At 65.7% G+C, this 112,283-nt stretch carries 110 protein-coding genes and 1 tRNA gene (1 of these 111 running past the window's edge); 52 read left to right on the top strand and 59 right to left on the bottom strand.

From position 1 onward, the window contains the following. The 5 genes from HALO32_RS05065 to HALO32_RS05045 form a co-directional block, all read right to left on the bottom strand. Positions 1 to 769, bottom strand: partial view of a mechanosensitive ion channel family protein gene (locus tag HALO32_RS05065; protein WP_151442696.1) — the 5' portion only. It extends 86 nt beyond the left edge of the window; 769 of the gene's 855 nt are visible here — the first part of the coding sequence; the start codon lies at positions 767 to 769; the stop codon falls past the left edge of the window. A gap of 19 nt (positions 770 to 788) precedes the next feature. Next, positions 789 to 1,010, bottom strand: coding sequence for a hypothetical protein (locus HALO32_RS05060; RefSeq protein WP_151442695.1), 222 nt, complete (start codon positions 1,008 to 1,010; stop codon positions 789 to 791). A gap of 46 nt (positions 1,011 to 1,056) precedes the next feature. Beyond that, complete coding sequence (locus HALO32_RS05055) at positions 1,057 to 2,196, bottom strand: GGDEF domain-containing protein (protein ID WP_225809754.1); 1,140 nt, start codon at positions 2,194 to 2,196, stop codon at positions 1,057 to 1,059. Next, the gene (locus HALO32_RS18075) at positions 2,193 to 2,699 is read right to left on the bottom strand and encodes a hypothetical protein (protein WP_225809751.1); all 507 of its coding nucleotides are present in this window, start codon (positions 2,697 to 2,699) and stop codon (positions 2,193 to 2,195) included. Before HALO32_RS18075 ends, HALO32_RS05055 begins: the two co-directional genes overlap by 4 nt. 101 nt (positions 2,700 to 2,800) lie before the next feature. Further along, a complete protein-coding gene (locus tag HALO32_RS05045) occupies positions 2,801 to 4,228 on the bottom strand; it encodes a diguanylate cyclase domain-containing protein (RefSeq protein ID WP_151442694.1) in 1,428 nt (475 codons plus the stop codon). A 574-nt stretch (positions 4,229 to 4,802) separates the two neighbouring features. On the opposite strand from HALO32_RS05045, the gene HALO32_RS05040 reads away from it, so the two are divergent. Then, a complete protein-coding gene (locus HALO32_RS05040) occupies positions 4,803 to 5,750 on the top strand; it encodes a sensor domain-containing diguanylate cyclase (protein WP_151442693.1) in 948 nt (315 codons plus the stop codon). Positions 5,751 to 6,363: 613 nt separating this feature from the next. Here HALO32_RS05040 and HALO32_RS17930 read toward each other — a convergent pair. Both HALO32_RS17930 and HALO32_RS05035 read right to left on the bottom strand, forming a co-directional pair. Then, on the bottom strand, positions 6,364 to 6,501 hold the full coding sequence (locus HALO32_RS17930) for a DUF6538 domain-containing protein (protein ID WP_192576438.1): 138 nt from the start codon (positions 6,499 to 6,501) through the stop codon (positions 6,364 to 6,366). A gap of 100 nt (positions 6,502 to 6,601) precedes the next feature. After that, positions 6,602 to 6,688, bottom strand: a tRNA-Leu gene (locus HALO32_RS05035). A gap of 139 nt (positions 6,689 to 6,827) precedes the next feature. On the opposite strand from HALO32_RS05035, the gene queA reads away from it, so the two are divergent. The 5 genes from queA to secF all read left to right on the top strand — a co-directional run bounded on the left by queA (position 6,828) and on the right by secF (position 12,362). Beyond that, positions 6,828 to 7,865 (top strand): tRNA preQ1(34) S-adenosylmethionine ribosyltransferase-isomerase QueA, encoded by a 1,038-nt coding sequence (gene queA / locus HALO32_RS05030; protein ID WP_151442692.1) that lies wholly within the window; start codon positions 6,828 to 6,830, stop codon positions 7,863 to 7,865. 36 nt (positions 7,866 to 7,901) lie between these two features. Then, positions 7,902 to 9,020 (top strand): tRNA guanosine(34) transglycosylase Tgt, encoded by a 1,119-nt coding sequence (gene tgt / locus HALO32_RS05025; protein WP_192576437.1) that lies wholly within the window; start codon positions 7,902 to 7,904, stop codon positions 9,018 to 9,020. 66 nt (positions 9,021 to 9,086) lie between these two features. Continuing rightward, a complete protein-coding gene (yajC, locus tag HALO32_RS05020; RefSeq protein ID WP_151442690.1) occupies positions 9,087 to 9,422 on the top strand; it encodes a preprotein translocase subunit YajC in 336 nt (111 codons plus the stop codon). 150 nt (positions 9,423 to 9,572) lie between these two features. Further along, positions 9,573 to 11,423, top strand: coding sequence for a protein translocase subunit SecD (gene secD, locus HALO32_RS05015; protein ID WP_151442689.1), 1,851 nt, complete (start codon positions 9,573 to 9,575; stop codon positions 11,421 to 11,423). Positions 11,424 to 11,438: 15 nt separating this feature from the next. Then, entirely contained in the window at positions 11,439 to 12,362 is a 924-nt protein-coding gene (gene secF / locus HALO32_RS05010) for a protein translocase subunit SecF (protein ID WP_151442688.1), read from the top strand. Positions 12,363 to 12,471: 109 nt separating this feature from the next. Here secF and HALO32_RS05005 read toward each other — a convergent pair whose 3' ends face one another. Continuing rightward, complete coding sequence (locus tag HALO32_RS05005; protein ID WP_151442687.1) at positions 12,472 to 13,266, bottom strand: inositol monophosphatase family protein; 795 nt, start codon at positions 13,264 to 13,266, stop codon at positions 12,472 to 12,474. A gap of 145 nt (positions 13,267 to 13,411) precedes the next feature. On the opposite strand from HALO32_RS05005, the gene trmJ reads away from it, so the two are divergent. The 14 genes from trmJ to der all read left to right on the top strand — a co-directional run bounded on the left by trmJ (position 13,412) and on the right by der (position 26,652). Continuing rightward, on the top strand, positions 13,412 to 14,158 hold the full coding sequence (gene trmJ / locus HALO32_RS05000; protein WP_151442686.1) for a tRNA (cytosine(32)/uridine(32)-2'-O)-methyltransferase TrmJ: 747 nt from the start codon (positions 13,412 to 13,414) through the stop codon (positions 14,156 to 14,158). Between the two features lie 82 nt (positions 14,159 to 14,240). Next, positions 14,241 to 15,125: a serine O-acetyltransferase gene (gene cysE, locus HALO32_RS04995; protein WP_151442685.1), complete on the top strand. Its 885-nt coding sequence runs from the start codon at positions 14,241 to 14,243 to the stop codon at positions 15,123 to 15,125. 82 nt (positions 15,126 to 15,207) lie between these two features. After that, positions 15,208 to 15,675: a Fe-S cluster assembly transcriptional regulator IscR gene (gene iscR, locus HALO32_RS04990; protein WP_151442684.1), complete on the top strand. Its 468-nt coding sequence runs from the start codon at positions 15,208 to 15,210 to the stop codon at positions 15,673 to 15,675. A gap of 58 nt (positions 15,676 to 15,733) precedes the next feature. Beyond that, positions 15,734 to 16,891, top strand: coding sequence for an IscS subfamily cysteine desulfurase (locus tag HALO32_RS04985; RefSeq protein ID WP_151442683.1), 1,158 nt, complete (start codon positions 15,734 to 15,736; stop codon positions 16,889 to 16,891). A 25-nt stretch (positions 16,892 to 16,916) separates the two neighbouring features. Continuing rightward, on the top strand, positions 16,917 to 17,243 hold the full coding sequence (locus HALO32_RS04980) for a HesB/IscA family protein (protein WP_151442682.1): 327 nt from the start codon (positions 16,917 to 16,919) through the stop codon (positions 17,241 to 17,243). Positions 17,244 to 17,414: 171 nt separating this feature from the next. Continuing rightward, a complete protein-coding gene (gene ndk / locus HALO32_RS04975) occupies positions 17,415 to 17,843 on the top strand; it encodes a nucleoside-diphosphate kinase (protein WP_151442681.1) in 429 nt (142 codons plus the stop codon). Between the two features lie 60 nt (positions 17,844 to 17,903). Next, positions 17,904 to 19,031, top strand: a complete 1,128-nt coding sequence (gene rlmN / locus HALO32_RS04970) for a 23S rRNA (adenine(2503)-C(2))-methyltransferase RlmN (RefSeq protein ID WP_151442680.1) — start codon at positions 17,904 to 17,906, stop codon at positions 19,029 to 19,031. Between the two features lie 121 nt (positions 19,032 to 19,152). Continuing rightward, positions 19,153 to 19,881, top strand: a complete 729-nt coding sequence (gene pilW / locus HALO32_RS04965; RefSeq protein ID WP_151442679.1) for a type IV pilus biogenesis/stability protein PilW — start codon at positions 19,153 to 19,155, stop codon at positions 19,879 to 19,881. A 48-nt stretch (positions 19,882 to 19,929) separates the two neighbouring features. Continuing rightward, positions 19,930 to 20,913, top strand: coding sequence for a RodZ domain-containing protein (locus HALO32_RS04960; RefSeq protein WP_151442678.1), 984 nt, complete (start codon positions 19,930 to 19,932; stop codon positions 20,911 to 20,913). A 10-nt stretch (positions 20,914 to 20,923) separates the two neighbouring features. Beyond that, positions 20,924 to 22,039, top strand: a complete 1,116-nt coding sequence (gene ispG, locus HALO32_RS04955) for a flavodoxin-dependent (E)-4-hydroxy-3-methylbut-2-enyl-diphosphate synthase (RefSeq protein WP_151442677.1) — start codon at positions 20,924 to 20,926, stop codon at positions 22,037 to 22,039. Between the two features lie 39 nt (positions 22,040 to 22,078). Further along, positions 22,079 to 23,407 (top strand): histidine--tRNA ligase, encoded by a 1,329-nt coding sequence (gene hisS, locus HALO32_RS04950; RefSeq protein ID WP_267902490.1) that lies wholly within the window; start codon positions 22,079 to 22,081, stop codon positions 23,405 to 23,407. Positions 23,408 to 23,435: 28 nt separating this feature from the next. Next, on the top strand, positions 23,436 to 24,092 hold the full coding sequence (locus HALO32_RS04945) for a YfgM family protein (protein WP_151442676.1): 657 nt from the start codon (positions 23,436 to 23,438) through the stop codon (positions 24,090 to 24,092). Beyond that, positions 24,089 to 25,249: an outer membrane protein assembly factor BamB gene (gene bamB / locus HALO32_RS04940; RefSeq protein WP_151442675.1), complete on the top strand. Its 1,161-nt coding sequence runs from the start codon at positions 24,089 to 24,091 to the stop codon at positions 25,247 to 25,249. The genes HALO32_RS04945 and bamB overlap by 4 nt, the downstream gene beginning before the upstream one ends. Further along, complete coding sequence (der, locus tag HALO32_RS04935; protein ID WP_151442674.1) at positions 25,246 to 26,652, top strand: ribosome biogenesis GTPase Der; 1,407 nt, start codon at positions 25,246 to 25,248, stop codon at positions 26,650 to 26,652. Before bamB ends, der begins: the two co-directional genes overlap by 4 nt. 45 nt (positions 26,653 to 26,697) lie before the next feature. Here der and HALO32_RS04930 read toward each other — a convergent pair whose 3' ends face one another. Next, on the bottom strand, positions 26,698 to 27,564 hold the full coding sequence (locus HALO32_RS04930; protein WP_151442673.1) for an ATP-binding protein: 867 nt from the start codon (positions 27,562 to 27,564) through the stop codon (positions 26,698 to 26,700). Positions 27,565 to 27,683: 119 nt separating this feature from the next. On the opposite strand from HALO32_RS04930, the gene HALO32_RS04925 reads away from it, so the two are divergent. Both HALO32_RS04925 and HALO32_RS04920 read left to right on the top strand, forming a co-directional pair. After that, positions 27,684 to 28,478, top strand: coding sequence for a M48 family metallopeptidase (locus HALO32_RS04925; protein WP_151442672.1), 795 nt, complete (start codon positions 27,684 to 27,686; stop codon positions 28,476 to 28,478). 17 nt (positions 28,479 to 28,495) lie between these two features. Further along, a complete protein-coding gene (locus HALO32_RS04920; RefSeq protein ID WP_151442671.1) occupies positions 28,496 to 28,756 on the top strand; it encodes a hypothetical protein in 261 nt (86 codons plus the stop codon). A 74-nt stretch (positions 28,757 to 28,830) separates the two neighbouring features. Here HALO32_RS04920 and aroE read toward each other — a convergent pair whose 3' ends face one another. From aroE to HALO32_RS04895, 5 genes are read right to left on the bottom strand one after another with little or no spacing between them, the layout of a single operon-like run. Beyond that, the gene (gene aroE / locus HALO32_RS04915) at positions 28,831 to 29,643 is read right to left on the bottom strand and encodes a shikimate dehydrogenase (protein ID WP_151442670.1); all 813 of its coding nucleotides are present in this window, start codon (positions 29,641 to 29,643) and stop codon (positions 28,831 to 28,833) included. Continuing rightward, positions 29,640 to 30,566 carry an oxygen-dependent coproporphyrinogen oxidase gene (gene hemF, locus HALO32_RS04910; RefSeq protein WP_151442669.1) on the bottom strand — a complete coding sequence of 309 codons (927 nt, stop codon included), beginning with the start codon at positions 30,564 to 30,566 and terminating at the stop codon, positions 29,640 to 29,642. Before hemF ends, aroE begins: the two co-directional genes overlap by 4 nt. A 31-nt stretch (positions 30,567 to 30,597) precedes the next feature. Continuing rightward, positions 30,598 to 31,155, bottom strand: a complete 558-nt coding sequence (locus HALO32_RS04905; RefSeq protein ID WP_151442668.1) for an L-threonylcarbamoyladenylate synthase — start codon at positions 31,153 to 31,155, stop codon at positions 30,598 to 30,600. A gap of 57 nt (positions 31,156 to 31,212) precedes the next feature. Then, entirely contained in the window at positions 31,213 to 32,313 is a 1,101-nt protein-coding gene (gene dprA, locus HALO32_RS04900; RefSeq protein WP_192576436.1) for a DNA-processing protein DprA, read from the bottom strand. A 14-nt stretch (positions 32,314 to 32,327) separates the two neighbouring features. Further along, entirely contained in the window at positions 32,328 to 33,437 is a 1,110-nt protein-coding gene (locus HALO32_RS04895; protein ID WP_151442667.1) for a LysM peptidoglycan-binding domain-containing protein, read from the bottom strand. Positions 33,438 to 33,607: 170 nt separating this feature from the next. On the opposite strand from HALO32_RS04895, the gene def reads away from it, so the two are divergent. The 7 genes from def to HALO32_RS04860 all read left to right on the top strand — a co-directional run bounded on the left by def (position 33,608) and on the right by HALO32_RS04860 (position 41,112). Beyond that, positions 33,608 to 34,120: a peptide deformylase gene (gene def, locus HALO32_RS04890; protein WP_151442666.1), complete on the top strand. Its 513-nt coding sequence runs from the start codon at positions 33,608 to 33,610 to the stop codon at positions 34,118 to 34,120. A gap of 107 nt (positions 34,121 to 34,227) precedes the next feature. Then, positions 34,228 to 35,217: a methionyl-tRNA formyltransferase gene (gene fmt / locus HALO32_RS04885; RefSeq protein WP_151442665.1), complete on the top strand. Its 990-nt coding sequence runs from the start codon at positions 34,228 to 34,230 to the stop codon at positions 35,215 to 35,217. Beyond that, positions 35,214 to 36,566 carry a 16S rRNA (cytosine(967)-C(5))-methyltransferase RsmB gene (gene rsmB, locus HALO32_RS04880; RefSeq protein WP_151442664.1) on the top strand — a complete coding sequence of 451 codons (1,353 nt, stop codon included), beginning with the start codon at positions 35,214 to 35,216 and terminating at the stop codon, positions 36,564 to 36,566. Before fmt ends, rsmB begins: the two co-directional genes overlap by 4 nt. A gap of 35 nt (positions 36,567 to 36,601) precedes the next feature. Beyond that, complete coding sequence (locus HALO32_RS04875) at positions 36,602 to 36,808, top strand: dodecin (protein WP_151442663.1); 207 nt, start codon at positions 36,602 to 36,604, stop codon at positions 36,806 to 36,808. 115 nt (positions 36,809 to 36,923) lie between these two features. Next, positions 36,924 to 38,297, top strand: a complete 1,374-nt coding sequence (gene trkA, locus HALO32_RS04870) for a Trk system potassium transporter TrkA (protein ID WP_151442662.1) — start codon at positions 36,924 to 36,926, stop codon at positions 38,295 to 38,297. 43 nt (positions 38,298 to 38,340) lie between these two features. Continuing rightward, entirely contained in the window at positions 38,341 to 39,789 is a 1,449-nt protein-coding gene (locus HALO32_RS04865; RefSeq protein WP_151442661.1) for a TrkH family potassium uptake protein, read from the top strand. Between the two features lie 87 nt (positions 39,790 to 39,876). Then, the gene (locus HALO32_RS04860; RefSeq protein ID WP_151442660.1) at positions 39,877 to 41,112 is read left to right on the top strand and encodes a TraB/GumN family protein; all 1,236 of its coding nucleotides are present in this window, start codon (positions 39,877 to 39,879) and stop codon (positions 41,110 to 41,112) included. Here HALO32_RS04860 and HALO32_RS04855 read toward each other — a convergent pair whose 3' ends face one another. The 5 genes from HALO32_RS04855 to HALO32_RS04835 all read right to left on the bottom strand — a co-directional run bounded on the left by HALO32_RS04855 (position 41,113) and on the right by HALO32_RS04835 (position 46,315). After that, positions 41,113 to 41,901, bottom strand: a complete 789-nt coding sequence (locus HALO32_RS04855) for a tRNA-uridine aminocarboxypropyltransferase (protein WP_151442659.1) — start codon at positions 41,899 to 41,901, stop codon at positions 41,113 to 41,115. A 75-nt stretch (positions 41,902 to 41,976) separates the two neighbouring features. Then, entirely contained in the window at positions 41,977 to 42,711 is a 735-nt protein-coding gene (locus tag HALO32_RS04850) for an SIR2 family NAD-dependent protein deacylase (RefSeq protein ID WP_151442658.1), read from the bottom strand. Between the two features lie 54 nt (positions 42,712 to 42,765). After that, on the bottom strand, positions 42,766 to 43,185 hold the full coding sequence (locus tag HALO32_RS04845; RefSeq protein WP_151442657.1) for a SpoIIAA family protein: 420 nt from the start codon (positions 43,183 to 43,185) through the stop codon (positions 42,766 to 42,768). A 152-nt stretch (positions 43,186 to 43,337) separates the two neighbouring features. Further along, positions 43,338 to 45,083 carry a bifunctional isocitrate dehydrogenase kinase/phosphatase gene (gene aceK, locus HALO32_RS04840; RefSeq protein WP_151442656.1) on the bottom strand — a complete coding sequence of 582 codons (1,746 nt, stop codon included), beginning with the start codon at positions 45,081 to 45,083 and terminating at the stop codon, positions 43,338 to 43,340. An 86-nt stretch (positions 45,084 to 45,169) separates the two neighbouring features. Next, on the bottom strand, positions 45,170 to 46,315 hold the full coding sequence (locus HALO32_RS04835; RefSeq protein ID WP_151442655.1) for an alpha/beta hydrolase family protein: 1,146 nt from the start codon (positions 46,313 to 46,315) through the stop codon (positions 45,170 to 45,172). A gap of 125 nt (positions 46,316 to 46,440) precedes the next feature. Between HALO32_RS04835 and HALO32_RS04830 the strand changes: the two genes are divergently transcribed. Genes HALO32_RS04830 through HALO32_RS04820 form a run of 3 tightly spaced genes read left to right on the top strand, consistent with a single transcriptional unit; the run spans position 46,441 to position 48,301 of the window. After that, positions 46,441 to 47,202 carry a pseudouridine synthase gene (locus tag HALO32_RS04830; protein ID WP_151442654.1) on the top strand — a complete coding sequence of 254 codons (762 nt, stop codon included), beginning with the start codon at positions 46,441 to 46,443 and terminating at the stop codon, positions 47,200 to 47,202. After that, positions 47,199 to 48,029: a tRNA cyclic N6-threonylcarbamoyladenosine(37) synthase TcdA gene (gene tcdA / locus HALO32_RS04825; RefSeq protein WP_151442653.1), complete on the top strand. Its 831-nt coding sequence runs from the start codon at positions 47,199 to 47,201 to the stop codon at positions 48,027 to 48,029. Before HALO32_RS04830 ends, tcdA begins: the two co-directional genes overlap by 4 nt. A 47-nt stretch (positions 48,030 to 48,076) precedes the next feature. After that, a complete protein-coding gene (locus tag HALO32_RS04820; RefSeq protein ID WP_151442652.1) occupies positions 48,077 to 48,301 on the top strand; it encodes a DUF1653 domain-containing protein in 225 nt (74 codons plus the stop codon). 4 nt (positions 48,302 to 48,305) lie between these two features. Here the strand turns inward: HALO32_RS04820 and HALO32_RS04815 are convergent, their stop codons facing one another. From HALO32_RS04815 to lptF, 8 genes are all read right to left on the bottom strand, one after another. After that, entirely contained in the window at positions 48,306 to 49,073 is a 768-nt protein-coding gene (locus HALO32_RS04815; protein ID WP_192576435.1) for an ABC transporter permease, read from the bottom strand. 13 nt (positions 49,074 to 49,086) lie between these two features. After that, positions 49,087 to 49,863: an ABC transporter ATP-binding protein gene (locus tag HALO32_RS04810; RefSeq protein WP_151442651.1), complete on the bottom strand. Its 777-nt coding sequence runs from the start codon at positions 49,861 to 49,863 to the stop codon at positions 49,087 to 49,089. Positions 49,864 to 49,865: 2 nt separating this feature from the next. Beyond that, positions 49,866 to 50,906 (bottom strand): ABC transporter substrate-binding protein, encoded by a 1,041-nt coding sequence (locus tag HALO32_RS04805; protein ID WP_151442650.1) that lies wholly within the window; start codon positions 50,904 to 50,906, stop codon positions 49,866 to 49,868. A 299-nt stretch (positions 50,907 to 51,205) separates the two neighbouring features. Continuing rightward, positions 51,206 to 51,688: a bacterioferritin gene (bfr, locus tag HALO32_RS04800; RefSeq protein ID WP_151442649.1), complete on the bottom strand. Its 483-nt coding sequence runs from the start codon at positions 51,686 to 51,688 to the stop codon at positions 51,206 to 51,208. Positions 51,689 to 51,845: 157 nt separating this feature from the next. Continuing rightward, positions 51,846 to 52,052, bottom strand: a complete 207-nt coding sequence (locus HALO32_RS04795) for a (2Fe-2S)-binding protein (RefSeq protein WP_151442648.1) — start codon at positions 52,050 to 52,052, stop codon at positions 51,846 to 51,848. Positions 52,053 to 52,165: 113 nt separating this feature from the next. After that, entirely contained in the window at positions 52,166 to 52,639 is a 474-nt protein-coding gene (locus HALO32_RS04790; protein WP_151442647.1) for an RDD family protein, read from the bottom strand. A gap of 12 nt (positions 52,640 to 52,651) precedes the next feature. Further along, a complete protein-coding gene (lptG, locus tag HALO32_RS04785; RefSeq protein ID WP_151442646.1) occupies positions 52,652 to 53,716 on the bottom strand; it encodes an LPS export ABC transporter permease LptG in 1,065 nt (354 codons plus the stop codon). Then, positions 53,713 to 54,795 (bottom strand): LPS export ABC transporter permease LptF, encoded by a 1,083-nt coding sequence (gene lptF / locus HALO32_RS04780; RefSeq protein WP_192576434.1) that lies wholly within the window; start codon positions 54,793 to 54,795, stop codon positions 53,713 to 53,715. The genes lptG and lptF overlap by 4 nt, the downstream gene beginning before the upstream one ends. A 137-nt stretch (positions 54,796 to 54,932) precedes the next feature. Here lptF and HALO32_RS04775 point away from each other — a divergent pair, with 137 nt between their 5' ends. From HALO32_RS04775 to HALO32_RS04765, 3 genes are all read left to right on the top strand, one after another. After that, positions 54,933 to 56,459 carry a leucyl aminopeptidase gene (locus HALO32_RS04775; RefSeq protein ID WP_151442644.1) on the top strand — a complete coding sequence of 509 codons (1,527 nt, stop codon included), beginning with the start codon at positions 54,933 to 54,935 and terminating at the stop codon, positions 56,457 to 56,459. Position 56,460: 1 nt separating this feature from the next. Then, positions 56,461 to 56,907: a DNA polymerase III subunit chi gene (locus tag HALO32_RS04770; RefSeq protein WP_151442643.1), complete on the top strand. Its 447-nt coding sequence runs from the start codon at positions 56,461 to 56,463 to the stop codon at positions 56,905 to 56,907. A 117-nt stretch (positions 56,908 to 57,024) separates the two neighbouring features. Next, the gene (locus tag HALO32_RS04765; RefSeq protein WP_151442642.1) at positions 57,025 to 59,871 is read left to right on the top strand and encodes a valine--tRNA ligase; all 2,847 of its coding nucleotides are present in this window, start codon (positions 57,025 to 57,027) and stop codon (positions 59,869 to 59,871) included. Positions 59,872 to 59,996: 125 nt separating this feature from the next. Here HALO32_RS04765 and HALO32_RS04760 read toward each other — a convergent pair whose 3' ends face one another. Next, the gene (locus HALO32_RS04760; RefSeq protein ID WP_151443110.1) at positions 59,997 to 60,446 is read right to left on the bottom strand and encodes an META domain-containing protein; all 450 of its coding nucleotides are present in this window, start codon (positions 60,444 to 60,446) and stop codon (positions 59,997 to 59,999) included. A gap of 38 nt (positions 60,447 to 60,484) precedes the next feature. Between HALO32_RS04760 and HALO32_RS04755 the strand changes: the two genes are divergently transcribed. Beyond that, positions 60,485 to 60,889 carry a DoxX family protein gene (locus HALO32_RS04755; protein ID WP_151442641.1) on the top strand — a complete coding sequence of 135 codons (405 nt, stop codon included), beginning with the start codon at positions 60,485 to 60,487 and terminating at the stop codon, positions 60,887 to 60,889. A 30-nt stretch (positions 60,890 to 60,919) separates the two neighbouring features. Here HALO32_RS04755 and HALO32_RS04750 read toward each other — a convergent pair whose 3' ends face one another. Next, a complete protein-coding gene (locus HALO32_RS04750) occupies positions 60,920 to 61,360 on the bottom strand; it encodes a VOC family protein (RefSeq protein ID WP_151442640.1) in 441 nt (146 codons plus the stop codon). 17 nt (positions 61,361 to 61,377) lie between these two features. Then, the gene (locus HALO32_RS04745; RefSeq protein ID WP_151442639.1) at positions 61,378 to 61,830 is read right to left on the bottom strand and encodes a DUF411 domain-containing protein; all 453 of its coding nucleotides are present in this window, start codon (positions 61,828 to 61,830) and stop codon (positions 61,378 to 61,380) included. Positions 61,831 to 61,910: 80 nt separating this feature from the next. Between HALO32_RS04745 and HALO32_RS04740 the strand changes: the two genes are divergently transcribed. Further along, positions 61,911 to 62,447 carry a DNA-3-methyladenine glycosylase I gene (locus HALO32_RS04740; RefSeq protein WP_151442638.1) on the top strand — a complete coding sequence of 179 codons (537 nt, stop codon included), beginning with the start codon at positions 61,911 to 61,913 and terminating at the stop codon, positions 62,445 to 62,447. 333 nt (positions 62,448 to 62,780) lie between these two features. Further along, positions 62,781 to 63,848: a metal-dependent hydrolase gene (locus tag HALO32_RS04735; protein ID WP_151442637.1), complete on the top strand. Its 1,068-nt coding sequence runs from the start codon at positions 62,781 to 62,783 to the stop codon at positions 63,846 to 63,848. A gap of 15 nt (positions 63,849 to 63,863) precedes the next feature. On the opposite strand, the gene HALO32_RS04730 is transcribed toward HALO32_RS04735, so the two are convergent. Together HALO32_RS04730 and metE are read right to left on the bottom strand one after the other, a co-directional pair. After that, positions 63,864 to 64,628, bottom strand: coding sequence for a COG3650 family protein (locus tag HALO32_RS04730; RefSeq protein ID WP_151442636.1), 765 nt, complete (start codon positions 64,626 to 64,628; stop codon positions 63,864 to 63,866). 92 nt (positions 64,629 to 64,720) lie between these two features. Continuing rightward, the gene (gene metE / locus HALO32_RS04725; RefSeq protein WP_151442635.1) at positions 64,721 to 67,027 is read right to left on the bottom strand and encodes a 5-methyltetrahydropteroyltriglutamate--homocysteine S-methyltransferase; all 2,307 of its coding nucleotides are present in this window, start codon (positions 67,025 to 67,027) and stop codon (positions 64,721 to 64,723) included. Between the two features lie 103 nt (positions 67,028 to 67,130). Here metE and HALO32_RS04720 point away from each other — a divergent pair, with 103 nt between their 5' ends. Next, the gene (locus tag HALO32_RS04720) at positions 67,131 to 68,045 is read left to right on the top strand and encodes a LysR family transcriptional regulator (RefSeq protein WP_151442634.1); all 915 of its coding nucleotides are present in this window, start codon (positions 67,131 to 67,133) and stop codon (positions 68,043 to 68,045) included. Here the strand turns inward: HALO32_RS04720 and HALO32_RS04715 are convergent. Continuing rightward, the gene (locus HALO32_RS04715; RefSeq protein ID WP_151442633.1) at positions 68,032 to 69,648 is read right to left on the bottom strand and encodes an ATP-binding protein; all 1,617 of its coding nucleotides are present in this window, start codon (positions 69,646 to 69,648) and stop codon (positions 68,032 to 68,034) included. The genes HALO32_RS04720 and HALO32_RS04715 overlap by 14 nt on opposite strands. Positions 69,649 to 69,651: 3 nt before the next feature. Further along, positions 69,652 to 70,365 (bottom strand): winged helix-turn-helix domain-containing protein, encoded by a 714-nt coding sequence (locus HALO32_RS04710; RefSeq protein ID WP_151442632.1) that lies wholly within the window; start codon positions 70,363 to 70,365, stop codon positions 69,652 to 69,654. A 361-nt stretch (positions 70,366 to 70,726) separates the two neighbouring features. On the opposite strand from HALO32_RS04710, the gene HALO32_RS04705 reads away from it, so the two are divergent. The 6 genes from HALO32_RS04705 to HALO32_RS04685 all read left to right on the top strand — a co-directional run bounded on the left by HALO32_RS04705 (position 70,727) and on the right by HALO32_RS04685 (position 77,329). Then, the gene (locus tag HALO32_RS04705) at positions 70,727 to 73,627 is read left to right on the top strand and encodes a ribonucleoside-diphosphate reductase subunit alpha (protein ID WP_151442631.1); all 2,901 of its coding nucleotides are present in this window, start codon (positions 70,727 to 70,729) and stop codon (positions 73,625 to 73,627) included. A 163-nt stretch (positions 73,628 to 73,790) separates the two neighbouring features. Next, on the top strand, positions 73,791 to 75,032 hold the full coding sequence (locus HALO32_RS04700) for a ribonucleotide-diphosphate reductase subunit beta (protein WP_151442630.1): 1,242 nt from the start codon (positions 73,791 to 73,793) through the stop codon (positions 75,030 to 75,032). An 89-nt stretch (positions 75,033 to 75,121) separates the two neighbouring features. After that, a complete protein-coding gene (locus HALO32_RS04695; protein WP_151442629.1) occupies positions 75,122 to 75,451 on the top strand; it encodes a hypothetical protein in 330 nt (109 codons plus the stop codon). A gap of 140 nt (positions 75,452 to 75,591) precedes the next feature. Continuing rightward, positions 75,592 to 75,714, top strand: a complete 123-nt coding sequence (locus HALO32_RS18215; RefSeq protein ID WP_267902489.1) for a hypothetical protein — start codon at positions 75,592 to 75,594, stop codon at positions 75,712 to 75,714. A gap of 6 nt (positions 75,715 to 75,720) precedes the next feature. Continuing rightward, complete coding sequence (locus HALO32_RS04690) at positions 75,721 to 75,927, top strand: DUF3565 domain-containing protein (RefSeq protein ID WP_151442628.1); 207 nt, start codon at positions 75,721 to 75,723, stop codon at positions 75,925 to 75,927. Between the two features lie 67 nt (positions 75,928 to 75,994). Further along, entirely contained in the window at positions 75,995 to 77,329 is a 1,335-nt protein-coding gene (locus tag HALO32_RS04685) for a TIGR04086 family membrane protein (RefSeq protein WP_151442627.1), read from the top strand. A gap of 30 nt (positions 77,330 to 77,359) precedes the next feature. On the opposite strand, the gene HALO32_RS04680 is transcribed toward HALO32_RS04685, so the two are convergent. Continuing rightward, positions 77,360 to 78,025 carry a cupin domain-containing protein gene (locus HALO32_RS04680; RefSeq protein WP_151442626.1) on the bottom strand — a complete coding sequence of 222 codons (666 nt, stop codon included), beginning with the start codon at positions 78,023 to 78,025 and terminating at the stop codon, positions 77,360 to 77,362. A 140-nt stretch (positions 78,026 to 78,165) separates the two neighbouring features. Here HALO32_RS04680 and HALO32_RS04675 point away from each other — a divergent pair, with 140 nt between their 5' ends. Beyond that, positions 78,166 to 79,983 (top strand): monovalent cation:proton antiporter-2 (CPA2) family protein, encoded by a 1,818-nt coding sequence (locus tag HALO32_RS04675; protein ID WP_151442625.1) that lies wholly within the window; start codon positions 78,166 to 78,168, stop codon positions 79,981 to 79,983. A gap of 7 nt (positions 79,984 to 79,990) precedes the next feature. Here the strand turns inward: HALO32_RS04675 and HALO32_RS04670 are convergent, their stop codons facing one another. The 11 genes from HALO32_RS04670 to HALO32_RS17925 all read right to left on the bottom strand — a co-directional run bounded on the left by HALO32_RS04670 (position 79,991) and on the right by HALO32_RS17925 (position 93,174). Next, a complete protein-coding gene (locus tag HALO32_RS04670; protein WP_151442624.1) occupies positions 79,991 to 82,297 on the bottom strand; it encodes an ATP-dependent DNA helicase in 2,307 nt (768 codons plus the stop codon). Next, positions 82,294 to 84,006, bottom strand: coding sequence for a VRR-NUC domain-containing protein (locus tag HALO32_RS04665; RefSeq protein ID WP_151442623.1), 1,713 nt, complete (start codon positions 84,004 to 84,006; stop codon positions 82,294 to 82,296). Before HALO32_RS04665 ends, HALO32_RS04670 begins: the two co-directional genes overlap by 4 nt. Before the next feature lie 32 nt (positions 84,007 to 84,038). After that, a complete protein-coding gene (locus HALO32_RS04660; RefSeq protein ID WP_225809749.1) occupies positions 84,039 to 84,278 on the bottom strand; it encodes a nitronate monooxygenase family protein in 240 nt (79 codons plus the stop codon). Next, positions 84,275 to 85,294, bottom strand: coding sequence for a YihY/virulence factor BrkB family protein (locus HALO32_RS04655; RefSeq protein WP_151442622.1), 1,020 nt, complete (start codon positions 85,292 to 85,294; stop codon positions 84,275 to 84,277). Before HALO32_RS04655 ends, HALO32_RS04660 begins: the two co-directional genes overlap by 4 nt. A 7-nt stretch (positions 85,295 to 85,301) precedes the next feature. After that, a complete protein-coding gene (locus tag HALO32_RS04650; protein ID WP_151442621.1) occupies positions 85,302 to 85,826 on the bottom strand; it encodes a retropepsin-like aspartic protease family protein in 525 nt (174 codons plus the stop codon). A 73-nt stretch (positions 85,827 to 85,899) separates the two neighbouring features. After that, entirely contained in the window at positions 85,900 to 87,255 is a 1,356-nt protein-coding gene (locus HALO32_RS04645; RefSeq protein WP_151442620.1) for an MFS transporter, read from the bottom strand. Between the two features lie 60 nt (positions 87,256 to 87,315). Beyond that, a complete protein-coding gene (locus HALO32_RS04640; protein ID WP_151442619.1) occupies positions 87,316 to 89,343 on the bottom strand; it encodes a CocE/NonD family hydrolase in 2,028 nt (675 codons plus the stop codon). A gap of 50 nt (positions 89,344 to 89,393) precedes the next feature. Further along, on the bottom strand, positions 89,394 to 90,698 hold the full coding sequence (locus HALO32_RS04635; protein ID WP_151442618.1) for an ATP-grasp domain-containing protein: 1,305 nt from the start codon (positions 90,696 to 90,698) through the stop codon (positions 89,394 to 89,396). Positions 90,699 to 90,789: 91 nt separating this feature from the next. Continuing rightward, on the bottom strand, positions 90,790 to 91,974 hold the full coding sequence (locus HALO32_RS04630) for a toxic anion resistance protein (protein ID WP_151442617.1): 1,185 nt from the start codon (positions 91,972 to 91,974) through the stop codon (positions 90,790 to 90,792). Between the two features lie 45 nt (positions 91,975 to 92,019). Then, complete coding sequence (locus HALO32_RS04625; RefSeq protein WP_151442616.1) at positions 92,020 to 92,964, bottom strand: cobyrinic acid a,c-diamide synthase; 945 nt, start codon at positions 92,962 to 92,964, stop codon at positions 92,020 to 92,022. Positions 92,965 to 93,000: 36 nt separating this feature from the next. Further along, positions 93,001 to 93,174: a hypothetical protein gene (locus tag HALO32_RS17925; RefSeq protein ID WP_192576433.1), complete on the bottom strand. Its 174-nt coding sequence runs from the start codon at positions 93,172 to 93,174 to the stop codon at positions 93,001 to 93,003. Between the two features lie 162 nt (positions 93,175 to 93,336). On the opposite strand from HALO32_RS17925, the gene HALO32_RS04620 reads away from it, so the two are divergent. The 4 genes from HALO32_RS04620 to HALO32_RS04605 all read left to right on the top strand — a co-directional run bounded on the left by HALO32_RS04620 (position 93,337) and on the right by HALO32_RS04605 (position 95,861). After that, positions 93,337 to 94,332, top strand: a complete 996-nt coding sequence (locus HALO32_RS04620) for an LLM class flavin-dependent oxidoreductase (protein ID WP_151442615.1) — start codon at positions 93,337 to 93,339, stop codon at positions 94,330 to 94,332. Next, the gene (locus HALO32_RS04615) at positions 94,329 to 95,045 is read left to right on the top strand and encodes an AzlC family ABC transporter permease (RefSeq protein ID WP_151442614.1); all 717 of its coding nucleotides are present in this window, start codon (positions 94,329 to 94,331) and stop codon (positions 95,043 to 95,045) included. The genes HALO32_RS04620 and HALO32_RS04615 overlap by 4 nt, the downstream gene beginning before the upstream one ends. Further along, positions 95,042 to 95,356, top strand: coding sequence for an AzlD family protein (locus HALO32_RS04610; protein ID WP_151442613.1), 315 nt, complete (start codon positions 95,042 to 95,044; stop codon positions 95,354 to 95,356). The genes HALO32_RS04615 and HALO32_RS04610 overlap by 4 nt, the downstream gene beginning before the upstream one ends. A 100-nt stretch (positions 95,357 to 95,456) precedes the next feature. Then, positions 95,457 to 95,861, top strand: a complete 405-nt coding sequence (locus HALO32_RS04605; protein WP_151442612.1) for a hypothetical protein — start codon at positions 95,457 to 95,459, stop codon at positions 95,859 to 95,861. Positions 95,862 to 96,042: 181 nt separating this feature from the next. Here HALO32_RS04605 and HALO32_RS04600 read toward each other — a convergent pair whose 3' ends face one another. Next, a complete protein-coding gene (locus HALO32_RS04600; RefSeq protein WP_225809747.1) occupies positions 96,043 to 96,894 on the bottom strand; it encodes a BKACE family enzyme in 852 nt (283 codons plus the stop codon). 201 nt (positions 96,895 to 97,095) lie between these two features. Here HALO32_RS04600 and HALO32_RS04595 point away from each other — a divergent pair, with 201 nt between their 5' ends. Then, entirely contained in the window at positions 97,096 to 97,887 is a 792-nt protein-coding gene (locus HALO32_RS04595; RefSeq protein ID WP_151442611.1) for an IclR family transcriptional regulator domain-containing protein, read from the top strand. A 30-nt stretch (positions 97,888 to 97,917) separates the two neighbouring features. On the opposite strand, the gene aroQ is transcribed toward HALO32_RS04595, so the two are convergent. Continuing rightward, complete coding sequence (gene aroQ, locus HALO32_RS04590) at positions 97,918 to 98,373, bottom strand: type II 3-dehydroquinate dehydratase (protein WP_151442610.1); 456 nt, start codon at positions 98,371 to 98,373, stop codon at positions 97,918 to 97,920. 371 nt (positions 98,374 to 98,744) lie between these two features. On the opposite strand from aroQ, the gene HALO32_RS04585 reads away from it, so the two are divergent. After that, entirely contained in the window at positions 98,745 to 99,548 is an 804-nt protein-coding gene (locus tag HALO32_RS04585) for an SDR family NAD(P)-dependent oxidoreductase (protein WP_151442609.1), read from the top strand. Positions 99,549 to 99,573: 25 nt separating this feature from the next. On the opposite strand, the gene HALO32_RS04580 is transcribed toward HALO32_RS04585, so the two are convergent. The 11 genes from HALO32_RS04580 to HALO32_RS04530 all read right to left on the bottom strand — a co-directional run bounded on the left by HALO32_RS04580 (position 99,574) and on the right by HALO32_RS04530 (position 111,930). After that, entirely contained in the window at positions 99,574 to 101,349 is a 1,776-nt protein-coding gene (locus HALO32_RS04580; RefSeq protein WP_151442608.1) for an ABC transporter substrate-binding protein, read from the bottom strand. Between the two features lie 80 nt (positions 101,350 to 101,429). After that, the gene (locus HALO32_RS04575; protein ID WP_151442607.1) at positions 101,430 to 102,167 is read right to left on the bottom strand and encodes a sulfite exporter TauE/SafE family protein; all 738 of its coding nucleotides are present in this window, start codon (positions 102,165 to 102,167) and stop codon (positions 101,430 to 101,432) included. Between the two features lie 122 nt (positions 102,168 to 102,289). Beyond that, positions 102,290 to 102,880, bottom strand: a complete 591-nt coding sequence (locus tag HALO32_RS04570; RefSeq protein ID WP_151442606.1) for a malonic semialdehyde reductase — start codon at positions 102,878 to 102,880, stop codon at positions 102,290 to 102,292. Between the two features lie 55 nt (positions 102,881 to 102,935). Further along, on the bottom strand, positions 102,936 to 103,799 hold the full coding sequence (locus HALO32_RS04565; protein WP_151442605.1) for an intradiol ring-cleavage dioxygenase: 864 nt from the start codon (positions 103,797 to 103,799) through the stop codon (positions 102,936 to 102,938). 3 nt (positions 103,800 to 103,802) lie between these two features. After that, the gene (locus tag HALO32_RS04560; protein ID WP_151442604.1) at positions 103,803 to 104,705 is read right to left on the bottom strand and encodes an NAD(P)-dependent oxidoreductase; all 903 of its coding nucleotides are present in this window, start codon (positions 104,703 to 104,705) and stop codon (positions 103,803 to 103,805) included. Beyond that, positions 104,702 to 106,066, bottom strand: coding sequence for an amidohydrolase family protein (locus HALO32_RS04555; protein WP_151442603.1), 1,365 nt, complete (start codon positions 106,064 to 106,066; stop codon positions 104,702 to 104,704). The genes HALO32_RS04560 and HALO32_RS04555 overlap by 4 nt, the downstream gene beginning before the upstream one ends. Continuing rightward, complete coding sequence (locus tag HALO32_RS04550) at positions 106,063 to 107,142, bottom strand: maleylacetate reductase (RefSeq protein WP_151442602.1); 1,080 nt, start codon at positions 107,140 to 107,142, stop codon at positions 106,063 to 106,065. The genes HALO32_RS04555 and HALO32_RS04550 overlap by 4 nt, the downstream gene beginning before the upstream one ends. 53 nt (positions 107,143 to 107,195) lie before the next feature. Further along, complete coding sequence (locus HALO32_RS04545; protein WP_225809745.1) at positions 107,196 to 108,770, bottom strand: sugar ABC transporter ATP-binding protein; 1,575 nt, start codon at positions 108,768 to 108,770, stop codon at positions 107,196 to 107,198. Further along, positions 108,767 to 109,726 carry an ABC transporter permease gene (locus HALO32_RS04540; protein ID WP_151442601.1) on the bottom strand — a complete coding sequence of 320 codons (960 nt, stop codon included), beginning with the start codon at positions 109,724 to 109,726 and terminating at the stop codon, positions 108,767 to 108,769. The genes HALO32_RS04545 and HALO32_RS04540 overlap by 4 nt, the downstream gene beginning before the upstream one ends. Before the next feature lie 14 nt (positions 109,727 to 109,740). Continuing rightward, a complete protein-coding gene (locus HALO32_RS04535; protein ID WP_225809743.1) occupies positions 109,741 to 110,751 on the bottom strand; it encodes an ABC transporter permease in 1,011 nt (336 codons plus the stop codon). Between the two features lie 240 nt (positions 110,752 to 110,991). Next, the gene (locus HALO32_RS04530; RefSeq protein WP_151442600.1) at positions 110,992 to 111,930 is read right to left on the bottom strand and encodes a sugar ABC transporter substrate-binding protein; all 939 of its coding nucleotides are present in this window, start codon (positions 111,928 to 111,930) and stop codon (positions 110,992 to 110,994) included. Positions 111,931 to 112,283 lie beyond the last annotated feature (353 nt).

Below are 112,283 nucleotides of genomic sequence, written 5' to 3'. Positions count from 1 at the left end.
AGGCGCTGGGTGTGGGGCAGAACAGCGTGACGCCGACACGCTGTTTGCCAATGTCGGTAGTGGCAAGGGTAACGCGAGGGCGGGGGTCGGCGATGTCGATGCCGCTCCGCTTCCTGATCAGCGCGCTATAACGTTGGGCCAATTCGGCATGTGGGGCGTGCAACGCCCCCACCTCATCCTCCAGTCCCGGCAGTTCGGATCGCATGTCCACGTCGGGCTCCAGGACGACGCAGACTTCGAGATACACCCACTTCTTGAAGAAATTCTGGTTCCTGACCGAGGTGGTCAGGAAAACGCTGTTGGGAACCACGATGGTCTTGCCTGAGTACTCGAAGCGACCCACGGGCCCGCCGATTTCCTGCAGGGTCGTGGCCAGCATGGTCTCGTCGACTACCTCGCCACGTAAATTGCCAATCTCGACCCAGTCTCCGATCTCGAACGGCTGGTTGACGACGCGCAGGACGGTGCCCGACAGACAGAGAATCAGCTCCTTGGTCGCGATCACCAGCGCTACAGCGAAGGCGGTAAGGGACAAGGCGAAGGTGTGAAGGGAGGGCAGCCAGATCAGCACCAGGCCGGCCAGGGCGAGGACCACGGTGACGCTCCGGATGCGGGCCAGCCACGCGCGGCGGGAATCGGACAGAATCTCTTCCCGGCCACGTATGACGCGCACCACGAGGAAGCGCAGCGTGACGAGAACCGCCACCAGCGCTACCGAACTCACCCCACGGTTGCTCAGCAGCTCCAACCAGAAAGTATCCTCAGGCATGACGGTTTGGCGCTCCTCCTTACCGTTCAATGGTGAGACACGACCATGGCACAGCGAGGCTGCGGCGTCGATTTTGGCTGACCGCCAGCTCCGGCGCGCTGGTGCCGAAGGTCACAACCGTCAGGCCGACAATCAGCGAAGAGATGCCCAGGCGGGCAGCCAGCCGTGATGCTCCCCGGACCAGACCTTCGGCTCCCACGATCAACAGCACCAGCCCAACCACGAAGGCGGCGATGGTCATGCCCTTCTCTCCTTTTCCCTAAGGCGGAAGGTAGCGCCTATGTTGATCACTTGCCGGTGAAGCCGTATCTCGACTCCTCTACCGCAGTTGCACCAAGCTGCCAACCATCCCGCCCCTGGGCCTTGACCCGATAGAGTGCCCGGTCTGCCGCAACATAGGCAGCGGCAAAGGCCTCAGGCTCGGCAGTGAACTGAACCCCGCCAACGCTGAGGGTGACGTGAGTGCCAGCGGGATGGTCAGGATGGGGCAGAGCCGCACGACGCACCTCCTCCACCACCGACGCGGCGGCCGATGCCAGGGTGCGGGGGTCATCGCAGGGCAGCAGCGCGGCAAACTCGTCGCCCCCCATGCGGTAGAGCCGTGCTTTGCCACTCAGGGCCCGGTCGATCAGGGCCACGAGTTCGCGTAGCAGCTGGTCGCCGTCCGGGTGGCCCAGGGCATCGTTGTACTGCTTGAAGTAGTCGATATCGATCAACAGCAGCGCCATGGTGCCGCCCTTTTCGGCCAGCACGTCGTCATGCAGCGCGCTGCGGTTGCCGATGCCAGTCAGCGGGTCTTGCAGCGCTTGAGCCATCCAGCGCAGGCTTTCGCGAGTGGCGCGATCGGCCAGCCGATGCTTGAACACGTGCATTCCCCAGAACACCAAGCCCAACAGGTAGATCACGAGGCTACCCACCAGCACCAGGGTCTGGTGGTGGCGCGTCTCCTCCACGAAGCGATTGGTGACCGCGCTGCGGTAGTCGAGCTGGTCCATCTCGATCTCGGTCAGGCAACGAATGGGCTGCAGCAAACCCTGGCTGAGCGAGTCAGGTGGTGGCACGACACCCTGGCCGAGTGAGTCGTTCAGAGCATCCAGGCGCTGCAGGTTTGGCTCCGTGCAGGCATATTCATTTCGGTAGAGGCCGATATCGAAGAGGCCGTAGCCCAGCTCGATCTGGAAGCTCGCTCGCTGCACGGCATCCGGGTCACTCTCTTCCAGCAGTATGCCCAGGCTCTCTTCCAGGTACTCTCGGGAGCGTGTGGCCAGCTGCTGGCCGGTCAGATTGCCGGATTGACTGAAGTACGCGTGGATGTCGGGATGCACCCAGCGCGTTTCATAGGCGATCAACAGCATGAGCGCCGTAAAGCTCATCAGGCTGAGCCACAGCCACCCCGGGGTGCGCCGCGCGCGAGGGGGCGGGCTCACTGCTGCGCCTCGATCCTACGAATCATCCAGACCCAGTCGTTGAAATTGCGCAGGTTGGCGGTATCGCGGCTACCGTAGTCGCGTTCTACCAGGCGCACCGGGCCCCGTTCGCGCAGGCCGATGGGCCTCCCGTCCTGATGCGTGACGAGAATCCAGTTGGGATCGTCCCAGCCGCCCAGGGTCACTTCGTAGTCGTCCCAGGCGGTGAAGGCCAGCCGTTCGGGCACCTCGCCGAACTGCTCCTCGAGCAGCTCGCGAAACACCAGCCCGGTCACCTCCACCTCCTCCGCCAGATAGGGGTCGAAGAAGGTGAAGCGCACATCGGCACGGTTGCGAAGCTCCGCTACCGGCAGACGCGTCTCCTGCTCGCCCTGCTGAAATACCACCACCTCGGGGCTGGCCAGGGCGAGTCCCGCCGGCCACATGACGGCCAACAGACACGCCAGAACGGCGCGACGGAGCGGCACACAGACAAGGCATTTCAGCACGCTATCTGACGGCATAGCGGGTGTCCTCTACGTTGATACCATTGGCGTTTTTATTAACGCCGATTCTAGCATGAGCCCCAACGGCGATTGGAATTGCCTAGGCAGGCTTAATGCCTTTACAGGAGATGAAGTTGACATCGTTTGTCATCGGCTAAGGCTCGTCGCACGACGGCATCGCGGCAGGCGCGATTCAGTACCCAGCGCCCCAGGGGGATGATCTGGCCGGTCTGTTCCGCCAAGGGAATGAAAAGCCCGGGTGAGATCATGCCCCGCTCGGGATGGTACCAGCGCACCAGTGCCTCGAAGCCGCGAATGAGGCCACTGCCAGCCTCCACGATTGGCTGATAGTGCAGCTCGAACTGGTCATCCTGAAGGGCGGTGTAGAGGTCGTGGCGTAGCAGTACATCCTGCCGGGTGGCCTCCCGACTCTCACCCTGGTACCACTGCCAGGTATTTCGCCCCTGGCGTTTGGCAACGCTCATGGCCAGGTCGGCGCGCTGACGCAATTCCTGTGCATGGAGGACTTCGGGATCATTGCTGGCGATACCCATGCTGCTGCTGACGTGCAGTAACTTGCCGTCAATGTCATAGGGGCGGCTGAGGGCGTCGATGACCCGGTCGGCCAGCGCCGAGCCGGCCTCACGGCTCTCCAGCGAAGGGATCAAGAGGCAGAACTCGTCACCGGCCAGCCGAGCGACGGTGTCATCGGAGCGAGCCAGCGCGCGCAGTCGATCGGCGACCGCGACCAGAAGCCGATTGCCCACGTGGTAGCCAAGACCATCGTTGACGGTCTTGAAGCCGTCCAGGTCGAGGTGCATCACCGCCATCAGCCGCTGTTTCCGGCGAGCCTGGTGGAAGGCTTCCTCCAGGCATTCGTTGAGTACCGCGTGATTGGACCGGCCCGTCAGGAGATCATGGCAGGCCTGATAGGCGATCTGGGCCTCATGTTCACGCTGCTGGGTGATGTCCTTGGCGATGCCGAAGACCCCTTGGGTGACCCCCTCGACGATGATCGGCAAGGTGGTCAGGTCGATCGATTTCAGCTCACCGTCGCGATGCTGTAATTGAAACTCGACGCGACTGGGCTCACCGGCCAGTGTCGAAGCGAAGAGCACCTGCATTCGTTCGATATCCTGGGATTCCAGCAGCCGTGAAAAATGCGAGCCCAGGATGTCTTCATTGCGGCGCCCGGTAATCTCGCGGCAGGCGGCATTGGCGGTAACGAGATTGCCACGGCAGTCCAGCGAGAAGACGCCATCCGGGTGGTAGAGGTAGAGCGGGCGGAAACGCTGTTCGATGTCATACTGGGCCGCCAGTCGCTTCTGCGCCGCCAGCAGCTCTCTGGAGCGTCCCATCACCAGCCGAACCAGCCCCAGGCTCAAAGCCAGGAAATAGCTTAGCGTCAGGCCGGCGATGGCAAAGCCGCCTGGCATCAACCCGGCACGCAGCATGTCCGGCAAGGAATCCATGTCGGATTGCTGGCGCTTCTTGGTGCCAGCGATCAACAACATCACCAGGCGTCTGCCTACCTTGGCGTAATACACGCGGTAACCAGGGCCGTAGTCGATTCGCAGCTCCTCGATGCTAGGATTTGCCAGCCAGCCGCGCCGACTCTGCGCTAGGTTTCGTTAGGTCATCATGGGGTATGGCTCAGCAGCAGGGTATCCCCTGGCGCCGCAGGCACTCCAAGACCTCGGGGTCGGTCGATTGTAGCGCGTCAATCTGTATGAGAAGCCAGCGACAATCTGGATGAGAAATCGGTGTCCAGGCCCTCGTCCTGGCCCCACAGCGCAGGTCGCGGCACGCCTCGGGGGAGGGCCGGCGTTTACCTCTATCGTAGGTCCTGACCCATGCCTGGTCAGGTTTCCCGAGGATCTCGGCGGTCGGCCATCACATTGTCTTTCTCCATCACCCGGAGGGACCAGACTTGAAGGCACCATGGACGCCGGCAGCTAGCACTGCGAGGCCTTTTCCAAGAGCTTCTTTCCGGCGAGCTGTTGCCAGCGCTTGCAGGTACATCACGGTTTCCCACCGGAACTCGTGGGTTGACAGTGCAGGGGGGTCGCCGTCTGATAGGCGAGTCACTTCAGCATATTTTGCTCCCCAGAGACCATTGCCATGCGCCATTCCAACAACGACGTAACCGGCGAAACCCGCAATGGTTCAGAGTGCCATGCCTTGACGTCACGCCAACGTGACGAGATGGCGCTGTTCCAGATCTTCTTCGAGGAGAGCCGAGATGGGCTCGTCGTGCTACGCGAAGATGGCGGCGTCTACTGCACCAACGCTCGCTTTGCCGTCATGCACGGCTACACCCTGGCGGAAGTCGAGCAGCTATACCTCTGGAACTGGAACAGCCAGTATGAGAAATCGCGGCTTCTGGAGATACTGAGGTCCGTCCCGATGGAGGGTGAACACTTTGAGACGCGCCACCGGTGCAAGGATGGTCGAACGATTGACGTGGAAGTGGCAACCAATGCCACCTATCTGCATGGCCAGAAACTGATCTTCTGCCACTGCCGCGATATCACGCAGCGCAATCTCGATCGTGAACGCATCCACTATCTGGCGACCACCGACCCGCTGACCGGCCTGGCCAACCGTCGGGAGTTCATGAGTCGCTGCGAGGCCGAGGTGGCGCGTGCCCGGCGGTTCCATCGGCCGCTGGCTCTGATCATCTACGATCTCGATCATTTCAAGCGCATCAACGACACCTTCGGCCACAACGTCGGCGATCGAGTACTCCAGGCGGCAACCAAGCAGATCCACAGACACATTCGGCAAGAGGATCTCCATGCGCGCTGGGGCGGCGAGGAGTTCATCCTGCTGATGCCCGAGTGCGGGCTGGATGCGGCCATGGCAAGTGCCGAGAGGCTCCGGCGAGCCATTGCTCAGTACGCTTACCCTCACCAGGAGACGGTCTCGGCGAGCTTCGGGATTACCGTTCTTGCTGAGGGAGACGAGATCGATGGCCTGATCAAGCGTGCCGATGATGCGCTCTACCGCGCCAAGGCGGCGGGCCGTAATCGGGCAGAAATCGAACGCCCGGACGTCAGTAGCGCCTGAGGATGCTAGCCCGAGGAGGTTCTGTCCGCGCCTCGTCCAGGCTGCCCCTGGCGGGACGTCTACTTTCCGTATGCACGTGAGGCAGTACGGCAGTGACGGCACGCCCACCACCTGACTCCCCCGCCAAGAGAGTTATATCCGCGTCCTTGGATGTTTCAAGCTCCACAGCATATTGTATTCATTAGCTTTACAGTTCACTCATCGCACTTTGGAGTCACGGCATGGCAGGTCCCGAGTAAGCGATCATTCCGGAGCGTGTCGGGTTCCGCTTGCCTTATACGTCGCGTAGTGGCTGGATCAGCGCCACCGCCACCGCCACCTTCCACTGCCGGTTATCTTCCGACTGCACGACGACCGTCTTGCGGTTGATCTTGATTGTCGCTCTAGAACTCTCCATTCCTGCCCAGAGCTACTAACGGGGTGACATGGAGAATCTGAGATGCTGTGCTTGTCCCCTGGGCGATGGCAGTTGCCTGGCTTGATCCCGGGAAGGTAGCTAGCGAAGCCAATGCCTTCCAATCAGGGGCAATACAACCATCAGCCTGGCCGTTGCGTAGGGAGTCGAACACCTGCTGATACGCCAGCCGCAGCTGCATGGCACGGCGACGAGCGGTCACCTTGCAGGGGTGTCGAGGGTCTTGCGGAGCTCACGTCGCTGGTCGTAGGCATCGCGGAGGTCATGGGGAATGACAATCCGGGCATACCAGTTGGTGCGGTGACGGCTGCTCGTCAGGTAGGTTCCGTAGGGCATGTCAGATCTCGAGAGTGGATCACCGAAGTGTCACACCTCAGGGTCTGATATAGACCTCTAACCCTTTGAACCCGCATGGCTTCTGGGTTCGTAGATTTCTTGGTACCGGCGGTCGGACTCGAACCGACAAGGGCTTGCACCCGGCGGATTTTGAATCCGCTGCGTCTACCAATTCCGCCACGCCGGCAACGCGTGGAGCATTATACGTGGGCACCGGTGCAGGTCAATCGGCCGGCTGACTTCCCTGCCTCGAGAGGGTATCCTGTCGGGCTTTTGCGCGGCTTGTCGAGTCGCCAGACACGCCCTGAGCCGGACCAAAACGCCCCATGCTACGCGCCGACTTCCACTATGAGCTCCCCGAGGAGCTGATTGCCCGCTACCCCTCCGAGCAGCGCAGCGATTGTCGCCTGCTGTGTGTCGATGGCGCGAACGGCGAACTGGCCCATCGCCGTTTCACCGACCTCGTCGAGTTGCTCGAGCCCGGTGACCTGCTGGTGTTCAACGACACTCGAGTGATTCCCGCCCGCCTGCACGGCCACAAGGCCAGCGGCGGCAAGGTGGAGATGCTGCTCGAACGCCCTCTGGATACCCATCGCGGCCTCGCTCACTTGCGCAGTAGCAAGTCGCCAAAACCGGGCACCGAGATCGAGTTCGAGGGCGGTATTCGCGCCGTGGTGGAGGGCCGTCGCGATGCACTGTTCGAGCTGCGCTTCCTCGGCGACACGCCGCTGATTGCGCTGCTGGAACGGCACGGGCACATGCCGCTGCCGCCCTATATCACCCGCGAGGACGAGCTGGCTGACCGCGAGCGCTACCAAACCGTGTATGCCCGCCGGGACGGGGCCGTGGCGGCGCCGACCGCCGGGCTGCATTTCGACGAACCGCTGCTCGAGGCGCTGACCGCCAGGGGCGTCGATAGCGCCTACGTCACCCTGCACGTGGGTGCTGGCACCTTCCAGCCGGTGCGTGCCGACAACATTCGCGAGCACCAGATGCACAGCGAATGGATCGAGGTCACCGAGACCGCCTGCGAGCAGGTGCGCGCCGCCCGCGCCCGGGGTAACCGCATCGTCGCGGTGGGCACCACCAGTGTGCGCTGCCTGGAGTCGGCCTGCCTGAAGAGCGCCGATGGCGACATTGCCCCCTTCAGCGGCGAGACCGACATCTTCATTTACCCCGGCTACGAATGGCGCTGCGTCGATGCCCTGGTGACCAATTTCCACCTGCCGGAGTCGACCCTGCTGATGCTGGTGGCCTCCTTCGCCGGCTTCGAGACGACGATGGCCGCCTACCGCGAGGCGGTGGCCCGGCGCTACGCCTTCTTCAGTTATGGCGATGCCATGTTCCTGACCCGCCAGCCCTGAGGCGCCACGAGAGTTTCAATGCGTAAAGAGAGCTTCATGACATTCGAGCGCCTGGCCAGCGATGGCCGAGCGCGCCGCGGCCGCCTGACCTTCCCGCGTGGCACGGTGGAAACGCCGGCCTTCATGCCGGTGGGCACCTACGGCACCGTCAAGGGCATGACCCCGGCATCGGTACAGGAGATCGGCGCCGAGATCATCCTTGGCAACACCTTCCACCTCTGGCTGCGCCCCGGCACCGAGGTCATCGAGGCCCACGGCGACCTGCACGACTTCGCCCAATGGCAAAAGCCGATCCTCACCGACTCCGGCGGCTTCCAGGTCTTCTCGCTGGGCGCCATGCGCAAGATCACCGAACAGGGCGTGCATTTCCGCTCTCCGGTCGACGGCGCCAAGGTGTTCATGGGCCCCGAGGAGTCGATGGCGGTCCAGCACTCACTGGGCTCCGATGTGGTGATGATCTTCGACGAATGCACCCCCTACCCCGCCACCCAGGCAGAAGCGGCCTTCTCCATGGAGCGCTCGCTGCGCTGGGCGCAGCGCTCCCGGGAAGCCCATGGCAGCTCGCCCTCCGCGCTGTTTGGTATCATCCAAGGGGGAATGCATCCTCGGTTGCGTGAGCGTTCGCTGAAGGGGCTGCTCGAGATCGGCTTCGACGGGCTGGCCATCGGCGGCCTTTCCGTTGGCGAGCCCAAGGAGGAGATGATCCGGGTGCTCGACTACCTGCCCACCTGGATGCCCGACGACACGCCGCGCTACCTGATGGGCGTGGGCAAGCCCGAGGACCTGGTGGAGGGCGTGCGCCGCGGGATCGACATGTTCGACTGCGTGATGCCGACCCGCAACGGTCGCAACGGCCACCTCTTCACCGCCGCGGGCACGGTGAAGATCCGCAATGCCAAGCACCGCTTCGATACCCTCCCGCTGGAGGAGGCCTGCGACTGCTATACCTGCCAGCACTTCTCCCGGGCCTATCTGCACCATCTCGATCGCTGCGGAGAGATGCTCGGCTCGATGCTCAACACGATCCACAACCTGCGCCATTACCAGCGCCTGATGCGTGGTTTGCGCGGTGCCATCGAAGCGGGTACATTGGCGAACTTCGTGGAAGGCTTCTATGCGCAGCGCGATCTGCCGGTTCCTCCCGCACCGAATTGACCCACGGCCGGCCCACAAGGCCGGTCGTTGAACATCCCGCTTTCATTACTCAGGAGATCGTCGTAAATGCTGGACTTCCTTATTTCCCCGGCCATGGCCCAGGACGCCGGTGCTGCCGGTGGCGGCATCGCCCAGATCGTCATGCTGGTCGGCTTCGTGGCCATCTTCTACTTCCTGCTGTGGCGCCCTCAGGCCAAGCGCGCCAAGCAGCACAAGCAGCTGATCAGCAACCTCTCCAAGGGTGACGAGATCGTTATCGGCGGCGGCATGCTGGGGCGCATCACCAAGGTAAGCGACGACAGCGAGTTCCTGAGCATGGAGATCGCCGAAGGCACCGAGGTCAACGTGCAGAAGAATGCCGTGGCCGCTGTCCTGCCCAAGGGCACGCTCAAGTCCATCTGACGCGGGCGTCACACTGCCCCCGCTGTGACCTTTATCGGGTCGTGACGGGGCCGCCCTGCGGCCGGTGAGGCAGGAGCCGTGCGACCGGCTCCTGCATTCACCGGCCGCTTCGTCAGCTTCCAACGTCCGCAACCTGAGGGCAGGGCTCCCATGCTCAACCGTTACCCCTTGTGGAAGTATCTGCTGATACTCGTCGTTCTTCTCGCCGGCCTGGTGTATTCCCTTCCCAACCTCTTCCCTGAGGACCCGGCAGTCCAGATCAGCAGTGAGCGGGGCGACGCCACCATCGATGGGCGCCAGCTGGAGCGCATTCGCGCCTCTCTCACTGAAACCGGCATCGACATTCAGGCCGTGGAGGAAGAGCCCAGCAGCGTATTGATTCGCCTCGCTGATGCCGACGACCAGATGCGGGCCCGCGAACGCATCAGCGACATGCTGGGCGACGAGTATGTGGTGGCGCTGAACCTGGCCGAATCCACGCCGGCCTGGCTGCAATCGCTCTCCGCCTCGCCCATGACCCTTGGCCTCGACCTGCGCGGCGGCGTGCACTTCCTGCTGGAAGTCGACATGGACGCCGCCCTGGAGCAGCGTCTCGAGGTCAATGCCAGCGCCATGCGCGAGCAGTTACGCGGTGAACGGATTCGCTACCGCGATACCCAGATCGAGGAGCGTACCGTCTCCATGGCCTTCGCCAACGCCGAGGACCGTGACGAGGCTCGCCGCCTGATCGCCCGCGAGTTCCCCGACTTCGACTACGCCAGCGAGGGCGACGACCGCGGCGCCCGGCTGGTCATGACCATGACCGACCAGGCGGTGAACGAGCTCCAGGATTACGCCATCAACCAGAACCTCACCACCCTGCGCAACCGGGTCAACGAGCTGGGTGTGGCCGAACCCCTGGTGCAGCGGCAAGGACCGGATCGCATCGTGGTCGAACTGCCCGGCGTGCAGGATACGACCGAAGCCAAGCGCATCGTGGGTGCGACCGCCAACCTCGAGTTTCGTCTCGAGGCACGCCCCGACACCCCCGAAAACGAAATCGAGACGCTCCCGTTCCGTAATTCACCCGACCGCACCGCCGAGCTGATGCGCGACGTGATCATCTCCGGCGACAGTGTCTCCAACGCCAATCACAGCTTTGACGAGAACGGCCGCCCCCAGGTCAACATCGACCTGGATGGTACCGGCGGCACCCTGATGAACCGGGCAACCCGCACCAATATCGGCCGCAACATGGCCGTGGTCTATATCGAACACAAGACCCGCGATCGCACGGAAATGCAGGACGGCGAGGAGGTCGTCGTTCGCGACCCTTATACCGAGCGAGGCATCATCAGCCTGGCCACCATCCAGAGCGCGCTGGGCAACAGCTTTCGCATCACCGGGCTCGACTCGCCCACCGAAGCCGCGGAGCTCGCTTTGCTGCTGCGTTCCGGCTCGCTGGCCGCACCGATCTACTTTGTGCAGGAGCGCACCATCGGGCCGAGCCTGGGCGCCGAGAACATCGAGCGCGGCGTGATGTCGGTGCAGATCGGCCTACTGCTGGTGGTGCTCTTCATGCTGGTGCGCTACAAGGTGTTCGGGGTGTTCGCCAACGTCGCCCTGGCCCTCAATTTGACACTGCTGATCGCGGCCATGTCGCTGCTCGGGGCCACGCTGACCCTGCCCGGCATCGCCGGCATCGTGCTGACGCTGGGCATGGCAGTGGACGCCAACGTGCTGATCTTCGAACGCATACGCGAGGAGCTGCGCACGGGGCTCTCGGTGCAGCAGGCCATTTCGGCCGGCTACGAGCGCGCCTTCACGTCGATCATCGATGCCAACATCACCACCTTGCTGGTGGCGGTGATCCTGTTCTCCATCGGCACCGGGCCGGTCAAGGGCTTCGCAGTGACCCTCTCGCTGGGGATCATCACCTCGCTGTTCACCGCCCTGCTGGTGACGCGGGCGATGGTCAACCTGACCTACGGCGGCAAGCCGGTCAAGAAGCTCTGGATATAAGAGGTGGCAAATCTGATGAAATCCCTCATCAATCGACAGCTCGACTTCATGGGCAAGCGCGGGATCGCCTTCGCGATCTCGGGACTGATGCTGCTGGTGTCGATCGCCGCGCTGATGTTCCAGGGGCTCAACCTGGGGCTGGACTTCACCGGCGGCACCCTGGTGGAGGTCCGCTATGCCGTGGCACCGTCCCTGGAAGCCGTTCGCCAGCTCCTCGAGAATGCCGAGTTCCGTGACGTTTCGGTCCAGACCTTCGGGGCCTCAACGGAAGTGCTGATCCGGCTCCAGCAGGCCTTCGACCCCGATGTCGGCGAGCAAGTCGTCAGCCTGCTGCGCGACGCCGGCAACGAGGTGGAGCTGATCCGCGCCGAGTTCGTCGGCGCCCAGGTGGGTGATCAGCTGCGCGACCAGAGTGGCATGGGCCTGCTGGTGGCATTGGGCATCGTGATGCTCTATGTGGCCGCCCGCTTCCAGTACAAGTTCGCCATCGGCGCGCTGCTGGCCCTGCTGCACGACGTGATCATCGTTGTGGGCATCTTCTCGCTGTTCCAGTTCGAGTTCGACCTCACCGTCCTCGCCGCGCTGCTGGCGGTCATCGGCTACTCGCTCAACGACACCATCGTGGTCTACGACCGCATCCGCGAGACCATCCGCAAGTCACGCATCGATGACATGCCGACGATCTTCAACGAAGCGATCAACCTAACCCTGTCGCGTACCCTCGCGACCTCCGGCACCACCCTGCTGGTGCTCTTCGCGCTCTTCTTCCTGGGTGGCGACATGATCCACTTCTTCTCCATCGCCCTGATCGCCGGCGTGGTGGTGGGGACCTTCTCGTCCATCTACGTGGCCGCGGCCCTGCTGCTGGCGGTGAAGCTGGATCGCGAGGACCTCATCCCGGCGAAGAAGGAAGACCCCGAGGAAGAAGAGCTACCCTAGCAAGCGGCAAGCGGCAGACTCTTCATTGAGTGGAAACAGAAAACCCCCACCGGAGCCTATCCGATGGGGGTTTTCCTTACCTTGGCGCTTTTAGCTCGGCGCTTGGCGCTTAAAAGTGCGGCTTGAGCTGCTGCACCAGGGCCTTGTAGAGGCGAGGCCCGGCAGCCATCAGGCGCCCCTCGATGTCGACATTCGGCTGGCCGTCGGGCGTGCCCATCAGGGCACCGCTCTCCTTGAGCAGCAGCGACCCAACGTGCAGGTCCTGTTCTTCCAGGCCCAGCACGAAAGCGGCGTCTGCACGCCCTGCCGCCAGCTCGGCAATGTCGAGCAGTCCGCTGCCGGAGGCACGCTGCAGCTCGATCTGAGAGCCGAGCTGCTGCACCAGCGTCAGGTAGGAGGGAAGAAGGCGCGAGCGCAGCCCGATCTCGGGCAGGCTCATGGCGATGCGGGTACCGGCCACGGCAGTATTCTTCGACACGCGCAGGCGCTTGCCATTGAGCTGGGCGCCGCGCCCGCGGCTGGCCAGGTATTCGTCATCGCTGAAGGGACAGATCACCACCGCATGTTCCGGACGGCCCTTGACGAGACAGACCACTGACAGCGCGAAGCTTGGAGAGGCCACGCTAAGGTTGGAGTAGCCATGGATGGGTTCGATCCTCCACAGCGTGTCAGCGCTCTCGTCCTCACCGGCACGGTGAGGCGTGAAGCGCCCCTGGACGCCATGCTGGGGGTAGCCGCGAGAGAGCTGCCGGACGATCAGCGTCTCGGCATTGTGGGCGGCATCCTCGAGCAGGCGATCGAGGTTGTGCTCCTGATGAGAGTTCTCGATTCGCTCGCGGATGCGCAGGAACTGTTCGCCGGCGCTACGTGCAGCACGCAGCGCGAATTGGACCATCGGATGCATGATCGGGCCTTGGGGAGTCGGTGGTGTTAAAGAACGGGTCGGCGCGCATCCTAGCAGAAGCACGCGGAGCACGCCATGCGACGCCCTCGGGCGGCATGATAGAATCGAATGCTTCCGCCTCTACCCAGGATCTACAGGCCCCACCATGCTCGAGCGCATTCGCATCGTCCTGATTGGCACCAGCCACCCCGGCAACATCGGCGGCACCGCCCGCGCCATGCACAACATGGGCCTGTCCGACCTGGCCCTGGTCGCGCCGCGCTGCGAGCCGCTCACCGCCGACACCGTGTCCCGCGCTTCGGGGGCCGATCACATCGTGCATGACGCCCGCACGGTGGAGACCCTGGAGCAGGCGGTGACCGACTGCACCCTGGTGGTCGGGGCCAGCGCTCGCTCACGGACCCTGCCCTGGCCGATGATCACCCCTCGCGCCCTGGCCGAGCGGCTGCCAGCGGAGCTGGCCAGCTCCGAGGCGCGCGTCGCCCTGGTCTTCGGCCGCGAGGACAGTGGCCTTTCCAATGCGGAGCTGCAGCGCTGTCATGCCCATGTGAATATCCCCACCAACCCCGACTTCAGCTCCCTGAATCTGGCTGCCGCGGTGCAGGTGCTGGCCTACGAATGCCGACTGGCCTGGCTGGAAGCGCCACACGCGGACGTCCCGAGCGAGACGCCCGCCGACCAGGCGCTGGCCAGCCACCAGGAGCTCGAGCGCTACTTCGAGCACCTGGAGCGCACCCTGGTCACCATCGGCTTCCACGACCCGGCTACCCCGAAGCAGTTGATGGCCCGGCTGCGTCGCTTCACCCTGCGAGCCCGCCCCGAGCGCACCGAGCTCAACATCCTGCGCGGCATTCTCACCGCCACCGAGCAGCAGGTCGAACGCCATGACTAGCGCATGCGCGGCTTGAAGCCGGCTCACCGCACCCTCAATATACAAGCCACTCCCCATCGCCCTGCCACTCAAGGACCGCTGCATGCTTGAACGTCTGCGCGAAGACATCAACAGCGTATTCGCCCGCGACCCGGCGGCACGTAATTTCCTGGAAGTGCTGACCAACTACCCGGGCCTGCATGCCCTGCTCCTCCATCGCTGCGGCCACTGGCTGTGGCGGAAGAACCTCAAGTGGCTGGCGCGCACCCTTTCCAGTTTTTCGCGCTGGCTAACCGGCATCGAGATCCACCCCGGGGCGACCATCGGCCGGCGGTTCTTCATCGACCACGGCATGGGCGTGGTGATCGGCGAGACGGCCGAAGTCGGCGACGACGTCACCCTCTATCAGGGCGTGACGCTGGGCGGAACCAGCTGGAACCAGGGCAAGCGCCACCCGACCCTGGAGGACGGCGTGATCATCGGTGCCGGCGCCAAGATCCTCGGCCCCTTCAGCGTGGGCGCCGGCGCCAAGATCGGCTCCAACGCCGTGGTCACCAAGGAGGTTCCCGCTGGCGCCACCGTGGTCGGCATCCCCGGCAAGGTCGTGCAGCGCGTCGACCCGGACCATGCCGAGGAGCTGGAAGTGGATCCCGCGCGCCGCGAGGCGATGCGTCGCAAGTTCGGCTTCGATGCCTACGGCGTCAGCCAGGACATGCCCGACCCCGTGGCGCGCTCCATTCAGGCGATGCTCGATCACATGCACGCCGTGGACGAGCGGATCGAGCGCATGTGCACGACCCTGCGCAAGGTCGACGCCAGCTACCGTGACGGTCGCCTGCCGGAGCTGCGCGATGAGGACTTCGCCGACATTCTCGACGACGTGGACAGCGGCTGCCCACCCCGGGAAGAGCAGGATGAGCGAAGCGCGGACGCCGCACCAGCGAGCGACCAGGAACCTGCCACTGCTCCTCGGCGGCGCAATGGTTGACCGCGACACTCGGTCTTTACCATAATGGCCGGTCACGTTCATTGACTGCCGACCCGAGTGTCGGTGCCGAGGTGAGTTCCTCATGCGCCTGACCACCAAGGGACGCTACGCCGTCACCGCCATGCTCGACCTGGCCATGAATGCCGATACCGGCCCCATCAGCCTCGCCGACATCTCGAAGCGTCAGGAGATCTCGCTCTCCTACCTTGAGCAGCTGTTTGCCCGGCTACGGCGTGCCCGGCTGGTGGACAGCGTGCGTGGCCCAGGTGGCGGCTACCTGCTGGCCCAGCCAGCGGAGGGCATCACCGTGGCCCAGGTCATCGACGCGGTGAACGAGTCCGTGGACACCACCCGCTGTGGCGGCCTCTCGGATTGCCAGCAGGGTGACACCTGCCTGACCCATCATCTGTGGTGCGAGCTCTCCGAGCACATTCACGACTTCCTCCGGGAGGTCACCCTGGCCCAGCTGGCCGGGCGCGGCGAGATCCAGGCCATTGCCAGCCGCCAGCGTGGTCGGTGGGATGATGGCATTCTGGCCTCCAGCACCTGAATGGCCGGTACTGGCACGACTTTCCATAGCCTCGATTCCACAGCAGAACAGCGAGCCCATGAGCGCACCCATCTACCTCGATTATGCCGCCACCACTCCGGTCGACCCCAGGGTCGCGGAGGTCATGAGCCAGTACCTGACCCTCGACGGCATCTTCGCCAACCCCGCCTCGCGTAGCCACATGCTTGGCTGGCAGGCGGAGCAGGCAGTGGAGAGTGCCCGCCGCCAGGTCGCCGACCTGATCGCCGCCGACCCGCGCGAGATCGTCTGGACCAGCGGCGCCACCGAGGCCGACAACCTGGCACTGACCGGCTTCATGCGGGCCAATCGCGCCAGGGGACGGCACCTAGTGACCTCCCTCATCGAGCACAAGGCGGTGGTCGACACCGCCAAGGCATTGGAGGACGAGGGCTTCGACGTGACCTGGCTGACGCCGGGCCGTGACGGACGAGTCACCCCAGAACAGCTGCGCGACGCCATGCGGGACGACACCGTGCTGGTCTCGCTGATGGCGGTGCACAACGAGCTGGGCGTCATCCACGACCTGGCGGCACTGGCCGAGGTGACCCATGCCTTCGGTGCCACTTTCCATGTGGATGCCGCCCAGGCCGTAGGCCGCATTCCGCTGGACGTCGGCCGCCTGGGCATCGATCTGATGTCGCTCTCGGGGCACAAGGCCTACGGCCCAAAGGGTATCGGCGCCCTCTACGTGCGGCGCAGCCCCGAACTGCGGCTGGAAGCACTGATCCACGGTGGTGGCCATGAGCGCGGCATGCGCTCGGGCACCCTGCCCACCCACCAGATCGCCGGCATGGGCCAGGCCTTCGCCATCGCCGCAACCGAGGGTGAAGCCGATCAGGCACGCATCAGCGCGCTGCGCGACCGCTTTCTCGATGGCCTCGACGATCTTGACGGCATCCACCGCAACACCGCGGTCGAGGTGGCGATCCCCAACATCCTCAACCTGGCCTTTACGGGGGTAGAGGGCGAATCGCTGCTGATGGCCCTCCGCGACATTGCGCTGTCTACAGGCTCGGCCTGCAACTCGGCGAGCGTCGAGCCCTCTTATGTACTGAAGGGCATCGGTCTGCCGCGCCCACTGGCGCTGGCCTCGCTACGCTTCAGCTTCGGCCGTTTCACCACCGAGGCCGACATCAACCGCACACTGGATGTCCTGCGACATGCCCTGGACGGGCTGCGTCGCCGGGCGGTCTGACCCTACCACGATCAGGAGAGAGACCATGGCACACCTTTCGATCACCACTGCCGCTGCCGAGCAGATCCATCGGGTGCTCGACGAGCGAGGCCACGGCCTTGGCCTGCGGGTCTCGGTCAAGCCCAGCGGCTGCTCCGGTTATAGCTACGTGCTCGACTTCGCCGACGAGGCGGCCAACGATGATGTGACCTTCGAGGAACACGGCGTGACGGTGTTCGTCGCGCCCGACGCCCTGGAAATGCTCGATGGCAGCGAAGTCGACTATGTCTCGGAGGGGCTTAACCGCTTCTTCCGCTTCAACAACCCCAACGTCAAGGATGAGTGCGGCTGCGGCGAGAGCTTCAGCGTCTGAACGATTGTTCAACGCCAGCCAGGAGCGTTATACTCCCCGCCCAGTCGTTGCACGCAGTCGCCGCGCCGGCCGCACCATTTCGACTCGCCGCGCCGTCCTCTCCCACGCGGAGTCAGGGCGGCGCTGCGCTATCCATAGCCACTTCATCCCGCCAACCGGAGACATGCCCCCATGGCCAATCAGCGCACCCTGTCCATCATCAAGCCCGACGCCGTTGCCAAGAACGCCATCGGTGAGATCACCGCGCGCTTCGAGAAGGCCGGCCTTCAGGTCGTCGCCGCCAAGATGCTCAAGCTCGACGACGACAAGGCCGGCGGCTTCTATGCCGAGCACAAGGAGCGCCCCTTCTTCAAGGACCTGGTCGGGTTCATGACCTCAGGCCCTGTGGTCGTGCAGGTGCTCGAGGGCGACGATGCCGTGGCCAAGAACCGTGACCTGATGGGCGCCACCAACCCCAAGGAAGCGGCGCCGGGCACCATCCGTGCCGATTTCGCCGAGACCATCGACGCCAACGCCGTGCATGGCTCCGACTCCCCGGAGTCCGCCGAGCGCGAGATTGCCTACTTCTTTACGGCCGACGAGATCTGCCCACGCGGCTGATCACGCCTCTCCTGCGGGGGTGACGCCATCCCCGCCTTGCCCCCCGACTCGCTGACCGCCATGACCGCAACCACCGCACCCCGTCTCACCAATCTGCTCGGCATGTCCCGTGCGGAAATGGAAGCCTTGTTCCTCTCCATCGGCGAGAAGAAGTTCCGTGCCGCCCAGGTGATGAAGTGGATCCATATCGAGGGCTGCGATGACTTCGCGGCCATGACCAATCTCTCCAAGGCGCTACGCGCGCGCCTGGCCGAGGTCGCCGAGATCCGCGGCCCGGGTGTGGTCTACGAGGGCAGCTCCAGCGACGGCACCCGCAAGTGGGTACTCGAGGTCGAGGACGGCAGCTACGTGGAGACGGTGCTGATCCCCGCCGACAACGGCAAACGCCGCACGCTCTGTGTTTCCTCCCAGGTAGGCTGCTCGCTGGACTGCAGCTTCTGCTCCACCGGCAAGCAGGGGTTTCAGCGCAATCTCACCGCCGCCGAGATCATCGGCCAGGTATGGGTGGCCCAGCGCAGCGTGGGCCCACGCCGCGACACCGCCAATCGACCAGTCACCAACGTGGTGATGATGGGCATGGGCGAGCCACTGATGAACTACGACAACGTCGTGCCAGCCATGAAACTGATGCTCGACGATGACGGCTACGGCCTGTCCAAGCGCCGCGTCACGCTCTCCACCTCCGGCGTGGTGCCGATGCTGGACAAGCTCGGCGACGAGCTCGACGTGAGCCTGGCCATCTCGTTGCATGCCGCCAACGACGAGCTGCGCAACAAATTGGTGCCGCTGAACCGCAAATACAACATTCGCAGCCTGCTCGATGCCTGCCACCGCTACCTGGCCAAGTGCCACGACACGCGGATGGTGACCATCGAGTACACGGTGATCAAGGACGTCAACGACCAGCAGGAGCACGCCGAGGAGCTCGCCACCCTGCTCGAGGAGCTGCCGTGCAAGATCAACCTGATCCCCTTCAACCCCTTCCCGCACTCGGGCTACGAGAAGCCGTCGCGCAACCAGCTGATGCGCTTCCAGCAATGGCTCTATGAGCTGGGCTACACGGCGCCCATCCGCACCACGCGCGGCGACGACATCGATGCCGCCTGCGGCCAGCTGGTGGGTCGCGTCAAGGATCGCACCAGGCGCCACGAGCGCTATATCCAGTCCATCCAGATCGATGCCGACTGACCGGGAGTCGCCTTGACTTCGACCGGGCTCGGCGCTTTGATGGACGAGCCTTTTTTTACTGCCGGCCGCATGTCGAATGCCATTCGCGGCGACCGGTTCCGTGCCACCCGGAGAGGATGCCATGATTCGTCGCCCACGCATGACCGGCCTGAGGCAGATATCCGCCGCCACCATGCTGCTGGGCTCGTTGTGGCTCACCGGCTGCGCCACCCAGACCAATCTGCCGGGAGGCAACGGCAACGATGCGGCCGAGGCTTATACACGCCTCGGCGTCGCCTATCTCGAGCGCAACAATCTGTCGCGCGCCATGAATGCCCTTGATCGTGCCCTGGAGATCGACTCTCAGGATGCCGAGGCCCTGCAGGCCATGGCCATGGTCCATCAGCGGCAGGGCGAGGCCGAGCTGGCCGACGAGACCTTCCGGCGTGCCGTCGACGCCGACCCCTCGTTCACCCGGGCACGCAACAACTACGCTGCGTTCCTGTATGATCGTGGCCGCCTCACAGAAGCTTGCGAGCAGCTTGAGCAGGCCGCCCGCGACACCCAGTACGACAACCGGGGACAGCTGTTCGCCAACCTCGGCCAGTGCCGGTTCGAGATGGGCGACATCGAGGCCGCCCGCGAGAACCTGGCCCGCGCTCAGGCCATCGCCCCGCGCCGCTCGCGCAGTTATCTGCTGTTGGCCGAGCTCGAGTATGCCGAGGGCAACCTGGAGCGCGCCGAGCAGCAGCTCGAGACCTATATGCGCCTCGCAGGCCCCCGCACCGAGGCCCTGCGCCTGGCCCGCGATATTGCCCGGGAGCGCGGCGATTCGGCCACTGCCAGCTTCTACGCCGACCAGCTGGAGTGATCCCGTGCCGCGCCCTGACCACCGTTTTCTGACGAAGGATGCTCAGCCATGAGCGACACTCACACCGATGATGCCGCCGAAACCGCGTCATACCAGGCCTCGCCGGGCGAGATGCTGCGTCACGAGCGCGAGACCCAGGGCCTTGACCGCGAGGAGGTCGCCGCCGCCCTAAATCTTCGGCCGGCGGTGATCCGTAGCCTGGAAGAGGACAGCTACGAGGAAGTGCCGATCGCCACCTACCGGCGAGGCTACCTTCGCGCCTACGCCCACCTGCTGGGTATCGATGACACCCCGGTACTGGAGGCCTATCGCAGCCGCTTCGGTAGCGAGGATGCCGCCCAACGCAAGGTCACCCCGATCCAGATCACCCGGCCGCCGTCACATCTGGGTACCTGGTTGTTCCGCCTGATGACCGTGCTGGTATTGGCCGGCCTGATCGGCCTGACGCTGATGTGGTGGCAGAGCCGCGGCGGCAATGAGCCGCCGGACATCGGCCAGAGCGACCCGGTATCCGTCGATAGTCTCGACGGCTCCAGCATCATTACCGATACCACCAGCCCACCCCCCGAGGCCGATTCGGATAGGCTGCCACCGCTACCCGAAGAGGACATCGAAGCCGTGCCCGATACGGATATCGAGGCCGTCCCGGGCACAGAGACCACGGTCGACGAGGGGTCGCAGGAAGACAGCAGCCCCGCCACCACGGCCGATGAAGTCGATGCCGACCTCGCCGAAACGGCCGTCGAGCAGGACGCCGCCGAGGAAGAGCCGACCGCCCCGGAGCCCGACTCACGCCTGATCGAGCTGACCTTCAACGAGCAATCCTGGACCGAGATCTTTGACGCCAACAACGAGCGCATCTTCGTCGGCCTGCAGGAACCTGGCACCACAGCCAGCGTCGAAGGCGAACCGCCGTTCCGCATGACCGTGGGCAACGCTACCGGCGTCGAGCTGGTCTGGCAGGGCGAGCCTGTGGACCTCGAGGCCCGAGCCGGGGCCAACAACGTTGCCCGTTTTACCCTGGGAGAATGATTCCGTCGCCATGCACTCACAATCCCCCATCGTCCGTCGAAAGTCGCGCCAGATCCACGTCGGCAAGGTGCCGGTCGGGGGTGACGCCCCCATTTCCGTGCAGAGCATGACCAATACCGACACCCTGGACGTGAACGCCACCGTGGCCCAGATCCGCCAGCTCGAGGTCGCCGGCGCCGATATCGTCCGCGTCTCGGTTCCCGACATGGACGCCGCCGAGGCCTTCGGGCGCATTAAGCGCGAGGTCGAGGTCCCGCTGGTCGCCGACATTCACTTCGACTACAAGATCGCCCTGCGCGTCGCCGAGCTCGGCGTCGACTGTCTGCGCATCAATCCCGGCAACATCGGCAAGGAAGATCGCGTCCGCGCCGTGGTCTCGGCCGCTCGCGACAACGGCATCCCGATCCGCATCGGCGTCAACGCCGGCTCGCTGGAGAAGGACCTGCAGAAGAAGTACGGCGAGCCCACGCCCGCGGCTCTGGTCGAGTCGGCCATGCGCCATATCGACCACCTCGACCGCCTGGATTTCCCCGACTTCAAGGTCAGCGTCAAGGCCTCCGACGTCTTCATGGCCGTGGCCGCCTACCGCGAGCTGGCCACACGCATCGAGCAGCCGCTGCATCTGGGCATCACCGAGGCCGGCGGCCTGCGCTCCGGCACCGTCAAGTCGTCGATCGGGCTCGGCATGCTGCTGATGGACGGCATCGGCGACACCATCCGCGTGTCGCTGGCCGCCGATCCGGTCGAGGAGATCAAGGTCGGCTACGATATGCTCAAGAGCCTGCGCCTGCGCAGCAAGGGCATCAACTTCATCGCCTGTCCGAGCTGCTCGCGCCAGAACTTCGACGTCATCGGCACCATGAACGCCCTCGAGGAGCGCCTGGAAGACGTCATGACACCGCTGGACGTCTCGGTGATCGGCTGCGTGGTGAACGGCCCGGGCGAGGCCAAGGAGAGCGATATCGGCCTCACCGGCGGCAGCCCCGCCAACCTCGTCTACATCGATGGCAAGCCGGCGAGCAAGCTGCGTAACGACCACCTGGTGGACGATCTGGAGCGGCTGATCCGCGACAAGGTTCGCGAAAAGCAGCAGGCCGAACAGGATGTCATCGCCCGGGACGCCTGATCCCTGAACGGCGTCCGGCGAGCAGACAAGGAGCAAGCATTGAGCAAGTCCCGATCCAGTCAGAATGAACCCAGCAAGAAGAAGATCCAGGCCATCCGTGGCATGAACGACCTGCTGCCGGACCAGTCCCCGCAGTGGCAGTACGTCGAAGGCAAGGTCCGTGATCTCATGGGTCGTTATGGCTATGCCGAGATTCGTACGCCCATCGTCGAGCAGACCGCGCTGTTCAAGCGCTCCATCGGCGAAGTCACCGACATCGTCGAGAAGGAGATGTACACCTTCGAGGACCGCAACGGCGACAGCCTGACCCTGCGCCCCGAGGGCACGGCAAGCTGCGTACGCGCCGCCATGGAGCACGGTCTGCTGCACAACCAGACCCAGCGTCTCTGGTACCAGGGCCCCATGTTCCGCCACGAGCGCCCCCAGAAGGGTCGCTACCGCCAGTTTCATCAGGTCGGCGTGGAGGCCTTCGGTCTCGAGGGACCGGACATCGACGTCGAGACGATCCTGCTCTCGGCCCGCCTGTGGAAGGCCCTGGGCCTGTACGAGCATGTCACCCTGGAGCTCAACTCCCTGGGCTCCGCCGAGGCACGTGCCGCCTACCGCGACACCCTGGTGGCCTATTTCGAGCAGCACCATGCCCTGCTCGACGAGGATTCACGCCGGCGCCTGGGCAGCAACCCGATGCGCATCCTCGACTCCAAGAATCCCGACATGGCCGAGATGCTCGACGCCGCGCCGCGGCTGATGGACCACCTCGACGACGCCTCCCGCGAGCACTTCGAGCGGCTCTGCGCCATGCTCGATACCGCCGGTATCGACTATGTGATCAACCCGCGACTGGTGCGCGGCCTCGACTACTACGGCCGCACCGTCTTCGAGTGGACGACCACGGCACTGGGTAGCCAGGGCACGGTGTGTGCCGGCGGCCGCTATGACGGTCTCGTGGAGCAGCTCGGCGGCAAGCCGACCCCGGCGGTGGGCTTTGCCCTGGGCATCGAGCGGCTGGTGCTCCTGCTCGAGACCCTGGAACTCATGCCGGATAACGCCCGCGGTGAGCTGGACGCCTACCTGCTCCCCATGGACGAGTCGGCGACCGCCGCTGCCCTGCTCCTCGGCGAGCGCCTTCGGGAGACCCTTCCCGAGCTGCGCGCCCAGGTGCACTGCGGAGGAGGAAGCTTCAAGAGCCGCATGAAGAAGGCCGACCGCAGCGGCGCTCGCCTGGCCCTGCTGCTTGGCGAGGACGAGCTGGCAGAGGGCAGCGTGACCCTGAAGTTCCTCCGTGACGAACGCGAGCAACAGCGTCTCTCCCAGGCAGAGCTCGCCGACACCCTGACATCCCTGCTGGAAGGCGAATCCTTCGCCTGACGGACATCTGTATCAGAGGAGACCGCCCGTGGCGGAGCTGAAAACCGAGGAAGAACAGCTTGAGGCCATCAAGCGATGGTGGAAGGAGAACGGTACCTCGCTGATCGCCGGCGTGGTCATCGCCGGGGCCGGCGTGTTCGGCTGGAACGCCTGGCAGGACTATCAGGCGGGCAAGGCCGAGGCCGCCTCCATGCGCTATCAGCAGCTGCTAGACCTCACCGGCCGGGACGAACTGGGTGAGCAGGCCCGACAGCGCGTCACCGAGCTGGTCAGCGAGATCACCGACGAGCATGGCAAGACCCTCTATGCCGACCTGGCGCGGCTGCTCGATGCCCGCCTGGCCGTCGATGGGGGCAATCGGGGGCAGGCTCAGGCCGCCCTGGAGGCAGTGATCGATGGCAGCGAACGCGACTACATCACCGGCCTGGCTCGGCTACGCCTGGCCCGCCTGCAGCTTGCCGAGGGCAGCCCCGAGACGGCGCTGGCCACCCTGGAGGGCGTACCCGAGGCCCTGGCGGCCCAGCGCGCCGAGGTGAGGGGCGACGCCCAACATGCCCTGGGCCGGCCTGACCGAGCTCGTGAGGCCTGGCGCAATGCCCTGACGCTAGCCGATGAACGTGACCAGCCGCTGTACGGCGTCCAGCTCAAGCTGGATGACCTCGGTGTAGAGGAAGCCACCCTATGAGATCGACTCTGAGACCGACACTGCTGATTGCCGCCACCACCGCCCTGGCTCTGCTGGCCGGCTGTGCCGGCAAGGCCGAGCCCGAGTACCCCCCGCGTGAGCTGCAGTCCCTGGACGCCACCACCGAGGTAACGACGCTGTGGCGAGAGCGCGTCGGCAAGGGGCTGGGAGAGACCGGCTACCCGGTGGCGCCGGCCCAGGAGGGTGACACTGTCTTCGCCGCCGACGGCCGTGGCCTGGTGGAGGCGCTGGATGCCGACAGCGGTGAGACTCGCTGGACGGTGGAGCTCGATACGCCGGTTTCCAGTGCTCTTACGGCCGTGGCCGGCAGCCTCTTCATGGCGACTCGCAACGGCGAGGTGCTCTCCCTGGACCAGGCCGACGGCGAGGTCCAGTGGCGCGCGCGGGTGACCAGCGAGGTGCTGGCCGCGCCCCAGGCCAACCAGCAGCTGCTGGTGGTGCAGGCCGTCGATGGCCGCGTCACCGCCCTGGACCGCCAGAGCGGCGACGAGCGCTGGGTCTACACTGGCCCGCGCCCCTCGCTGACCCTGCGCGGCACCGGCACGCCCACGGTGATCGACCCGGTCACCTTCGCCGGCTTCGCCAACGGCCGCCTGGTAACGCTGGACAACCGCAGCGGCCAGCCGCTCTGGGAGCGTCGTATTGCCATCCCCCAGGGGCGCAGCGAGATCGACCGGCTGGTCGACCTGGCCGGCCAGCCGGTCCTCACCCAGGACGGCCGGCTCTTCGTCACCAGCTACAACGGCCGCCTGGCCGCCCTCGATGCTCGCTCAGGCGAGATGCAGTGGTCACGGGAGCTTTCCAGCTACCATACTCCGATCCTGGTGGGGGACCTTCTTTTCGTGGTCGACGAGGCCAGCCACGTCGTCGCCGTGGATGCCGGGTCCGGCAACGAGATCTGGCGCAACGAGGCCCTCGAGGGGCGCTCGCTCACTGCGCCGGCCTTCGCCACCGACCACCTGGTGGTGGGCGACGCCGAAGGCTACCTGCACCTGATCGATCCCCGCGAGGGCGAGATCGTCGGGCGCGACCGCGTCGACGGTTCGGGGATCGGCGTGCGCCCGCTCACCGATGGCCGCCGCATCTATGCGCTGGCCAATGACGGCACCCTGGAAGCCCTGGAGCTTCGTCCATGACCTCACCGGTGATCGCCCTGGTCGGCCGCCCCAACGTCGGCAAGTCGACGCTGTTCAACCGCCTGACCCGCTCACGGGACGCCCTGGTGGCGGACTTCCCGGGGCTGACACGCGACCGCAAGTACGGCAACGGCATGCTCGGTGACAAGGCCTACACCGTGATCGATACCGGCGGCATCAGCGGTGACGAGGAGGGCATCGATGCCGCCATGGCCGAGCAGTCGCTGGTGGCCATCGACGAGGCGGACATCGTGCTGTTCATGGTCGACGCCCGCGCCGGTCTCAACGTCGCCGACGAGGCCATCGCCAACCACCTGCGGGTCAACCAGAAGAAGACCTGGCTGGTGGTCAACAAGGTCGACGGCCTGGAAGAGCACAGCGCCATGGCCGACTTCTGGCAGCTGGGGCTTGGCGACCCGCAGCCCGTCGCCGCGGCCCATGGTCGCAACGTCACCGCGCTGATCGAGGAAGTGCTCGAGCCCTTCCCCGCCCGCGACGAGAGCATCCCCGCGGACACCGGCACCAAGGGCATCCGTATCGGCGTGATCGGCCGCCCCAACGTCGGCAAGTCGACCCTGGTCAACCGCCTGCTCGGCGAGGAGCGGGTGGTGGTCTTCGACGAGGCCGGCACGACCCGTGACGCCATCGAGATCCCCTTCGAAAGGCGCGGCAAGCCCTATGTGCTGGTGGATACCGCCGGCGTCAGGCGCCGCAAGAACGTCCGCGAGGTGACCGAGAAGTTCTCGATCATCAAGACCCTGGAAGCGATCAAGGCGTGTCACGTCGCCATCGTCGTGCTGGATGCCCGCAGCGGGCTGGTGGAGCAGGACCTTCATCTGCTGGACTACGTGCTGACCAGCGGGCGCGCGCTGGTGCTGGCGGTCAACAAGTGGGATGGCCTGGAGCAAGAGGCCAAGGAGTCGATGCGCGCCGAGATCAAGCGCCGCCTGGGTTTCGCCGACTATGCCGACCTGCACTTTGTCTCGGCGCTGCACGGCACCGGGGTGGGCGACCTCTATCCGTCGCTGGAGCGCGCCTTCGCTTCGGCCAACGCCCACTGGTCCACCAACCGCCTGACCACCATCCTCCAGGATGCCGTGGAGGCTCACCAGCCGCCCCTGGTACACGGGCGACGCATCAAGCTGCGCATGGCTCACCAGGGCGGCAGCAATCCACCGATCGTCGTGGTCCACGGCAACCAGACCGGCTCGCTGCCGGAAGCCTACAAGCGCTACCTGACCAACACCTTCCGCAAGGTGCTCAAGGTCCGCGGCACGCCCATGCGCTTCGAGTTCCGCTCGGGAGAGAACCCCTACGATCAGCTGGCCGGCGCCAGCGACCGGGAGAAGGCCAAGAAGCGTGAGCTGGGCCGCACCAAGGAAGCGCGCAAGAGCCGCCGCTAGGAGACTTGAACCACTCTCGGGGCTACCCCGACGATAGACGTCCTCCTAGGTTCCATGCAGGCGACGCTTGCCCACCCATTGGGTGGCGAACTGCCAGGCCCCGCGCCCGCTGCGACCACCGCGCAGGGTGGCGAAGCGGATCGCCTCGGCCCGTGCCTCGGCATTCCAGTCCTCGCGATGCCCCAGCTGGGTGACCCAGTGACAGCAGGCCTCCAGGTAGACATCCTGGTTGAAGGGGTGGAACCCCAGCCACAGGCCGAAGCGGTCGGAGAGCGAGATCTTCTCCTCCACGGCATCGCCGTGATGGAGTTCGTCGCCCACCAGTCGCGAGTCCTCGTTGTCGCTCATCGACTCCGGCAGCAGATGACGGCGGTTCGAGGTGGCATAAAGCAGCACATTGGGCGGCGGGCCGGTCAGGGCCCCGTCCAGCACGCTCTTCAGCGCCTTGTAGGCATCGTCGTGGCCCTCGAAGGAAAGATCATCGCAGTAGACGACGAAGCGCTGGCGCTGGTGGCGCAGCTGCTCCACCAGCATCGGCAGCGCCGAGAGGTCATGGCGATCGACCTGCACCAGGCGTAGCCCTTCGTCGCACAGACTGTTGAGCAGGGCGCGGATCAATGACGACTTGCCACTACCTCGCGAGCCCCACAGCAGGGCGTGGTTGGCCGGATGGCCCTGGAGGAAGGCACGGGTGTTGTCGACCAGCGCCAGCTTCTGGCGCTCGATACCCAGCAGGTCATCGAGCGACAGGGCGTCCCGTGGCGGGACCGGCAGCAAGCGCCCGCCGAGGGCGTGGCGCTGCCAGAGGGCGGCGACATCCCGCTCCCAATCCACCTCCACCGGCGGTGGCGGCAGCCAGTGTTCGACGTGATCCAGCAGCTTGAGCAAACGACGCGTCAGCTCGGCATCCATGGCGTCCTCCTCCCGGGTTGCATTTTCCGCGGTTGACCTTACCGGCGTTCGAGGTATCTTGTGGCGAACCTCGCCCTCCGTCCAGTGTCTCAATATTCTGGAACCAAAAGGAGTTATCCATGCGCTGGACCCATCTGCTCGCCGTTGGCGCCTTGAGCGCCAGCCTCGCCGCCTGCACCACGTCGCCCACCGGGCGCTCGCAGCTCACCCTGATGTCGGACGAGCAGCTCGACCAGATGGGGGCCCAGGCCTTCGCCCAGTACCAGCAGGAGCTGCCGACGGTCGGCGGTGCACCGCTGCGCTATGTGCAGTGCGTCACCGGAGCCGTGGTCCGCGCCCTACCCGAGCGAGAACGCAACCAGAACTGGCAGGTCAAGGTCTTCCAGTCCGAGCAGGCCAACGCCTTCGCCCTGCCCGGCGGCTATGTGGGCATCAACACCGGCCTGCTCAATGTCGCCCAGAACCAGGACCAGCTCGCTGCAGTGATCGGCCACGAGATCGCCCACGTGCTGGCCCGCCATGCCAACGAGCGCGCCTCCACCCAGAGCGCCACCCAGTTGGGCCTGTCGGTAATCTCCTCCGCCTCGGGCATGCAGGGCGCCGGGGGTGAGACCATGATGGCGGCGCTGGGCATGGGCGCCCAGTACGGCATCATGCTGCCCTTCTCGCGACGCCACGAGAGCGAAGCCGACACCCTGGGCCTTTACCTGATGGCCGAGGCCGGCTTCGACCCGCGAGCCAGCATCGCGCTGTGGAACAACATGGAGGGCGGTGCCCGACCGCCGGCCTGGGCCTCTACCCACCCGAGCCACGGTCAGCGCATCGGCGGCCTGGAAGCGTCCATGGGCGAGGCCATGTCCCGCTATGAGCGGGCCCGCAACGCCGGCCGTACACCCAACTGCCCGCGCCCCTGAAGGAACGCTCGACTCGCATGCTGAAGATCGGATTGCTGCTGCTGATTCTGCCCATCCTGTTGCTGATGGGCGCCTATTTCATGGAACTGAGTGACGTGCGGGAGTGCCTGCTCATCCAGGAGGGGCACTGGGACTACCGCTCGGGCGTCTGCCGCGAGACCGCCCAGCCCTTCGTGCCCTGGATCGACCGCCACCCCTGGCTGGTCAACGGCGGCATGCTGACCTCGGTGGCCGGCGTGGCGCTCTGCATGGTGGGGCTCTACGTCAAGAGACGCTGAGCGGGCAAGCCCGGTGCGCTGTCGCTTACCGGGCCCACGCCTGCCCCGGCGCCCCGGAAGTCAATCGCTTTCACTTAAAGCACCTGCCTTAGCTTCTCCAGCACCGGGGCGGTGTCGGGGTGCCTGCCGCGCCACTGGAAGAACGACTCCGCCGCCTGCTCCACCAGCATGCCAAGGCCATCCACGATGTGAGCGCCACGCTCGGCGGCCCAGCGCAGGAAGACCGTGGGCTCGGCGCCGTACATCATGTCGTAGGCGGAGGCATCCGGGGCCAGGAGGTTATCGGGCAGCGGCGGCAGGTCGCCCGCCAGACTCGCGCTGGTACCGTTGATCACCAGGTCATAGGCCCCTTCCACCGCATCGAAGCCGCCGCCGACGATCTCGCCCAGGTCGCGGAAGTCGGCGGCCAGGGCCTCGGCCTTGGCTGCGGTACGATTGGCCACCCGCAGGCCCGCCGGCTCCTCGGCCAGCAGCGGCTCCAGAACGCCACGCACCGCCCCCCCGGCGCCCAGCACCAGAATCCGTGCCCCGGTCAGTTCCACGCCATGACGCTTGAGGTCACGCACCAGGCCGACCCCGTCGGTGGTATCGCCGTATGTCAGACCGTTGCTCCCCAGGACCAGGGTGTTGACCGCCCCGGCCCGACGCGCGCGTTCGCTGAGGGTATCGCAGAGATGAAATGCATCCTCCTTGAAGGGCACGGTGACATTGGCCCCGCGACCGCCCTCGGCCACGAAGCGCCGCCAGGCGCCGGCGAAGTCATCCAGCGGCGCCTCGATCGCGACGTACTCGATGTCATCACCGGCCTGGTCGGCGAAGGCGGCGTGGATGGCCGGCGACTTCGAGTGGCCGACCGGGTGGCCGAAGACGCAGTAGCGATCGGTCATGAGTGGGTCTCCTCTTCTCCCAGCCAGTCGCGGGGACGAAGATAATCGTTATATAGCCGCGCCTCGGGGCTGCCCGGCTCGGGGTGCCAGTCATACTCCCAGCGCGCCAGGGGCGGCAGCGACATCAGGATCGATTCGGTGCGCCCGCCGCTCTGCAGCCCGAACAGGGTGCCGCGGTCCCACACCAGGTTGAACTCCACGTAGCGCCCGCGACGATAGAGCTGGAAGTCGCGCTCATGCTCGCTCCAGGGCGTGTCGCGACGGCGACGCACAATGGGCAGGTAGGCCTCGAGGAAGGCGTCGCCCACGGCACGCTGGAAGGCGAAGCACTGCGCGAAGCCGCCCTCGTTGAGGTCGTCGAAGAAGAGCCCCCCGACGCCGCGGGTCTCGTCGCGATGCTTCAGGTAGAAGTAGTCGTCGCACCAGGCCTTGTAGCGGGGGTAGACGTCATCGCCGAAGGGAGCGCAGGCCTCGCGCGCCACCCGGTGCCAGTGCACCACGTCCTCGTGCACCGGGTAATAAGGGGTCAGGTCGAAGCCGCCGCCGAACCACCATACCGGGGGCTCGCCCGCCTTCTCGGCGATGATGAAGCGCACGTTGCCATGGCTGGTGGGCACATGGGGGTTCTCGGGGTGCAGTACCCAGGAGACCCCCACCGCATGGAAGCTGCGCCCGACGAGTTCCGGCCGCGCCGCGGTGGCCGAGGGCGGCAGGCGCTCGCCGAACACGTGGGAGAAGTTCACGCCGCCCTTCTCGAAGAGCCGGCCGTGCTCGATCACCCGTGAGCGACCGCCGCCGCCCTCCGGCCGGTCCCAGGCATCCTCGCGGAAGCGGCCGCCATCCTCGGCGGCCAGGGCCGCACAGAGGCGCTCCTGGAGGTCGAGCAGGTAGCTCTTGACGTCATCGAGATTGGCGTGGGCCAAAGGGGCCTCCTGGGCTGAAAGAGGGGATGCTTCAGGAACGCAGCACCCGGCCAGTAACCAGGTCGCGGATGGTACTCGGGCGTTCGAGGCCGCCCAGTGGGCCGTCCAGAACGGCATCGAGCTCATCGCCGAAGGCGGCCCTGACCTGCTCGGCACTCATCGCCGGCGGCTCGCCTGCGCGGTTGGCCGAGGTCGAGACCACCGGCCCGCCGAAGGCCTCGCACAGCGCCACGACCAGCGGATGGTCACTGACCCGCAGTGCCACCCGGTCATGGTCACCACGGACCAGGGCGCGCGAGCGGCCGTTGTCGGGCACCAGCCAAGTCTGGGGGCCCGGCCAGCTGGCCGCCAGGGAGGCCTGCTGGTCGGCGGGCAGCCCCTCCAGCCAGGGAGCGAACTGGCCGATGTTCGCCGCCACCAGGATCACACCCTTGGCCGGTTCGCGTGCCTTGAGGTGCAGCAGGCGGGTCAGGGCCGCGTCGTCGTCGGGGTCGCACCCCAGCCCCCAGACGGCCTCGGTGGGATAGGCGATCACGCCCCCCGCATGCAGTGCCGCGACGGCCTCATCAAGAGCACGGGCCTCGATCATGGGTCTCCTCGCCTTGCCTCGACATGCCGGATGAACGGCTTCAGGGAGCGTATGCTATCATGCTCCCGACCGGGTCGGCAGGCGCACCCAGCCACCGGCAGCCTGTGCCACGGCGCCTTCCAGCTCCAGTTCGAGCAGGCCGCGCTGGCAAGCGGCGACGTCGCGTCCGGTCAATGCCACCAGGGCATCCACCGGTGTGGGGGTGTCGCTCAGCCAGCGCAGTAGCGAGTCTTCTCGCCCCTCGGCCGGCCCCGGCGTCGAAACAGCCAGGGCGGGGGCCCTGGCTACGGCCCACTGGCTGAGTTCGGCCAGAATGTCATCCAGCTCGCGGACCAGCACGGCGCCGTCGCGGATGAGCTGCAGACAGCCCCGCGCCATGGGGTTATGGATCGAGCCGGGCAGCGCGAAGACCTCGCGGTTCTGCTCGAGGGCCAAGCGGGCACTGACCAGCGAGCCGCTGCGCTCGGCGGCCTCCACCACCAGCACCCCCAGCGAGAGGCCGGTAACGATGCGATTGCGTCGCGGAAAGAAGCCGGCCCGCGCCGGAGTGCCGGGAGGATGCTCGGAGAGCAGCAGTCCGCCGGGCTCCTGCAGGCGCCGATAGAGGCGATGGTGTCGGGGTGGGTAGATGACATCCACCCCACAGCCGAGTACCGCCACGCTTGTCCCGCCGGCATCGAGTGCCGCCTGCTGGGCGGCGGCATCGATGCCCAGCGCCATGCCACTGACCACGCACCAGCCCCGTCCGGCCAGTTCACGGGCGAAGCCTGCCGCATTGGTGAGCCCCTCGCGGGTCGGCCGCCGCGAGCCAACCATGGCCAGCCGCGGGGGACCGAGGGCCCCGAGGTCACCCAGCGCCCAGAGCACCGGCGGAGGATCGGCAATCTGCCCGAGAATTCGCGGCCAGACCGGGTGGTCGGGGTGGATCAGGTGCCTGCCTGGCTCGGCACCGAGCCAGGCCTCGTCGGCGGAGAGCTCGGCGGAGAGCGGGCTGCGGGCGGGATGGTCGAGCCACAAACGAAGGGCCATGGCCGCCTCGCGCGGCAGCAGGGCCAGCCAGCCTTCCGGCCAGTCGGGACGCGCCGCCACCAGCTCGGCCAGGCGCGCGGCCCCCATGCCGGGCAACCGGGCGAGAGCCAGCCATTCCCGCGCCTGCACCGTGGCGCCCCGCCCTAGCGCAGCGCCGTATCCAGCAGACGCTGCGGGCTGTGGATGCGATCACCTACGGAGAGGGTGCGACTGGCCTGCATCACCAGGCCGTAGCTCATCTTCTCGTAGGGCCGGAAGACCATCACCAGGCCGGCGTCCTCGCCGGGCAGGCGCAGCGCCTCGCCGGTGCGCGGGTCATCGACCAGCTCGCCACGCTGCTCTACCATCAGCACGTGGCCCGCCTTCAGACCGTCGCGGCGACCGCGGTCGAGTGCCACCACCTGCAGGCGGCCGATGAAGCGCACGCCACCGGGCACCGCCAGGATGCGCCCCTCGACTTCCCGGTCGGGGGCACGGGGCAGGAACTCGGTGACCAGCTGGCGATCCTCGAGCGGCAGCACGATATCGTCGTTTCGCACTTCCTGGTTGGAGGAGGTCACCTCCAACACCGCGATCTCGTCCTCCTGACGCAGGCGGCGCGCCTGGCCGACGCTCTCCAGCTCCAGGCCTAGCGACTCACCGCTGGCACTGTCGACGTAGTGCTCACCCACGCGATAGATACCGAAGCGACCGCCACCCTCGACGCGGCCTCGGGCATAGAAACGGTCGCCGCCACCGCTGACCAGACGGCCATCATCCCCGGCGATCACATAGGCCAACTCGTCCAGCGCCTCGGCATCGTCGACGACGCGATGCTGTTGCAGGAAGTGACGCACGGCATCCAGGGGAATCGGCTCGATGGCCTCGCGGTGCGGGGTGGTGCGGACCTCAGGCGACAGCCGGACCATGCCCTGGCCACGCTCGAGGCCGAGACAGGGGCGACCGTTGCAGTCATAGAGATAGACGACGTCGCCGGGATAGATCAGGTGCGGGTTCTCGATCTGCGGGTTGACCTGCCAGACCTCGGGCCACTGCCAGGGGTGCTGCAGGAATCGGCCGGAGATATCCCAGAGCGTATCCCCCTTTACCACCGTATAGCGATCCGGGGCACCGCCCTTCAAGCCGTCCTCCCATGAAGGCCCCTGGGCCAGGGCCAAGGTAGCGACAAGGCCCAGGGCCCCGCCCACCAGCAGGGTACCGAGCCACCCCTTCACCCGCTGGCACCACCCCGCTGCGCATCCTGTCTGTCTCATCCCTGCTCTCCCCCGCGTTGCTGGCCTCACGCCTGGCGCCATGGAACGACGACGACGTAGTATAGTCTGATACTATCGATGTGATGCACGCTCGTCGGTTTCGTCCCCGGGCGCGTACTTATAGAATAGTGTCATCTTGTAAATGACAGCATAACGGTGATTCCAACGCCATGGCCAAATTACCCATCCTCGAATTTCCCGACGAGCGGCTGCGCACCATCGCGAAGCCAGTCGAGGCGGTAGACGACGAGGTTCGCCGGCTGGTCGACGACATGCTCGAGACCATGTACGACGCGAGCGGCATCGGACTGGCCGCCACCCAGGTGGATGTCCATCGCCGGGTCATCGTCATGGATGTCAGCGATAACCAGTCGAGCCCTCTGGTGCTGATCAATCCGGAATTCACGCCCGTCGGTGATGAACGTGAGCCGATGCAGGAGGGCTGCCTGTCGATACCCGAGTACTATGCCGATGTCCCCCGCGCCCTGAAGGTACACCTCAAGGCCCTGGATCGTAACGGTCAGCCCTACGAACTGGAGGCAGAGGGCCTGCTCGCCCACTGCATCCAGCACGAGTACGATCACCTGGAGGGGGTGCTGTTCGTCGACTATCTCTCCACCCTCAAGCGCGATCGGGTGATGAAGAAGATGCAGAAGCGTCACCGGCAGATGCAGCCCGCCTGAATCCCTGGACCTCGCGAGCAATCGTTTCACGTTAGCAGGCCGGTCTTAGTCGTTTCCGACCACCTCCGTTATCATGAGGGGCATCGCCCACTGGCAAGGCCCTGAACATGTCACGACCCCTGCGCCTCATCTTCGCCGGCACCCCCGACTTCGCCGCCGAGAGCCTGGCGGCACTGCTGGCGAGCCGCCACGATGTCGTCGCCGTCTACACCCAGCCTGACCGGCCCTCCGGCCGCGGCCGCAAGCTGACACCGAGTCCCGTGAAGGCCCTCGCGCAGGAACAGGGGCTGCCGATCTGCCAGCCGGTATCCCTGAAGGTGCCCGAGCGTCAGGCCGAACTGGCAAGCCATGAAGCCGATATCATGGTGGTGGTGGCCTACGGACTGATCCTGCCCCGTGCCGTGCTGGAGATCCCCCCGCTGGGTTGTCTCAACGTGCACGCTTCACTGCTGCCGCGCTGGCGCGGTGCCGCTCCCATCCAGCGGGCCATCGAGGCCGGCGACGAGGAGAGCGGCGTGACCATCATGCAGATGGACGCCGGTCTCGACACCGGCGACATGCTGCTGATCAGGCGCACCCCGATCTCCGCCACCACCACCGCGGGCGAACTCCACGACAGGCTGGCAAGCCTCGGCGGAGAAGCTATCGTCGAGGCCCTGGATGCCCTGTCCGACGAGGGGCTCGACGCCACTCCCCAGCCCGAGGCGGGAGTCACTTACGCCGCCAAGCTCTCCAAGGCCGAGGCGGAGCTGGACTTCACCCGCCCGGCCGCCGAGCTTGCGGCCCGAATCCGTGCCTTCAATCCCTGGCCGGTGGCCTGGTGCGCCCTGGGGAACGACCGCCTGCGCCTGCTCATGGCACGAGCGGCCTCGATCGCCCCGGGCGAGGCCCCGATGCCACCCGGCACACTGCTCGCCCACGGCGCCGATGCCCTGCGCATCGCCTGCGGTGAGGCCGGTGACCAGGTGCTGGAGGTGACCCGCGCCCAGCTGCCCGGCGGCAAGCCCTTGGCGGTGAGCGAACTGCTCAAGGCCCGGGCCGAACGCCTGGCCCCAGGCATCCGACTGGGGCACACCGATGAGGAGGCCACAGCATGAGCCAGGAAACCAGCGCGCCCCGCTCCCGGGAAGGCAGTCGCGACAACGGTATGGCCGTGCGAGCCGCCGCGGCCCGCGCCCTGGCCCCGGTAATCACCGGCAAGGGCTCGCTCACCGGCCTCGACGACCATCAGGTGGTCGCCCGTGATCGAGCGCTGTTCAAGGCGCTCTGCTACGGCACCTGCCGCACCCTGCCGCGCCTCGAGGCGCTGGCCGGAAAGCTGCTGGACAAGCCGTTCAAGGCCCGCGATGCCGACATCCAGGCCCTGTTGCTGCTCGGCATCTATCAGCTCCTCTACCTGCGCATCCCGGCCCACGCGGCGGTGGGCGAAACCGCTGGCGCTGCCCGTCTGCTGGGCAAGGAGTGGGCCACCCGGGTGCTCAACGGCTGTCTGCGTCGCCTGCAGCGCGAGAGCGCGGAAATGCAGGCCGAGGTTGACCGCGACTCGGCCGTGGCACTGCTGCATCCACCATGGTGGCTCGAGACCCTGCGCCAGGCCTGGCCCAACGACTGGCGCGCCATCTGCGAGGCCAACAACACATCGGGGCCCATGACGCTGCGTATCAACCGCCGCCATGGCGATCGCGAGGCCTACCTGAACCGTCTTATCGCCGCCGGCCTTGAGGGCCGGCTGTGTTCCCATGCCCCGGAGGGCATCACCCTCGAGGCCCCGGTCGATGTCCATGCCCTGCCTGGCTTCTCCGAGGGACATGCCAGTGTCCAGGACGAGTCGGCCCAGCTATCCGCCATGCTGCTTGGCCCGGCGCTGGCGCCACGCCCCGGCGCACGGGTACTGGACGCCTGCTGCGCACCCGGCGGCAAGACCGCCCACCTGCTGGAACTGTTCGACATCGACCTGCAGGCCATCGACAGCGATGCCGCACGCCTGGCTCGGGTCGAGGACACCCTGACGCGGCTGGGCCTTGCCGCCACCCTCGCCGAGGGTGACGCCACCACCCTCGACTGGTGGGACGGCACGCCCTTCGACGCCATCCTGCTCGATGCCCCCTGTTCAGGCAGCGGCGTGATCCGCCGTCATCCCGACATCAAGCGGTTGCGCCGGCCTTCGGATATCCCGAAGCTGACCGAGCTCCAGGCCCGGCTGCTCGACAACCTGTGGCCGCTGCTGCGTCCCGGCGGTACCCTGCTCTATGCCACCTGTTCGGTGCTGCCCGAGGAGAATGCCGAGCAGATCGAGCGCTTCCTGTCCCGCAAGCCGGATGCGGTGGCGAGCACCCTGGCCGGCATGGCCTGGGGCCGTCCCTCGGGTGCCGGGCGGCAATTACTGCCGCAACCCGACAGCCACGATGGCTTCTTCTATGCCAGACTGGAGAAGCGTCCCGCCTGATGGCGGGCTTTTCATTCCAAGACGCTGGAGGTCCCATGAGCCACCACACCTACAAGCACATCGAACTGACCGGCTCCTCGGAGAAGAGCATCGAGGAGGCCATCCAGAGCGCCCTGACCAAGGCCAACGATAGCCTGCACAACATGCGCTGGTTCGAGGTCACGGAGACACGCGGCCACATCGAGGACGGGCAGGTCTCCCACTGGCAGGTCACCATCAAGGTCGGGTTCACCCTGGACTGATACCCCGACCTGTTCTTCTCATGGCGGCTGGTTTAGGCTTGTATCGTCATGTTGCGGCGCACAAGGTGCGCCGCCCTCGACCCCTGCGGTCTGACCAGAGCGGACAGTAACGACCATGAAGATCATCATCCTCGGCGCCGGCCAGGTCGGCGGTACCCTGGCCGAGCACCTGGCCCGGGAGGAGAACGACATCACGGTGGTGGACACCGACGGCGAGCGCCTGCGCGAGCTGCATACCCGTCTGGATATCCGCACGGTCGTCGGGGCCGGCTCCTACCCCATGGTGCTGCGCCAGGCCGGCTGCGAAGACGCCGACATGTTGATCGCGGTGACCAACACCGACGAGGTCAACATGGTTGCCTGTCAGGTGGCCCACACCCTGTTCCGCACGCCGACCAAGATCGCCCGGGTACGCGCCACCGCCTACCTGACCCGCAAGGGGCTGTTCGCCCATGAGGCGGTGCCCATCGACGTGCTGATCAGCCCCGAGCAGGTGGTCACCGACCATATCCGCCGGCTGATCGAACACCCCGGCGCCCTCCAGGTGCTGGAATTCGCCGGCGGCCTGGTGCAGCTGGTGGCGGTGAAGGCCTTCTACGGCGGCCCGCTGGTGGGCCAGGAGCTGGGCTTCCTGCGTCGCCACATGCCCAGCGTGGACACCCGGGTCGCCGCCATCTACCGCCGCAACCGGCCGATCATCCCGCGCGGCGATACCGTGATCGAGGCCGACGACGAGGTCTTCTTCATCGCCGCCCGTCGCGACATCCGCGCGGTAATGAGCGAGCTGCGGCGCCTCGACCGCGACTTCCGCCGGATAATGATTGCCGGTGGGGGTAATATCGGCGAGCGACTCGCCGAACACCTCGAGCACAGCCACCAGGTCAAGATCATCGAGCACAGCCTCGAGCGCTGCACCCAGCTCTCCGAACGCCTCGACCGCACCGTGGTGCTGCACGGCAGCGCCACCGCCAAGCGGCTGCTGGAGGAGGAGAACATCGAGGACTGCGACATCTTCTGCGCACTGACCAACGACGACGAGGTCAACATCATGTCGTCGATGCTGGCCAAGCGCATGGGCGCCAAGAAGGTGTTGACGCTGATCAACAACGCCGCCTATGTCGACCTGGTGCAGGGGGGCGAGATCGACATCGCCATCTCCCCCCAGCAGGCCACCATCGGCAGCCTGCTGACCCATGTGCGGCGCGGCGACATCGTCAACGTCCATTCGCTGCGCCGCGGCGCGGCCGAGGCCATCGAGGCCATCGCCCACGGCGACACCCAGTCCTCCAAGGTGGTGGGGCGCGCCATCGGCGAGATCGACCTGCCCCAGGGCACCACCATCGGCGCCGTGGTGCGCGGCAAGGAGGTGCTGATCGCCCATGACAACGTCGTGGTGGAGTCCGGCGACCACGTCATCCTGTTCGTGATCGACAAGCGTCGGCTGCGCGACGTGGAGCGGCTCTTCCAGGTCGGGCTGACATTCTTCTGATGCCCAGGCGCGTGACCACCGGCGACCCGAGGAGAGCCTCCCGATGAGCCTGCGCATGATCCTGCGCATCCTGGGCCTGTTGCTGATGATGTTCAGCATGACCATGGTGCCACCGATCCTGATCTCGTTGCTGTTTGCCGACGGCATGTGGCAGGCCTTTGCGGTCGCCATCGGCATCACCGTGGCCACCGGAGCAGTGATGTACCTGCCCAACCGCCACGCCCGCAAGGAGCTGCGCACACGCGACGGCTTCCTGATCGCCGCGCTGTTCTGGAGCGTGCTGGGACTGTTCGGCTCGCTGCCGCTGATGCTCACTGGCGCCACGGCCCTGAGTCCGACCGACGCCGTTTTCGAGTCCTTCTCGGGCCTGACCACCACCGGCGCCACGGTGATCACCGGCATCGACTTCCTGCCCAAGGCGGTCCTCTACTACCGCCAGCAGCTGCAATGGCTAGGCGGCATGGGGATCGTGGTACTGGCCGTCGCCATCCTGCCGACCCTGGGCGTCGGGGGCATGGCCCTCTACCGCACCGAGATCCCGGGCCCGCTGAAGGACTCCAAACTGACCCCGCGCATCACCGAGACGGCCAAGGCACTCTGGTACATCTACGCCTCGCTGACCATTGCCTGCATGCTGGCCTACATGGCGGCCGGCATGGACTGGTTCGATGCCCTGGGGCACAGCTTCTCCACCGTGGCCATCGGTGGCTTCTCCACCCACGATGCCAGCATCGGCTATTTCGACAGCGCCGCCATCGAGCTGATCTGCACCGGCTTCCTGGTGATCTCGGCCTTCAGCTTCAGCCTGCACTTCGTTGCCTGGAGACAGCGCAGCCTGCTGCACTACTTCCAGGACCCGGAAGCACGCTTCCTGATGCTCTTCCTGCTCGGCCTGACCGTGATCACGGTGCTCTCGCTCTGGCTGACCGACACCTACGGCACCGAGCTGGGGCTGCGTCACGGCCTGTTCGAGGTGGTCTCGGTGGCCACCACCGCCGGCTTCGCCGTGGCGGACTTCTCCACCTGGCCCGGCGCCCTGCCCTTCCTGCTGTTCGTTGCGGCCTTTGTCGGCGGCTGCTCGGGCTCCACCGGCGGCGGCATGAAGGTGATCCGCATCATCCTGATCCTCAAGCAGGGCATGCGTGAGGTGACGCGCCTGATCCACCCCAATGCCGTGATCACGGTGAAGATCGGCAAGGTCAGCGTGCCGGACGGCATCGCCCAGGCGGTGTGGGGTTTCTTCTCTGCCTACGTGATGCTGTTCTTCCTGATGCTGGTGGGCGTGATGGCCACCGGGGTCGACCAGGTTACCGCCTGGTCCACGGTGGGCTCGGCACTCAACAACCTGGGCCCGGCGCTGGGCGAAGCCTCCGCCCATTACGGCAACCTGCCGGACCTGGCCAAATGGATTCTGGTGATCGCCATGCTGCTCGGTCGCCTGGAGATCTTCACCGTGCTGGTGCTGTTTACCCCGGCCTTCTGGCGCAAGTAGCAAAGCCGATGCAAGCCTCGCGGCGAGTTTGGCGCGACGGCGGGCTTCGTGGATAATCGCCTTTTCACTCCTACAGCCCGAGCGTCCATGACTGACTCCCAGGACTCCGTGATCACCGCCCGCCAGGGCGACACTACCAGCGGCCCGCGCCGGGTCGTTCAGGTTGGTGAGACCCGCTACACCCTGCTGGGCACGGCCCATGTCTCCGCCGAGAGCGCCGCAGACGTGCGCGCCTTGATCCGTTCCGGCGAGTTCGACGCCGTGGCCATCGAGCTGTGCGACTCGCGTCATCACAGCCTCACCAACCCCGATGCCATGGGCGAACAGGACCTGTTCCAGATCTTCCGCCAGGGCAAGGCCGGCATGGTGGCCGCCAGCCTGGCGCTGGGGGCCTTCCAGCAGCGCGTGGCCGAGCAATCGGGCATCGAGCCCGGGGCGGAGATGCGCGCCGCCCTGGAGGAGAGCCGCGATGCCAGCCTGCCGCTACTGCTGATCGACCGCGACGTGGGCATCACCCTCAAGCGCATCTATCACAACGTGCCCTGGTGGCAGCGCTTCTCGCTGTTCTCGGGGCTACTCGGCAGCGTACTGTCTCGCCAGCAGGTCTCCGCCGAGGAGATCGAACGGCTCAAGGAGGGGGACGTCCTGGAGTCTACCTTCAGCGAATTCGCCGCCGAGTCGAAGTCCCTCTACCTACCACTGATCAGTGAACGCGACCGCTACATGACACTGCGCCTGGCCGAGGACGCCGGCCCGGGACGCTATCGTCACGTGCTGGTGGTGATCGGCGCCGGCCACATGAAGGGCATCGCCGAGCAACTGGAGCAGCCGTTGCCCCCCGACCCCGTCGCGGAGCGCCAGGCCCTGGAAGCCACCCCGCCGCCATCGCGGCTCTGGCGGGCGTTGCCCTGGCTCGTCACGTTACTGGTGCTGACCGGTTTCGCCATCGGCTTTTCGCGCAACACCGAGTTGGGCTGGCAGCTGGTGGGGGAGTGGTTCCTGATCAACGGCGTGCTCTCCGGCGCGGCTACCCTGGCAGCCCTCGCCCACCCGGTCACGGTAGCGGCGACCTTCTTCGCCGCCCCGCTCACGTCGCTCAATCCCACCATCGGCGCCGGCTTCGTTGCCGCCGGGGTGGAGCTGTGGATGCGCAAGCCCAAGGTGCGGGACTTCTCGACCCTGCGTCACGACGTCACCGAGCTCAAGGGCTGGTGGCGCAACCGGGTCTCGCGCACCCTGCTGGTCTTCCTGACCGCCACCCTGGGCTCCGCGGCCGGCACCTGGATCGCCGGCTTTCGCATCGCCGGGGCCCTGTTCGGCTGATCAGGCCTCTCTTTCGCCTTCCCGGCGCGCCAGCAGGCGCCGCATCGCCGCCGTCGGTGCCTCGATCTTCTCGTGCCGCCGGCTGGCGGCGTAACTGTCGTTGAAGGCATCGAAGTAGTCATCGAGCAGCTCGGCCGCCTCGCCGTCTCCGGCCTGGCGCAAAAGCTCAATGGCCACCTCGGCAGTGCAAAGGTGCTCGGCCGAGGCCGGCTTGCGCAACCGATAGCGGGTCAGCCGCGGCGTGGCCAGTGGCAGCACCGGTAGCCGGTCGAGATAGGGGCTCTTGCGGAAGATTCGCCGTGCCTGCCGCCAGGTCCCGTCGAGGATGATAAAGACCGGGGTCCTGTTCCCCTCTTTTGCCGCCGTCACCGCCTCCATGTCCACCACCCTATCGGCATAGTCCGGCTGGTCGTCGGGGAAGATCACGAAGGGTGCGTAGCGCTCGTCCACGAGCAGCGCCAGCAGCCGCTCGTCGGGCACCGTGCGATACCAGGTGAAGACCTCGGTGTCGGACAGGAGGTCAACGATGAGCCGCCCGGTGTTGGTCGGCTTGTAATGCTCGAGGGGGTGGGTGAGCAACCACACCTTTGCCTCGCTCTCGGCGGTGACCCGATAGGGGCACAGGCAGTTGAGCACCGGCAGGTTGCAGCCCTCGCAGCGGGAGACGAAACTGCCTCGGGCCTTGAACTCGCGGCGCGGTGGCCGAGGATGACCGGTCGCGGGGTCACTGGAAAGACCGGTGGCGGGATCGCGATCGATGACAGCGTCGTGGAAGGTGTCGTCCTGCATGTGGGGCATGGTCCCGATGCCGAAGGGAGCGGCATTCTAGCATGGGCCTTGCGCGTCTTGCGTCTTGCCCCTTTCCTATCCGAGCAGCGACTCCGGCAGCCAGAGCCGACCCTCACGCTTCCAGTGGCGCACCAGCGCCGGCACGCCCTTGCCCGCCGGCTGACCGAGACGGGCAACGCCCGGCGGCGCCAGGGCATCGGCCTCGGGGTCGACCAGCACGCAGGGGGCCTCCAGGGGCGCATGATCGAGCAGCGAGGCGGCCGGCATTACCGCAAGCGAGGTGCCGACCACCAGCAGCAGGTCGGCCTGGGCGGCGAGTTCACAGGCATCAAGGAAGTGCGGCACGCTCTCGCCGAACCACACCACGTCCGGGCGCAGCTGGCTACCCTTGTCGCAGGTGTCCCCCAGGCGGATGCCGCCGCGGGGCAAAGGATAGTGCATGCGTGGATCGACCGAAGATCGCGCCTTGAGGATCTCGCCATGCAGATGCAGCACCTGGCGCGACCCGGCACGCTCGTGCAGGTCATCGATGTTCTGGGTGATGATGCTGACCCGGAAGCCCTGCTTTTCAAGCGCCGCCAGGGCCTTATGGGCGGCGTTGGGACGGGCCCGGCGCACCTGCTCGCGGCGCATATCGTAGAAGCGCAGTACGCGCTCGGGATCACGTCGCCAGGCGTCTGGCGTGGCGACATCCTCGATGGCATGATCGGCCCACAGGCCATCGCTGGCCCGGAAGGTCTGGATACCGCTCTCGGCGCTGATACCCGCACCAGTGAACACCACAAGATGCGGCCCATGCTGCTCCGCCATTCCCCACCTCTCTACTCTGGCGCCTGCTGACCGTTGCCGTTCAACGACGCTCTCTTAAGCCCCGTGATAGCCGTCTTCTTCGGGATCCTCGTGGTCGCCCTTGGGCAGTTCACCGACCCAGGCCATGGCGGCAGCGTGATCGCTCTTGGCAAAGGTACCGATCTCCACGACCTTGAACAGACGATCTTCCAGCTGAGCGATCTGCTTGACCCATGCCTGATCGGTGACCACGGCGGCCCGGTGATAATGATCGAGATTGCCGAGCTGGGTCAGGCCATAGCCGATGTCCTTCATCAGCGCAGGTAGTGTCATCAAGCGCAGATCGTCGAGTTCGGCCATCAGGCTGACCTTGGGGTGGGCCCGCTTGGCGGCCTCGATGGCATCAATGGCGCGCTGCAGTTCTTCAGCCGTCACCACACCACTCGCCTTCAACGCCACGACATGATCCGCCGGGTGGGAGATGAGATCCAACATGGGCGTTCTCCTTGGGATTGAGAGAGAAGCAAAGCGCCTCGGTCGCCTCCAGCATAGCGCGCCGTGACAGCTCGGCGGTAACCCCAGGACGCTGCAGGCGCGTCACCAATACGCCCCGGCGCGCGCACGCATAAAAGCCCGAGTGCCAAAGCCTAGTGAACCAGGCCGTTGTCGTCATTCCCGGCAAAGCGCTGCTTGTTGCGATAGGGATAGACGTCGATCACCCGACCGTCGATGATCGCCTGCTGCAGCCCCTTCCAGTAGTCGGCGTCGAACAACTCCGGGTGGAGCTGGTAGAAGAGCTTGCGCAGTCTGACGTCGGCGAACAGGAAGGGACCGAACTCCTCGGGAAAGATGTCGTGGGGCCCCACCGAGTACCAGGGCTCGTCGGCCAGTTCCTGCTCCGGGTACATCGGCTCGGGAATGTGCCGGAAGTTGCACTCGGTGAGATAGCACACCTCGTCGTAGTCGTAGAAGACCACCCGACCGTGTCGTGTCACCCCGAAATTCTTGAGCAGCATGTCACCGGGAAAGATATTGGCGGCGGCCATCTGCTTGATGGCGTTGCCGTAATCCTTGAGCACCGCCCGGGTCTCGCCTGGGTCGCACTGCTCGAGGTAGAGGTTGAGCGGTGTCATCATGCGCTCGGTGTAGCAGTGCTTGATGACCACCTTGTCGCCGCGCAGATAGACGGTCGAGGGGGCCACTTCAAGCAGGTGTTCAAGGCACTCGGGATCGAAGTGGTCCTGGCGAGCAATGAAGTTGGAGAACTCCTGGGTATCGGCCATGCGCCCCACGCGGTCATGGCGCTTGACCAGGCGATACTTCTCGCGGACGTTCTCGCGGCTCATGTCCTTGCTCGGATCGAAACGGTCCTTGATGACCTTGAACACGGTGCGAAACGACGGCAGCACGAAGACCGCCATGACCATGCCACGCACCCCGGGGGCGATGATGAACTTGTCCTCGCGCTTGGCGACCTGCCGGTTGAGGGCCCGGAAGAACTCGGTCTTGCCGTGCTTGAAGAAGCCGATGGCGGCATACATTTCGCCCTGGGGCTTGTCGGGCATCAGTTCCTGCAGGTAGTGAACGAACTCGCTGGGGACCACCACCTTGACCTGGAAGTAGGCGCGGGTGAAGGAGAAGATGATCGAGACCTCATCCTGCTCGATCAGCACGGTATCCAGGTGCAGCCCCTCACCCTCCTCGTGCAGCACCGGCAGCACCAGCGGCACCTGCTGCCCGCCGCCCAGCACTCGACCGACCAGGTAGGCACCCTTGTTGCGGTAGAAGACGCTCTTGATCAGTTCGATCTCGGCATCGGGGTCCTCGAGGAGGGCGCTGGGCAGCAGCCGATGCAGCATCTCGCTGCCCAGGGCGGCGTCGTGCTCGAGATCGACGAAGGGCGTCTCGAAGCGCGCCTCGCCCAGGGCCCAACGCAGTCCCGCCGCCCAATCGCCACCCACCCGACGATGGCGGCACAGCTCCAGGCCAGAGTGGTGTGCCGCCCGATCACGGGAGCTGTAGACAAACATCCAGTCGTTGTGGATGTGCCGATGATGGAAGAGCGAGCAGAATATCGAGTTGAAGAAGGTCTCGGCCAGTTCGTAGTCCAGCCGCTGATCAATCAGCTCGGCGTAATGCTGTCGGGCCTCCCGCCAGCACTCGAATCCCGTCAGCAGGTCTGAGTCGAAGGTCCGCCTCAATCTGGCCAGGGTCTCCTGGACCTTCTCGTCGTAGAGGTCGATGCGCTCCGCCGAGGCCTTCTGGGCCTCGCGCCAGGCGGCATCCCGGAAGCGGCGGCTGGCATCCGCGGTGATCTGCTTGAAACGCGAGCGGTACTCGTCGAAGCCATGCAGCACGGTGGCGGCAAGGTGGTAAGGGGGAGAATGCTTCATGTTCGGGCTCCAGGCAGAGGTGCCCCAGCATGACGAATTGTGCAGCGCAAGGCGAGGCGACCATGGTGGCGCTCGAGGCAGCGGCTTCATCCGCCCTCGCCATTTTCCTCGCTCAAGGCCAGCACATGCACCAGTGCACGCCACAGGCCCCAGCCATCCCGCCAGTCCGTCGACACCGCCACGTGCTGCAGCGCCTCGGTCTCGAAGAGGCGGGCCTGACCCTGTGGCAGGGCATCACGCAGGCGCCGGCTGTGGCTGATCGGGATCATCGGGTCCTGCGGGCCGTGGATAAGCACCAGCCTGGCCTGCAGCCTGTCGAGCGCTTGCCGCGAGGGGTCCAGCGCCTCGAGCTCTCTCGCCAGCGCTGCCGGCAACCTGTCGATCAGGGCCTCGACGCGTCGCGGATCCTCGTTGGTGACCAGCTCAAGGAGCGCCCTCCCCGACGCCCCCAGCCGGCCCACCTCATCGGCCACCGGCGCCTGGGGATCCGCCAGCCGGCGCCGAGCGATCGTTTCCAGTAGCGTCCGGTCCTGAGCATCCTCCAGCCAGTGCAACTGGCTCAGCAACACGGCCCAGCGCGCCTCCCGCTGCGGAGGAGGCGCCTGCTGACCAGCAGACCCGCGATCCTCACCGGTGGTGATATAGCGCAACAGGTCCGTCATGTCGTAGTAGCCGCCCACGGCCACCACGAAGCTCACCGCCGGGGCCACCTCCTCGTCCATGGCGGCAATCAACGCCGGCCCCACCGCGAAGCTGACCGCCGCCACCGCCGTGCGCGTCGGCGCCTCGGATCCCGCTCGGGTGGCATGGTGGATGGCGTCCACGATCGCCGCCACCTCGCGGGTGCTGATGGAGTAGTCCCGCAGCCCGTCGAGTTCCGGCACCATCACCGTGAAGCCCACGCGGCCGAGGGTCCTCGCCAGCGCCACCAGGCGTGGATCACGACGGCCCTGCTCGGTGAAACCATGCACCAGGATCAGCGACCCCCGGCGTGGCTCCGGCGGATGGTAGACATCCGCCCGATAGTCGCGACCCTGCCGGGCATACTCGATGCCTTCCCGGCGAGGCGGCTCGGTGCGACGCTTCAGCCGGCTATCCTCGCGGCCCGCCGAGAGATCGCCCAGCACCAGCAGGGCTTCATGGTGGCGATTCAGGCTGGCACATCCCGAGAGCAGAGCGGGGAGCAGGCTCAGCGCCATCAGCAGGGTTCCCAGATGTAGACGGTATCTCATGTCGACCAGCCTAGCGGCCATGCCGGCATCACGCCGGACTTTCACTGCCGCTGAGCATGGACGGGATGACAGCACGACGCCTGCCAGCGACAATGACGCCCCTTGGATCCCGTGACAGTGCTTCGATGACGCCACCGCTGAGCCTTCTCCACCAGGACGACCATCTGGTCGCCGTGCACAAGCCGGCCGGCCTGCTGGTACATCGCAGCCAACTTGCCCGCGGCGAGCGCGAATTCCTGCTGCAAAGGCTGCGCGATCAGCTCGGCCAGCGGGTCTACCCCGTCCACCGTCTGGATCGTCCAACGTCCGGGGTGATCGTCTTCGCCCTCGACCCGAATACCGCGGCAAGCCTCCAGGCGGCCTTCGCGGCGCGCCGGGTGGAAAAACGCTACCTGGCGGTGGTGCGTGGCATCGGCCCGCAGCAGGAGCGGCTGAGCTACCCGCTGCGTGAGGAGGATGGCCGCCGCCCCAAGGCCGAGATGCCGGCCATGGAGGCCGTGACCGAGATCCGCCGGCTCGACAGCGTCGAGCTGCCGATTCAGGTGGATCGATATCCACAGAGCCGCTACTCGCTGATCGAGGCTCGACCACAGACAGGGCGCCGCCACCAGATCCGCCGCCACCTCTCCCAGCGTGGCTACCCGATCATCGGCGATGCCAAGCATGGCAAGGGCAATCACAATCGCTTCTTCGCAGAGCATCTGGAATGCCCTCGCCTGTTGCTGGCGGCAGTGGGCCTGGCCTTCGACCATCCGGCGAGCGGGCGTCGCCTCGATCTCTGCTGCCCCCTGGATGCCTGCATGACGACCCTCTTCGAGCGCTTCGGCTGGTCGGGTCACCTGCCCGCACCGCCCCGACATCATGACCGCAGGAGCGCGATGCCATGACCGACTCGGCTACCTTCACCGCGTCTGCCGCTATCCAGGATGACTACGACGCCCGTTTCGGCGGCATCCGCCGGCTCTATGGCCAGCGTGCCGTCGCACACTTCCGACGCGCTCATGTGGTAGTGGTGGGCGTGGGCGGAGTGGGCAGCTGGACGGTGGAAGCCCTGGCGCGCTCCGGTATCGGCAAGCTGACGCTGATCGACCTCGACGACGTCTGCGTGTCCAACGTCAACCGCCAGCTCCACGCCCTGGATGGCACCATCGGCCGCCCCAAGGTGGAGGTGCTGGCCGAGCGCTGCCGGGCGATCCAGCCGGGCATCGAGGTGGTGGCCGACACCGCCTTCGTCACGCCTGGGAATCTGGCCAAGCGCATCCCGACCGATGCCGATCATCTGGTCGATGCCATCGACAGCGTGGTCGCCAAGGCGGCACTGATCGCCTGGTGCAAGCGACGCAAGCTGCCGATCACCGTAACCGGTGCCGCGGGAGGCCAGACCGACCCGACCCGCATCCGCGTGGCCGACCTGTCCCGCACCGAGCATGATCCGCTGCTCGCCAAGGTACGCGCCCGCTTGCGGCGCGACTTCGGCTTCTCGCGCAACCCCAAGCGGCGCTTCTCGGTGGAGTGCGTCTACTCCGACGAGCAGCTGGTCTACCCGAGCAGCGACGGGGAAGTGTGTTTCCAGAAGCCCTCAGAGGGGGAATCCACACGCCTCGACTGCGCTTCGGGCTTCGGGGCAGCGACCTTCGTCACCGGCAGCTTCGGCTTCACCGCCGCCGCCCGGGTGCTGTCCCGGCTGACAAGACACGCTCACACCCCGCCCTGACATCGCTCGTCAGACCATGCCGTCAAGAACAGCAGAGGAGCACTCCCATGGAACACAAGGCCCCCCGGCCTGGCATCTACCGCCACTACAAGGGCCCACTCTATGAGGTACTCGGCGTTGCCCGGCACAGCGAGACCGAGGAGCCGCTGGTGGCCTACCGTGCGCTCTACGGCGACTACGGTCTCTGGGTCCGCCCCCTGGACATGTTCCTGGAGACCGTCGAGGTCCAGGGCGAGCCGGTACCCCGCTTCGCCCTGGAGAAGGCGTTCTAGCTTCCTAACGCTGGCCGCGGTGCGCCCATCCTGTCATCCGCTTCTCGATCAGCGCAAAGAGCTCGTACATCACCATGGCCATGGCGCTGATCACGATAAGCCCGGCGAACACCAGCGCCATGCGCATCTGCGAGCCGGCGCTCATCATCAGGTAACCGATGCCCTGGTTGGAGGCCACGGTTTCCGAGACCACGGTTCCCACGAAGGCCAGGGTGATGGCCACCTTCAGCGAGGCGAAGAAGTAGGGCAGCGAGCGCGGCAGCCCCACCTTGAGCAGGACGTCCATACGACGGGCACCGAGCACCCTCAGCACATCCTCCAGTTCCGGCTCCAGGGTGGCCAGGCCGGTGGCCACGTTGACTACGATGGGGAAGAAGCAGATCAGGAAGGCGGTGAGAATCGCCGGCACCGAACCGATACCGAACCACACCACCAGGATGGGCACGAAGGCCACCTTGGGAATGGCGTTGAAACCCACCAGCAGCGGATAGCAGGCGTGGTAGAGGAAGCGCGAGGAGCCGATGATGAAGCCCAGCGCCAGCCCCACCGCTACGCCGATTCCGAAGCCGGCCATGGTGGTCCAGAAGGTCTGCCAGGAGTGCATGCCGATGGGGCCGGCATAGGTCACCAGTGCCTGTGCGGTCGCCCAGGCACCGGGAAACAGGAATTCCGGCACATCCAGAAGACGGACGACCGCCTCCCAGATCACCACCAGGACCACCACCGCCACCCAGGGAGCGAGGCGTTCGAGGGTTCTCTCGTTGATGCGCATACAGGCTCCTCACTCAGGTGCTGCGTATCTCGCCGATCTGCGCCCGCAGCTCCTGAACCAGGGTAATGAAGGGCGTCTCGTAGGTGATCGCCAGTTCCCGGGGTCGCGGCAGGTCGATATGGCGGCGCTCGACGATACGTCCCGGCCGGCGGCTCATGACGTAGACGGTATCCGCTAGAAAAGCGGCCTCGCGAAGATCATGGGTGACCAGCACCACGGTGAAATGGTGGGCCTCCCAGAGGTCACGCAACACGCACCAGAGTTCCTCGCGGGTGAAGGCATCCAGGGCCGCAAAGGGCTCGTCGAGCATCAGCAGGCGCGGACGATGGATCAACGCCCGACAGATGGAGGCACGCTGCTGCATGCCACCGGAGAGCTGCCAGGGAAACTGATCCTCGTAGCCGTCGAGACCCACGGTACGCAGCAGGTCACGGGCCCAGCCCGTGAACTCCTCGCGGCGCCTGCGGAACTGCGAACGGTAGGGCTTGACGATCTCCAGGGGCAGCAGGACGTTGTCCAGGGTGGTTCGCCAGGGCAGCAGGTTGGCGTTCTGGAAGGCCATGCCGGAGATCTTCAGAGGCCCTCCCACCGGCTCACCATCGACCTTCACACTGCCCGTGGTTGGCCCGTGGAGCCCGGTGCAGAGCTTCATGAAGGTCGACTTGCCGCAGCCGCTGGGTCCCACGAAGGCCACGAACTCACCCTCCCCGATGGAGAGGGTGATGTCCTCGATGGCGTTACCGCTGTCGTCGTAGGCCAGGCTCACCCGGTCGAAATCGACGAACGCCATCGTCACGGCGCCTCGGGGAAGATCATGCGATCCTCCTGCGGCGGCAGGTAGGACGAATCGAAGACCTGATCGGTGGTGGGCACCGACGGCAGGTCATAGGCATCGGCCACCAGCTGTATCGACTCGCGCAGGCGCGCCTCGTCCACGGCGCCGGCACCGTTGGCACGGGCATCGGGGGTGTCGATGGCGCCCTCAATGGCCAGTTTGAGGCGCCGCGTCTCCAGATCCCTGTCGATCAGGCCGTCGCGGGCGTGCACGTAGGCGATGGCGCCATCCGGGTCGGCCAGGGTCTGCTCGAGGGCACGGTTGAAGGCCCGCAGGAAGCCCTCGACGGCCTCGGGGTTCTCCTCGGCGAAGGCTTCGCTGGCGATGATGGCATTGCCGTAGAGCGGCACCCCATATTCCGGGAACGGCATGATGGTGAGCTCGTCCCTGCCCATGCCCCGCCCTTCCAGATTGAGCAGACTGGTGAAATAGAAGCCGGTGATGGCGTCCACGTCGCCGCGAACCAGCAGGGTCTCACGAAGCGTAGGATCGACGTTCTGCCATTCGACGGCATCGGCGTCGAGATCATTGGCGGCGGCGAAGATCCCCCAGGCCCGATAGCCGGTATCGAAAGTGGGCGCGCCGAGGGTCTTGCCGGCGAGATCCTGCGGTGAGGCGATACCGCGGTCCTTGCGGGCGAAGACCGTGGCCGGGGAACCGTCGTAGACCACGTAGACGCCCTGGATGCCAGGAGCATCGGGATTCTCGGCGAGAAACTCGATCAGGGCGTTGAGGTCGCCGAAGCCCATCTCATAGGCACCCGACGCCACCCGGTTGATGGCGCCGGCGGAACCGCTTCCCGAGTCCACCTGGACATCGAGGCCCTCCTCGGCAAAATAGCCGCGCTCGACGGCCATCAGGAAGGGGGCCGAAGGCCCCTCGAAACGCCAGTCGAGCTGAAAGCGAATGGGCGTATCGTCGGCCAGGGAGGCGCCCGTGAGAGAAAAGCCCAGCATGGCAGCCAGCAAGCCGGTGGTTCGGGAAAGGTGTCGACGCATGAAGAGGGTCCTCGCTCAGATTGTTGGTGATTGTTGTCATGCAGGAAACCTGCCAGGTGGAGCACCTGACCTCTCGGTCAGGGATAGTGCGCCATGACGCGGCAGCCACCCCGACGGAAGCGCACCGTCACAGGTCGAAGCCCAGGGTTACACGATGACTATGCACCAGCGTAGAACATTCGGAACATCTTGGGACGCGTCAGCCGGGGAAGGCCTTCGTCAGGGACAAGCGACTTGGAAGCCATACCGGCGCCACTAGGGGCGCCGGTATTGAAAGTCGGGAGGGGGTCAGGCGGCGATCACTCCTCGCCAGCCTCCTGCATCTGCCGCTGCAGGTAGTTCTCTAGACCCACCTTGTCGATGAGGCCAAGTTCGGTCTCGATATGGTCGATATGCTCTTCCTCGTCGGCGAGGATATCCCGGAAAAGATCGCGACTGACGTAGTCCTTGACCTGCTCGCAGTAGGTGATGGCCTCAATGTAATCGTTGCGGCCCTCATGTTCGATCTTCAGGTCGCACTCGAGCATCTCACGCACGTTCTCGCCGATGTTCAGCTTGCCGAGGTCCTGGAGATTGGGTACGCCTTCAAGGAAGAGGATACGCTCGATCAGCTTGTCGGCGTGCTGCATCTCTTCGATAGACTCGTCGTACTCCCACTTGGCCAGCGCCTTCAGACCCCAATCCTTGTACATCTTGGCGTGCAGAAAGTACTGGTTGATGGCTACCAGTTCATTGCCGAGCGCGGTGTTCAGGTGTTCGATAACCTTGCTGTCGCCTTTCATCTCATTACCTCGATCATGATTGACAGGATGCTGACTGCCAGCTTGGCACGGTGATCAAAGGCTGGCCAGCCTGTACCCTCACAGTCTAGGCAATATCACTCAAAACTCAATCAAATCATAGGCTTGTTAAAATAAAGGCGAACGATAGCGATTGTCGTTAGACGGCGTAGGCGAGCCCCTCTGCCGAAGCTCTGAGCTCGTCCCTGATCGCTTCGCGGGTGATGTCCTTGCCGATACCAGCACACTTGCCGCATTGAGTCCCGCACCCCGTTACCTGCTGGACCTCGCGCCAACTGCGCGCTCCGTCCTCCACGGCCCCACGGATCCGGTGATCGGTCACGTTCTTGCAGAGACAGACATACATGGCATCACCTCACGCTGATCATGAACTGAATGTAAATGATTCGCATGGGTGATCGCAAGCAGTTTCCTGCAAAAAAACCTGACAGAGATCAGTCATGGTGCACCTCATGCCCGTCAACGACGCTTGGGGAGGACCACCACCCGAGAGCCGGAGGCGATGTCCGGCCAGCTGCGCTTCTCGGCATCGACGAGGATCCACAGATACCCCAGGCCAAAGGCGGCCAGCGAGATGCCGGCGACCAGGAAACGCTGCAGTGCCTGTAAGCCGGTGATCGAGCAGCCATCGCGAGTCTGCACCCGCAACCGCCATGCCTGCATGCCCAGCGTCATGCCACCGCGAGTCCAGAAGAAGGCGAAGAAAGCAAAGGCGCTGATGGCCATCACCAGGCGCAAGGTGATTACCTGGGCGAGTCCCGCGCCCACCGCCTCCGCCGGCACCTCCAGCAACAACCGCACCACGGCCAGGTGCGCCGAGGCCATGACGATCCAGATCGCCAGCACCAGTAGTCCATCATATAGCATGGCGCCCAGTCGCCGGCCGAGGCCGGCCGGCCAGGTGTCGTCGAGATGGTCGAAGCGTCGTTGCATGAATCCCTCGGCTCAGCCTGTACGGCGCAATAGATAGAATCCCACCCCAGCACACAGCAGGGTCGGCGCCAGCACTGCCCAGGCCGGCGAGAAGCCGAAGACCATGGAGGCCGGACCCAGCAGATCCTGCAGGTACTTGAAGACCAGACCGGTGATCACCCCGTAGAAGACCCGGGTGCCGGCAGCCACGGTGCGCAGGGGGCCGAACACGAAGGAGGCGGCCACCAGCACCAGCGACGCCATGGTCAGCGGCATCAGCATCTTCTGCCAGAAATAGAGCAGCGGCTGTGTCGCCTGCTGACCCTGGTCACGCAGATAGCGGGCATAGGCCCACAGCTCGCTGGGTGCCTGGCTCTCCACGTCACGCAGCAAACGATTGAGCTGGGCCGGCGTCATGGCGGTTTCCCAAGCCAGGGTGTCATGGCGTTCGACCTGCGTACGCGCCTGCTCGAAGCGTGTAAGCGCCACATCTTGCAGCTCCCAGCGGTTATCACGCCATACCGCCCGTCGGGCACTCGTCGCCTCGCGCAGGACATTCCCCTCGAATCGGTAGCGAGTCAGGTCGAGCACGGTATCATCGGCGCGGATGGCGCCGAAGCGGTAGAAGTTGTCGCCCTCGCGCTGCCAGCCACCGCGCTCGGTGAGCACTGCACCCTCGCCCTGCATCTGCTCGAGGCGCCATGCGCTGGCGAACTGCTCGGTGCGAGGGCTGACGAACTCGGCGATGAAGAGCACGATCAGGATCACCAGGATGATGGGCTTCATCACGCCCCAGAGGATACGGACCAGCGAGCGCCCGGCGGCACGCATCACCGTCAGCTCATTGCTCGAGGCCATGCTGCCAAGGCCGACCAGCGCCCCAATCAATACGCCTACCGGCGCGTACTGGTAGAAGCGCCAGGGCAGACGCATCAGCAGGTAGAGCAGTACCTGGAAGGCGCCGTAATCACCCTCTATGTCACCGAGGTCGTTGATGTAGGTGATGACCAGGTCCAGGCCCAGCAATACCACTTGCACCACGATGATGGCACCCAGCACGTTGCGGGCAATGTAGCGATCAAGCCGGTCGATGATCATCCACTCATTCCCTTTTGCTGAGCCCGAACCATCATGACCAGGCCGATGGCCAGAAAGCCGCCATGGATCGGCCACATTCCCATCGCTACCGGCCAGCTGCCACGGCCAATGGCGTCCAACGCCGCCAGCAGCAGACTGAGATAGGCCACGTAGAGGAAGATGGCCGGCAGCAGCTTGGCGAAGCGCCCCTGTCGGGGATTGACCCGGGATAGTGGCATGGCTAGCAGAGTCAGGATGAAGACCATCAGCGGCAGACCCAGCCGCCACTGCAGCTGTGCCCGCGCCGGCAGGCCATCATCGGTGAACAACGCAAGGGTCGTGGCGTACTCGGGCGAATCGAGTTCGGGGCTCTCGGCCGCTCTCGATAGGCGCACCGCATAGGTCCCGAACGCCAGCCGCTCGGCCTCGGCCCGCCCGGGATCGACGCTATACCGCTCGCCATCGGCGAGCACCAGGAAACGGCTGCCGGTCGCCTCATCGACGGTCTGGTAGCCGCTTCCGGCCCGAGTCACCACGCTCTCCGGTGTACCGTCGCCTCGCGACTGCCGTTCGCTGATAAAGACCTGGCGCATCTCCTGTTTATCGTTACTGAGGCTTTCGGTATAGGCCGTACGACCGCCGCCGAAATCCTGGAAGCGTCCCGGCACCAGGGCAGAAAAGTCGAGCTGGCTGCGCTGCTCCTCGATCAGTATCTCGTTGTGCAGAGCGCCGGCGGGGGTCAGCCAGAGGCTGCACATTCCCACCAGGATCGCCACCACCGTCGCTGGCACCAGGCTGACCTGCAGCAGGCGGTTGGGGCTGGTGCCGCAGGCCACCAGCACGGTGATCTCGCTGTTGAGGTAGAGCTGGCCATAGGCCAGCAGGATACCCAGAAAGAAGGCAAGCGGCAGAATCAGCTCGAGAAACCCCGGCAGATGAAAGAGCATCAGGGTGCCGAGAATACTGGCCGGAAGCTCACCCTCGGCGGCATTGGCGAAATAGCGGATGAAGCGGCTGCCCATGATCACCAGCAACAGCACACCCGCCACGGCGGACATGGTCAGCAGGATCTCGCGGGTCAGGTAACGGAATATGATCAACGCTGTCTCCCGGCCCGGCACCCCGCGGGGCCCGGCCATCTTCCATGCAATGACGCCTTGCCTTGGGTACACTGGCATGACTCGGCAACGTGCCGGCATTATCCAGAATCCCCCATCGCTTGTCTTGTGGAGTCACCATGGAATTCCCTGTCCAGACGGCCAATCCCGCCAAGGCCGAGACGGCCTGTCTCGTGGTACCGGTGTTCAAGGACGGCGACCTGCTGCCCGCTGCCGCCAAGCTCGACGATGTCAGCGAGCGGCTGATCGGCCAGCTGATCGAGCGCGGTGATTTCGACGCCAGGCTTGGCAATGTGCTGCTGGTTCCCTTCGCACCGGGGCTCAACGCCGACCGCCTGATGCTGGTGGGCCTCGGCGAGCGCAACAGCTGCCGGGAAGGCGCCTTTTGCAAGGCACTCGATGCCGCCTTCACCGCTCTGGCGGCGCTGCCTATCGATGACATCGCCGTGGCCTTCACCGACGTGCCGGTATCAGAGCGATCCTGCGACTGGAAGGCCCGCATGGTGGCCGAGGCCGCCCATCGCGCCCTGTACCGCTTCGACCAGTTCAAGTCCGAGCCCTCCCCCTCGCCACAGCTTTCCCGCATCACCCTGCTGGTCAGCGAACACGGCGATGCCGAAGCCGCCCGCCAGGGCGGGCGCATTGGTGACGCCATCGGTCGGGGCGTGGCCACCACGCGAACCCTGGGCAACCTGCCCGGCAACATCTGTACCCCGCGCTATCTGGCAGAACAGGCCGAGGCACTCGGCCATGCCGCCGATGGGGCGCTGTCCGTGGAGATCCTCGACGAGGAGGCCCTGGAACGCCTGGGCGCCCACAGCCTGCTTTCCGTGGGCCGGGGCAGCGAGCAGCCCTCCCGGCTGATCGTCATGACGTACCAGGGCGCCGAAAGCGCCAGCGAGGCGCCCCACGTGCTGGTCGGCAAGGGCATCACCTTCGACACCGGCGGCATCTCGCTCAAGCCTGGCGAGGCCATGGACGAGATGAAATTCGACATGTGCGGAGCCGCCAGCGTGTTCGGCACCGTCACCGCGGTGCTGGCGATCAAGCCGAAGATCAACCTGGTGGCGATCGTCGCCGCCGCCGAGAACATGCCCGACGGCCGCGCCACCAAGCCCGGCGACATCATCAAGACCCTCAAGGGTCTGACGGTGGAAGTCCTCAACACCGACGCCGAGGGCCGCCTGGTGCTGTGCGACGCCCTGACCTATGCCGAGCGCTTCGAACCGGCCAGCGTGGTGGACATCGCCACCCTTACCGGGGCCGCCATCATCGCCCTGGGTCACCATGCCACCGGCCTGCTTGCCAATGACGACGACCTGGCACTGGACCTGCTCGATGCCGGCGAGACCGCCTGGGACCGCGCCTGGCACCTGCCGTTGTGGGACGAGTATCAGCAGCAGCTCGACTCCAACTTCGCCGACCTGGCCAACATCGGGGGCCGTCCGGCGGGCACCATCACCGCCGCCTGTTTCCTCTCGCGTTTCGCCGACAAGTTCCCCTGGGCGCATCTGGATATCGCCGGCACGGCCTGGTCCTCCGGCAAGGAGAAGGGCGCCAGCGGCCGCCCGGTGGGACTGCTGACCCAGTACCTGCTGGATCGTGAGGAGGAGACACGCAGCGTGGAGAATGGCAACGAGCTGTAGGATGACCCAGGTCGACTTCTACATACTCCCCGACACCACCCTTGAGGCACGTCTCGACTTTGCCTGTCGGCTGGCCGAAACGATCTACCGCAAGGGCTATCGGCTGCACCTGCATGCCGAGGACGAGGCAATGGCCCGGGAACTGGATGACCGGCTCTGGACCTTTCGGGCCGACGCCTACGTGCCCCACGCCGTGCTCGGCAGTGACCTGGCCGATGATGTTCCGGTGACCATCGGCTGGGAGGACCTGCCGATGGACGGCGAGCCGCCCCAGGCGCTGCTCAACCTCCACCCCGGGATCCCGGAATGGTTCTCGCGCTTCGAGCGGGTCGCCGAGATCATCAACCAGCACCAGGACGTGCTCACCGCCAAGCGCGAGTGCTGGCAGACCTACAAGCAGCGCGGCTACCGAGTCACACCCCACAAGCTCAAGGGCCTGGCGGGCTGACGCCAGGCTGCCCCTCGAGCTATAATCAGGCCCATTTTTTCAGCACCCCGGCACCCTGGCAGCGCCCGTGAGACGAGCTGCCATGGGTCGGTGCCACCTCCTCGACCCGGAACGCCCATGGACAAGACCTACCAACCCGAGCAGATCGAATCCCGCTGGTACGAGCGCTGGGAAGCCGACAATCGCTTCGCCCCGTCCGGCGAGGGCACGCCCTACTCGATCATGATCCCGCCGCCCAACGTGACCGGCAGCCTGCACATGGGCCACGCCTTTCAAGACACCATCATGGATACCCTGATCCGCTGGCGGCGGATGCAGGGTCGCAACACCCTCTGGCAGGTAGGCACCGACCACGCCGGCATCGCGACGCAAATGCTGGTGGAGCGCAAGATTGCCGCCGAGGAGGGCAAGACCCGCTTCGACCTGGGGCGAGACGCCTTTATCGACAAGGTATGGGAGTGGAAGCACGAATCCGGCGGCCATATCACCCGCCAGCTACGCCGCATGGGCGCCAGCGTCGACTGGTCGCGCGAGCGATTCACCATGGACGATGGCTTCTACAAGGCGGTACAGGAAGTCTTCGTGCGCCTCCATGAGGAGGACCTGATCTACCGCGGCAAGCGCCTGGTCAACTGGGACCCGACCCTGCACACCGCCATTTCGGATCTCGAGGTGGAGAACCGCGACCAGCAGGGCAGCTTCTGGCACTTTCGCTACCCGCTGGCCGACGGCGCGACCACCGACGCCGGCCTCGACCACCTGGTCGTCGCCACCACCCGCCCCGAGACCCTGCTCGGCGATACCGGCGTGGCGGTCAATCCCGAGGATCCCCGCTACGCCTCGCTGGTGGGCAAGTTTGTCGAGCTGCCACTGGTGGGTCGGCGTATCCCCATCGTGGCGGATGAGCATGCCGACATGGACAAGGGCTCTGGCTGCGTCAAGATCACCCCGGCCCACGATTTCAATGACTACGAGGTAGGCCGCCGCCAGGGTCTGCCGCTGATCAACGTCTTCACCCAGGACGCCGCCATCCTGGCCCGTGCCGAGGCCTTCGACATCCAGGGCCGGCCGCTGCCCGATGTCGACCCGAGCCTGCCCGAGGCCTACGCCGGCCTGGATCGATTCGACGCACGGGCGCGCATCGTCGCCGATATGGAGGCCGCCGGCCTGCTCGAGCAGGTGGAGACCGTCAGCAACACCCTGCCCTATGGCGACCGCTCAGGCGACGTCATCGAGCCGCTGCTCACCGACCAGTGGTTCGTCGCCGTCGAGGAGCTGGCCAGGCCCGCCATCGAGGCCGTGGAGAAGGGCGATATCCAGTTCGTGCCCAAGAACTACGAGAACATGTACTTCGCCTGGATGCGCGACCTCCAGGACTGGTGCATCTCCCGCCAGCTGTGGTGGGGCCACCGCATCCCCGCCTGGTACGACTCGCACGGCAACGTCTACGTGGCGAGAAGCGAGCAGGAGGCCCGAGAAAAACATGACCTCCCGGCCGACCTCGAACTGAGCCAGGACGAGGATGTGCTGGATACCTGGTTCAGCTCCGGGCTCTGGACCTTCGGCACCCTGGGCTGGCCGGAAGAGACACCGGAGCTGGCGACCTTCCATCCCTCCAGCGTGCTGGTCACCGGCTTCGACATCATCTTCTTCTGGGTCGCGCGAATGATCATGCTGACCGGCAAGTTCATGGGCGAGGTGCCCTTCAAGCAGGTCTATGTGCACGGCCTGGTGCGTGACGGCCAGGGTCAGAAGATGTCCAAGTCAAAGGGTAACGTGCTCGACCCCATCGATCTGATCGACGGCATCGATCTGGAGACGCTGGTCGAGAAGCGCACCGGCAGCCTGATGCAGCCGCAGAAGGCCATGGCGATCGCCAAGGCCACCCGCGCCGAGTTCCCCGAGGGTATCGAGCCCCATGGCACCGACGCCCTGCGTTTTACCTTTCTCTCCCAGGCCACCACCGGGCGCGACATCAAGTTCGACATGGGCCGCCTGGAGGGCTACCGCAACTTCTGCAACAAGCTGTGGAACGCCTCACGCTATGTGCTGATGAACGCCGAGGGCGAGGACACCGGCCTGGGAGATGATCCCGTCGAGCTGTCGCTGGCCGACCGCTGGATCGTCTCGCGCCTGCAGCAGACCGAGGCCCAGGTGACCAGGGCCCTGGAGGAGTTCCGCTTCGACCATGCCTCCCAGGCGCTCTACGACTTCGTCTGGAACGAGTACTGCGACTGGTACCTGGAACTCTCCAAGCCGGTGCTATGGGATGAGGAGGCCTCGGCCGAGGCCAAGCGCGGCACACGCCGCACCCTGGTCCGCGTGCTGGAAGCGATCCTGCGCCTGGCCCACCCGATGATGCCCTTCATCTCCGAGGAGATCTGGCAGCGCGTCGCGCCGCTGGCCGGCACCCGGCAGGGCGAGGGGGACTCCCTGATGGTCCAGCCCTGGCCGCAGTCCGATGAGAGCAGGGTCGACGAATCGGCGACACGGGACATCGAGTGGCTCAAGGGCGTGATCGTGGCGGTGCGCAACATCCGCGCCGAGATGAACATCGCCCCGGGAAAGCCACTGGACGTGCTGCTTACCAAGGGCGGCACGGACGACCCGGCGCGCCTGGCGGCCAACCGTCGCGTACTGCCCAAGCTCGCCAAGCTGGCAAGCGTCGAGTGGCTCTACGATCACGAACAGGCGCCTCTCTCGGCCACCCAGCTGGTCGGTGAGATGGAGGTGCTGGTGCCCATGGCCGGCCTTATCGACAAGGGGGCCGAGCTCGCCCGTCTGGCCAAGGAGCTCGACAAGCAGGACAAGCTGATCGACGGCATCGAGAAGAAACTCGGCAACGAGAGCTTCGTCGCCAAGGCCCCCGAGGCGGTGGTCGAGAAGGAGCGCGGCAAGCTGGCGGACCTTCAGGCCTCGCGCCGCCTGCTGGCCGAACAGCGCGACAAGATCGCCGCGCTCTGATCTACACGGCCCCGAACCCGGCCGAAAATCGCTAACGGCCCCGATGACGGCAGAACGACGCTAAGGCGTTGAGCGGATACAACAGCGCCGCCCTCGGGGCGGCGCCGTCTTGTGCGCTTCAGGAGCTAGCCGTTGGCGCGGCGCCAGCCGCCCAGCACCCGCTGATCGGGGCCGAAGAACACCAGCCGGTCGTGGTCGATCAGGTAGCGGTAGGCGTTCTCCAGCATGCCGGTCACCCGGGCGGCATCGTCGGCGTTGGGGCAGGCCCGCCGGGTGGTGGCCAGGTCCGAGAAGGCGATGCGGTTGTTCTCCCCCAGCGCGGCCCGGCCGGTGAGTCGGTTGCAGCCGTCGCTGCCACTCACCCGGCCATCGCGGTCGATCACGAAATGGGGGCGCTCCGGCATCTCGAGGCGCTCGTTGGTGCCCACCAGCAGCAGGTTCCAGCGCTGGTCGACCACCGGCCCCTCGAGCCGGGCCGCGGGCTCATCGAGCCGGGGAGCCGGGGGACTGCTGCAGGCGGCCAGCAGCAGGGCGACAGCCGCCAGCAGCAAGGTGTCGCGTAACGACTTGATCATCATGGTATCTTCCTTTTTTCTCCCCCACGAGGCCCCGCATGCTCCAAGCGCTTCACAACGATGCCCTCGGCAAGCTGATCCTGCGACTCACCGTGGCCGGCCTGCTGCTCCCTCACGGGCTGACCAAGCTGCTCGACCCGGGCAACCTGACCTGGGTCGGCAATACCCTGGCCGGTCAGGGCCTGCCGACCGTACTCGCCTACGGCGTGCTGATCGGCGAGGTGGTGGCGCCGCTGATGGCGCTGATCGGCTGGCGAAGCCGCGTGGCGGGGCTGCTGATGGCCGCCAACATGGTGGTGGCTATCTTCCTGGTGCACATGGGGGAACTCACGGCCTTCAAGGGCAACGGCGGCTGGGCCCTGGAACTGCAGGGCTTCTTCCTGTTCGGCGCCCTGGCGCTGGTCTTCCTGGGCAGCGGACGCATGGCCTGGCGGCCGGATTGAGCCTGCCGCCCGACCGCCTGTCCCTTACGATTACCAGGTGCCGATGTTCTCCATCGACACCCAGGGCTCTTTCGGTTCCTGGGGATCCCCCTTCTGCAGCAACTCGACGGAGATATTGTCGGGGCTCCTGACGAAGGCCATGTGACCATCCCGGGGCGGACGGTTGATGGTCACGCCGTTCGCCTGCAGGTGCTCGCAGAGGGCATAGATGTCGTCCACCCGGTAGGCCAGGTGGCCGAAGTTGCGCCCGCCGGTGTACTCCTCCGGGTCCCAGTTCCAGGTCAACTCCAGCTCCGGCGCCTTGAGCTCGGCGGAGCGCGCCTCGTCCTCCGGGGCGGCCAGGAAGACCAGGGTGAAGCGACCCTTCTCGCTTTCCTTGCGACGCACCTCGGTCAGGCCGAGCAGGTCGCAGTAGAAGTGCAGCGAGGCGTCGAGGTCGCTGACGCGCACCATGGTGTGCAGATACTGCATGGGGAACTCCTGTCGCTTCAGTCTTGGGTGTACTCGTTGAAGATCGCCGGCGTGCGGTCGTCGTGAGACCAGCCCAGCACCGCGTAGTCGTCCTGGCGTCCGGTTTCCATGCCGGGGGAGCCATGGGGCATCCCCGGCACCGCGAGGCCCGCCACGTCCGGACGCTCCTCCAGCAGGCGACGGATGTCGGCCGCCGGGACATGACCCTCGATCACGTAGCCATCCACCACCGCGGTATGGCAGGAAGCGAGCCCGGGCGAGACACCATGCTCGATCTTCACCGCCCGCATATCGCGGGTCTCGTGCTGTCTTACCTCGAAGCCCTCGGCCTCCAGGTGCTCGGCCCAGGCCGTACAGCAGCCGCAGTTCGGGTCCTTGTGCATCTCCACCACGGGCGTCTCGGCCCAGGCAGGGATGGCGATAACGGCCAGCAGAGCGCCGGCGAGGGTCAGGCGTAGCGATGATGTCATGACGGGCACTCCCCGATATAAGGTATCGGCACGATTGTCGGCTATCTCTAGACCCCACTGCTACCCCCTGGAGCAACAGCGTGAGCCACTACTGCGACCTGGCCCCCGGGCATCCGTTCCACGGGCCCTATCACGACCACGAATACGGCTTCCCGGTGACGGATGACCGAACTCTCTTCGAACGCCTGGTGCTGGAGATCAACCAGGCGGGGCTCTCCTGGCTGACCGTGCTGAAGAAGCGCGAGGCCTTCCGGGCCGCCTTCGAGGGCTTCGACATCGACCGCATCGCCAACTACGGCGAGGCCGAACGGGCGCGGCTGCTGGCCGATGCCGGCATCATCCGAAATAGTCTCAAGGTCGATGCCGTGATCCACAATGCCGGGGTGGTTCAGGCGCTGCAGGGCGAGCACGGCAGCCTGCACGCCTGGCTCGACCACCATCATCCGCTCCCCCACGCCGACTGGGTCAAGCTCTTCAAACGGACCTTTCGCTTCACCGGTCCTGAGATCGTCGGCGAGCTGCTGATGAGCACCGGCTACCTCCCCGGCGCCCACCGCGACGACTGCCCGGTGCAGGCGCGTATCCTGGCCGCGAGGCCGCCCTGGGCTCAGGCCTGAGAAAAGAGCTATCGCAGTCACTCGGGGCTGTTCCGTCGATAATCCCCGAAGTGTCGGGCCATCGGGGAGGCGCTGTGAATACCTCCTTGTACGCTACCGACGCCCTGCTGCGCTCTCGCGTCCCGCTCCGCTTGCAGGTCCGGTGCTGGCCATCCATGGCCAGCCCGTTCGGAGCAGTGCTCCTCACCCCTGGCGTAGGACCCCCCCTACGGATTATCCCCGGCGCCTCTTGCTATGAATCGAGATAGCTCCTGTCTATGGGGAGTTTAGGAGAACCCAGACATCGACCGTGGCATCATAACCGGGCACTCTCGCTGCGAGGAACGCCTCTCGATGGATTCGATTACCCAGGCCGCCCTGGGCGCGGCAATCGGCGGGACCGTGCTCGGCCGGCGGCTGGGCCGCAAGGCGGTCCTCCTTGGCGCGGCCCTCGGCACCCTGCCCGATCTGGACGTGATCATCGACTACGGCGATGCCGTGGCCAACGTCACCGAACACCGCGGCTTCTCCCACTCGCTGTTCGTACTGGCGGGACTGGCCATCGCCCTGGCGCTGCTCTCGGCGCGCCTTGCCGCGGCCCGGGATATCTCCCTGCGCCACTGGGGGCTCTTCTTCGGGCTCATCCTGCTGACCCATCCGCTGCTCGACGCCCTGACCACCTACGGCACCCAGCTCTGGTGGCCAATGGAGGAGCGTCCCGCGGCCTGGCCCATCGTGTTTATCATCGACCCGCTCTACAGCCTGCTGCTGCTGGCAGGTATCGGCGTAGCGCTGGTCAGCGGCAAGGTGCAGCGGGCAACGCGCTGGGGGCTGGCCCTCTCCTGCGCCTACCTGGTGCTGGCCGTCGGCGCCAAGCAGCTGGTCGAATCGCGTATCGAACCGGTACTGGCCGACAATGGCCTGCAGGAGGCGCCGCGACTGGTCCAGCCAACCCCCTTCAATATCCTGCTGTGGCGGGTCACGGTCGCCGACGGCGAGCACTATCACGAAGCGCTGGCGGGCGTGCTCGACGGCGATAGCGTACCCCAGCTGGAGACCTATGCCCGTGGCGCCCCACTAGAGGCGACGGCACTCGGCACGGCACGCGGTCAGCGGCTCGACTGGTTCGCCGGCCCCTTCCTGCGCTACGAGACCCGCCAGATCGACGGCCGCAAGACGCTGGTGGCCACCGATCTGCGGCTCGGTTTTCCCGGCTTCCACCCCTTCACCTTCACCCTGGCCACTCGCGAGAGCGGCAGCTGGCAATCGGTCGAGACCTCCGAACAGCTCCCGGCCAAGTCCAGCAATACGCGCGAAGCCCTTGCTCTCCTGGGCACGCGAATCCTGAGCCCCGAGCCGGTACTGTGCACCAGCGACTTCGTGCCCCGCCAGTGGCTGATCCGTACGTCCTACCCGTGCTGAGCTCCCGGCATCCCGTCAGGGCGCGATACCCTGACCGCAGCCCCGATACTGCTCGCCGTCAATGCTCAGGGTGACCCGTGCCGGAAAGGGCTGACCGCTCATGCTGTCGAAGCAGGCCCGCGCCTCGAGGCGCAGCCGGAAGGGCGTATCCGCCCGACCGCTGGCCAGGATCATGCGCCCCTCGTCGTTATCCAGGGTCGTTACCCGGTAGGGCAGGGTCAGCTCACGCTCGCCGTAGTCCAGCACCAGGGTCGCCTCGGGCCGGTCGCTGGCCAGGTTGACCACCCAGCCCGGCTCATTGCCGCGGGCGTGGAACATGGTGCCTGGCCGCTGACGACGGGTGAGCACCTCCTGGCTCAGGTCGCGGGTGCAGTCGAGCCGCCCGCTGTCGCTCTCTACCACCGCCTCGTCGCCCTTGTTCCAGAAGCTGAGCTCGCCCTGCTGGTAGCGGGCACCGCTGGCCACTACCGCCGGCGGCAACCGGTAGGCCCCATGGGCGGACCAGAGCCTCAGCTCCTCCTCGGTCGCTGCAGTGACCAGGTCCTGGGCCGGCGTGCAGCGCCAGGCAGTCAGTGCTCTGGCCTCGCCGGGGAAGAAGAGCGAGGGCATCAGCGGCGCGGTGGGCGATGCCTCGGGGGCCGCATCCTCGCGGGAGGCCCCGCGATCGCTGACCTCGGGGCGTGTCGCCGCGCCGTCGGGGGTGGCGGCGCAGCCGGCAAGCCACAGGGCCGCCCCCAGCAGGACGAGGGGGCGGGCGGCGGAAACGGTATGACGGGACATGGCGGCTCCTTGCGTGTCGGCGATGTTCCCTGAGGCCGCAGCATACCAGCCACTTCGTCCTCGTGCGCCGGCTTCGGGCTCAACGCTGGGCATCAGCCATGGCGACGCCTCAGCTCCCGCGCCGACTCGACCATGTGGGCCAGGGCCGGCTCCACCTCGGCCCAGCCGCGAGTCTTGAGGCCGCAATCCGGGTTCACCCAGAGCCGCTCGACCGGGATGCGCTCGGCGGCCTTCTCCATCAACGCCACCATCCAGGCCACCTCGGGAATGTTGGGCGAGTGGATGTCGTAGACCCCCGGCCCGATGGCGTTGGGGTAGGCGAAGTCGTGGAAGGCGTCGAGCAGTTCCATCGCCGAGCGCGAGGTCTCGATGGTGATCACATCGGCGTCCAGGGCGGCAATCGACTCGATGATGTCGTTGAACTCCGCATAGCACATGTGGGTATGGATCTGGGTCTCGTCGCGCACCCCCGAGGCGGCCAGGCGGAAGCTCTCGACCGCCCAGTCGAGGTAGCCCTGCCACTCGGCGCGGCGTAGCGGCAGCCCCTCGCGCAGCGCCGGCTCGTCGATCTGAATGGCGCGGATGCCCGCCGCCTCGAGGTCGAGGACCTCGTCGCGCAGCGCCAGGGCGATCTGCCGGCAGGTGGTCTCGCGGGGCTGGTCGTCGCGCACGAAGGACCACTGCAGCAGGGTGACCGGTCCCGTGAGCATCCCCTTCATCGGCCGCTCGGTGAGCGACTGGGCATATTCGCTCCAGCGCACCGTCATGGCCGCCGGGCGCACCACGTCGCCGAAGAGGATCGGCGGCTTGACGCAGCGCGTCCCGTAGCTCTGCACCCAGCCAAAGCGCGTGAAGGCGTAGCCGTCGAGCTGCTCGCCGAAGTACTCGACCATGTCGTTGCGCTCGGGCTCGCCATGCACCGGCATGTCAATGCCCAGCGCCTCCTGCCGGGCCACCACCCGGGCGATCTCCTGGCGCATCCGCGCCTCATAGCCCTCACGCGAGAGCTCGCCGGCCTTGAAGGCGCGACGGTCGGCGCGGATTTCCGACGTCTGGGGGAAGGAGCCGATCGTGGTGGTGGGGAACAGAGGCAGCGCAAGGTGGCGCTGCTGGGCCAGGGCGCGCTCGGCAAAGGGAGACCGCCGCCGGGTATCGGTTTCCGTGATTCCGGCCAGCCGCTCGGCCACCTCGGGGCGATGCAGGCGCGGGGCCTCGCGACGCGACTGCAGGGCCCGGCTCGCGGCCTCCACGCGATCACGGTCGGCGGCGCTGGCACGGCCATCCAGCAGGCGCGCCAGGGTGGCCGTCTCGTCGAGCTTCTGTCGGGCGAAGGCCAGCCAGCTCCTGAGCTCGACATCCAGCGTGGTTTCGGCGGCCAGGTCCACCGGCACGTGCAGCAGCGAGCAGCTGGTGGCGATCCACAGCCGCTCACCCAGGCGCATGCGCGCCGTGGCCAGGCACTCTCGCAGCAGGGCCAGATCGGCCCGCCAGACGTTGCGCCCGTCGATGGCGCCCACCGAGAGCACCTTGTGGGGCAGCAGGCGATCCAGCACCGACTCCAGCTGTGCCGGAGCGCGCACCATGTCGATGTGCAGGCCATCCACCGGCAGGCCCACCGCCAGGGAAAGGTTGTCGCCCAGGCCACCGAAGGGGCTCGCCAGCAGCAGCTTGACCGGGGCCGTCTGCAGCCGATGGTAGGCACGCTCGAAGGCCTGCCGCCAGGCGAGGGGCAGGTCCTGCACCAGGGCCGGTTCGTCGAGCTGGACCCACTCGACGCCCTGCCCGGCCAGACGTTCCAGCACCTCGGTATAGACATCGAGGATACCGTCGAGCAGCGCCAGCCGATCGAAGCCCTCGCGAGCCTCGCCGCGCCCCTTGCCCAGCCACAGCCAGGTCAAGGGACCGGTCAGGGCCACCTTGACCGGGTGGCCGGCGGTCCGGGCCTCGTCCACCTGGTCGAAGAGGCGGCTGCTGGCCAGACGAAAGGTCTGGCCGGCGTGCAGCTCCGGGACCAGATAGTGATAGTTGGTATCGAAGTACTTGGTCATCTCGCAGGCCGCGGCCGGCTCGCCGCTGGGGGCCCGCCCTCGCGCCATGCGGAAGGCGGTGTCCAGCGACACCTCGCCGCGTGTCACCTCCGCCTCGGCCCCGAAGCGTTCCGGCACCGCTCCCAGCAGCACCGAGACATCGAGCACCTGATCGTAGAAGGCGAAGTCCCCCACCGTCACCAGGTCGAGCCCGGCCTCACGCTGGACCGCCCAGTTCGCCAGGCGCTGGGCGCGTCCGGTGGCCTCCAGGGCCTCGCGGTCGATGTCGCCCTGCCAGTAGGCCTCGGTGGCACGCTTCAGTTCACGATCCGCGCCGATGCGCGGATAGCCGATGACATGAGCCAGCGTCATGATGACGTCCTTTTTGCATGAATGATGCCGGGAAGTCTCGCTGGCCAGCGGATGTGAATCAAACTAAACTTACTAATCTTGAAGATGAATCAGGCTCACTCGAATGCTCGAACTCCGTCACCTGCGCACCCTGGTCGCCCTGCGCGATGCCGGCTCCCTGGTAGAGGCCGCCGAACGCGTGCACCTGACCCAGTCGGCCCTCTCCCACCAGATCAAGGACCTGGAGGAACGCCTGGGCAGCCCGCTGTTCCTGCGTAAGTCGAAACCGGTGGAGTTCACCCGGGCCGGGGAGCGCCTGCTGACCCTGGCGGAGCAGGTCCTGCCGCTGGTGCGCATGGCCGAGCGCGACCTGGCCAGGCTGGCCGGCAACGAGCAGGGGCGGCTGCATATGGCCATCGAATGCCACAGCTGCTTCCAGTGGCTGATGCCCACCATCGACCATTTCCGTGACCACTGGCCGGAGGTGGAGATCGACATCCCCGGCGGCCACCACTTCGACCCCTTGCCGGCGCTGGCCCGTGAACAGCTCGACCTGGTGATCACCGCCGACCCCCAGCCGCTGCCCGGCCTCCACTACGAGCCGCTGTTCCGCTATGAGGGGCTGCTGGCCGTGGCCCGCCAGCATCCTCTGGCGAGTCGCCCCTTCGTCACCCCCGAAGAACTGGCCGAGGAGACCCTGATCACCTATCCGGTGGAGCACTCCCGGCTGGACGTCTTCACTCAGTTTCTCGACCCCGCCGGGGTGCGACCGCAGGAAGTGCGTACCGCCGAGCTGACGATCATGATGATGCAGCTGGTGGCCAGCGGACGCGGCGTCTGCGCCTTGCCCAACTGGGCGCTGACCGAGTATCTGGAACGCGACTACGTCAAGGCCGTGGCCCTGGGCGAGAAGGGAGTATGGAGCACGCTGTTCGCGGCCATCCGCGAGGAGACCCGCGGCGCGCCCTGGATGGAAGACTTCCTGCGCACTGCCCGGGAGACCTCCTTCGCGGTGCTGGAAGGGATCAGGCCAGTGTAGCGTGGCGCCGCGGCAACAACAGGGTGAAGCGCGCCCCGCCCAGTGTGGCGCTGGCATCCACCATCACGCTGCCGCCGTGCCAGGCCATGACCTTCTGCACGATGGAAAGCCCCAGCCCGTAGCCGCCGGAGCGACGCGTGCGGCTGTCATCCAGGCGGGCGAAGGGCTTGAAGACCTCACTGCGCGCCGCCGCGGGAATGCCGGGACCATCGTCCTCCACGTCCAGGCGCACCAGCCGGGGTTCGCTCTGCAGGTGGATAATGACCCGGCCACGGGCATGGCGACAGGCATTGGCCACCAGGTTCTGCAGCGCTCGCTGCAGGTAGCGGGGCTCCGCCTGGACCTCCACCTCCGGTCCCTCGTCCAGTTCGATGCGGATGTCGCGATGCAGCGGCTGAAGCGACTCGATGACCCGCTCGGCCATGGCGCGGCAGTCGACCAGCGAGGTCTCGAGCTCGGCGCCATTGGCCGTCTCGCTGCCCAGTCGGGCATAGGTGAGGATCTCGTCGATCAGCTCGTCAAGCTCGGTGATGTCACCATCGACCCCCTCCAGCTGCCGCCGGATCGCCGGGTCATCGGTCATGTCCTCGACCATCTGCACCGCGAAGCGGATGCGCGCCACCGGGGTGCGCAGCTCGTGGGAGACGGCGCGGATCATGTCCTGCTGCGCCCGCAGCAGCGACTGCACCTGGGCGGCCATGCCGTTGAAGGCCATCCCCAGGCGTCCCAGGAAGTCGCCGCTCTCGACCTTGACGCGAGTGTCAAGGCGTCCGCCGGCGATGCGGGTCGCCGCCAGCTCCAGCCGCGCCATGCGGGCCTCCACCCCGCGCACGATCAGGTAGATGATCGCTGCCAGCACGCCGAGCAGCAGCACCAGGAGCAACAATTGCAGCGAGACCGGCAGCGGCTCGAAGGCTTTCACCGGCCCGATGGCCAGCCAACGCGTCTGCGGGTCGCTGCCGGGTAACAGGCGGTACATGGCCATGGACCAGCGCCCGGGCAGCAGCCGGATCACCACCTCCCCCTCGGTCAGGCGAGTCAACTGGCGGCTATCCAGCCCCTCGGGCGGGCTATCGCTCAGCCTCAGGGGGATGACATCACCGGCGACACGCTCCAGCTGGGCCTGGCGCGCGTCGCCCGGCACCTGGGCGAGCCATTCGGCAAGCAGCTCGGTGAGCCCGCGCAGTTGCTGCTCGCTGAGGCTCGCCACGTCGACCTCCAGCAGCTGCTCGCCCCCGGACAGCAGGCGTCGCAGGCGCCAGCCATGCTCGCCCCGGGGCATGACCAGCACGCGACCACGAGCAAGGCGCGATCGAGCAAAGTAGTTCAGGGAGAGGGCATCGACCGACATCAGCCGCAGGGACATGTCGAGCTGCTCGGCGCGGCTCGCCAGCCACACCTCCCGCCTTGGCTCGGGCAGTGAATCGACCCAGGCGGTCAGCACCCGCATGGGGGTCTCGACCAGCTGCTCGCGATAGTGCTCGCGACGCACCTGATCGACCATGGCCAGCCCCAGCAGCGCCAGGCCAAGGGTCAACAACAGCGCCAGCGCCAGCAGGACATAGACGCGCAGGAAGGTGCTGTCGGCCAGGGTCCGACGCATGGCTCAGCCATCCCTGACGAAGAGGTAGCCCTTGCTGCGTACCGTCTTGATGCGGTGCGGCTGGTTGGGATCGTCACCGATCTTGGGACGAATGCGCGAGACACGCACGTCGATGGAGCGATCCTGACCGTCGTACTTGATGCCACGCAGGCGGTCGAAGATCTCCTCGCGGGTCAGTACCCGGCCGGCATTGCTGGCCAGCAGCCAGAGCAGGTCGAACTCGGCACTGGTGAGATCGATGCGTTTGCCGTCCAGCCAGGCCTCCCGGGTAGCGTTGTCGATCACCAGGTCGGCGAAGGTCAGGCGCGTCTCCCCGCCGGCCTCGGCCGGCTCGGCGCGCCGCAGCAGGGCGCGCATGCGCGCCAGCAGCACCCGCGGCTGCACCGGCTTGGGCACATAGTCATCGGCGCCCATTTCCAGGCCCAGCACCTGGTCCATGTCATCGGTGCGAGCGGTGAGCATCATGATCGGGCCGGGATACTCGCTGCGCACCCGGCGGCAGATCGACAGGCCATCCTCGCCAGGCAGCATCAGGTCGAGGATCACCAGGTCCGGCTGCAGGGAGAGAATCCGCTCGACACCGCGGGCGCCGTCGGCTTCCACCGTGACCCGGAAGCCGTTGGCCTCCAGGTAGTCGCGGGTCAGGCCGGCCAGCCGCTCGTCATCCTCGATGATCAGCACATGATCCTGTTCCTGGGCTTGCAAGCTGTCGTCCATCCTCTGTTCCATCCTGGCGGGCAGGTGAGCGGTCGCGGGGCTCCCGCTGTCGGGAGCCCACGCCAATGGCTAAAGGATACCCGAAATCCGCCATTCCGCCTTCCCGTCTCGACATGGCGATAGGCGATGTCTCCGGGGCCCAACGACGGGGCCTGGCAAGGGACTCCATTCTGCCCCCCGGATGGCCACAGCCGATCCACAGGTTATCCACTTGATGGGGGCCGAAATGCACACTATCTTGTATCTCGACCCGACAGGAACACTACATCATGTGCCTTAACAACCGGTACCATGCCTGTCAACCGTCGCCCGCGAGGCGGCCTTCGACCATTCGACTCACCAGTCAGGGACCCCCGGCGCCATGGATACCATTGCCACACCGGACGAGCCGTCCGTTACCGTCACCGCACCCAAGGCCCTGCGCGTCATCAAGCGCAACGGCGATGTCGTGGCCTTCGATGCCGACAAGATCGCCGTCGCCATGAGCAAGGCCTTCATCGGCGTGGAGGGTGACAACGCCGCCACGTCATCGCGGGTACGCGACTTCGTCCGCCAGTCCACCGAGAGCATCGAGCAGGCCTTCCTGCGCCGCATGCCCGACGGCGGCACCCTGCACATCGAGGACATCCAGGACCAGGTCGAGCTGGCACTGATGCGCGCCGGCGAGCAGCGGGTCGCCCGGGCCTACGTGCTCTACCGCGAGGCGCACGCCCGGGCGCGCGCCGCGGCCGGCGGTGACATCGTCAAGCCGCATCCCAGCCTCAACGTGACCCTTGCCGACGGCAGCACGCGTCCGCTGGACCTGGGCCGCATCGAGACCCTGGTGTCGGATGCCTGCGAGGGGCTGGCCAACGTCGATGCCCAGAAGATCGTCGACGACTCGCTGAAGAACCTCTACGACGGGGTCACCGTGGACGGCGTCTCCCAGGCGCTGATGATGACCGCCCGCACCCTGGTGGAGAAGGATCCCGACTACACCTACGTCACCGCCCGGCTGCTGCAGGACAACCTGCGCCGCGAGGCGCTCTCCTTCCTGGGCATCGTCGACGAGGCCACCTACCGGGAGATGGCCGATCTCTACGCGCCGGCCTTCAAGGCCTATATCGCCAAGGGCATCGCGTTCGAACAGCTCGACCCTCGGCTTGCCGAGTTCGACCTCGACCGTCTGGGTGAGGCGCTGGACCACCATCGCGACAACGCCTTCACCTACCTGGGGCTCCAGACCCTCTACGACCGCTACTTCATCCATCGCGACGAGGTGCGCTACGAGCTGCCCCAGGTGATGTTCATGCGGGTCGCCATGGGCCTGGCGCTGGGCGAGGACGACCGCGAGGCGCGGGCCATCGAGTTCTACGAGCTGCTCTCGAGCTTCGACTACATGGCCTCCACGCCGACCCTGTTCAACGCCGGCACCGTGCGCAGCCAGCTCTCCAGCTGCTACCTGACCACCGTGCCCGACGAACTCGACGGCATCTACAGCGCCATCCGCGACAACGCCCTGCTCTCCAAGTGGGCCGGCGGCCTGGGCAACGACTGGACCCCCGTCCGCGCACTCGGCTCCTGGATCAAGGGCACCAACGGCAAGTCCCAGGGCGTCGTCCCCTTCCTCAAGGTGGTCAACGATACCGCCGTGGCGGTCAACCAGGGCGGCAAGCGCAAGGGAGCGGTCTGCGCCTATCTCGAGACCTGGCACCTGGACATCGAGGAGTTCCTGGAGCTGCGCAAGAACACCGGCGACGACCGCCGGCGTACCCACGACATGAACACCGCCAACTGGGTGCCCGACCTGTTCATGAAGCGGGTCTTCGATGGCGGCGAGTGGACGCTCTTCTCCCCCGCCACCTGCCCGGACCTCCACGACCTCTACGGCGCGGCCTTCGAGCAGCGCTACGAGGAGTACGAGGCAATGACCCGCACGGGAGAGCTCAAGCTCTACAAGCGGGTCCGCGCCAAGGACATGTGGCGCAGGATGCTCTCGATGCTGTTCGAGACCGGCCACCCCTGGATCACCTTCAAGGACCCGTGCAACCTGCGCAGCCCCCAGCAGCATGCCGGCGTGGTGCACTCCTCCAACCTCTGTACCGAGATCACCCTCAACACCTCGGCCGACGAGATCGCGGTATGCAACCTGGGCTCGGTCAACCTGGCCCAGCACGTGGTCGACGGCAGACTCGATGGCGAGAAGCTGCGGAAGACCGTGCATACCGCCGTGCGCATGCTCGACAACGTCATCGACATCAACTATTACGCGGTGCCCCAGGCGAGCCACTCCAACGCCAAGCACCGCCCGGTGGGACTCGGTATCATGGGCTTTCAGGACGCGCTCTACGCCCGGGACATCGCCTACGCCAGTGACGCGGCCGTCGAGTTCGCCGACCGCTCCATGGAGCTGGTCAGCTACCACGCCATCGAGGCCTCCTCTGACCTGGCCGCTGAGCGTGGCCCCTACCGGAGTTTCGAGGGCTCACTGTGGAGCCAGGGTATCCTGCCCATCGACTCCATCCAGAAGCTCAAGACCGAGCGCGGCGAGAAATACATCGAGCTCGACGAGAGCGCCACCCAGGACTGGGACCGACTGCGCGACAAGATCGCCGGCCAGGGCATGCGCAACTCCAACGTGATGGCGATTGCCCCGACCGCCACCATCTCTAACATCTGTGGCGTGACCCAGTCCATCGAGCCGACCTATCAGAACCTCTACGTGAAATCGAACCTCTCGGGCGAGTTCACGGTGGTCAACGCACCCATGGTCAACGACCTCAAGGCCCGCGGGCTCTGGGACGAGGTGATGATCAACGACCTCAAGTACTACGACGGCTCGGCCCAGCCCATCGATCGCATACCGGACGACCTCAAGGCCAAGTACGCCACCGCCTTCGAGGTGGAGCCCAAGTGGCTGGTGGAGGCCGCCGCACGCCGCCAGAAATGGATCGACCAGGCCCAGTCGCTGAACCTCTACATCAAGGGGGTCTCCGGCAAGAAGCTCGACGTGACCTACCGCATGGCCTGGTTCCGCGGCCTCAAGACCACCTACTACCTGCGCGCCCTGGGCGCCACCTCGGTGGAGAAGTCCACCGTCGACCGCGGCACCCTCAATGCCGTGAGCAATGGCACACCAACTGCCTCGACAAGCCCTGGACCGGCCGCCGAGCCACCCCGTCGGGAGCCGCGCGGCGTCGAGGACTTCCTGCAGGGCAAGGGCGGCCAGCGCGCACCGAGTGCCGGCGAGATCGACGAGCTGGGCTGCGAGGCCTGCCAGTAAGAGCTGGAAGCTATAAGCCGTAAGCTAGAAGTAACCCCGTTGCTTCCAGCCTGTTGACGACACCGTGTAGGAGCGCAGTTCACTGCGCGATCGGCACCGGCAGGTGCCTCCAGCCTTGAGTGGGCTCCTACGATTCATCCGGATCGATACCTGGAGAGAAAACATGCTGAACTGGGACGAGTTCCACGAAGACGAGACCACCGTCGCCGAGCAACCCAAGCCGGCGCCCGCTCCGCAGCCAGCGGCCGAGCCCCAGGTCGACTCCGCGACCGTCGCCGAGCGCCGCGGCAGCTATCGGGCCATCGAGGAGGATCGCCTGGCGCGCGCCAGAGCATCACTGGAGGAGCTCGATGTGGCCGCCGGTCTCGAGGAGCTGGAGATGGGCGCGGCGCGCATCGAGGTCGACGACAAGCAGATGATCAATGCCCGCGCCGACCTCAACCAGCTGGTGCCCTTCAAGTACGAGTGGGCCTGGCAGAAGTACCTGGACGGCAGCGCCAACCACTGGATGCCCCAGGAAGTGAACATGAACGCCGACATCGCGCTGTGGAAGAGCGCCGAGGGCCTTACCGCAGACGAGCGGCGCATCGTCGAGCGCAGCCTGGGCTACTTCTCCACGGCGGACTCGCTGGTGGCCAACAACCTGGTGCTGGCGCTCTACCGGCTGATCACCAACCCCGAGTGCCGCCAGTACCTGCTGCGCCAGGCCTTCGAGGAGGCGATCCACACCCACGCCTACCAGTACTGCGTGGAGTCGCTGGGCATGGACGAGGGCGAGGTCTTCAACATGTACCGCGAGGTCCCCTCGGTGGCCGCCAAGTCCGCCTGGAGCCTCAAGCATACCCAGTCGCTGGCGCGTCCGGACTTCAACACCGGCACCCCGGAAACCGACCAGGAGCTCCTGCGTAACCTGATCGCCTTCTACTGCGTCACCGAGGGCATCTTCTTCTACTGCGGCTTCAGCCAGATCCTCTCCATGGGCCGGCGCAACAAGATGACCGGCGTGGCCGAGCAGTTCCAGTACATTCTGCGCGACGAGTCCATGCACCTGAACTTCGGCGTGGACATGATCAACCAGATCAAGATCGAGAACCCACACCTCTGGACGGCCGAGTTCCAGGACGAAGTCACCCAGATGATCCTCGAGGGCACCGAGCTGGAGATCGCCTATGCCCGGGACACCATGCCCCGCGGCGTGCTGGGCATGAACGCGGCGATCATGGAGGAGTACCTGCACTTCATCTGCAACCGCCGCCTGGCGCAGATCGGCCTGAAGGAGCAGTTCCCCGGCGCGCAGAACCCCTTCCCGTGGATGAGCGAGATCATCGACCTGCGCAAGGAGAAGAACTTCTTCGAGACTCGCGTCACCGAGTACCAGGTGGGCGGCGCCCTGAGCTGGGATTGAACCAATATCCTGATGATGCTCTGCCCGGCCATGCCAGGCGGGGCGTTCTCATGGCCCGTCAAAAGGAACAAAAAACGGAGGGCAATCTGATGCAAGCAACCCAAACCGAAGCACGTCGCGAATCCCGGGCGTGGCAGTCCGCCCTGGACCGAGCGCTCAGCGCCCATGACAGCGAAGACGCCCTGGCCCGCTACCCCCATGTGGCCTTCGCCTTCCCGTCAACGGCTCCCAACCCCTACTCCCGGGACTATCCGCTGCTCGACTACCGGGAACTCAAGGAGTGGGCGACCTCGCGGGGCTGGCGGGTCCGACCGGCCCCCGAGCGCGCTCCCGCCGGCGAGAAGTACAGCCCGCCGGTGCGCTTTACCCGGCTGCCCGGGGGCAGCGCGCGTCCCGCTGTCGGGCCGAGGCGCCACTGAGCCATCTCCGGGGCCGCTGGCCCCGGGGAATACAAGGCGAGAGCGACATGCTGGACGGGGCAACGGGCCGGGATTGATTCCCGGTAGACGCGAACGCTACGGTGGGATTGACGTCCCGGGATGAAACGGAGGACCTACCCATGAAAGAGCGCAAGGCCAGAAGCGTGATCACACGGGTCTTCGTACCGGCCCATGTCCGCGATCTGCCCAACGGTGAGCGGGTAACGGTACCCGGCCATTACAAGGCTCCCCCGCGGCGATAGCCTTCCATGCAGCAGCCCATCATCGGCTATCACCGCGACGAGGAGGACCATTGGGTCGCGGAACTCGCCTGCGGCCATAACCAGCATGTCCGCCATCAGCCGCCCTGGGCCGAGCGTCCCTGGGTGACCACCGAGGCCGGGCGGCATTCGCGACTCGGCCTCGCCCTCGAGTGCGTCAAATGCGACCGCGGGGAGCCCCGCGATAATCCGTGAAGCCGGCATCGCCAGTACCCGGACTCGGCTATACTGGGTAGCAGCAGCCCGACTGGCGAAAGTCGTCATGCACCAATATGCCAACCGCTTCTGGAGCTCCCTCATCGTCGCCATCGGCCTTGCCGCGGCAGCGGGAGCGGAGGCTCAGCCGCCACCCCCCAGCGGCGAGGCAGCGTCGCCGTCCCAAGCCGTCGAGCGTATTTCCTTCGACTGGGACCGAAGCGTGGATGACCTAAAGGTCCAGGACCTCGAGGGACGGGATATCGCCGACGAGGTGGCGCCCCGACAGGAGTCGGGCAGGATCAGCCTTGCCGTCCCGTCGCAACAGGCTCCCTTCGTGGTCAAGAGCGAAGAGGTCGAGACCCGTCGCCTCAGCACGGAGGCACGGCAGGTGCTGCCGGGCGGGCTTTTTCTACCCTCTACCCGCGAGTCCGCCGACGTCATCGTGCCCCGGGAGCTCGGTATAAGACCGCTACCACCACTGCCTCCAAGGCCTGCCACCTGGCTACGTCTCACCGCGGAGGCGAGCCCGATACCCGCCGCCTGGAACCCCCTGAGCGACACCTACCACACCGAACTCAGCTTCGGCGTTCATCCGTCGGATGAGCATTTCGTTCCTGGCCAGGAGCTCGAACGCCCCATCGAAATCAGAGTTCGGCTCCGCGGCCTCACCACATCGGAGACACTGCCCCCGCTGTTGATAGAGGCGCCCGGCCTGGCCAACGAGAAGTCCCTGGTGCTCGACTTCATACCCTTGACGCCGACCCCCACCCTGGAGGTCAGGTCCACCCTCTCGGACGTCAATCTGGAACTCGAGGCGCTTCCCCGTCTGGAGGTCCGTCCGGAATCGACCAGCATGGTGGGGTTCGGGCTGGCCAGAATGACCATCAATGTCGAGCAGGTAGCGCCCCACGGTGAGCCGCTGGTCGTCACTCGCCCTACCCGGGTCGCCCTGACCATCGACGGACCCGCGACGCCGGACGCCGGCGAACTGCGGATCGAACCGGATCACTCCATGGCCTCGTTCGACCTGCGCTCCTCCGGCCTGGCACCCCTCACCGTCAACGCCGTCGCCGGCAGCCTGAGCGGTGAGGCGACCATCGAGCAGCGCTTTCCCTGGGGACCGATCACTGCCGCCCTGATCGGCGGTGCCCTGGGCGGTTTCAGCCGCCGCTTCGTCAAGGGAGCGCGCAAGTCGCTGGTCCCGCTGCGCCTGCTCGAGGGTGTCATCGTGGCCCTGATTGCCTATGTCGCCGGCGTGCTCGGCGTCGGCTATCTCGCGCTACCGATGGCCGTGGTCGCCACCGAGGCCGGCGCCTTCCTGACCGGCGCGCTAAGCGGATTCATCGGCGTGAATATACTCGAGCGACTTGCGGGGAAGGCATCCCAGCCAGCAGGCTAGACATCCCGGTCTGCCAAACATGACCGCCGTTCACTCTGGCAGCAGGTGCCCGACCTTGACGTAGATCAGCGCGCCATCCTCCTGGGTGAAGGGCGTGTGCTGGCTGCGATGGGGACTGCGCAGCCAGCTGCCGGCGGGATAGGCCCCATGCTCGTCGTGGAAGGTGCCCTCGAGGACCAGGATCTCCTCGCCGCCCCAGTGGGCATGGGGCTGAAAGCGCGTATTCGGTGCCCAGTGCACCAGCGCCACATGCTCGCCCTCGAAGTCGTGAAGGGGCAGCACCTCGAGCCCGTCGACGAGGCCGGGACGCCAACCGCCGGCGCGGGTGTCGATGACCTTCTGTTCGGTGTCGTCCGACGAGAACTGGTGCAGCTTGACGAAGATCAGCGCCCCCTGCTCGCCCACTCGCGGGGCATGGGCGGTGCCGATGGGGTTGCGCAGGTAGTGGCCCGCGGGATAACGGCCATACTCGTCGGCGAACTCGCCCTCCAGCACCAGGATCTCCTCGCCCCCGCCGTGCTCATGGGTGGGGAAGGTACTGCCGGGGGTATAGCGCACCAGAGAAGTGGCTCGAGCTACCTCGTCGCCCACCCGGTCCAGCATCATCCGCTCCACTCCCGGCGTCGGGGATTCCATCCAGCGGTACTGGTCGGGGGTGACTACCGCACGGCGACTGAAATCGGCATTGAGCCGCATGACGCTCTCCTTCTGACATGGCCTTTGGGACAGAGCCTCTCGATGCCGAGCCTGCTGACCTGGCCCGACGCTTGCATGGTCACGATACAGCCTCCTTCGAGTAGAATGGGGCCCCTCACCGCCATTCGCAAGGAGCCCCCTTGGCCATCGACCTGCTGCTCAATGCGCTGATCTTCCTCGCGGCAGCGGTACTGATCGTGCCGATCTTCAAGCGCCTGGGACTGGGTGAGGTGCTGGGCTATCTGGCCGCGGGCGTGGTCATCGGCCCCTCGACCCTGGCTCTGGTGGCCGACGCCGAGGCGGTCCTTCAGTTCTCCCAGGTCGGCATCGTCTTCCTGCTGTTCGTGATCGGCCTGGAACTCAAGCCCTCGCGCCTGCGGGTGATGCGCAAGGCGGTGTTCGGCTTCGGCAGCCTGCAGGTCGCGGTCACCACGACCCTGCTCTCGCTGGCCGCCTGGTGGCTGGGCCTCTCCCCCGCCGCCGCGCTGGTCGTGGGCTTCAGCCTCGGGCTCTGCTCTACTCCCCTGGTACTGCAGCTACTCGGCGAGCGCAAGGAACTGCAGACCCGCCACGGCCGCAATGCCTTCGCCCTGCTGCTGTTCCAGGACCTGGCGGCGATTCCGGTGCTCGCCATCATTCCCATGCTGGCCGCCGACGCCCTGCTGGCCGATGGTGTCATGCCCTTGCTCGAGGGGGTGCTGATTGCCGTCGGCGCCTTTCTCGGCCTGATTATCGGCGGCCGCTACCTGCTACGGCCACTATTTCACTATGCTGCGGCCACCCGCAGCCGCGAGGTATTCGCCGGCACCGTGCTGTTGGTGGTGATCGGCGCCGCGCTGCTGATGGAACTGGCCGGGCTCTCCATGGCCCTGGGGGCCTTCATTGCCGGTGTGCTGCTGGCCGACTCCAAGTACCGCCACAATATCGAAGCCGATATCGAGCCGTTCCGCGGGCTGCTGCTGGGGTTGTTCTTCATGGCCGTGGGCATGACGGCCGATATCCGCCTGATCGCCGAGAAGCCGCTGGTCGTGCTCGGCCTGACCCTTGGGCTGGTACTGCTCAAGGCGCTGGCCATGCTGGTCGCCGCCAGGGTCCACGGGACAGGCTGGAAGGACGGGCTCAACCTGGGGGTGCTGCTCTCCCAGGGCGGCGAGTTCGGCTTCGTGCTGCTTTCTGCGGCGGCCACCGCTGCCCTGCTGAACCAATCACTGGTCAGCCTGCTGATTCTGGTGATCTCGCTCTCCATGGCGACCACGCCGCTGCTCTTCCAACTGCATGTCCACGGTATTCGCCGGCTTTTCGCCCGCCGCCGGACGAAGCGCGCCTACGACACCCTGCCCGACGATGCCCCACAGATCATCATCGCCGGGTTCGGCCGTTTCGGGCAGATCATGGGGCGCGCCCTGCAGGGGCTGAAGATCCCCTACACGGTGCTCGACATCAACGCCGACCAGGTCGAGGTAGTGCGCCGCTATGGCAACCAGGTCTACTTCGGAGATGCCTCGCGCATCGACCTGCTCAAGGCCGCCGGTGCCGACCGGGCCCGGGTGCTGGTGGTCGCGGTGGGTGATCCCGAGGCCTCGATGCGTATCGTTGGCCAGGTGAGGCGCCAGTTCCCCCATCTTCAGCTCTATGCCCGCGCGCGCAATCGTCACCATGCCCACCTGCTGATGCGCGCCGGGATCACCCATATCGTGCGTGAACTGCTGCCCGCCAGCCTCGAACTGACCCGGGACGCCCTCATCGGCCTGGGCATCCCCCGGGAGCAGGCACAGCACACCATCGATACCTTCCGCCCCCACGACGAGCAGGCGCTACTGCGCCAGCTCGAGGTGTTCGGCAACGAGAAGCAGCAGATCCAGACCATCCATGAAGCCGCCCGGGAACTCGAGGCGCTCTACGAGGCGGACGAGGACATCGCCACACGGGTCGAGGAGATTCCGCGCTGGCAGCGATGAGGTAGCTTTAGTCGAGTGCCCACCACCCCGGCAGCCGGGCCCGCACCTCATGGCGCGCGAAGCGGTCGTCCATCAGCACCACGGTGCCCTCGTCATGGGGGCCGCGGATCACCCGGCCCGCCGCCTGCACCACCTTGATCAGTCCGGGAATTTGGTAGGCGTAGTCGTCGCCACGGCCGAAGCGGGACGCCAGCCGCATCCTGAGCGCCTCGTTGAAGTCGTCGAAGGGTGGCAGCCCCAGGGTGGCGATGAAGGCACCGATCAGCCGCTCGCCGGGCAGGTCGATGCCCTCGGCGAAGGCTCCGCCCAGCACCGCGAAGCCGATTCCCTGCCCGCCCGGGGTGAAACCGGCCAGGAAGGCATCGCGGGCCTCCTCGCGCATGCCTCGGGTCTGGGCGCGCACGGGAATTTCCGGGTGGGCTTCCTGCAGCCGTGTTCGAGCCGCCTCCAGATAGGCGAAACTGCTGAAGAAGGCCAGATAGTGGCCCGGACGACGTCGATATTGCCCGGCCAGTTCGGCGACGATAGGCGCGAGCGACGCCTCCCGGTCGCGTAGCCGGGTAGAGATGTCGGCGCGGATTCGCACTTCGAGCTGCTCGGCGGCGAACGGCGAGGTGACTTCTCGCCACACCGTGGTGGCCGGCAGGCCCAGCAGGTCCCGATGGTAGTGGGCGGGACTCAGGGTCGCCGAGAAGAGCACGGCCGCGTGGGCCGCCTCGAAGCGGGGAGCGAGGAAGTCCGCCGGCACCAGGTTGCGCAGCCCCAGCACGGCCCGGCCACGGCCGTGCCGGGCCAGGTCGCACAGCGAATGCTCGCCGAAGGACTCCGCCAGGCGGGTGAAGGCCAGCGCCTCGAAGAGCAGTTCCTGGAGCGTGAGGGAGGCCTGGTCGGGATGTTCACCCAGGTACTCGGTGATGGCACTGGCGACTTCCTGAAGAACCGCCACCATCCCGTCGGGCAGGCCGTCGAGAACCCGGTAGGCCGGCCGGGACGAATCCCCGGCCTCGTTCATCCCCGCCTCCTTGACCAGTGTCTGCCACTGTCGTGCCAGGCGTCCCAGGGGACGCATCAGGGCTCCGGGGGCCTCGCGACGCAAGCGGGCGAGTCGGCGCTGGTCCAGCTCGGCGCTGTACATGCCCCGGGCGCGTTCCACCAGGTTGTGGGCCTCATCCACCAGCAGGCCCAGGCGCCAGCCATTGGCCCGGGCGAGACCATGCAGCAGGGCGTTGGCATCGAACCAGTGGTTGACGTCGCCGACGACCACATCACACCAGTGCGCCAGCTCCTGCCCCAGGTAGTAGGGGCAGACGCCATGCTCGAGGGCCACCTCGCGCAGCGCCTCGCGGTCCAGCCAGCCACTCGCCACGGCTGCCTGTCGCGCCGCCGGCAGCCGGTCGTAGAAGCCCGCCGCCAGCGGGCAGGCCTCGCCGTGGCAGGCCCGGTCGGGATACTCGCAGGCCTTGTCCCGGGCGGTGAGCTCCAGCACCCGCAGCGGTCGGGGCATGGCATCCGGGCTCCCGGAGTACTCCGCCCCGGCGCTGAGGACGGCCAGGGCATCCAGCGCCAGCCGGCGCCCCGGCGTCTTCATGGTCAGGAAGGCCACGCGATCGAGCCCCTGGCGGGGCATGGCCTTTAGCAACGGGAAGAGAGTAGCGAGGGTCTTGCCGATCCCGGTGGGGGCCTGGACCAGCAGGCAGCGGCCAGTGCTCGCCGCCTTGTAGACGCTCTCCGCCAGGTCGCGCTGGCCGGGACGGAAGGCGTCGTGGGGAAAGGCGAGCTCGCCGAGGGCGGCATCGCGCCGCGCGCGATGCCGGGCCTCCTGCGCCGCCCAGGCCAGGAAGCGCCGGCACTGGATCGCGAAGAAGGCCTGCAGTTCGGTGGCGCTTGCCTCGCGGGTCAGCACGGTCTCGCGGCCGGTGGTGATGTCCAGGTAGACCAGCGCCAGGGTCAACGAGTCGAGGTGTCGCTCGGCACACAGCAGCGCGCCGTAGACGCTGACCTGGGCCCAGTGCAGGGCCCGCTGGTTGTCGGCCATGCGATCCAGATGGCCGCGATGGGTCTTGATCTCTTCCAGCCGGTTGGTCGCCGGGTCGAAGCCGTCGGCACGGCCGCTCACGCTGAGGCCCTCGAAGCAGGCGGAGAGCGGCAGCTCGGCCTCATAGGCCTCGCCACGTCGCCTCGCCACCAAAGCATGACCCTCGATGCCTTCGCGGGCACTGGGGGCGGGGGTGAAGCGATGGTCCAGGTCCCCCTCCCGGGCGGTGAAGTCGCACAGCGTGCGCACCGCGACCCGATAGCACGCCACCTCGCTCATTCGCCGTCCATCCCCCAACGCACATGGCAGACCACGACGGGCATGTCATGGGCATGGAAGAAGGCCAGCCAACGCCGCTGGTTGTCCTGGAGCCGGTCGCCCGGTCCCTTCACCTCGATCAGCCGGTAGCGTGGCTCGCCTTCCGGGACCTCGGGAAGGAACTGGATCAGATCCGGCAGGCCGGCCCGGTTGGCCTTGAGGTCGCCGAGCAGCCGCTCGAAGCAGGCATGCAGGTGGTCGGCCGGCAGGCAGGCCAGCGCCCGCTCGAGCAGCCCCTCGCCGAGGGCTCCCCAGTGCACGAAGGGTGAGGCCAGCCCCTGCTTCTCCCGCCAGCTAGCGCGGATCGCCTGGCCATACTCGCCGGTCTCGAGCCGGGCCAGGCAGGCATCGAAGCGGTCGCGGCGGCGGGCCACGAAGTCCTCGCGGTAGAGGTCCGCCGGGCCGTGGTGAAAAGGGTGGAAGAAGGCACCGGGCAGCGGCGCGAAGAGCGCCTCCCAGCAGAGCAGGCCGAAGAGCCCAGTGAGCAGGCTGTTCTCCACGTAGTGCACCGGTGCCGCGTCATCGTGCAGGTGGTCGCACACCGCGGCCTCCACCGGGCCGGGCGGCAGGGTCAGGGTCCATTGCCGAGGCGCCGGCTCTCGCGGGAAGGTCAGCGGGGCAAGCCACAGCCGGCGACGCAGCCGCGGCACCAGCCGTCCCAGCGCCTGGGCCTCCTCCTCGCTGGCCGGCGCCTCGACCAGGGGCTCGGCCAGGGCCAGGGCCGCGGCGTTCTCCCCGCGGCGCTCCAGCAGGCGCAGCTGGCGGATGCGCGCCTCGACGCTGCCGTTATGGCCCGTGTCCGGCCAGCCGGCCTGGGCATAGAGGGCAAGGGCCGGCTCGCCCTCCCCCTCCCGCTCCGCCTGGCGCCCCAGCGCCACGCAGAGCCGCCGATGGCGTGCCGCCAGCCAGGCGTTGTCGGCCAGCGGCGCGGGCAGCTCGGCCTGCAATACCGACACCGCCTCCCCGGCGTCGAGCCGCTCACGCAGGCGGTGCAGGGCCAGGTAGGCATTCACCTCCGTGCGCCGTCGAAAGGCCCGGGAGTCGGGGGTGATCGCCACCCGCTCGAAGCGCTGCAGGCCGAGCTCGGTGAGCACGAACTCGGCCCAGTCCTGGCGCAGGTTGCCGAAGAACATCAGCCGCAGCCGGTCGCAGGTCCCCATCACGGCGAGGCGCACGACCCGGTCCGGCGCTGCAGGCCACCAGCCGGCAAGGGGGCGAGACTCGATAAGCTGAGGTGCCAGCGCATCGAACAGCACGGCCTTGCCGGTGGCGGCGGGCAGCCCCGCGACATCGATCTCGTCGGCCAGGGCGCGGCGCAGCTCGGCAAGGCGCAGCTGACGGAAGAGCTCTTCGAGGTCGAGTACCGGGGCAGACTCGACCAGGCCCGCCTCGACCAGCGGCGCCAGCGCGGTTTCGGCGTCGCCGATCTCGGGATAGCGCAGGCGCGAAGTGCGAAAGTGCTCGCCCTTGCGCATCACCATGCGCACCAGCAGCGCCTGGGATTCCTCGGGTAGGGCGGCGAAATCCGCCAGGAAGCCGTGCTCGGCCGCGTCCAGCAGGTCACCGTGGCGCTCGACGACCCACGCCAGCACGAAGCGGAAGTTGGTCAGATAGTAGCGCGGGTCGTCCAGGGAGGCGGTGACCGGGGCGGCGGCAGAAATACTGTTCATGCATCCATGCTATCAGGGCCGACGAGGCGCCGTCACCGCGGCAGACCTTGGGCCAGCTCGCGCACCACCTCGCCGGCGGAGACCTCGCGGCAATGGCTGGCGTTCTGTCCGGCCCACAGCGGCGAGAAATCATCGAGCCCACGCGCCTCGGCGGCGGCCCGCAGGGGGGCGATGGCTGCTGTGGCCAGGGGAAAGGCCGGCGCCACCTCGCTGATCGGCCCCAGTTCGCGTATCAGGCGGGTGACGATGCCCAGCCGATCGGTCAACGTCATCGGGTTTCTCCTTGATCGGTGTCGTCTTCATAGGCGGCGCTACGTTTACGGCCGATGCGTCGCCACGGCCACTTGCTGCCCAGGGTGTCGGCCGCGAAGGCGTCGCGCTCCCCCGGTGAGCGAGAGACACCGACGGTGGTATCGCGATAGGTCTGACGCTCCATTTCCGCATTCAGCTCTGCGCCCAGCAACACGATGAAGGCCGAGAGCCAGAACCATAGCATCAGCACCACCACCGCCCCCAGGGAGCCATAGATGTCACTCGGATTGATCACGCTGCCGAAGTAGAACGACAGTCCGGCAGAACCGATCAGCCAAAGTAGCGTTGCCACGACAGAACCGGCGCTGATCCACTTCCAGCGCGGCGGTCGCCTATCGGGCCCGAAGCGATAGAAGACGGCGATGACCAGCATCATCACCAGCAGCAGCACCGGCCAGCGCAGCCACACGATGATCGTGACCAGCAGGGTATCGAGACCCAGCATGCCGATGGCCAACGGAAAGAAGGCAACGAAGGCAATGGCAAGCAGCAGGACCAGAATCAACCCCAGCGTCAGCGACGCAACGATCCCGCCACGACGCAGCGATCCCCGGCTGTCCTCCTCGCCGTACACCACATTCAGGCCTACCACCATCCACAGCACACCCTTGGAGGCGATGAACATGGCCACCACCACGCTACCCAGCGCCGTCAAGCTGAGGCCGGTGCTGGTACTCTCGCCTATCTTGCGTGCCTGGTCGTTGATCAAGCTGGAGGTATCGGGAGGCAGATAGCGGCTGAGTTCCACGATCCGGCTCGCCAGGTCCTGGGGATCCATCACCAGCGCCCATATCGAGATGATCGCGGCGATCGTTGGAAAGAGCGCCAGCATGGCATTGAAGGCGATACCGGCGGCCATCATGGCGACGAGGTCTTCGGTGATCTGCTTCTTGACGCGCCAGGCGATATCCAGCCACCCGGTTACGGGAATCTGCTTGGGCTCGTCGGCGCATCGACCCCGTTTCGGCTTCGCCATCAGTACCTCAGTCGCGTTGCGGAGGGTGCAGGATCATACGCGAATCACGAATCTCGATATCAAAGCGGCCGAGGAAGCTCATGCCCAGCAAGGCCGTTTCGCCGCCGAGGCCCGGGCTGATGGAACCGCGAACCTCCCGGGCAGAGAAGCCGCCCAGGCTCACCTCGTCGAGTCGCGTCAGCTCGCCGCGCACCCGGCCGTTGGCAGTGTTGAACCAGGCGCTGCCGGTGCTCTCGAGCCCCAGTTGCTCGGCCATCTCGGCCGGGACCGCGACATAGGTGGCGCCAGTATCGACCAGAAACTCCACCGACTGGTCATTGATGCGCCCGGTGGCCACGAAGTGACCGGCGCGATTGCGCTCCAGCACTACCGGCTCGCCCTCACCCACCGTGACATTGGCGAGGTGCGCATTGGGGTTGCGCTGCGCCGCCAGGTAACCGTTGAACCACCAGGCCCCGCCTGCCAGGAAGAACACCCAGAACAGCAGCATCATGGCCAGCCCGGCCCGACGCGTGGCTCGCTCCTCACTCATGACCTTCCCTCTCGACGGTTGCCCTTTGAGACCATGATGCCACAAGGGGATTCCGCGACGGGTCACCGACATCCTAGCGTCCGTTGCGCGCTTCCCAATCCCGGGCGGCCTGCTGGCCGCGTGCCTGGTCGACGAACAGGCAGACCAGGATGGCGATGACGAAGAGCACAGCGCAGAGCAGAATCGAGGCCTTGAGCCCCACCAGCGACTGCAGCAACCCCAGGCCGATGATGCCGATCACACCGGCGAGCTTGTTGGCCAAGCCCCAGAAGCCGAAGAACTCGGCGGCCTTGCGGCTCGGCGAGAAGAGCCCCACCAGGGCGCGGCTGGCAGACTGGCTGGAACCCAGGGAGAGACCGGCCAGGCAACCCACCACCAGGAAGAGGTGCTGGGTCTGCCAGTCGAGCCCGAGACGGGCATGCAGGAAGGCGGTGACATCTGGCGTGGCCCAGATGGCGAGTATCGCTGCCACCCAGAGGGTAAGGGTCATCAGGTAGGTGACCTTGGTGCCGATGCGATCCTGAATGTAACCGAAGCCCAGGGCCCCCACCGCCGCGGTGATCTGCACGATGATGAACATGATGTTGCGCACCGATTCGTCCCAGCCGATCACCTGGGCGCCATAGATGAAGGCGAAGGCGATGATGATGTAGACGCCGGCCATGGAAAACAGCAGCGAGACCAGAAAAATGCCCAGGTCACGGAAGCGGCGTAGCTCGTGCAGGGTCGTCGAGACGCGCTCCAGGGCGATATCGCGGTAGGGTTTGCCGGGCGGCTGAGGCGTGCCGCGCTCCTTCACCCACAGGAAGGTGGGGATGGCGGTGACCAGGAAGAACCCGGCCGCGAAGGGCCCTACCCAGCGAATGCGCTCGAAGTTCTCCGCCGTGGCCTCGCCCAGCACCACCAGGGTGAAGCCCGCGGCGAAGAGTCCGCCCACGTAGCCCAGCGCCCAGCCGAAGCCGGAGATCTTGCCCATGTCTTCCGGTGGCCCCAGGTCAGGCAGGAAGGCGGCAATGAAGGACTCGCCCATGGAGTAAGCGTAGTTGGAGACCGTGATCAGCAGGAGACCCAGCACCACATAGCCGGGCGCCACAAAATAGAGCATGGCAGTAGCCACCACGGTAGCCAGGTAGCTGACGAAAAGGAAACGTTTCTTGGACGCCTGGTAGTCCATGACCGCCCCGCACAGCGGGCCCGTGATCACCACCAGTAGATAGCTCACCGCCAGCGCCAGGCTCCACAGGAAGTTGGCCAGCCGGTAGCTGTCGCCACGCTCGCCGACGATCACCGTAGTGAACAGCTCACCGAACACCACGGTGATGATCAGCAGGGTGTAGGCCTGGTTGGCGAAGTCGAACATCGCCCAGCCGACGATCTCCTTGCGCGAAGCGCGGGGTGTCGTCGGCACGGCGGCGGGAATCAGGCTCATGCGGGACGTCCCTGTGAAAACAAGGACATCACCATAGCAGCCCCTCCCTTTCCAGACGACCTAGACGAGGTCGCGAGGAATGGTCTCGTCCCAGGTCTGCGCGTAGATCCGGGTTTCCCCCTCCCAGGCGTCCAGGGTGGCGCGGACACGGAAATTGTCCGGGTCACTGGTCAGCTGGGTGCGGGTCAGGGTACTGACCTCCCAGTCGCCGCGCTTGAAGCTGCGCTGCCACTCCGTCCAGCCGCTGACGCTGTCGTAGCTGCCGTAGGAATACTGGTAACGCTCGGTGACCCGGGCGGCGATCTCGAGGTCGATATCGTCGATCCGGTAGCGCCCCTCGTCATTGATCACTTCCAGGGTGGTGCGATCCTGGGCCAGATCGCGAATCACCTGCCAGGTCTCCTGGGTCGGCTGCAGCAGGGTCTTGGCCAGCGGCGGCGCACCCTCTGGCTCGCCGAAGGCCGGCAGTGCGGCTTCCTCGGCGGGGCGCGGCGCCCGCACCGGCAGGATAAGCCGACAGCGGCTCGGGTGAATGGTGAGTCTGACTGGCCTCGGGGCTGGCCAGGCCAGCGGCCAGTAGCTGGTGGAAAGCGCCAGTCGGATGGCATGCCCTTCGGCAAACTGCTGGGCGATATGCTTGAGCGGGATGCGCACCCGATAGCACTGACCCGGTACCAGTGGCTCGGGGTGCTCGTCGCTGTCACGGTGGGTGAGGTTGAGCAGACCGTAGGAGACGCGAGTGGCCTTGTCGTCCTCGCCGATGTCGGAGAGACGCAACGCCACCATGGCCACCGGCTGGTCGGCGGCGAGTTCGAGCTCGACCATTGGCGAGCCACAGATCTCCAGCGGCGCATCGAGGCGGGGCGTCTGGAAGATCAGCGAGCCGCCATCCTCGTCGCGCTGGTCGTGGGGAAGATCCGGGGGCGCATTGTAGGAGCACCACTTGCCGGCATAGAGCCCCACCGAGAGCGGGGAGCGAATGTCCAGAGTGGTGTCGTTATCCTCTCCATCGGCCTCGGGCAGCAGGCCGTGACCATCGGTGAGCCGGAACGAGCTTGGCAGGATATTCGGCGATGGCCACGCCGGCTCGGCGATCCAGCGCCCGGGACGCTCATCGTAACGCGCCGAGGGAGGCACCGACTCCTGCATCCAGACCCGCAGCATGGGCTCGTCCATGATCCCGGTCTCGATGCCCTTGAGCCACTGGTCCCACCAGCGCAGCGATTCCTGCAGGAAGCCGATAGCCGGCCCCGGCACGCCCAGATGTGGATACTTGTGGGCCCAGGGGCCGACCAGCCCCTTGCGCGGTACCGACAGCCCCTTCAGTACCCGGAAGACGGCATTGCAGTAACCATCGGCCCAGCCGCTGACGGCATACACTGGACACTGAATCCGCGAATAATCCTCGCACACCGAACCATGCTTCCAGTAGGCGTCGCGGCGCTGATGTTCTAGCCACTGGCCGAGCCACATGCCGCTGCCCTCCAGGCGCTCGAGCCACATCTCCCGCCAGCGCTCCCCTACCAGCTCGGGGTCCGGCGGGCAGGCGTTGCCGTCGAACATGGTCGAGGCCCAGGAGAGGTTGTCGGCCAGCAGGCAACCGCCCATGTGGTGGATGTCGTCGGCGTAGCGATCATCGGTGAAGCATAGCGTGATCACCGCCTTGAGCTGCGGCGGGCGCAGGGCGGCGATCTGCAGGCCGTTGAAGCCGCCCCAGGAGATGCCGATCATGCCGACATCACCGGTGCACCAGGGCTGAGCCTCCAGCCATTCGAGGATCACCAGGCCGTCGTCGAGCTCGCTGGGCAGGTACTCGTCAGTGAGCACACCGTCCGACTCGCCGGTGCCGCGTATGTCGACCCGCACCCCGGCATAGCCATGGCCTGCCCAATACGGATGCATCTGGACGTCACGCTCGGCGGTGAGATCGCGCTTGCGGTAGGGCAGGTACTCGAGGATCGCCGGTACGGGGTGGATCTCGGCATCCACCGGCCGCCAGATACGCGCTGCCAGCCGACTGCCGTCGGGCAGCGGGATCCAGGTCTCCTCCTCCATGACGCGGCGGGGAAAATCGGTAACGATACGCATGGGCCTGTCTGTCTCCTTCCTTGTGGTCTTGCCGTGCCGCTCCGGAAACGTCAGCCCTGGATGTCGTCGAACTCGAACGTCAGTCGTGCCGCCAGCCGGTCGTAGTCGGCGAGCAACTGCTCGGCCGATGACGCGCCAAGATAGATATGCGCCAGCGCAAAACTGTAGGCGTCCTGCTCGGGCAAGGAAGAGAGCCGCTGCCCTTCCTCCACCTGTAAAGCGATCTGGCAACCGGGGAAGTCGACCTCGAGAGTGGCGATCTCCTCCGGCGTGGGGATTCGAGTCACCAACGCATCGGTAAAGAATACCCGGTGGAAGAACTTGGCCGCCATGGGAAACTCGCCCTCGCGATGGGGCATGTCGGGGCGCTGACCCAGTCCCAGGTCGATGGTGACCTGCTGGTTGCTGACCCCATCGACCTTCTCGAAGAGGTCGCAATGCGACTGGGAGATGCGGGTGTTGATCTCCAGCAGCCAGATACGCCCCTGCACCTCGTCCCAGAAATACTCGACGTTGAAGGCGGCGTTGTCGTAACCGATATGGGTCATGATGCGGTCGGTGAGCTCGACCATGGTGGTCTGGATATCCTCGGGCAGCCCCGAAGGATACCGGTAGTGGAAGAAGCTCAGCACCTGCGGGTAGCGCAGCGAATCGACGATGCCGTAGCTGACCACGTTGCCCTCGAAGACATAGCCCTCCACGGTGCACTGCCAGCCGCCGATGATCTCCTCGGCCATGCAGAAATGGCCGTCCACGGCGGCGATTTCTGGGGGCAGCTGGGCCTGCTCCAGCACCGTATTGAAGGGGTCGGCGATAGTGCCGATCGATTCGCGAAGCTGCTCGATAGCGTGATAGAAGTCCTCGGGCGTCTCGATGCGAAAGCCCAGCCGCGAACCGGACGACTTGATCGGCTTGACGAAGAAGGGGAAGTAGAGTCCGGCCTCGCCGATGCGCGTCATCGCCTCGTCATCGAAGGGATCGAAGGCGGTAAAGCCCGGAATGTGGTCGGGAATCACCTCGCGCTGGACCCGGCGGCTCCAGTACTTGTGTTCGCACTTCAGCAGGCTCGAAAGCGAGGTGCTGCGGACACCAAAGCGTTCGCAGAGGATCGGCAGCATGGTCGATACAGGAAAATCCATGTAGCCAACAATGGCATCGATGGGCTCGTCGAAGGCCTCGAGCTGCGCCGTGGCCTCTGCCAGCATGGCGTCGATGTCGAACTCCTCGGTATCGTAGACGGCCTCCGGGGCGATCACTCCATGGAACCGCCACTGTCCGGCACCGTGCAGCGTCTCGAGGCGCTGGCGGTTGAAGTCGTTGAGCCCCACCACGAAGATATTCTTGACCTCGTCCATCGTCCTACCTCTTGTTGCGCGCCCAACTGAGCGCATTTAAGCAGCATAGCCCAGTCCAAGGTCACAAAACCTAGCCCACGCGAAGAAAGCGTCAGCCGTGGCGGTCAAGTTCGCCAGCGTCCTCTCCCCCGCGGCCGCGCTGCAGGCGGTCGATGGCCTCGTTGCCCTGGCCGGCCAGGGCTGCCAGCCGGTCGATCTGGTCGTCCAGCCTGGGCAAGGCCTCGCGGCGATAGCGGGACAGGTCATCGATGGCCCCCATCACATCGCCGAAGGCCTCCTCGAGGGCCTGCATATCGAGCATTGCCGACGAGGCCCGCTGCTGGATGTCCACACCCTGCTGACGGAGCGCTCGTGCGGTCCCACCGATGATCTCCGAGGTCGTGGTGTTGAGCGCCTCGACACGGTCCAGCACCAGCCGCTGGTTGGCGATGGCCATTGCGACCGTGACCGCCACCGTCAGCGCCGAGACGGTCACGTTGATGGCGCGATCGACGCCACGCATCAGCTCGCGATTGTTGCGAATAATCACCTCCAGCGCCAGCACGCCCTGCTGGCTCACCGCCAGCTGCTGCTGCAGATCGACGATGCGCTGGCGCAACGGGAACAGCAGCTCCTCCTCGAGGAAGCGCCGCTGGGGGTCTTCCTCGCTGCAGCGGGCGATGGCGGCCTGCAGCCGTTCGTCGACCAGCCGACCCAGAGCGACCTGACGATCCAGCTGGACGAGGCTTTCGCGCAGGGACTGCTGATCATCACTCAGGGTGAGGTTGTCGCGATGCAGCATGTCACGCCCCGCCTCCAGGTCGGCAATGATCGCATCCAGCGCCTGCTGGGCCGTCTCGAACTTCTGGAAGTAGCGCTGCAGGCGGCTGCCGGCCCCCGGGAGACGCGCCAGCAGGCGATCCAGCGGACCCGGTGACAGCCGATGTCGCGAGGGGTCCAGCTCCTGCATCCGGCCGCGCAGGTCGACCAGGGCCTTGGCTACCGGGCCGCCCTCATCCCCCTGGTGGGCCAGCTGGCGCAGCGGGGTCTGCAGCATGGCGCTCTGGTGGGCGGCCTGCTGCTGCAACTCCAGCCCCAGCTCATCGATGGCGCGTCGCTTGCGCGCCAGGGCGTCCGCATCGCCGCCGGCAACCAGCTCGTCGACGAAGGTATCGGCCTGCGCCGCCAGCGACGAATCGTCCAAGTCGCCATCCGACACCTCTCCGCCCAGTTGGCGGGAGATCTCCTCCACCGGGGGCAGGGACAGGTGAGAATCATGTTCGGATTGCTGGGTCATGGGCACCTCGCGAAGGATCGGATAGGGGCGTGTGAAGGGCCGGGCTCAGGACTTTCCGCGTCCGTAGCGATCGGCACGGGAGACGAAGCGGCGCAGTTCCTCCAGCGCCTGCTCGGTGGTGACCGACGCCTGAGGCCGCCCGGTCTCGATGCGTGCCATGGAGACCGCCGTGTCATCGAGGACGGTCAGCGCCGACTCGTTGCGCGCCGCCAGCTCACGCAGCCCCCTCTCGGTCTCCTCGAGCAGCTCCAGACGCCGCACCAGGGCGGCACGCTCCTCCATACCCAGCTGCCGGTCCTCGCGACTCAGCCGACGCCGCACGAAGTCACCGTCCACGTTGGCCACTCCTCGGGCCTGGGAGGCCATGGCGTCGAGGGTATCCACCACGCCGCGACAGACCTCGACCACCAGCCCACGGGCGCGGGCGAAGGCCAGCTCGCCGCTGTCGAAGCGGCTGCCCAGCACGCCCAGCACGTGGCGATAGCGACTGTAGACGCGATCGGCCTGGACCGCCAGATCGGGGCGTTGGGCGTCGATCAATCCCTGCTTGGCCCGGCACAGGGCCAGCACCAGATCGTCGGCATCCGCCGGAGGCTGTGCCGGGTCGAGCTCCGTCAGATCGGCTTCGTGGGCGTCGCGCTGCTGCTGCGCGCGGCGTCGCGCAGCCTCGGCCGCCAGCGCCGCCTGCCGGCGCTTCTCACGCCGCCGAGCGAGCCAGCCGCGCAGCCGACGCTCCAGCGGCAGCGTCGCCGGAATCGCCACCAGCCCCGCGAGCCAGCCTATCAGGGTGGGCCCGAAGCCGCCCCACAGCGAGGTCAGCCACAGCAGCATGCTGATGAAAGGCACCACCAGGGCGTAGCGCAGGATGACCTGCAGGCGACTGGGTGGCTCGACCGGCACCGCCAGGCGCGGCTTGGCGAGACCCACCAGCAGCCACGGCAGGCAGGTCATGAAGAGGCCATAGGAAAATCCCTGCAGGAATCCCAGCATGGGGCTGACCATCCTTTATCCGTCAAAAAAGCACTGCTAGAAAAGCAGGGTGAGGACCAGCGCCACGATACCCACCAGCACGGCGATGGTCACCGCCACGACCACCACACGGTCGAGCCAGCGATCGAAGCGGGCCCAGTCGAAACGGCGGCGCCGTCGACGGGTGGCACCGCGACGAGGCGCGCCACGGTCGGCGCGAATGAGGGTCATGGTCGAAGTCCGATTTCACCATTGTTCCCTGAGCTTACGGCCTGCCGCCGCGACTGGCCACCGCCATCGGCGTGATCGGCGCGATGACATTGCATTCCACTCCGACCGCCCCGATGCTAGGAGAAACTCAGCAGGCTAATTGTTTCCGGAGTTCCCCACGACATGTCACGACTCGCCGACACGCCCCTGTCCGTGCTCGACCTGGCCCCGATCCGCGAAGGCGGTACCATCGCCGACACCTTTGGCGAGAGCGTGGCACTGGCCCGGCTCACCGAGCGGCTCGGCTTCACGCGCTACTGGCTGGCGGAGCACCACAGCATCGAGGGCATCGCCAGTGCCGCCACCGCGGTATTGATCGGACATATCGCCGGCGCCACCGAACGGATCCGGGTGGGCAGCGGCGGCATCATGCTGCCCAATCACGCGCCGCTGGTAGTGGCCGAGCAGTTCGGCACCCTGGAGACGCTCTATCCCGGACGCATCGACCTGGGACTGGGGCGCGCGCCGGGGTCCGATGGCCCCACCATGGCGGCCATGCGTCGTGACCCCTATGCCGGCGTCGAGGACTTTCCCCAGCGACTGGCCGAGCTCCAGGGCTATCTCGACGACGCACGGCCGGGTCAACGGGTGCGGGCGGTACCCGGCCAGGGCACGAAGGTGCCGCTGTGGCTGCTCGGCTCCAGCGACTTCAGCGCCCGCCTGGCGGCCCGGGAGGGGCTGCCCTTCGCCTTCGCCGCCCAGTTCGCCCCGGCCCAGCTGTTCGATGCGCTCGAGCTCTATCGCGACAATTTCCGGCCCTCGGCGGTCCTCGCGGCACCCCATGCCATGGTCGGCCTGCCGGTGATTGCCGCCGAGAGCGACCTTCAGGCGGATTACCTGGCCTCCACGGCCCGCCGCAAGTTCCTGGGCATGATCCGCGGCCAGCGCTCCAAGGCCCTGCCGCCGGTGGAGGCGCTGGACTGGTCGCCCCGGGAGCAGGCTCAGGTGGAGCAGTTCCTGGGTGCCGCGGTGATCGGCGGTCCCGAGACCGTGCGAGAAGGCCTGGAGCGTTTCCTGAAGCTGACCGGCGCCGACGAGCTGATGCTTAACACCGATGTCTACGCCGCCGAGGACCGGCTGAGAAGCTACGAGATCGTTAACGAGATATGGCGCTCATGAGCCCGACCGACAGCTCACGACCGACCCTTGGCCATCTTGTCGAGGGCTTCCGTCGCATGGCGCCGCTGTCGCTGTTCGTGATCGTCTTCGGACTGGCCTTCGGTGTGGCGGCCCTGCAGCAGGGGCTCTCCGCCGCCCAGACCCTGCTGATGAGCGGCCTGGTGTTCGCGGGAGCCGCCCAGTTCGCGACCCTGGAACTGTGGGGCGACACCATCCCGCTGCTACCGCTGGTGGCCATTACCCTGGCGATAAACGCCCGTCACCTGCTGATGGGCGCCGCCTTCTATCCGCACCTGAAAGACCTGCCCGGCGGGCGCCGCTATGCCAGCCTGCTGCTGCTCAGCGATGCCAACTGGGCCATGGCCATGACCGGGGGAACCACGGCATCCCGGCTGGGTATCCTGGTCGGCGGCGGCCTGGCGCTGTGGACCACCTGGATGATCGGCACCGGCCTCGGCGTGGCCTTCGGCAGCGGCATCAGCGAGCCCGAACGCTTCGGGCTGGATGCCATCATGGGCTGCTTCCTGCTGGCCATGCTGGTGGGCGACAAGCGTGACCTCGGCGTGCTGCTGCCCTGGGGCGCCGCGGCCCTGGCGGCCCTGGCGGCGATGGCCTGGCTGCCGCCCCATGCCCATGTGATCGTCGGCGCACTGGCGGGCGGCGTGGTGGGCCTGCTGCTGCCTCCGAAGCCACGGCAGGAGGGCCACTCATGACGCTGGAAGCCACCCAGGGCGGAGTGCTGCTGGCCATCGTGATCATGTCGCTGGTCACCTACCTGACCCGCGCCGGCGGAGTCTTCGTGATGGCCCGGGTGCCCATCGGCCCGCGGGTCGAGCGCTTCATCAACGCCATGGCCGGCTCGGTCCTGGTGGCGGTCATCACCCCCATGGCCGTGCATGGCGACGGTGGGGCCCGAATGGCCCTGGTCGCCACGGCGGGGGTGATGCTGGTGCTGCGCAAGCCGCTGCCGGCCATTGCCGCCGGAATCCTGACCGCTGCAATGTGGCGCCTGATCGCCTCCTGACCCCCTCCTCGGAACGAAGCGCTCCGCGCGCTTTCCAAGGAACAGTCATTCACGGGGCGCCGGCCGGGCCGGCGCCCCTTCCGAGACACTGGAGTCCTTCATGCCCGACCCCCATGATCCGCGCCGCGATGCGCGCCAGAATGCCGCCTGGCGAGCCGCCCAGGAGTGGCAGGCGCGTGCCCGCCAGACCCGTGCCGGCGGCCCCTTGGGCGGCCTGAAGCTGCTGCTCACCTGGCTGCTGTTCGGCGTCATGATGGTCGTCGCCATGGTGCTGGGGCTGTTCTTCCTGCTCATCGGCTGGGCGATGATGCCTTTCCTTCGCCATCGCATGAAGAAGCGCATGGAGCAGATGCGCGCCGACCAGGCCGAAGACGTGGACGGCTCTGTCCACTACCGCGAAGCCCGCTATCACGCGGGGCGCAAAACCGGCGAACATGAGCAGCAGGTGCTGGAAGGCGACTATCAAGTGAAGGACGAGGCGCGCAAGGACCCTGACCGTCCCTGACGGAGACGCCTACCGGAAGGGCGTTCCCCTGAGGGCCTGCCCTCGTGCGTCCCGGCGCACCCTTGACGGGCCATGCAGGGCAAAGGGCAGCGCTGATGCCCATTAGAACGAAAGGGGGCCAGCATCCATCGGATGCCGGTCCCTCGTCGTGGTCGCCCCTCTGTCACCGGTCTGTGGTCCATCAGGGCATTCTTAGACCGAGGATCTCACGGGCCTGCTGCCAGTTGGCTACCGGGCGCTCGTACTTCTCGCAAAGCGCTGCTACCCGCTCGACCAGGGCGGCATTCGAGGGGGCCAGGCTCTCCTTGTCCCAGCGGACGTTATCCTCGAGACCGGTGCGCGTGTGGCCTCCGGCGGCGATGGACCACTCGTTGAGCGCCAGTTGGTTGGCTCCGACACCGGCCCCGCACCACTGGGAACCCGGTGCAAGCCGTTCGAGGGTCTCGATGTAGAAGTCGAAGGTCGGCTTGTCGGCCGGCATGGCGTTCTTCACGCCCATCACGAACTGGACGTACAGCGGTGCCTTTATCTTGCCCTGTTTCGAGAGGGCCACCGCCTGGTGGATATGCGACAGGTCAAAGGCCTCGATCTCGGGCTTGATGTTGTACTTGAGCATCTCGTCGGCGAGCCAGTCCACCAGGTCGGGAGAATTCTCGTAGACGCGCGTGGGGAAGTTGTTCGACCCCACCGAGAGACTCGCCATATCGGGCTTGAGGGGGAGCATCCCGCCACGCTCTTCCCCAGCACCCGAACGCCCTCCGGTGGAGAGCTGAACGATCATGCCCGGGCAGTGCCTGTTCAGCCCCTCCAGCAGGCGGCCGAACTTCTCGGGATCCGAAGAGGGGGTCTGATCATCGTCACGCACATGGCAATGGGCGATGGTCGCCCCGGCCTCGAAGGCCGCCTGGGTACTCTCGACCTGCTCCTCGATGGTGATGGGAACGGCGGGGTTGTTTTCCTTGCGCGGCAGGCTGCCGGTGATGGCAACACAGATGATGCAGGGGTTGGACATGGTGACCTCGTTTGCGGCCATGGGAATTCTCTTCGCGGGACTTCCAGGTTGTTCGTATGACGCACATTACTTTGACATACGAACAATCTAGCCCGCTTCCACCTCATCGTCAAACTCAACAACAAGGAAAGGTCAAAAGAAAAGCCACATGCCGAACATTAGTTCGCCATGTGGCAATATGATAATGTCTTGTGAAGATGAAGAGTTCTAGGAGGGAAGCGGATGCCAAGCAGCGGATGGGAGGACGCCTTGACGCCCGACGATCGTGACTTCGTCACCGCCCTGGCCAGCGGCCTCGAGGTCATCCAGGCCTTCGACGAGGCCCACCCGCGCATGACGCTCAGTGAGGTGGCGTCGCGCACCGGCATGAACCGTGCCCGGGCGCGACGCTTCCTGCTGACCCTGCATGCGCTGGGCTATGTCCGCAAGCAGCAGCGCCACTTCGAGCTGGCCCCCAAGGTGCTGAACCTCGGCTATGCGTTCCTCTCCGCCAACAACTACCGCAGCGTCATCCAGCAGATCCTCGAGGACATTACCACCGAGTGTGGCGAATCCTCGTCGCTGGGCGTGCTGGACGGCGACGACGTGACCTATGTGGCGCGCTCCTCGTCGCGCCACCGGCTGATGGCCATCACCCTCTCGGTGGGCACGCGCCTGCGGGCGGCCCACACCTCCATGGGGCGAGTGCTGCTGGCCCAGTTGCCGGAGGCCGAGCTCGACGCCTTCCTGGCGCGGGTGGTCCTCGAGCCGCATACCGACAAGACCATCACCGACAAGGCCGAGCTCAAGCGCTGCATCCTCGAGGTGCGCCAGCAGGGCTACGCCATCGCCGACCAGGAGCTGGATTCCGGATTGCGCTCGGTGGCCGTGCCGGCCTTCGATGCCAACGGCCGACTGCTGGGCGCGATCAACATCAGCACCAATGCCGCCCGGGTCGACTTCGACACCCTGATGCGCCAGTACCTGCCGCTGCTACAGGAGAAGGCCCGGCAGATCCGCGCCAGCGTCAGCTGATCCAGCGGCTAATTCCCGGGAACGCGGTGGTCAGGAGGCTGACACCTCGGCGGCGGCCATCACCGCCTCCAGGGCGCTGATATAGCCGCGGCTCCCCAGGCCCGCGATCACCCCGTCGGCCCGCAGCGAGACATAGGAGTGGTGACGGAAGCTCTCGCGCTTGTGCACGTTCGATAGATGCACCTCGATCACCCTGCCGTCGAAGGCATTGAGCGCATCCAGGATCGCGACGGAAGTGTGGGTGTAGGCCGCCGGGTTGATGATGATCGCCGCGGTGCCATCCAGGCGAGCCGCCTGGATGAGGTCGATGAGCTCGCCCTCGTGATTGCTGTGCCGACAGGTGATCGCCCAGCCCCCCAGCGACGCCTGCTCGTAGAGGGCGTTGTTGATGTCCTCCAGGGTCTCATGGCCATAGATCTCGGGCTGACGGGTGCCGAGCAGGTTGAGGTTGGGGCCGTGGAGTACCAGTACCTTGCGCTGACTCATTCGGCAGTCTCCCTTGATCGCTTGTCCGAGGGGGTAAGGAGAGCAGCCAGCGAATGTCCCTGGCAGCCCGGCCATTGTCAGTGGCTCCCCCCCGGGTTGCAAGGCAGAGGCCATCCGCTCGACGGGCAGACGGCACATGACGCTACGCCCTCGGAAAAATCCAATCTGGTCAGATTGGTCCTGGGGGCAACTGTCATTGCCAGGCTGGCCTGCAGACAATACCGATCAACAAGGAAACACGACGCATCGTTGACGCGAAAGCCCGCGTGACAGGATTCCTTGTCGACCCAGGCTCCATGCACCCAGACAAGAAGCCCATCAGATCGGTGGTGGCATGGAGAGACCCACAACAAGACTCCCGAGGTGACACCATGGACAATACCCGTCTTGAAGGAAAGAACTGCCTGATTACCGGTGCCGCGCGTGGCATGGGTGCCGCCGTTGCCGAACACTATGCCCAGCAGGGCGCCAATGTCTGCGTGGCCGACCTCAACCTCGAAGGCTGCGAGGAGGTCGTGGCACGCATCAAGGAAAAGGGTGGCAAGGCCATCGCCGTGAAGCTCAATGTGACCGAGCGTGAGCAGATGAAGGCGGCCGTCCAGGCCACCATCGAGGCCTTCGGCAGCCTCAATGTCATGGTCAACAATGCCGGCATCAACAAGCCGCTGATGTTCATGGATATCACCGAAGAAAACTGGCACCAGATCATGGACGTCAATGCACTGGGCTGCCTGATCGGCATGCAGGAAGCCGCCAAGCAGATGATCGAACAGGGCAAGGAGCGTGGCCCCTACAAGATCATCAATGTTGGCTCCATCCTGTCTCGCCAGGCCTTCGATGACGTGGTGCCCTACTCCTGCAGCAAGCACGCCGTCCTGGCGATGATCAACGGTGGTGCCAAGGCGCTGGTCGACCACAACATCACCGTCAATGGCTATGGTCCCGGCGTCGTGCGCACCGAGCTGTGGGAGCAGCTCGACAAGGACCTCGTCAGCATCGGCAAGTTCGACAAGCAGGGCCAATCCATGGATGAGCTCGCCGAGAAGATGATCCTGATGAAGCGCTACTCCTACCCGGAGGATGTGGTCGGCACGGCCTCCTTCCTGGCCAGCCCGGAATCGGACTACATGACCGGCCAGCTGCTGATGATCGACGGCGGCATGATCATGCAGTGATGCCATCGGCAACCCCGGGAATGGATCAGTAGAATCCTTTGTCTCGCATCACCCGATCAGCCCTGTCCTGCGCCATGGACAGGGCTTTCTTGATAGAGCGCCGCCCATCGAGCACCTCGAAGATCTCATTCCCGGCGATACTGATCACCTCGGTGATGCCCGGCACCGGGGGGCGCGGCCAGGCCTGCAGAATATCTTTTCTCGCCATGCCATCCACGATATCAATCAGCGGCGACACCGCCGAGACCTCCGGGTCCTGGCTAACGCTGAAGCGTGATGTGACCAGGCTACCGTTCAGTATATAGAGCTTCGAAAGGCTAGCGCATGTCAGCGTTTGCAGGGCCATCCAGGCGGCTTCTACCCGTTCCTCGGAAAGATTGGATGGAATGGCAAGCGCATAACCGCCGATCGGGGTAATGGGAGGACCATGATTGCCGACGGGATGGGGGAGATAGCCGGTATTACCCCAGGCCGGTGATTTCTCGTTTAGTTCGAAAAGCGGGGCAAGCAGCGTGTAATTGTAGGCCATGCAGGACTCACCCGATGCATAGGACTTGGCACGCTCGTACCACGCCATTTCGAGGATGTTAGGCGGCGAATAATTTAGGATATCCAACATATATTCGCAGGCGCGAAAGGCTTCATCCGACAGGAACATGGGCCGATATTGTTCCCCTGACACTGCCTGGAAATCGTATCCGCCAGAGATACGGCGAAGATTGATGATCGGCTGGCCGTACTTCGCCATCAGGAAGGAAAAGGTATGGCCCAGCGGCGTGCCTCTCGCAGCATTCCAGGCGATGCCGTACCGACCTTTTCCTGGATTGTGTAGCCGCCTGGCGACCTTGATCAGCTCCTCTGTTGTCGTCGGGGGTTCCAGTTGTTCCTGCTCGAGAATATCCTTCCGGTAGCAGAGCAGTTCAGGTGTTGTCTGGACCGGAATCCCGTACTGACGCCCGGCATACTGGGAACTCTGGATAGCCATGGGGTGAAAGTCCGAGAGATCCTTACCGTCTCGCTTTAGCAGCTGATCCAGTGGCAACAGCATCTCCTGGGAACCAAGCTCCCCGAACCAGGGCAGGTCACAGGCGATGATATCGTAACGGGACTTCGCCAGGCGTGCGTTGGCGAGGATCTCCTGGCGCAACCCATCGATCGACTTTGCCTTGTTCTTGATCTCCACCCCGAAGACCGACTCCAATTGCCGCTTCAGGTTATGCATGGCCATGAAGGTCGGGTCAGCATGGATCAACACGCGCAGCCCCCCTTTCAGTTCGAGACGCTGGGAAAGAACGGCGGGGGGGGATATGCCAGTGGAGGGCTCCACGGCATCTCTCAAGAAGATCCGACTGCCGGGACCGGAGCGTGGCTCCATACTGCATATGCCACCCAGCAGGGACTTGACCCGATTGGCATAAGCTTCCCACTCCTCGATTAGCGCCGCTGACGGGTGGAGCGAGACAGTCTTGCCCGATTTCGTCCTGGGGCGGGAAAGAATCAGCCCGCGGTTGATGATGCTTTCTATCCCACGCTTGGCGGTGCCATAGGAGAGCCCGGACGCATCCGCGAGTGACGTGGGTGTCGTCAGACGGCCGGCCAGGTGGTTGCGCATGATATGGAGCATCATACGCATCTCTCGGTAACCATGACTCAGTGAGAGAGCGTCCTCGGTCTCCTCCTCGAACTTCTCGATGAAGTCGATGAAGCGCGAGAGCTCGGTATTGGAGAGCTTTGGCATCGGCGTCTGGGACAGCCTGTCGTAGGGACCCTCCGGATGGCTCTCGTCGGGGAGGTCGCTCATGGTCGCCTCGGGGCAGGGAGAAAGGAGTGCACCAAGATAGCGCCGCCTCACGCCTGGCGGCAAACGCTATGCCAACGCGACTATCCCCAGCCGTCAACGATCAGCCGAATGCCCAGCAGGATCAGCAGGCCCAGGATGATCCGGAAGAAGAGTTCAGCGCTGAGCCGTTTCTGTATGACCAGCCCCAGGCGTACCCCCAGCCAGGCTACCGGGAACAGCAGCAGCGCGATGGTGAGGTTTGCGACATTCAGCAGGCCGAGCATGCCGTAGGGCACCAGTTTTACCAGGTTGATAGCGGCCAGGAAGACCACAGCCGTTCCCAGGAACTGCTCCTTGGAGAGCCGGCACTGCAGCAGGTAGAAGTTGAGCGGCGGGCCACCTGCATGGGCGATGAAACTGGTGAAGCCGGCGATGCCGCCACTCACCCCACCGACCCAGATCGGCATGACGCGGCCGCGGAAGGGCTTGAGCAGTCCCCACAGGCCGAACAGGATCGAGAACACCCCCAGCAGCACCTTGAGCAGATCCTCATCTAAGCGGCCGTAGGTCAGGTAGCCGACCACCACGCCGAGCACCGCCGGGAGAAACATCAGCCACAGAACGGACCCCACGTGGTGGCGCCACCAGGCCCGCAGGCTGAAGACATCCATGACGATCAGCAGCGGCAGCATGACGGCCACGGCGAAGGCCGGGCTCGCCTTAAGCGAGATCAGCGGTACCGCCACGACCCCGATGCCGCCGGCGAAGCCCGATTTCGATATGCCGGTAATCAGCACTGCAATGATGATCAAAACAATGAACTGCCAGTCATACACCATATGACGCCTCGTGCTATCCGGAAGAGAATAAAAAAGACCGTGCGAACACGGCCCAAATCGGAGGAATCTGCAGTGCCCAGTTCCTGCTACGACTAACTCAAGCGGCAGCCTCTCGGCCCCCGTCAGAGGACCTGGCAAACCTCGTCGAACTCGAACCGATCCTGGCGCGGGAAGAGCGCCGAGGCATCACCGTAGCCCAGATTGCAGAGGAAGTTGCTCTTCACCTGGCCATCGGGGAAGAACGCCTCATCCACAGCCGCATTGTTGAAGCCGGACATCGGCCCGGCATTCAGCCCCAGGGCGCGAGCGGCCAGTATGAAGTAGCCCCCCTGGATGGAGCTGTTGCGGAAGGCCGTGGAGTTGATGAAGTCCGTCTTGCCCTCGAACAGCGACTTGGCATCCTTGTTGTGGGAGAACATTCGCGGCAGGTGCTGGTAGAACTCGGTGTCATAGCCCAGCACGGCCACCACGGGCGCCTTCATGGTCTTCTCCTGGTTACCGGGAAGCAGTGCCGGCTTGAGCCTCTCCTTGGCGTCCTGGCTCTTCAGGAAGAGCACGCGAAGCGGCTGGCAGTTCATGGAGGTCGGGCCGAAATGCATCAGGTGATACAACTCGCGCAGCTTCTCCTCGCTGACCTCCTGGTCCTTCCACACGTTATGGGTACGCGCCTCGGTGAACAGGGTCTCGACCGCGGTGTTATCGATGACAGTCATGTCGCTTTCCTCTTGCTGGATGGTGGTTGCTGGATGGTTTCGTCTTGCGATGCGACTAGCGGCTCGCCTTGAGGCCGAAGTCGTATGTCAGATGGCGGAAGGGGACTTCCATCGACCGTCCATCCGGTGCTCTTCCCGGCGGCAGCAACTCGTACTCCCTGACCAGGGAATCCTTGACGCCGAAGACGGCGTCGGAGTCGAGATAGGGGTCGTCCTCGGCGAAGACCTGGGTCACCAGGGTCTCGTAGCCCTCGGCCATCAGCATGAAGTGCACATGGGCGGGCCGGTAGGGATGGCGACCGGTGATCTCCAGCATCTTGCCGACGGGGCCGTCGGTGGGAATCGGATAGGGTGAAGGGGTCACCGTCCAGAAGGCATAGCGCCCCAGGTCGTCGGTGGTGAATCGGGCCCGCAGCGAGGCACTCTCGAGCTCCTTCTGGACGTCGTAGAAGCCTTCGCTGTCCGACTGCCAGACATCGATGACGACATTGGCCAGCGGCTCGCCACGCCCGTCATGCACCCGCCCCTCCACGAAGAAGGGTTCACCCTCGACGTTCCAGTCGATCGACTCGCCCTGGGCAGCCTCGGGCGGGTCGGCGACATAGAAGGGACCCAGCACCGTACTTTCCGACACCATGGGGTCCGAGGTCTGGTGATTGAGGGCATCGACCAGCATCGTCACGCCCAGGGTGTCGGAGAGCAGGATGAACTCCTGGCGCTTGTCGTCGCACATCTGCCCGGTGCGGGTCAGGAAGTCGATGGCCTGGGTCCACTCCTGTTCGGTGGGCTCGACCTCCCGCAGGAAGCCATGCAGGTGGGTGACCAGGCTGTTCAGTATGCTCTTCAGGCGTTCGTCACTGCAGCCGGCGAACTGCTCGATCACGGCATCCGTGATGTTCTCTGCATTGAGATTTCGCATGGGTCATTTCCTCTCGATGGCCGGCAGCCCGGAGAGGCGCTCGGTGTGGTGGATCGCGGCGATGTAGTCATCCTCACCGTGCCCCGTGCCGATCAGCGAGCTGTAGGCCTCGCGCATCTGGGCGGCCAGGGGAACGGCAACACCGTCGCCGTGGGCACAGCCGAGGATCAGGTCCAGGTCCTTGGCCATCTGGGCGGCCGAGAAGGTGGAGGTGAAATCACGCTCCTTCAGCGGCTGGGTCTTGTACTTGACCATCGGCGAGCCCACGGCACTGTCGGCCATGAGGTCCAGCATCGCCTCCCAGCCGATGTTGCCCTTGCGCGCCATCGCCAGGGCCTCGCCCATCATCCCAGCGCTCACCGCGATCATCAGGTTGATCGCCAGCTTGGCGTAGCGTGCCTGTTCCTCGTCCCCGAGCCAGTACTGGGCCTTGGTGAAGGTGGCCATCACGGGCACAGCGTCTTCCAGCGCCTCGCGCGGACCGGAGACCATGGCCGACAGGGTGCCGGACTCGGCGGCGACCGGGTTGCCCGACACCGGGCTGCGCAGATAGGCAATACCGCGCTCCTCGGCGGCCGCGGCCACCCTGGCTGAGGCCTCGATGCTGACGGTGCTGGTCTCGACCAGCACGCTCCCCGACGCCAGCTTCGCCAGCAGCTGGCCGCTCTCCAGCATCAGGCCCAGCAGCGCCCGGTCATCGGGAATCGACACGAACACCAGGCCACAACCTTCCACGGCGGAGGCCAGGTCATCGTGTGCCGTGATGCCGGACTGCTCGGCCAGCGCTGTCCGCTCGGCGCTGAGATCGAACCCCTGTACGGGATAGCCGGCGGCGGCGATCCGCGTCGCCATGGGCAAGCCCAGCTTGCCGAGGCCAATCCAGGCTACCTTGGTGGTGGTTGTCATTGTGACGCCCCTTCTTGTTGGCGTGACTGAAGCTCGGCGTAGATGCGGTGACCGGAGGCTGCCAGCTGGCTGATCCCCTCCTCGACGTCCGCCAGCAGCTTGCCGTGTCGCTTGTGGAACTCTCCCGCCACCATGACGCTGTCGATGTTGGCGAGGCTCGCCTGCATGACCACGGCCGAAACCGGGTCGTTGACCGGCTGCATGTTCAGCCCGCTGCTGTCGAGCAGCACGATGTCGGCCTGCTTGCCCGGCGTCAGGCTGCCGATGCGCTCCTCGAGTCCGAGGGCGCGGGCACCATCGAGGGTGATCCACTGAAGCGCCTCGCGGGTGCGGATGGTCGAGGTGTCGGGAATGGTGCCCTGCTCGCGCCGCGAGACATCGTTGTCCAGCGAGCGCTGCATGCCCAGCGCCATCCGCGCCACCGTGAACATGTCCCCGGAGATCACCGATTCGAGATCCACCCCCAGGGAGACGACGCCGCCGTGTCGGCGAACGTGGCCGGTGATCGGGAATCCGTGCCCCTGGGTCATCTCGTTCTCGGGCGCGATGGAGAAGGTCACCCCCTTCTCGCAGAACCTGGCCAGTTGTCCGTCATCCAGGCTCTGCCCGTGCACGATGTTGATGTCCGGCCCCAGGAGTCCCTGCTCCTCGATCACATCCCAGCCACCGGGGGTAACCGCCTTGCCGCCGCCCTGGTGCATCGAGGCCACCAGACCGAACTCCTTGGCCAGTTTGAAATCGTGCAGGGTGACATCGAGGGTGGAGTAGTGCGGCCCGAGGATCGCCAGGCCTAGGGTCACGCGCCCCTCGCGCTCGCCCAATGAGCCGGCGAGCAGCCGCTCGACCTCGCCGCGGGGATGGGGAATCTCGCTGAAGTGCGGCTGGCCCGGCTTGGGGTCCGGCTTGGGCGAGCCATGGAAGAACAGTGCCCGGATACCGGACTCCTCGAGCCCGCGAATCGCCGCATCGGTATGCTCGGGCGTGGGGTTGTTATGGCACCAGTCACCCAGGGTGGTGGTACCGCAGTTGAGCTGGTTGAGCGCGCCCATCCGGGTGGCGATATGGATGTCATCAGGGCTGAACAGGGTCGCCAGCCCGCGATGCACATGGCCGAAGTACTCGAGCAGCGTCCAGTTGGCGGCAACGCCGCGCAGGGCCGTCTGCCAGGTATGCATATGGGCATTGACCAGCCCGGGGATCAGGATGCCACCCTGACAGTCGACCACCTCGGCCCCCTCGGACGGCAGGTCATGGCCAACCGCCAGGATACGATCATCTTCCACCAGTACCTGGCCATCGGCCAGATCGCCGATCTCGGGGTCCATGGTCACTACGGTGGCATGGGTCAGCAGTGTCTTCATGCGTCGGTAACCTCCCTTGAGGTCGGGCGACGGCCTGCATGGGCATCGCTCAAGAGGCGATGGATGCCGTCGGCCTCGATCTCGCGTGGATTCCAGTAGGGATTGCTCGTGGCGATCTGGGTCGCCCGATCGATATCGCTCGCCTGCAGGCCGATGTCGGCCAGGGCCAGGGGGGCCCCCACGGCACGCGCCAGATCATGGAGCCCCCCGGCCGCATCGTCGCTGCCCAGCGCCCGGGCGATGCGGGACATCGCCTCCGGGGCAGCGCCGGCGTTGTAGGCCACGGCGTGGGGCAGCACGATGGTATGGGTCTCGGCATGGGGCAGGTCGAAGGAGCCACCCAGGGTGTGGCAGAGCTTGTGATGCAGCGACATCCCGACGGAGCCGAGGCAGGCACCGCACAACCAGGCGCCATAAAGGGCATCCGAGCGCGCGGTCTGGTTGGCCGGTTCCTGGGCGATCCGCGGCAGGCTGCGCGACAGGGCCGCGATGCCCTCCTCCGCCATCAGCGAGACCACCGGGTTGCGGTCCTTGGCGTAGAGCGCCTCCACCGCATGGGCGATGGCATTGATGCCACTGGTACCGGACATGCCGACCGGCAGACCCAACGTCAGCTCAACGTCATAGATCACCACCTCGGGCAGTACCTCAAGGGTGCGCTGGGTCGTCTTGAGGCCGTCCCGGGTTTCCCCGAGGATCGGCGTCATCTCGGAGCCCGCATAGGTCGTGGGGATCGCCACCTGGGGCAGGCCGGTCCGCAGGGCGATGGCCTTGCCGAGCCCGATGGTGGAACCGCCGCCGATGGCCACGGTGCAGTCCGCCTCGAGTTCTTCCAGGTGGCGCATCGCCGCGTCGGTCACCTCGACAGGGGTGTGCATCCTGGCCTCGGCGAAGAGGCCGGCGCCGAGCTCGCCCAGCTGGGCGAGCACCTCGCGGGCCTGGCCTGCCTGCTCGAGCGTTGCCAGGACGAGTGCCCGGTGGCAGCCCAGCTCACGGACCTCGTCGGCGAGTCGGGACAGGGTTCCCTGGCCGAAGATGACGCGAGACGGCAAGCCATTGTAAATAAAGGGCATCATGGTGGTGTCCTCGTGATTGCGTGGGAAGGTCAGGCGCGGGACGCATTGCCCCGTCAGGCCGAGGCCGCGGGGACAGGCCCGCTGGCATCCGTGACGTACTGCCCGGTGATGGCCTGAACCAGCTTGTCCTCGGAGACCGCATCGCCGTCGAATTCCGCCGTCACCCGGCCGTCATACATCGCGATGATCCGGTTGCTGACGCCCAGCACCTCGGGCATTTCCGAGGAGATCACCAGCACCGCATAGCCCGACCGGGCCAGCTCCTTGATCAGTGCGTGGATCTCGGCCTTGGAGCCCACATCGATACCGCGGGTCGGCTCGTCCAGGATCAGCAGCTTGGGATGGGTATGCAGCCACTTGCCGATGACGATCTTCTGCTGGTTGCCGCCGCTGAGGTTGCCGACCTTCTGTCGCCAGCTGGGCGTCTTGATCTTCATCGCTTGCTGATACTTGTCGTAGACGACCTTCTCTTCCCCGGTCTTCATGAAGCCCATGGAGGAGACAGAGCCAAGTGCCGAGAGGGTCATGTTGTCGCGACAGTTCATGCCGAGAATCAGGCCCTGGTCCTTGCGATCCTCCGGAACCAGGGCGATCCCCTCGAGCACTGCATCGTGGCTGGAGCGGATCGATTCGACCTTGCCGTCGAGCAGGATCTCGCCCCCCGAAGGCTTTCGTAGGCCAAAGATGGTCTCGGCGACTTCCGAACGCCCGGCCCCCACCAGGCCGTACATGCCGACGATCTCGCCCTTGCGGACATTGAAGCTGACATCCTCGAAGACCCCATTGACCGTGAGGTTGCGCAACTCGAGCATGTTCTCGCCGAAATCCTTCGGCTTGCTGGCATGATCGAGCTCGAGGGTCCTGCCGATCATCAGCTTGGTGACCTCATCCTCGCTGGTGTCGGCCGTATTCAGGGTCCCGTTGTACTCGCCGTCACGCAGGACCGAGATGCGCTGGGAGAGGTGGAAGATCTCGTCCATGCGATGCGAGATATAGACAATCCCGACCCCCTGCTCCTGGAGGTTGCGGATGATGTCGTAGAGCACCGGCTTCTCGTGATCGGTCAGTGATGCCGTCGGCTCGTCGAAGACCACGATCCGGGGCGTGAAGACCAGGGCCCGGGCGATCTCCACCATCTGCTTCTTGGCGATGGAGAGGTTGCTGACCATGTCGCGGGAGCTGAAGGTGCACTTGAGCCGCTCGAGTATCTCGGTGCTGTCGGCATGCAGCTTCTTCCAGTCGACGCGGTTGCCCCATTTCAGCGGCAGGCTGCCCAGGAAGATGTTCTCCGCCACCGACATCTCGGGGACCAGCGACTGCTCCTGGTGAATCAGCACGATGCCGCTCTTCTTGGCCTGCTTGGGGTTCTCGAAGGACTTCTCCTCGCCCGCGAGGATGATCTTCCCCCCGTTGGGCTGATGCTTGCCGGCCAACACCTTCATCAGGGTGGACTTGCCGGCGCCGTTCTCGCCCAGCAGGGCATGGACCTCGCCCGCCCTGACGTCGAAGCTGACCTGGTTCAGGGCCACCACACCCGGAAACTTCTTGGTGATATCGATCAATGACAGTACGGGGCTCGAGGAATCCGCAGCTTGAGGGGGATTCCGGTTCATGGCTGCAGTGCTCATATGCTGACTCCCTTGCTGGCATGGACGTTGAGCCGCTGGTCGATGATCAGCACTGAAATCAGGATGACGCCGAGAATGACCAGCACGTAGAAGGCCGGCACCTGCATCAGGTTCATGCCGTTGCGCAGGATGCCGATGGCCAGCACGCCGCCCAGGGTGCCGGTGATGCTGCCGAACCCGCCGGTCAGCTTGGTGCCGCCGAGCACCACGGCCGTAATGGTCCAGAGCTCGTAGTCACGACCCAGGTTCGGCGTGGCAGCCCCCATCTGGGTCGCCAGCAGCACACCGGCGAGGGCGGCGAAGAAACCCACGATGATGAAGTTGATCATCATGTGACGGCCGATGCGGATGCCCGCATCGAGCGCGGCCTCGGGATTGCCCCCCACGGCAAAGGTATTGCGACCATGGCCGGTCTTCTTCAGCACCAGGTGCATCACTAGGGTGCAGATGAGGAAGATGATGGCGAGCACGGGGATCGGCCCGATCGAGCTGGTCCCGAAGTCGGAGAAGGCGAAATTGGTAGCGTAGAAGGACTGCTCTTCGGTGTAGACGAAGATGAGGCCGCGGACACCGATCATGGCCCCCAGGGTCACGATGAAGGCATTGACGCCGGTCTTCCAGACGATCAGGCCATTGATGGCGCCCAGGACAAGGCCCGATGTCAGAGCGGCGATGACGGCGATGGTGATGCCATAATCCTGGAGGCCGACCGACAACGATGCCGCGAGCCCCAGGACGGCGCCCACCGAGAGGTCGATGTTGCCGTTGATCATCACGTAGGTCATGCCCAGGGCAATCAGTCCGATGGTCGAGGTCTGGACCAGGATGTTGCTCAGGTTCCCGATCGAGAGAAAGTACTCCGACATGAAGCTGAAGAAGACGGTAATGACGATGACAAACACCCAGATCGGCTGGATGACGCCACTGCCCTTTAGAAAATCCTTCATGTTAATCATGTTGATCACCAGGTTCAGGAGTGAGTCGTGAACAGACGCTTGCGTTTGTTGGCAAGGTCCAGCCACACCGCCAGGATGATGATCACCCAGGTGACGAGCCATTGGGTGTAATAGGGATACCCCAAAAGCAGCAGGCCATTCTGGATGAAGCCAAGAATCAATACCCCGATGATTGTTTTCCAGATACTCCCTGCTCCACCCAAAAGGCTGGTTCCCCCCAGGATGATTCCGGCCAGCACCAGCAATTCGTAGCCCTGCCCGACGTTATTCTGGGAACCCATGACCCGCGAGCCCAGCACCAGGGCGGCACACGCCACGCAGAAGGCCGAGATCAGATAGGTACTGAATACGCACCAGTTCTTGCGGATACCGGAATACACGGCAGCGGCCGGGTTGCCGCCGACGGCAAAGATACGCCGACCATAGCTGGTATAGGACATGACGACCTGCACGATGACCGCCAGGACGGCAAAGAGGATCACCGGGACCGCGATACCCAGCACATAGCCTCGCCCGAAAAAGGCGAACCAGGTGTCGCTCTGGTTGGCGATATCGACGTTCTTCCCGCCACTATAGATCAGCACCAGCCCCTGGATCGCCGACAGCATCGCCAGGGTGACGATCAGTGAATTCAACCTCATGAAGCCGATAAGGAAGCCGTTGACGGCCCCGATCAGCAGCGTGAAGACGAACATCAGGATGATGGCCCCAGCCGGCCCAATCTTGTCGTGCAAATCGACGACCAGCACCGTCGAGAAGGAGAGCATCGATCCGACGGAAAGATCCAGGTTACCGCCGATGATGACCACCGTGACGCCCACGGCAATGATACCGATGATCGAGGCCTGGCGGACCACTGTCATGATGTTTGACTGGGAGAGAAACTGTTCGGAGAACAGCGAGAACGCAAACATGCAGATTAGGAAGAAGACCAGGATGCCCTGAGCGGAAAGAAAGTTCAGGAGACCTGTCTTATACTTCTTATTCAGCATGATGGCTTGTTTACCTTGTTCTACAGAAGCCATGATACTCACCTATATTGGCGCTACTGACTGAAGGCCAGGACGTCTCCGTTGCCCTCGACGCCCCGTTTGCATGCCCTGAGACATGCCAACGATTCGAGGAACATTCTGACCATTCGTCATGACCAATGGAGTGTGGTTTTCGGTATTCCGCGAGGGCCTTCATCGACCGCTACGGAGCCATTGGCCTGGGGAGACGCGGGAATGGCACGAGTTCCCTTCGTGCCCCGAGACTAGTGATATTCAGAAAACGGGCTTGTCGAATTCGGCCAGGTTGTCGGCGGTGATCTTGGGTGTCTCGAAGAAGTTCATCTTCGGCACGTCCTCTCCTGCCAGCACGTCGAGGGCGGTCTGTAGGGCCGCTTCGGCGTCATCGACCGGTGACTGGTAGATGGAGCCGTAGTACTCGCCACGTTCGATGGCTTCGTAGCCCACGGCGAAGTTGGTGGCACCGATGAACACGATCTCTGCGGCGCGGTCAGCGCTCTTGGCGGCATTCAGGGCACCGACACCCATGTTGTCATCCCCGGCATAGACGCCGTCGATGTCATCATATTTGGTGAGGAAGTTCTCCATGACCCGTTGCGCCTTCTCGCGGTTCCAGTCAGCGGGCTGGGTCTCCACGAGTTCGACCCCGGGGCACGCCTCGGCCAGACGCTCCTCGAAGCCCTGGGCACGCTCCATGGCCGTCGTGTACCCCGGCTGTCCGGCGACCTGAACGATCTGACCTTCACCAGCGAGGGCGTCACACATCATCTCGGCAGAAGAGCGCCCCTGCTGGACATTATCCGGGCCCGAGAAGGCCGCAATATAGTCGAGGCCCGCCTCGGCGATCTTGGAGTTGGTCACCACGACAGGAATGCCGGCCTTGTGGGCCTGGCGGATGGCCGGGATCACCGCCTGACCGTTGGTCGGCCAGATGATGATGGCATCGACACGCTGCTGGATGAGGTTGCGCACCTGGCCGATCTGACGGGCCACATCGCCGCCGGCATCGAGAACGACGACCTCCACGTTGTCCAGCTCGTCGGCGGCCTCTTCGAAGGCGCTTTCATAGGTCGTCTGGTAGCTGTCGACTCCGACATTGTTCTGGGTGATGCCGATCCGGTAGGACTCCTCGGCCTGGGCAAGGCCCGCGGAGAGAATCATGACACTGGTCGCTAGCGCTGTTTTGTAGAACATGTTGTCACCTGCTTTGTTTTAGTTGCTCTCACCGACTCGCCGGAGGGGCTTGTCAGGGTCAGGGGAGCTTAGTGCCACGGCTTGATTCACCGCAACGCGACCATCCTGGCGAAATAACCAATCTGGCTATTTTGTCGTCCTGCTTCGGCCGATAACGGGGCAAGACCAGTGAGAAAGCGTCGTTTTTTCCTGCTAACTCACTGACATGAAAAGAGGAAGTCGTGAGACAACTATTACTGAGGAATTCCGTGATCGGGGGACAGCTGCCGTGCATACGCAAGGCGCCCCGCCTGTGACTCGCAGGCGGGGCGCCTTGCTTTCACTCCCTGTGAAGAGCCGGGAGCGGGAGGGAG

Source organism: Halomonas lysinitropha, assembly GCF_902500215.1.
Lineage (GTDB): Bacteria > Pseudomonadota > Gammaproteobacteria > Pseudomonadales > Halomonadaceae > Halomonas > Halomonas lysinitropha.
This window is presented reverse-complemented; position numbering and strand designations above follow the sequence as displayed.

Bases quoted from the DNA above. Each gene is read 5' to 3' on its own strand.
- HALO32_RS04605 (WP_151442612.1), top strand. From the start codon at position 95,457: ATGCCCGACCCCCATGATCCGCGCCGCGATGCGCGCCAGAATGCCGCC.
- HALO32_RS05040 (WP_151442693.1), top strand. From the start codon at position 4,803: ATGCGCCATTCCAACAACGACGTAACCGGCGAAACCCGCAATGGTTCA.
- HALO32_RS04860 (WP_151442660.1), top strand. From the start codon at position 39,877: ATGACTGACTCCCAGGACTCCGTGATCACCGCCCGCCAGGGCGACACT.
- HALO32_RS04530 (WP_151442600.1), bottom strand. From the start codon at position 111,930: ATGTTCTACAAAACAGCGCTAGCGACCAGTGTCATGATTCTCTCCGCG.
- HALO32_RS04745 (WP_151442639.1), bottom strand. From the start codon at position 61,830: ATGACATCATCGCTACGCCTGACCCTCGCCGGCGCTCTGCTGGCCGTT.
- HALO32_RS04555 (WP_151442603.1), bottom strand. From the start codon at position 106,066: ATGAAGACACTGCTGACCCATGCCACCGTAGTGACCATGGACCCCGAG.
- yajC (WP_151442690.1), top strand. From the start codon at position 9,087: ATGCTGGACTTCCTTATTTCCCCGGCCATGGCCCAGGACGCCGGTGCT.
- HALO32_RS04760 (WP_151443110.1), bottom strand. From the start codon at position 60,446: ATGATCAAGTCGTTACGCGACACCTTGCTGCTGGCGGCTGTCGCCCTG.
- HALO32_RS04960 (WP_151442678.1), top strand. From the start codon at position 19,930: ATGAGCGACACTCACACCGATGATGCCGCCGAAACCGCGTCATACCAG.
- HALO32_RS04600 (WP_225809747.1), bottom strand. From the start codon at position 96,894: ATGGCCGCAAACGAGGTCACCATGTCCAACCCCTGCATCATCTGTGTT.
- ispG (WP_151442677.1), top strand. From the start codon at position 20,924: ATGCACTCACAATCCCCCATCGTCCGTCGAAAGTCGCGCCAGATCCAC.
- rlmN (WP_151442680.1), top strand. From the start codon at position 17,904: ATGACCGCAACCACCGCACCCCGTCTCACCAATCTGCTCGGCATGTCC.
- HALO32_RS04670 (WP_151442624.1), bottom strand. From the start codon at position 82,297: ATGAGCGAGGTGGCGTGCTATCGGGTCGCGGTGCGCACGCTGTGCGAC.
- HALO32_RS04980 (WP_151442682.1), top strand. From the start codon at position 16,917: ATGGCACACCTTTCGATCACCACTGCCGCTGCCGAGCAGATCCATCGG.
- HALO32_RS04720 (WP_151442634.1), top strand. From the start codon at position 67,131: ATGCTCGAACTCCGTCACCTGCGCACCCTGGTCGCCCTGCGCGATGCC.
- HALO32_RS04835 (WP_151442655.1), bottom strand. From the start codon at position 46,315: ATGAGATACCGTCTACATCTGGGAACCCTGCTGATGGCGCTGAGCCTG.
- aroQ (WP_151442610.1), bottom strand. From the start codon at position 98,373: ATGAGTCAGCGCAAGGTACTGGTACTCCACGGCCCCAACCTCAACCTG.
- HALO32_RS18215 (WP_267902489.1), top strand. From the start codon at position 75,592: ATGAAAGAGCGCAAGGCCAGAAGCGTGATCACACGGGTCTTCGTACCG.
- HALO32_RS17930 (WP_192576438.1), bottom strand. From the start codon at position 6,501: ATGCCCTACGGAACCTACCTGACGAGCAGCCGTCACCGCACCAACTGG.
- metE (WP_151442635.1), bottom strand. From the start codon at position 67,027: ATGACGCTGGCTCATGTCATCGGCTATCCGCGCATCGGCGCGGATCGT.
- HALO32_RS04595 (WP_151442611.1), top strand. From the start codon at position 97,096: ATGCCAAGCAGCGGATGGGAGGACGCCTTGACGCCCGACGATCGTGAC.
- bfr (WP_151442649.1), bottom strand. From the start codon at position 51,688: ATGAAAGGCGACAGCAAGGTTATCGAACACCTGAACACCGCGCTCGGC.
- lptG (WP_151442646.1), bottom strand. From the start codon at position 53,716: ATGATCATCGACCGGCTTGATCGCTACATTGCCCGCAACGTGCTGGGT.
- HALO32_RS04615 (WP_151442614.1), top strand. From the start codon at position 94,329: ATGAGCCCGACCGACAGCTCACGACCGACCCTTGGCCATCTTGTCGAG.
- HALO32_RS04790 (WP_151442647.1), bottom strand. From the start codon at position 52,639: ATGCAACGACGCTTCGACCATCTCGACGACACCTGGCCGGCCGGCCTC.
- HALO32_RS04730 (WP_151442636.1), bottom strand. From the start codon at position 64,628: ATGTCCCGTCATACCGTTTCCGCCGCCCGCCCCCTCGTCCTGCTGGGG.
- aroE (WP_151442670.1), bottom strand. From the start codon at position 29,643: ATGACCGATCGCTACTGCGTCTTCGGCCACCCGGTCGGCCACTCGAAG.
- fmt (WP_151442665.1), top strand. From the start codon at position 34,228: ATGTCACGACCCCTGCGCCTCATCTTCGCCGGCACCCCCGACTTCGCC.
- trkA (WP_151442662.1), top strand. From the start codon at position 36,924: ATGAAGATCATCATCCTCGGCGCCGGCCAGGTCGGCGGTACCCTGGCC.
- HALO32_RS04735 (WP_151442637.1), top strand. From the start codon at position 62,781: ATGGATTCGATTACCCAGGCCGCCCTGGGCGCGGCAATCGGCGGGACC.
- tcdA (WP_151442653.1), top strand. From the start codon at position 47,199: ATGACCGACTCGGCTACCTTCACCGCGTCTGCCGCTATCCAGGATGAC.
- secD (WP_151442689.1), top strand. From the start codon at position 9,573: ATGCTCAACCGTTACCCCTTGTGGAAGTATCTGCTGATACTCGTCGTT.
- HALO32_RS04775 (WP_151442644.1), top strand. From the start codon at position 54,933: ATGGAATTCCCTGTCCAGACGGCCAATCCCGCCAAGGCCGAGACGGCC.
- HALO32_RS04770 (WP_151442643.1), top strand. From the start codon at position 56,461: ATGACCCAGGTCGACTTCTACATACTCCCCGACACCACCCTTGAGGCA.
- HALO32_RS04685 (WP_151442627.1), top strand. From the start codon at position 75,995: ATGCACCAATATGCCAACCGCTTCTGGAGCTCCCTCATCGTCGCCATC.
- iscR (WP_151442684.1), top strand. From the start codon at position 15,208: ATGCGCCTGACCACCAAGGGACGCTACGCCGTCACCGCCATGCTCGAC.
- HALO32_RS04630 (WP_151442617.1), bottom strand. From the start codon at position 91,974: ATGACCCAGCAATCCGAACATGATTCTCACCTGTCCCTGCCCCCGGTG.
- HALO32_RS04715 (WP_151442633.1), bottom strand. From the start codon at position 69,648: ATGCGTCGGACCCTGGCCGACAGCACCTTCCTGCGCGTCTATGTCCTG.
- HALO32_RS04700 (WP_151442630.1), top strand. From the start codon at position 73,791: ATGCTGAACTGGGACGAGTTCCACGAAGACGAGACCACCGTCGCCGAG.
- pilW (WP_151442679.1), top strand. From the start codon at position 19,153: ATGATTCGTCGCCCACGCATGACCGGCCTGAGGCAGATATCCGCCGCC.
- HALO32_RS04570 (WP_151442606.1), bottom strand. From the start codon at position 102,880: ATGACTGTCATCGATAACACCGCGGTCGAGACCCTGTTCACCGAGGCG.
- HALO32_RS04815 (WP_192576435.1), bottom strand. From the start codon at position 49,073: ATGCGCATCAACGAGAGAACCCTCGAACGCCTCGCTCCCTGGGTGGCG.
- HALO32_RS04550 (WP_151442602.1), bottom strand. From the start codon at position 107,142: ATGATGCCCTTTATTTACAATGGCTTGCCGTCTCGCGTCATCTTCGGC.
- HALO32_RS04680 (WP_151442626.1), bottom strand. From the start codon at position 78,025: ATGCGGCTCAATGCCGATTTCAGTCGCCGTGCGGTAGTCACCCCCGAC.
- HALO32_RS04810 (WP_151442651.1), bottom strand. From the start codon at position 49,863: ATGGCGTTCGTCGATTTCGACCGGGTGAGCCTGGCCTACGACGACAGC.
- HALO32_RS04805 (WP_151442650.1), bottom strand. From the start codon at position 50,906: ATGCGTCGACACCTTTCCCGAACCACCGGCTTGCTGGCTGCCATGCTG.
- HALO32_RS04560 (WP_151442604.1), bottom strand. From the start codon at position 104,705: ATGACAACCACCACCAAGGTAGCCTGGATTGGCCTCGGCAAGCTGGGC.
- HALO32_RS04660 (WP_225809749.1), bottom strand. From the start codon at position 84,278: ATGACGTTGACCGATCGGCTGGGCATCGTCACCCGCCTGATACGCGAA.
- secF (WP_151442688.1), top strand. From the start codon at position 11,439: ATGAAATCCCTCATCAATCGACAGCTCGACTTCATGGGCAAGCGCGGG.
- HALO32_RS04855 (WP_151442659.1), bottom strand. From the start codon at position 41,901: ATGCAGGACGACACCTTCCACGACGCTGTCATCGATCGCGATCCCGCC.
- rsmB (WP_151442664.1), top strand. From the start codon at position 35,214: ATGAGCCAGGAAACCAGCGCGCCCCGCTCCCGGGAAGGCAGTCGCGAC.
- HALO32_RS04540 (WP_151442601.1), bottom strand. From the start codon at position 109,726: ATGATTAACATGAAGGATTTTCTAAAGGGCAGTGGCGTCATCCAGCCG.
- def (WP_151442666.1), top strand. From the start codon at position 33,608: ATGGCCAAATTACCCATCCTCGAATTTCCCGACGAGCGGCTGCGCACC.
- HALO32_RS04930 (WP_151442673.1), bottom strand. From the start codon at position 27,564: ATGGATGCCGAGCTGACGCGTCGTTTGCTCAAGCTGCTGGATCACGTC.
- HALO32_RS04845 (WP_151442657.1), bottom strand. From the start codon at position 43,185: ATGTTGGATCTCATCTCCCACCCGGCGGATCATGTCGTGGCGTTGAAG.
- HALO32_RS04820 (WP_151442652.1), top strand. From the start codon at position 48,077: ATGGAACACAAGGCCCCCCGGCCTGGCATCTACCGCCACTACAAGGGC.
- HALO32_RS04850 (WP_151442658.1), bottom strand. From the start codon at position 42,711: ATGGCGGAGCAGCATGGGCCGCATCTTGTGGTGTTCACTGGTGCGGGT.
- HALO32_RS04865 (WP_151442661.1), top strand. From the start codon at position 38,341: ATGAGCCTGCGCATGATCCTGCGCATCCTGGGCCTGTTGCTGATGATG.
- HALO32_RS04695 (WP_151442629.1), top strand. From the start codon at position 75,122: ATGCAAGCAACCCAAACCGAAGCACGTCGCGAATCCCGGGCGTGGCAG.
- HALO32_RS04625 (WP_151442616.1), bottom strand. From the start codon at position 92,964: ATGCTGGGATTCCTGCAGGGATTTTCCTATGGCCTCTTCATGACCTGC.
- HALO32_RS04610 (WP_151442613.1), top strand. From the start codon at position 95,042: ATGACGCTGGAAGCCACCCAGGGCGGAGTGCTGCTGGCCATCGTGATC.
- HALO32_RS04710 (WP_151442632.1), bottom strand. From the start codon at position 70,365: ATGGACGACAGCTTGCAAGCCCAGGAACAGGATCATGTGCTGATCATC.
- HALO32_RS04690 (WP_151442628.1), top strand. From the start codon at position 75,721: ATGCAGCAGCCCATCATCGGCTATCACCGCGACGAGGAGGACCATTGG.
- queA (WP_151442692.1), top strand. From the start codon at position 6,828: ATGCTACGCGCCGACTTCCACTATGAGCTCCCCGAGGAGCTGATTGCC.
- HALO32_RS04645 (WP_151442620.1), bottom strand. From the start codon at position 87,255: ATGAGCCTGATTCCCGCCGCCGTGCCGACGACACCCCGCGCTTCGCGC.
- der (WP_151442674.1), top strand. From the start codon at position 25,246: ATGACCTCACCGGTGATCGCCCTGGTCGGCCGCCCCAACGTCGGCAAG.
- cysE (WP_151442685.1), top strand. From the start codon at position 14,241: ATGCTTGAACGTCTGCGCGAAGACATCAACAGCGTATTCGCCCGCGAC.
- HALO32_RS04585 (WP_151442609.1), top strand. From the start codon at position 98,745: ATGGACAATACCCGTCTTGAAGGAAAGAACTGCCTGATTACCGGTGCC.
- HALO32_RS04635 (WP_151442618.1), bottom strand. From the start codon at position 90,698: ATGGACGAGGTCAAGAATATCTTCGTGGTGGGGCTCAACGACTTCAAC.
- HALO32_RS04875 (WP_151442663.1), top strand. From the start codon at position 36,602: ATGAGCCACCACACCTACAAGCACATCGAACTGACCGGCTCCTCGGAG.
- HALO32_RS04830 (WP_151442654.1), top strand. From the start codon at position 46,441: ATGACGCCACCGCTGAGCCTTCTCCACCAGGACGACCATCTGGTCGCC.
- HALO32_RS04765 (WP_151442642.1), top strand. From the start codon at position 57,025: ATGGACAAGACCTACCAACCCGAGCAGATCGAATCCCGCTGGTACGAG.
- HALO32_RS04985 (WP_151442683.1), top strand. From the start codon at position 15,734: ATGAGCGCACCCATCTACCTCGATTATGCCGCCACCACTCCGGTCGAC.
- bamB (WP_151442675.1), top strand. From the start codon at position 24,089: ATGAGATCGACTCTGAGACCGACACTGCTGATTGCCGCCACCACCGCC.
- HALO32_RS17925 (WP_192576433.1), bottom strand. From the start codon at position 93,174: ATGACCCTCATTCGCGCCGACCGTGGCGCGCCTCGTCGCGGTGCCACC.
- HALO32_RS04565 (WP_151442605.1), bottom strand. From the start codon at position 103,799: ATGCGAAATCTCAATGCAGAGAACATCACGGATGCCGTGATCGAGCAG.
- HALO32_RS04705 (WP_151442631.1), top strand. From the start codon at position 70,727: ATGGATACCATTGCCACACCGGACGAGCCGTCCGTTACCGTCACCGCA.
- HALO32_RS04650 (WP_151442621.1), bottom strand. From the start codon at position 85,826: ATGAGTGAGGAGCGAGCCACGCGTCGGGCCGGGCTGGCCATGATGCTG.
- HALO32_RS04545 (WP_225809745.1), bottom strand. From the start codon at position 108,770: ATGAGCACTGCAGCCATGAACCGGAATCCCCCTCAAGCTGCGGATTCC.
- HALO32_RS04580 (WP_151442608.1), bottom strand. From the start codon at position 101,349: ATGAGCGACCTCCCCGACGAGAGCCATCCGGAGGGTCCCTACGACAGG.
- tgt (WP_192576437.1), top strand. From the start codon at position 7,902: ATGACATTCGAGCGCCTGGCCAGCGATGGCCGAGCGCGCCGCGGCCGC.
- HALO32_RS04905 (WP_151442668.1), bottom strand. From the start codon at position 31,155: ATGATCGAGGCCCGTGCTCTTGATGAGGCCGTCGCGGCACTGCATGCG.
- HALO32_RS04750 (WP_151442640.1), bottom strand. From the start codon at position 61,360: ATGCAGTATCTGCACACCATGGTGCGCGTCAGCGACCTCGACGCCTCG.
- HALO32_RS04920 (WP_151442671.1), top strand. From the start codon at position 28,496: ATGCTGAAGATCGGATTGCTGCTGCTGATTCTGCCCATCCTGTTGCTG.
- HALO32_RS04640 (WP_151442619.1), bottom strand. From the start codon at position 89,343: ATGCGTATCGTTACCGATTTTCCCCGCCGCGTCATGGAGGAGGAGACC.
- HALO32_RS18075 (WP_225809751.1), bottom strand. From the start codon at position 2,699: ATGCCGTCAGATAGCGTGCTGAAATGCCTTGTCTGTGTGCCGCTCCGT.
- HALO32_RS05060 (WP_151442695.1), bottom strand. From the start codon at position 1,010: ATGACCATCGCCGCCTTCGTGGTTGGGCTGGTGCTGTTGATCGTGGGA.
- ndk (WP_151442681.1), top strand. From the start codon at position 17,415: ATGGCCAATCAGCGCACCCTGTCCATCATCAAGCCCGACGCCGTTGCC.
- HALO32_RS04575 (WP_151442607.1), bottom strand. From the start codon at position 102,167: ATGGTGTATGACTGGCAGTTCATTGTTTTGATCATCATTGCAGTGCTG.
- aceK (WP_151442656.1), bottom strand. From the start codon at position 45,083: ATGAAGCATTCTCCCCCTTACCACCTTGCCGCCACCGTGCTGCATGGC.
- HALO32_RS04755 (WP_151442641.1), top strand. From the start codon at position 60,485: ATGCTCCAAGCGCTTCACAACGATGCCCTCGGCAAGCTGATCCTGCGA.
- HALO32_RS05005 (WP_151442687.1), bottom strand. From the start codon at position 13,266: ATGCATCCGATGGTCCAATTCGCGCTGCGTGCTGCACGTAGCGCCGGC.
- HALO32_RS04895 (WP_151442667.1), bottom strand. From the start codon at position 33,437: ATGAGACAGACAGGATGCGCAGCGGGGTGGTGCCAGCGGGTGAAGGGG.
- HALO32_RS04655 (WP_151442622.1), bottom strand. From the start codon at position 85,294: ATGGCGAAGCCGAAACGGGGTCGATGCGCCGACGAGCCCAAGCAGATT.
- HALO32_RS04925 (WP_151442672.1), top strand. From the start codon at position 27,684: ATGCGCTGGACCCATCTGCTCGCCGTTGGCGCCTTGAGCGCCAGCCTC.
- trmJ (WP_151442686.1), top strand. From the start codon at position 13,412: ATGCTCGAGCGCATTCGCATCGTCCTGATTGGCACCAGCCACCCCGGC.
- HALO32_RS04665 (WP_151442623.1), bottom strand. From the start codon at position 84,006: ATGAACAGTATTTCTGCCGCCGCCCCGGTCACCGCCTCCCTGGACGAC.
- HALO32_RS04620 (WP_151442615.1), top strand. From the start codon at position 93,337: ATGTCACGACTCGCCGACACGCCCCTGTCCGTGCTCGACCTGGCCCCG.
- HALO32_RS04795 (WP_151442648.1), bottom strand. From the start codon at position 52,052: ATGTATGTCTGTCTCTGCAAGAACGTGACCGATCACCGGATCCGTGGG.
- HALO32_RS04535 (WP_225809743.1), bottom strand. From the start codon at position 110,751: ATGGCTTCTGTAGAACAAGGTAAACAAGCCATCATGCTGAATAAGAAG.